Here is a 115343-nt window from a genome sequence, read left to right as displayed (position 1 = left end):
ATGAACTCAAACAGCCTCTTGCCACAGCGAGCAACTATTGCTTCACCCTGAGAAGACGAATGGAGAGAAATGACCTTCCTCCGGCGCTCCTGGATACTTCTCTGGAAAAAATTAATAAACAGATGCAAAAAGCCACGCAAATTATCGATAAGGTCAGATCCTATGCTAAGGGGGATCGTTTTCGAGAGGAAATTAATATCGTGTCTGTTGCTTCTGCAGTAGTTGTAGACTTAAAAAAATCATCTCCTGAAGCCGGCTGTATCAGTTTTTCTTCCGCCTCAGCGCCGCAGTGTGCGAAGTGTGATGAGATAGAACTTCAGATCATCTTATTGAATATTCTCAATAATGCGCTTGAAGCGGTTCATAATCAAGCGTCGCCCAAAATTTTCTTAGAAATTTCAGCGAAAGATAAGGACATCGTACTTAGCGTTTCGGATAACGGTCCGAGAATTAGTGAGGAGATGTGGAAAACTCTTGAAAACCACTCTCAAAAATCAAGCAAGGAGGATGGCCTCGGATTTGGTCTCTTAATTGTCCAATCCTTAGCGGAGGATTTAGGCGGGAAGCTTATCTTTAAAAGAAATGTACCAAACGGATTAACCGTGACAGTTTTAATTCCGAGCTGCGGAGCGAATGAAAATGGCTGAGAAAGCGTGTATTCGAGTCGTTGATGACGATGAAGATCTGTTGGAAAGTTTGGAATTTCTTTTGGAAAGTGAGGGCTGGAAGGTAAAAACCTATAGTAGCGCCCAAGATTTTCTCAGAAATGATGCAGCTTCAGTCACCGGCTGCTTAATTAGTGATATTCGAATGCCGGGAATGACAGGGCTTGAGCTGCAAAAAGAGATGAACGATCGACACATTCATCTGCCGATCATTTTCTTAACAGCCCATGGCGATATCGATATGGCCGTATCCGCGGTGAAGGCAGGAGCCATTGAGTTCCTACAAAAGCCGGTTGATCAGGAAAGACTTCTCAAGGTCGTAGCCGATTGCGCGAGGAAGTCAGCAAAAGGCTACTCTTTACTCAGTTTCGATATTTTTGAAGCGCGTCGGCGCTGGGATGCCCTAACGGAAAAAGAAAAAACAGTTCTGAAGTTTGTTGCTGCCGGTCTTATGAACAAGGAGGTCGCAGAACGCCTTGGTAATTCAGTGAGAACGATTGAAAATCACCGGGGAAACGGTTTGAAAAAGCTGCAGATTCACACAATGGCGGAGCTTAACCAATTGATTTCTGCGATCAAGGAAAACGAGTAGTCAGAAAAAAATAACTGAATGTTGAGTAAACGCAAACTACCTAGGTAGTCTCTCGGAAAATAATTTCTCCATCAGGCAGAAGCAAGCCTTAACAAAAGTGTCAATCCCGGAGAAAATTATGACAGTTCAATTATCTAAACGTTCATTCCTCAAAGGCCTTTTTGCAACTGGGGCCGCTCTTCCGCTCGGTTCTCTCGCACACGCTGCCGTCAGCGAAATTCCTCAGAAATGGGATCGGGAAACTGACGTCGTCATTCTTGGTTACGGCGGTGCTGGCGCCTCTGCAGCTATCACAGCAAAAGATGCGGGCGCTGAAGTTGTCATTTTTGAAAAATGTGCCCAGGGCGGCGGCAACACAGCTGTTTCTTCCGGCGGCATGATGATCCCGAATAATCGCGAAAGAGCGATCGCTTACCTCGATAAGACCTACGACTTTGCGAACTCTCAAAAAGATGCTGAACTTCTTGAAGCGTTTGTTGACGAAGCAATGAAGTCTAAAGAATTCCTTCTGTCTCTCGCTCCGGATCAGAAAGTCTATATCTATGGTCATGCGGGTTTCCAGAACATTCCTGAATCCGACGCAATCGATAAATGGCGTTTCCGTACTCCGAAAGGACAGAAGACCCGCGGCGGTGACATGCTCTTCAATAACTATCGCTATGCGGTTGAAACAGCCAGAAAGATTCCCGTTGTTTACAACGCAAAGGGACTAGAACTTATTCAAAAAGATGGTCAGGTGATTGGTGCGTGGATTGAAATCGAAGGTAAAAAACAGGCAGTTAAAGCCCGCAAAGGCGTCGTCCTTGCAACCGGCGGTTTCGAATTTAACGATAAGATGCTTTCCAACCACACTATGGGTCAGAAGTTCCATCGCCTCGGGCATCCTGGCAATACCGGCGACGGCGTAAGAATGGCTCAGGCTGCCGGTGCTGATCTTTGGCATATGAATGCTCTTTCCTGCCCGCTCGGTTTAGTGGTTCCGGGTCTGGAAACAGCTCTGCAGATCAATATGCTTGCTCCTTCTCATATTTACGTAGATCAGGACGGCAAACGCTTTACCAACGAAAAACTCGATAATCATACTTGCATTTATGCGGTCAATGCGCTCGACCCGATCAAACATCGTTACCCTAGAATTCCCTGCTTTGTCATCTTTGATGAAGAAGCCCGTAAGCGCGGTCCGATCATCGGAGGTGCTACTTCTGGTTATGCACTGAATCGAGAAAATTACAAGTGGTCTAAAGACAACTCGGCTGAAATTGAAAAGGGCGTCATCGTTTCTGCCCCGACAATTGAAGAGCTTGCGAAAAAGATCAACGTTCCTGCAGAAAATCTAGTTGCTACAGTTGAACGCTGGAATACAAACATCAAAGCCGGAGCCGATAAAGATTTCGGCCGTCCTCTGGAAAAGAAAGGCAAAGTCGCATTTGAAGGCCGCGAAGCCCCGATCGTCTCCCGTCCCATCGGTGAAGGTCCTTACTATGCTGCTGAGCTTTATCCGACAATCCTGAACACACAGGGCGGTCCGCGCAGAAATAAACTCGGTCAGGTTCTTGATCCGTTCAATCGTCCGATTCCGCGTCTTTACAGTGCAGGTGAACTCGGTTCTATGTGGGGTCATATTTATCAGGGTGCCACAAATAATTCAGAAGCCTGCGTATTCGGTCGCATTGCCGGTAAGACAGTAGCTGCGGAAAAGCCCTGGTCATAATCAAACTTGATCATCCTGCCAAAAGGCTCCTTTTGGCAGGAACCCAACTCAGAGATAAATAATGAAAAAATACCTCATGCTCTTCCTTCTCACGATGTTCTGTGCGGCAAGCGCCTCTGCGGCAGACAAGCTACTGGCTGATCGTCATATGGAACGTCTGGGAAAATGCGAAGCCTGCCACAAAACGATGCCTCCCAAGCAGGTGCCCTCCAAGGATTGTCTCTCTTGTCACGGAAGCTATGAAAAGCTTGCAGCACGTACCGATAAGAACGACATCAATCCGCATGACTCCCACCTTGAAGACCCTGACTGCGGTCAGTGTCACAGAGGCCATAAAAAGCCGGTACTAGCCTGTGACGAATGTCACGAATTTAAGAATATTCGGGTTCCATAAAATATCTTTTGAAGTTCTCCTTGGTCGACCGCATAAATGCGGTCATTTTTTCAACTCCATGCTTTTCTGCTTATTGGATCAAAATGTCGTTCTTGCGAGCATACCGCTTCATATAAAAGCTTTAATCCTCGTAAAAAGCTTAAAGAGGACGAAGATTTATGCCCCTTGTTTATTCCTTAACAGAGAGCAGAAAATCCGTAAAGTTCTTGCGGCTTCCCATCAGAACAATTTCATCATTCAGCAGGATTTTCTCTTCCATCGTTCGACGCTCCAAGTCCAGTATTTCTTCTTTCCTGCAGGGAAGGCCCAAGACATTTTTTTCAGTTACCTTCCGCACAGCCGACAGCAGTACAAGACCGAACCTTGAGAGATTCATGCTGCGATAGCTATGATCAACAAATCTTTCCGGGACCCTCATCTTCAAAATAATGTAATCATCACTGATATTGAAAGAGGTGCAGTTTGCGGCAAAAGCCAACTCAAATGTTAGGTCTTTCGCAGCCCTTTTCTCCGGAGCTAGGATACGATCCAGATTAAATGCTTCCAATACGGACTCATGAAGGTTATCAATTGCTCGCGCATAAATATGTTTTAGTCCCATCTTTTTAAGAAGCGCCACCGTACGCAGACTGGCACCAAAATCTTCACCGATCGCCACAATAATGACGTCCATATTCCTCAAGGGAAGCATTTTTAGTGCATTTTCGTCGCAGGAATCGAGCTGGTAGACAGTTGATAATTTATCCTTTATTGCTTCAATGTTGGACTCCTGGTTGTCGACGCCGATAACTTCGTTCCCGTGAAGCGCAAGATTGATAGAGAGCTCACGTCCATAAGTCCCTAAACCGATAATCATATAACGCATGTAATACTCCTAGTTAATGATGATATTTTCATCCGGGAAGACTTTCTCGGAATAGCATCTGCCGGAGAAGAGCCCAATCATCACCGACAGCAAGCCTACACGCCCTAAAAACATGGCGCAGCATAAGAGCGCCTTACTTTCCCAGCAAAGATTCGGCGTAAGTCCAAGAGAAGAACCGACTGTGCAAATTGCAGAAATCACTTCAAAAATAATAGCTTGAGATGAATGCTCAGGCTCAAGCAACATAAGTGAAAAAACAAAGAACAGGATTGCCAAAACGGATGACGATGCAACAGCATAAGCACGCATGACACAGTCATGTGGGATAGTTCGATTAAATGCACTTGTGTTGCGGCTTCCAAAAATCAAACTCTTAAGATTTAATAAAAGCACTGCGATCGTATTTACTTTAACGCCACCAGCCATTGATTGTGATGAGCCTCCTATCCACATAAGGACGCAAATCATAAGGATAGTCGCTGAATGGAAATCGGCCGGATTTACCGAAGCAAAGCCAGTAGTTCGAGGCAGAATCGAGTTAAATAACGATTGAACAAGCTTTGAGAAGAATGGAAGATCTTTCAGTACTCCGTTGAATTCTAAAATAAAGAAAAGAAATGCCCCTGTTGCTGTTAGGACCGCAGAGAGGATTAGGACTAGCTTGGTATTAAGATCAAACCTCGTTTTCGTCTCGTCCTGAAAAGATAATCCAATCTTCTGTTTCACGGCTGCAACGAGTTTGTCTTTTAAATTAATCAGGATCGGAAAACCAATAGATCCCATGAACATCAAAAAACAAATCACTAAGTAAAAAAACTGACTCCCATTCATCAGAACCGGATTACTCAGGCCGTCTTTCACATTTGAAAAACCTGCATTACAAAAGGCAGACATCGCATGAAAAGCAGCAAATACGCCTCTTTCATAATTTGAAGAAAAGAGAACAGCAGGTACCGACCAATAGATAAGGACTGCGCCGATCGCTTCAATCATCAATGTAAGCCCAAGTATATAAAGTAGGGTTGGGAGCAAAGCATCCATGGTTTTTGAGTAAACCATGTCTTTGATCAGTAGCTGGTTGTAGATAGAAGTCTGACCGGCATAGAAGATCGCAAAAACACTGGTAAACGTAATCAGTCCTAACCCTCCGATTTGAATAAGGCAGGAAAGTATTAGGAGCCCAAAGTTTGTAAAGACTTGCGAGATATCAGCGGGTGAAAGTCCTGTCACACACACCGCACTTGTCGAAATAAATAGGGCATCTATCAGGTCAAGCGGTTCTCTTGTACTTTTTGGGAGCATCAGTAAGAAAGTGCCTGAAGCAATCACCACAAGGAAACTTGAAGCGAGGATGAGCGTCGGATTTAAGCGATAACTTTGAGCGGCATCCAGGGCCTTTGCACTAAGAAAAATAATGGAATAGCCGGCTAGTGATACAAAGAGAAAAGTATTGGCCTGAAGATAATGAAAAGGCGAAGGAAGAGGCGGTAGGAAATGGACCGCTGCATTAATCAGTATGAGGAAGTTAACGAGCCATTTCAGAACACCGGCCTTCTTCACATATGTGTCATAACTAAAAATGTAGCCAAGAAGAATGTTCAACGTAAAAAGGCATAAGACGCAATGCAGAGCAGCCAGAATCCAATCAGAAACATCTCCCGAATTTATTCCAAAAAAGAAAGCAATTCCAATGAGGCAAAACAGCGACGACAGTGTTGTGATCACTGAAAAAAATAAATCTAGTTTCGCAAGCCGATACGACAGGTCCTTAGATTTATGAACCGAAGAGTTTTTCTGCTTCCAAATAGCCCTCTTGATGGACTTTTCCAAATGAGACAAATGCTTTGGCATATACGCCGAATCACGTAGAGATGATTCCCATATCAAATTAAATCCGATTTATCTTAAAGACACATAGAGCTGTCCTCTGAGGAGAAATCTCAGACTGAGCATTAGAGAGATAAGCGAAGTAGCTGAGGTAAAAATAGGAGAAGTTGTATGAAGAGGTCGTCAATCTGAACTAAAATAACGAAATGCATAGAAATACGAACCCCTGGCAGTTGATCTGAATTATGCCGACAAAGAGAATAATCAACGCGAGAAATCGTGCGGTCGTACTTGGCAGCGTTGTCGCACTCTATGTTTTGACGACCGTCTTCTTCCTCCTGCGTGTGAATCAATACACTCAAGATATCTACGATTATCCCTATACAGTTTCCTCACAGGCGCGAATTATGCAGAGTCGCCTGTATGACTTCAGAAGTATTTTGCCGGTTGTGTTCGCATCGACAGATTTAGCTCCGGAGGATATCGAAAGCACATTGGAATCTCAGGAAGCACTTCAGAAAAACAGCATTAAGATCATTGAAAAAAAATACAGAGGTGGTTCTGAAGAATTAAGCAATTTAAAGGAAGCGTTATCCAGCCTACAGGCAAAGCGTCGTGAGCTGATCGAGATGACACGACAGGATCCGACTGTCGTAAACATCATTACCCGCTATAGCCAGATCGTAGAACCGGCCTTTGTCCGCCTTGACGACGCACTTGACATCATTGCGGATGGGGCAGATAAACGAGGGCAGGAAATTCATGAGCATGCAGATAAAATTATCGTATATATCGTTGTTTTTACTATTGTTTTCGGTCTATTCCTGATTTTCTTTATTTACAGCGAGACCAATGAAGTCACTAGGTGGAATAAACGAATCCTGCAGAGGGAAAAGCTTCTTAATCTTCTGTGCGCTAGCGTGAACGACGTCTATATCATCTTCACTCGCACAGGTGAACCTGAATTTGTCAGCGCTAACACCAAGGCAATTCTCGGTATTAACCACACCAACATCCTAAAAGATAAGAATCTTTTTTTTCAGATGCTGAATGATAAAGATAACGAGTGGCTCCAAAAGTGCCTAACCGACTCTGCTGCTTCATCTTTTGCTCCACGTACGGTTGAACTACGCGGCAGCTCCAGATCCTACAAACTGCATGTCTATCCGATGAGAGCGGGAGAATCCAGCTGGTTTGTCGTGTCGCTTGTAGATGAAACAGAACAAATTCAGTACCAGAGGACATTGGGCGACGCTCTTCAGTCTGCACAAAATGCCAGCCGCGCAAAGAGCCAATTTCTTTCGCATATGTCGCATGAGATTCGTACGCCCATGAATGCGATCATTGGTATGACGACAATCGCACTTGCTAAACTCGACAATAAGGAAAGAGTCAGAGACTGTCTGACAAAAACCATGCAGGCGTCCAGGCATCTGCTTGGACTCATTAATGACATCCTTGATATGTCTAAGATCGAAAGCAATAAACTTGTGCTGTCTCAGGAGCCGTTCAATCTAAAGGATGCAATTCACAATCTAATGAATCTTGTTGACCCTCAAGCCAAGAGCAAAGGTGTGAATTTTGAGGTCACTATGAGCGGAGTCAAGCATGAGTCTTTTGTTGGAGATGCTCTTCGAACGAATCAAATTCTGATCAACATTCTCGCCAATGCCATTAAATTTACTCCAGAAGGCGGCAGTGTTCGTATGAGAATGTTCGAGAAAGCTACGAGTCCTAGCCGTGTTCGTTTAAAATTCGAAATTTCTGATACCGGTATCGGAATGGATGAAGAATTTCTTCAGCGAGCATTCCTTCCGTTTGAGCAGGCTTCTGGCGATATCAGTAAGAAGTTCGGAGGATCCGGCTTAGGGCTTGCCATCACCTATAACCTTGTCAGTCTTATGGGAGGGACGATTTTCGCAAAAAGCGAACTTGGTAAAGGTTCAACTTTTACCGTAGATATTCCTTTCGGATTAACTGATGAATCGGCTGAACATGACGAGGGGCTGAGAGAGTTAAAAGCGCTTGTTGTTGATGACGATAAAGATACCTGTGAACACGCGTGTCTGCTTTTAGGCCAGCTTGGACAAAAGACTGAGTTTGCATTGAGCGGCAGAGAAGGAATCGAAAAGATCAAACAGTCTCTGGAAGAAGGAGACCCGTTTGACGTCTGCTTCCTTGATTGGAAGATGCCGGAAATGGACGGAGAGGAAACTGCCTGTAAGATTCGAGAAATCGTCGGACCTGAAACTCTCATCATCATTATCAGTGCTTATGATTGGTCACCAATTGAAAAGAGAGCGAGAGAAGCCGGAGTTAACGGATTTATCGCTAAACCTTTCTTCACATCTTCCTTCTATGACTGCCTGAAGGCAAACGACGTTAATAGAAAAAATGAAACTGAAAAGCAGGCAACGCAGCCCGCGCATCATCCGACCATAAAAAAACGTATTCTGCTGGCAGAAGACAACGTCTTTAATGCTGAAGTTGCAGAAGAGTTTCTGGATATGGCTGGCTATGAGGTTGAAGTTCAGACAAATGGGAAAAAAGCGTTTGAAGCTTTTGAGCAGCGTCCTACCGGGTACTATGATTTGATCTTTATGGATATTCAGATGCCGGAAATGAACGGACTGGAAGCTACAAGGAAAATACGTCAACTCGATAGAAAAGACGCAAAAGAGATTCCAATCGTCGCCATGACCGCCAATGCGTTCTCTGAAGATGTTTCAATATCTTTGGAAGCCGGTATGAATGATCATATTTCCAAGCCGCTGGAACTCAAAAGGCTCTATCAGGTATTGGGAAAATATTTGGGAACTGATCCAAAAAATAAAGAATAGAAGTGTTTTTGAGGCTTCTGCTAGGCAGAAACCTCATTCAGACAGGAGCTACCGAAGCATATTCTTTCGATAGCGATAAGTATGAAGTGCGGCAAGGGCAACAAAGACCGCTCCTGCCGCAGTGTGGAGTTTGAATCCTTTGAATGCGAGAGCTGCTAATGAGGTTAAACCGCATACCAGCATACCCTTGTTTTCAAAAAGTCTCATCTCTTTGCTGCGCAGCATTTCTTTTTCGGACCATTTCGAATCCAAAGGTACAACGCACGACACTTTCGGAGAAGAAACCGTCAGAGTGCCGGTCTTATCAAATACCACCGTGTCAACCTGAGCTAAGGCTTCAAGATACTTACCTCCCTTGATCAAAATCTTGTGGTTTGCCGCTTTCTTCATCGCGCTGAGAAATGCGATCGGTGTTGCCAGTTTCAGCGCGCATGAGTAATCAACCATCAGGACGGCAGCAACCTTAGCCAAGTTTCTTGTCACCGTGCCAACGACTCCAGCCAGTAAGAAGCTATAGGGCACGATCGTATCCGCAAGCCGCATAGCTTTTGCCTCAATTCCTGCCTTTGTCTTCTCACTGTTTTCAATAAATTCGACGATCTTATTAAGACGGCTTTCAGAGCCGATTGCGGTAGGTCTGATTAAAAGTTCGCCCTCTTCCACTGTTGTACCGGCAAATACAACGTTCCCAGCTGTGCGGTGTACCGGAAGCGGCTCACCAGTCATGGAAACCTGATTCACCATACCGTCCCCGCCAACTACTTCACCGTCAGCCGCGATAGCGCTGCCCGCTCTGACTACAAGAATGTCGTATTTCGTTAAAGAGGAGAACGGAACTTCGAAATCTTCACCGTCTTTGCGGATCCATACTGTGTCAACATTAACTGCCAAGGACTCGGTTAGATTTTCCATCGTCTTGCGCCGCGTCCACTCTTCAAGGCTTTCACCCAAGCCGAGAAGCAGAGCAGTTGTTGCCGCAGTTTTGAAATCCCTCATCACTAACGCGATCGCGACAGAACTTAGATCTAAAACTTCAACAGTGATCTTGCCTCTGAAGAGCTGTTTAAACCCGTCAAAAAAGATATCTTTCGTTCCGGAAATAAACATCCCAAGCCGCAAAGGAAACGGCAGGAAAGAACCGAAAAGCAGTCTTAATGAAGGCCAAAACGTCACATCCGAGATGACACTTGTACCCGTCGGAATCGTTTTAGGCATTGTACGAACTTCGTACTCGCTGTCGGACAAGACATGCTCAACAGCCTTGAGCGCCTTATGTCCGAAAAAGACAACAAGAACGCTCTCTGTCCTCGGATTAACTTCTACACCCTCAACATTCGGGATGACCTCAATTCTGTCCGCGATTAAATTGCCGGCATCAAAGCCGAACTTAAAGTCGGAACGAAAACGGGCCCTTCTCCGAGTTTGAGAAACAATTTTGAACCCCATAGTAATAACCTCCAGCCTATTGAGGCCGAAGAACCTTACTCTTTATCGATGACTTTAACGTCAGAGGTATCGGGTTTATTCTTCGACTCTTTACGGTCTTCGTACTGCTCCTTCGCTTCTGCCGCCAAATCCTCACAATCTTCTTTAATCGATTCCGCTTTTTCTACGAGCATGTCTTTGATGTCATAGCCGTAGGAAAGAATTTTTGTTGTATGGGGGCGCAGAGAACCGCGCTGAATCAGAGATGCACCAAAGGCACCGAGAATTGTTCCGGCTACTACACCCCAAAGAATGTTTTTGTCGCTCATTTATTGCTCCGAATCAGAAATAATCGCCTCATTTTAACCTAGTAGAATTACCTATGTGATGATATACGGACACGTATTTAAGGATGCTTACAAACAATATTACCCTTTTCTTTCTCAACTTGAGCAAGAGAACTAATAGTTTTATGTTATAGTTCTCCGTTATATTTGACCTGCACCCGTATCTAGTTTCCGGCACTTTCAAAAAGACAACTTTTAAGGTTCGAGGAGAATATTTCAATCAATTCCAGAAGAACCGGATCTTTTCTTGAATAATTACGCCAGCTTAGGTTTACCGGATAGTTTGGAAATCGGATCGGCGGTTCGAGCAGCTTGAGCGCAGAAAATTTCGTTATAGCCGCAGCGGCGTGACGAGGAATGGTTGTCAGGGCATTCGTGCCTGTTAATAAAGCAGGGATTGCACTGAAATGAGACGTAGAAACCAGCACACGCCTTTTCTTTCCAAGCGACGAGAGGATTTCGTCCACAAGACCGTAGTAACCTCCGCTGGACACCAAAATATGGCCCCGATCAACATAAGTCTCCAAATTCCAGTCGGCTGTACCGAATGTATTCGGATCGATCAGGCATCCATAATTTCCGCTTCCGACCTCTACAGAACAGACACTGTCGCTTCGTGTGCCGCCGCTCGTCACAGCGAGATCTATCGATCGGGAAAGCAGCATCTCCTCCACTAAAACTGAATTGGTTTGAACAAATCTCAATCGAGTACAAGTCGGAATGCGTTTGGCGAGTTCGACCATGTCAGACCCCATCGCCAGCTCGAAATCATCGGACATTCCAATCGTGATCGTCCTGCCGTTGAAAAGCCCCGAGCGGCTTGAAAAAAGTTCAAAGGTTTGCGAGAAACGCTCCAGCATCTCACGAAGTGTTGGATAGAGCTGATTCGCAAATAAAGTCGGCGTCAATCCTCTTCCGTTTCGAACGAACAATGGATCGCTGTAGAGCGTTCTTAACTTCGCCAGAGAAGCGGAAACGGCTGACTGAGTTTGATTAAGCCGTAGTCCGGCTCTTGTTGCACTTTTTTCTTCATATACAGCAACAAAGACTCTGACTAAATTTAAATCAATTGAATCGATATTAATCTCGTTCATATCTCTTATTTCTCCTCGCCGTATTCGCAAGTCAGCTTAAGTCAGAAAATCTTAACTGTAGCCCTCATCCATCTAATTCTAAAGGAGAAAATCATGAGCAAACATATAGTTGCGGCGCTTCAAATCGGAAGTGATCTTATCGAAGGAAAAGCCAAGACATTAGAAAAAATCATGTCTTACGAACAGGCAATCATTGATTCGAAAGCTGAACTTGTCGTGATGCCCGAGGCTCTTCTCGGCGGATATCCGAAAGGAGAAATCTTTGGTGCATATCTAGGGTACCGATTGCCTGAAGGACGTGCCGACTTTGCCGCCTACTACGAAAACGCCATTGACGTTCCCGGGCCTGAATGCGAGGAACTCGCCGCTCTTTCTGCTCGCACTGGAGCTTCCTTAGTCGTCGGATGCATTGAGAGGACTCCCCATGCTCTTTACTGCTCCGCGCTCTTCTTCGACCCCGAAAGCGGACTTGCCGCTAAACACAGAAAGCTTCTTCCAACCGCATCTGAGCGACTCGTTTGGGGCATGGGAGACGGGTCCACACTTCCGGTTGTGCAGACAAAAGCCGGCAAAGTCGGCGCCTGCATCTGCTGGGAAAATCATATGCCGCTGCTTCGCTCCTACATGTATGCCAAAGGAGTAGAGGTTTACTGCGCTCCGACGGTCGACTGCCGCGATCAGTGGCAGCACTCAATGAAACACATCGCGCATGAGGGGCGCTGCTTTGTGGTAACCGCTGTCCAGTACCTACCGTCTCCGGAAGCCTTAGGCAAAACCGTTCCACACTGGAAGGACGATGAAGAACTGATGCGCGGCGGCTCCGTCATCGTTGACCCGATGGGGCAGGTACTTGCCGGACCTCTATATCACAAAGAAGGTTTGGTCAGTGCTGAGATCGATCTCGAGGACATCGTCAAAGCGAAGTATGACATGGATGTTTCCGGTCACTATGCCCGTCCCGACGTGTTCTCTCTGCATGTAGATACAAGACCAAAAAAAACCGTTGTTGAGACCGTCGTCACTGAAGTGATCTCTAAATAACAAACCTCATGTTCGGGCACGTCTCAGACGTGCCCATTTTCTCAGGAGACAAATATGACCGGCGTGATACTTGCTCAGATTGTTGTCGTAGTTACGCTCATTCTCATGATTATCGGCAAAACGCCGATGTACATCACCGCAGTTGTCGGCTCCACGATTGCAGCTCTGCTGGCCGGAATTCCGCTTTACGGCGCAGACCCTGTAACCATTAAAGGCCTGTTGATTGGCGGTTTAAATCCCGTACTAATTGATATGGGCGGCATTCTTCTTTTTATAGGCATTATGCAGTCAACCGGTTTTCTCCATGTCATCATCGGAGATATTATTAAAGCCGGTAACTATATTGGAGGCGGTCCCGGAATTATCACTGCGGCAGCAGCGGTCGCCGGCGGTATCGGCATGATGGTGGGCTTTACTCAGGCCGCTATTACCGGCGTTGTCGCAGGTCCTGCCGCTATTAAGCTCGGAGTGGATAGGAATGAAGCCGCCGGTGCGCTGCAGCACGCGAACATTCTCGGCTGCGGAGCCGGCTTCTCGCACCCGACGGTTGTCGGCATTCTGGCAATTTCCGGGATCGGCTACGGCATGGTAAACGTTTGGGGGCTCGTGGTTGCCGCCGCGGTTATGAGCATAGCCTGGTATCGGATGAGAACACACGTTCGAAAGGAAGGATTTGTTAAAAAAATGAGCGCCGAAGAGATTAAGCAGCTTCTCGATAAATTCAATAAAGACAAAAAAGCAAATGTTTCTTCCTGGATTGCATTCACTCCGTTCATCATCCTTATTGTCGCCGCTTCAAGCGGAGCTCCGATCTTCATCGTGTGCTTTTTCTGCGCACTGCTGACGTCTTTACTTGCTCGTCGTGATCTTCAGAAGAGCCAGGGAGAGATGATTGAAGGCGTCAGAATGATCGCTGTGCCTTTCATCGCGACCATTGTTTTCCTTTTCATGTCCGGCGTGATTAAAAATACGGGTTTCGTGGACACCATTGCGAAATTCTTTGAACCGCTGCTCGCCTACTCGCCAGAGCTTCTGATGTTCCTGATTTCAATTATCACCGGCATCATCACGCAGAGCCTTGCAGCCTCTTCTGCAATCCTGCTTCCGTTTCTCTCCGTCGTGCTGACTGCAGGAGCCGATCCGATGGCAAGCTCCGTTGCCGCCATCGCTGGGGCCAATATTGGTCAGTACTACCTGACAGGCGGTCCGGTTTCCGGCTTAAATACTGTGATCCCTGTTGTTCCCGGTTCTGACTTAGTGAAGGCCAACTTGTTCCAAAGACCGAACTATCTCTTTGGATTCGTTGTCGCAGGCTGTATTGTCGCAGCACTGACATTCCTCTAAGAAGAAATAAATAATCCTTCCTCCTTTTGCAGGCTGTCTTTCGGACGGCCTGCTCTTTTATTCGCATAGGGATTCGTCAGGAATGGCGAGGCGTGCCGGCCGGCTACTGATAAAATCGAAATTTTTCGAAATCGCTTTAGCGTGTTCCCTTCACCGCTGCGTGGAGCAAATTATTTCAGCAGAATTATTACGGTCACAGGCCTCCGCAATCATCTGAATTACAATATTTCTTCTTAATAAGCGAAAGCCCCGCTACGCTTTTCATGTGTACGACAAAGGATGCTCCGGCTTTCTTGTTAATCAGAGAGAAACGTCGCTCAGTCCGCAGAAGCGTAAGCCACATGGCAAGCCTTTCCTTCCCCGGTCCTCAGAAACACTGTCCAGACAACATTCGATCTTGCCGATATCGCAAGATCTGTTTCTTCAACAGATCTTGTAGAGTCAATTGCATCTGAAAATCAAGTGTGCATTCGTATAGTTGAACCGTCCATCATTTTCACTTTTCAGTTCTACTCTTTCAAATTTTTTACCTTTGTTAAGGCAGAACTCTTCCGCCTCTCTTATCAATTCAGAGGACAAAAATGCACCGGACCACTCATTTTCCTTGATACAGTCGATTTTAAATGTACCGTCTTTCTGCTCTTCCACGGCAGATTTTTCAACCGTTGCACTGCATCCGCTGATCAAGAACAGCAGTGACATCAACCAAACAGCTTTTTTCATTTACTTCTCCAACACCTCTTTTTTGACAACGCCTGGGAAACCGTCTTCATCACTGCAAACGAGTCTCACATGAATCTTTGAAGAGGAAAGCTCATACATCGCATGTGTTTTCGCATCTACTCCAATCCAGCCCGGAATAAATGCATTTGCAGTGTTGCCGAAAACGTACCAAAGATTATTTTTTGATTTAACAACCAAATCAGCAGGACGACATCCGCCTTTCTCTATATGAATGTTATAGATTTGGCCTGTAAAGTAACCCTCTGCTTTTGAGAGAGTTTGCTTAAAAGGAGTTTTTCCTTGATAGATGTTTTCGCCGTTTTTATCCGTAACCGTAATCGAGCAGCTTTCCGGTGTCGTTGTAATCTCCAATTCCTGGATATCCTTTTCTGCAATAGACGCACAACCAGATAGACCGATAAAAATGATAATACTCAGTATTGATATTATTGATTTATTGCTCATGGTAGATTTCGACCGCCCCTACACTTTATGCAAGAGCGGTCTCTCCTTAGAAAATGTATTCAAATCCGATATCGACTCTGTAGTCAGTCTTCAGCTTAGACGCAAAACTTCTTTTCACATAAAAGTGAGCTAACTTATCTTTCTTACGTGAGAAGGTATAAGTTCCTCCGGCGGAAACCTCTCCCCACGTCTCTTTAAGATTAAAGCGGGAAGCATTGAAGGAACCGTCGTCAAGCTTATAAGTCGTAACCAGTTTCCCTTTGAATTCTCGCAGGCCATCGACCTTGACAAAGGCTGAGCCCTTCTTCCCTTCATACCCAAGAGCGACACCTGCCCGACCGATTAAACTGTTAACCGCGTTGTGATGAACATTCACATCATTATTGGTTCTAAAGCTGGAACCAAAGATCCTTCCGTAGACGATCTGCAGCTGAGGATCTAAATACCAGTCTTTATTCTCAAAAAGATAGTGCTTATTGCCATACTCTGCACTTAGTGTATAGCCCCAAGTTTTATCGCGGCCTTTCGTATTCAATAAGTAGTCACTGCTCCATGCCGAGAATTCGTTGGAGAATCGACTAACTTTGCCTACAAGATCCAGATAACCACCGTTGGAAAACTTTCTAACACCATACAGCCACCAGCTTGCCATCCAGTTATCAGCGTTTCCCCCTCTGCTGAGCTTCAGATCTCCTTCTGTATATGACAAACCTGTTCCGTAAGTCCAATCATGTTTCTTTTCACGCTTGCACGGAAAATTTTCTCCATCTTTCTCACGACAACGATATGAGTCCTTATATTCGTAATAATTCCGATCTAAACCGATCTGAATCCCCTTGTAATTATCTCTGAAATAGTAGCCGTTCGAATTAATTCGGTTACGTCCGGCATAACCTCTTGCCCAAAGACCTTCCAGCTCATAATTATCTCTGACCTCCCCTAATCTTTGATGAAGCGTGTCAATTTCTTGTCGCCATGTAAAATAATGACTGAGTGAAACTGCCTCTATTGACTTCATTGTAGGTGTAGGTTCCTGTGGTTTCGGCTCTTGTGGTTTTGGCTGAGGAATTGGAGTTGCTGGAAACAAAGGAAGAGGATAGGTAAAGCCTGGTTCCAGTGGATACAGAGGGAACCATGTAGCTAAATCAATAATTTCTCCTCTGTATTTAACATTTTTCGGAAGACCTGCCGCATATTCGTTTAAATCTGTTGCGGTTTCTCCAACCAATTCGGTATTTTCAAAGTACCATTGCGCTTTATAGGCGTTGTTTACAACGCCCTCTGGTAAATAAACCCAACCAGCGGCCTTTGCGAATTGGGCATTAGGATCCTTCGGATCCCATCGCCTAATAACAGGGTTTCCGTTTTCATCAAGAATTTCGTTGCCCTCCTCATCGGTTAGCTTATGCCACATGGTCCCCTTGCTTAAGCCAAAATAGCCGTCCTTATAATCATCTTTAATTAAAATGTCGGCCTGCGAGCCTAAGTTTTCAATACCTTCATTAGCAAAAACACTGTTAGCCGCGCTTCTTAATAACCAAAAAGCATTCGCCAGTTTTGCATCATCTCGTGCACCGGGCCAGCCAGGGATATGTTCTTCTCCTTCACATTTACCTCCGCTGCATAAATTATCGGAGTTAATTAGTACCCCAGTATTCTTTCCTCCTTCATATACATAAGCTTTCACAACAAGATCAAGAGTTGAAGCATTGGAACGATCTGCAGCGATGGGTTTCCCGTCAACTGTATCAATTTTATTTAAGTAAATATATGGGGCCTGTCCGGTTTTGCCGCCTACTGCCCAATAAGATGAATATGGGCCGTTAATACCATACGGATATTTATATTCATCGTAAGGCCGTTTTTCTGGTTCTTGCTCCTCAGGCGGATTTGTAATTTCCGGCGGATTCTCTTCACTGCCTTCATCCTTCGAGTCTGTCTCTGTCTGGTCGGATAAAGCAGAATAGTTGATGGACAGATTGAGATATCCGCTCGTTCGAGTTTTTATTTTAGCCTGCAACTCTGCATCTGTTAAAACATTGTTAAAGGTTGCAGTGGTAACTTCAGGATTAGGTTCTTCCGGCTGAGTCGGCTGATCGGGTTCTTCCGGCTGACTCGGCTGATCAGGCTCTTCCGGCTCACTAGGTTCAGGTAACTCTCCATCCGAACCGCCAACGTTTGGTTTATTTTCGGCAAATACATGCTTGTCTGAGAGGTATGCCGCGTCGAATTGAATAACTCCTGTTCCAGAAAACATTCCCGCATCGCTGATATAAGTATCAGCTCCCATACGCACCGTATAAGGAACTCCTTCATTACCTCAGGGCGTACGCATGAATTTATTTGTTAATTAGTGAGGTTAACGCCTCCAGAGCTGCTGTCGGAGACTGCAGCTTAGCCATGATTCGCTTCACGCTTTTAGCCTCTTTGCCGGTTTCGGTTTCCTCTTCTTTTTGAAGTTTTCTGATCATCCCGAGCGCCCATTTATTCAAGAGGACTCTGTTTTGCAGATAGTTGGCGTTTTTGCACTGTGTTCTATCTTGGTAGAAGTTAACATCCAGGACGTAGTGGAGGTCATTTTCAATTCCCCAGTGACGTCTAACGGCTCTGGCACATTGTTCTGCGATATGGGCATTCAAGAAGTTCAGGGAGCTAATGTAGTAGCGATCAAGAGAACTGATCTCGCCGGTTGTCTTGTTAACGCTCTCTGTTGTAGCTTTAATGATCGTGCCCTCATCCAGCCCTATCCACTTCTTCAATAAGGCTGCGGGCAGGCAACTTCCGGGAAGGACCGAAATCTTTCTTGTCTCGATTCTTCCATGTCCGAGTTCAACTTTTTCGGTCTCCAGCGTACGGGTTTCGGTGCGGTCCACGAAGCTTAACTGCATGTCATAAAACAACGATTTGTGGTTCTGTTTCACCGCAAGGCAGTAGTCTGCCTTTCTTTGGATTAAAGCTGAAGCAAACTTTTCCTGCGTATTGAGTGCATCGGCCGTAACAATACATCCTGCCAAATCGAGTCCCTCAACCATGGAGGCGGCGTGCGTGATCTCATTTTCCTTGCTCCCGATGAGCTTTTGTCCTAAAGCAATTCCATTTTCAGTGTCATAGAAGGTAAGGATGTATTTACCGGCTCTTTCTGCGCTTTTTCTGGAGGCTTTGACCGCTTGACCGTCCACTGCAACAATTCGAGAAGTAAATTTATGAAGCAGAGGTTCTACAAGTCTGCCGTAAAAGCTTTGGAATTGTTCAGGATCTATCAGCATAAGAAGACGCCGAACGGTATCGTGAGAAATATCCTGCTTAGGAAAGTCTTCAAATGCTGTTTCCAGGGCTGCCCGATGGTTGCTCCAATAATCTGCGATTTGCACACAACTTGTCTGCCCGGACAAGGAGCTGAGCAAAGCGACTAAATACACGTACGCCAAAGGATATTGAACCTTCGCAGCCTGACGAGGGTCAACGACTTCATTGGACAGAATTTCAGAGGTTTTGTTAACGATTTCTGCAGTTGAAGACTTAACCTCCTGCTTCAAGTCCTTGATTTGTTGTTTGAGAAGGTAGCTTTTGGCATAAGTAAATACGCCGTTAACGATCGTACCGACCTGGGTGCGCTGTTCACGAGATCTTTTGTGTTCCTTACTGTAGTAATAAGTGGACTTATAAACATAGAAGCGTTGTTGTTTCTCGTTCCAGTTGACCTTGCAGCCTTGCGGGATAAGGTCGAGGATTTCCTTGCTGACAGCCATCATGCCACCTATTAAATTATAGACATATATATTATATGCTATATTTCAAAAAAAGTCAACCGTTTTTGTCGACTTTTTAACGAGTTAAGGATGTTTTGTTAAAAATTTTGTGCGTTCGCCCTGTTTTGTACTCGAGCAAATCTCACCGGTGGACACGCTTGAGGAAATCCGTAAATCTAAGCTGAATTTTTTCTTCGCGCCGAGTAATTTTTATGTCGAGATCATTCATGACATTCCTCTGACGCACATCGTTACGCGGAGTACTCTTGAAGCAGAAAATCCTGCCAGAACCTTAGGAAGTGTCTTCTTTACCAAGGCCGACAGAGATGACATAAAAGATCTTGCGGATCTCAAAGGAAAAAGCTGCGCAGCCTCTCTTCCTAACTCTCTTGGCGGATGGCTTGCCGCACTGGGTGAAATTAAAAGAAACGGCTGGAATCCGGATAAATTTTTCAGCAAGGTCAGTTTCCTTCAATTTCAGACGCCCGACGTTTTAAACGCTGTGTTAGTCGGAGCCGCCGACGTTGGAGTACTTTCAACCTGCACACTGGAAAACGCGGTTCGATCCGGAATCATCAGTCAGGATTCCATTAAGGTTATCAATCAAAAGAACGAGAATGCCAATAGTTTGAAATGCGTCCGCTCTACTGAAGCGCTCTATCCGGATCTGGTTTTTGTTGCTGTTAAAGGTACACCGGAGACGATTATCAAGAATGTTGCCATTGCCCTATTAGCCATGCCCGATTTTGACCATTACCGATGGTCTATAGAAGACAATTATTATGCCGTCCGCTCTCTTTTAGAGGACCTGCAGCTCGGGCCTTACGCATACATGCGCGATAACACTGTCCCAGCACTTTTCAAACGGTTCAAAACTGAGATCCTTACCGCTTTAGGACTAATTCTTTTCCTTGTTCTCAATGAACTCAGACTTCACTGGCTGGTAAATAGAAAAACCCGAGAACTGCATCAAGCGCTGAAAGATAAAATCGCAGCCGATAAAACACTACAGTCCGAGAGAAAGAAAATGGCTCTTTTGGAGCGAAACGGCGTTATCTCGCAAATGAGCAGCATTATCGCTCACGAAGCTAAACAGCCGCTCGGAACAATCCTTAACTATCTGGAAATCCTACGAATGAAGCAGGAAGTCAGTCCAGAAAAAGACCCCATCGTTCTATCCGCTATTAATCATGTGGCTCAACAGGTTGGCAGACTGAACTCTCTGGTTGAGTCCGTCCGCAATTTTGCCAAAAAGAAAGAGAATCCGCTGATTCCGAGTGACCTTGTTGAGATCACAGAAAAAGCAATTCGCTCTTTCAGGAGAAATGAACCGGAATATGACGCTGTAAAAGTGAACTTTCTCAATGGAGCTGGTAAGGCTTTGGTTCGTTCGGATCCGGTTTCCTTGGAACTGCTCATTATTAATCTTCTAAGAAACGGCGCGCATGCGGCATTGGAAGCTGAAAAGAAACAAAAGCCTTTTATTAAAATAACGATCAGTAGAATCGAGTCTTCGAGATTTGAGCTCAAGATCGAAAACAGCGGGAATGTGATGACAGATGAGCAAATGGCTCGACTAATCTCACTCGGAGAGAGTGTAAAGGCTGAAGGTCTGGGACTCGGGTTATCCATTATCCGATCGATCGCTGATCATCATTCGGCCGATCTCAGTTTTAGGAAAAGAAAAGGCGGCGGCGTTGCTGCTCTTCTGGAAATCGATCAGCTGGAGATTGAAACATGAACAACACACATGAATTAAATAGACTTCAGCAAAAATGCGTCGTGCGGCTTGTTGATGATGACACGCAGTTTTTAGAGTCTCTGAAAGTTCTTCTGTCTATGAAGGGATGGTCAGTTAGAGGTTTCAGCAGCGCAGAAAAATTCATAGCGGAAGAGCGCTTCATAGAACCGGGCTGCCTTGTTCTCGACATTAGAATGCCGAACCTTACCGGCCTGCAACTTCAGCACCACATTGAATCAACGGTTGCGCATCCGATTCCCATTATTTTTCTGACCGGTCATGGCGATGTCGAATCTGCAGTCCATACGCTCAAACATGGCGCACTTGACTTCCTTCAGAAGCCGGTTGCGCCGGCCGTGCTTTTAGACTGTATACGGCAGGCTTGCGCAAAGAGTCTAACCAGCCAGGGCGAAAGAAGTGAACGCGATAGAATTGAAAAACGTTTTAACTCACTGACCAAACGCGAAAAGCAAATCTTCGAGATGGCGGCTCAGGGTGTTAGCAATAAGGGCATCAGCGCCAGGCTTGATATTGCCGTTCCAACCGTAAAAATGCACAGAGCCAATGCTTTTGACAAGATGGGCGTGCACTCTTCTCTTGAAGCCTCAAAAGCCTATTTTGTCATGACCGATGAGAAAGATCATGATCAGTAGAAGACAGATAATTATTGGTACGGCATCCGCCTTAATGGCTCCCGGACTGTGTTTTGCCAAGAAAAAGTGGGATGTCATCATTGTCGGCAGCGGTGTCGCAGGGCTTTCCGCCGCAGTCTCTTCTTTGCAAAGTGGAGCAAAATCCGTTCTTATTCTTGAAAAAAGTCCCGTCATCGGAGGCCATTCCATTGTTTCCACAGGCTATGTGAGCGCAGTAGACCCAAAGCGTCAAAAGTACAAAGACTCTCCTGAGCTCATGCTGGAAAACATGCTTGAAATCGGCGGTCACAAGAACGACACGGCTCTTGCTGAGATCGTTTGTCAAAGATCCTTTGAGATCATCAATTGGCTGGAAGATGTCGGCGTAAAGTGGGAGCCAACGCTGCTTCAAACCGCCGCAGGGCTGTTCCCCAGAAGTCATATTTCCAATACGGTAAGAGCCGGATATGACTATGTCATGGCGCTCAACAGCTACGCAATCAGGCATGGAGCCAAACTGCTTCTTAATACAAAAGTCGAATCACTCATTACAGAAGATGGCCGCGTAGTGGGCGTTACCGCATCCCTTGGCAAAGATCAAAGCGTTCCGATGTATGCAGGCGCCGTCATTCTTGCGACAGGAGGATTTACGGCTAATGTAGAAATGCGCACCAGATTTGATCCCAGACTTGGCCCGGAATTCGCAACCACTGCAAACCCGTTTGGCAACGCTTATGACGGAGCAACCGGAGACGCAATAACTATGACTGAGCCGCTCGGAGCCGCGCTCAAAGATGCTCAATATATTCAGCTCATCCCTTTTTGGGGCGGCCGACTCCTGGATTATGTCGGCGGAGATATTTTCGTCAACAAGCACGGTAAACGCTTCGTAAGCGAAAGCGCCTCTTGGAAGGAAATCTCCGAGGCGGTGCTGAAGCAGCCTGATAAAGAAATGTGGGCAATTACGGATTCCCAATCACGTAAAGGCGCAAGTCTTGGCATCAAGCTCATGAATCAAGTCGTTAGAAAAGCCAACAGTGTTCAGGAAATGGCTTCGATCATGCATGTCGAACCATCGGTACTTACTCAAACGCTTGATACGTACAACCGACATGCAAAGATAAATGAGGATCCGATTTTCCATAAAAACAGATTTACTCAAACTATTTCTGTACCGCCTTATTACTTCGGCATTGAACGCCTTTGCGTACACTTTTGCTGCGGGGGCGTTCGATTTAATAAAAATGCGCAAGTCCTTCGCAAGGACGGAAGTGTCATTGAAGGGCTCTATGTTTGTGGAGAAGCTTCGGGAGGCCTTCACGGGCATGACAGAATGGGCGGCGTCGCACTTACTTCGGCTTTTGTTTTTGGAAAGATTGCAGGCAAACATTCAATTAGTCAAACTGCATGATGTTTATATGCCTAATGGTGGAACTTATAAATACAGGCTACCAAAGATCCAACAAACATACGTTATAAAAAAAGGGCAAGCAACACAAAGACTGTGTGGCCTGCCCAATACTTCCAAGATACGTCTTCTTTCAGAGGGGATATCTAGTTATAAAAATATCGATAGATCAGCACTAAACAGAATGCCGATATCAGAAGAATCATTGTTACTGCATAAGCTGTAAGCCCAGCTTTGAAGCAAAAGAGGATCACTTCTGTCATTTGAATCTCTCAATGGGGGCGTGCGCCCCCGTTAATTAGAAGAGCCCGCAGACAACAAAACCTAAAGCGACAGAGAAGAAAATCGCTAGAACGCCAGGGATGAAGAAGGAGTGGTTAAAGACCCACTTACCGATGCGTGTTGTACCGGTGTCGTCCATCTGAACAGCGCCGAGCAGTGTCGGGTATGTCGGGAGAACGAACAGAGCGGAAACAGCAGCGAAGCAGGCAACCAGCATGTAAGCGTTATCGGGGTTGGCTGCAGTGATGCCGAGTGCCGCAACAACTGTCGGAGTAATCGCCTTAGCGGTAGCAGCCTGAGAGTACAGGAGCATAGCGGCTAAGAAGAATACAACGGCAAGCAGAGCTGGGTACTGGCTGATGGTCTGAGAAGCGAATGCCTTGATTTCGTTGGTGTGACCGGAAACGAATGTATCGCCAAGCCATGCAACGCCGAGAACACAGATACAGGCAACCATACCGGACTTGAAGACGGATGTACCGGCAACATCACCGAGTTTGACTTTGCAGAGGATGGTAATAAGAGCACCGACTGTAAGCATCAGGCTCATAATGGCCGCGTCACGAGGAACAACAACATTTTTGATCAGACCTACAGCCGGAGAAATCGCGGAAGCATAGAACACAACGCAGAGAACACCGATGAGGAAGATCCAAACAGAGAGTTTGGCCTTGGCATCGATCTTCATTTCATGAAGACCAACCGCAGGTTTAACCAAGCCTTCTTTGAGTCTTTCCTGATAGATCGGGTCTGTAGAAAGGTCCATCTTAGAGATAAGCGTCATGATGAACGCTGTGATCATGCAGCCTGCAAATGTAGTGAGAAGCCAAACACCCAGCAGAGCCGGATAGCTCCAACCGAAGGGTTCCAGAACACCTGTCATGTAAATAACAGCAGCGGAAACCGGAGAAGCGGTAATTGCAATCTGAGAAGCCACAACCGCGATAGAGAGCGGCACGGACGGACGAACGTTTTCGCCTTTGGCGACTTCGACGATAACCGGGATCATCGAGAAAGCTGTATGCCCTGTACCGGCAAAAATTGTCAGAACGTATGTGACAACCGGAGCGAGGTAGTTAATATATTTGGGGTTCTTGTAGAGAATTTTCTCAGCAATGTAGACCAAATAGTTAAGACCGCCCGCGAGCTGCATCGCAGAGATAGCAGCGATCACGGAAGCAATAATCAGAATCACATCCCAGGGGATATTGCCCGGTTTCATGCCAAGGCAGAGACCGAGAACGAGAACGCCAGCACCACCGGCGTAACCAATGCCGATTCCGCCAAGACGAACACCAATGAAGATCGCGCCCAACAGGACAATGATCTGAAGAATAATCATGATATCCATAGTTTTTCTCTTATTAACTTGGGACAATGGAAGGTGATCGGCAGAGGACGATATATCCTTCGTCCTCTGCCTAAGCTTCGTCAGAAGCTCCTAGTCACCCAGGGAGAAAGCCGGATTTAGAAGGCAAGCTTGAATGTTGCGCCAACACCGTTGGATTTAATCTTGCTTCCGAAGGCACCGTAGTAAGAGACTCCCAGAGAAGCACTCTTGCCGAGCTGAGCTTCAAGACCGACACCCACCGCAGCGACAGCAGAGAGTTTTTCGCTCTGAATCTTAGCTGTTGCGCCGTTTCCAAGTTTAAGTGTGGACTTGCCGCGTGTGTCACCCATGTACTGTGTCCAGTTCACGTCAGCGACTGCCTTGAGTTTTGCAGCACCGGCTTCAAACGGCACTTTAACGCGAGCACCAACATTAGTTACAGCGAGATTCTGGCTGTCGAAGCTGGTCGAAGCTTTTCCGCCTGCGTAATCAGTGCTGAAACCGTCAGCGGACAGATGCATCCAAGCTAAACCAACATACGGTTCAACATTGACAGTACCAAGATTCAGACCGGTGTAGGCCACTTCACCGAAGACCTGAGCAAGTTTTGCGTTGTAGCTCGGCGAAGAAGCAAATGCCTGATTTCTGTAGAACAGAGCTGTACCGGCGTCTCTATCCTGCTGAGAATAAGCAAAGCCATAGTTCAAGCGAACATCGCTGATCTTGGACTGACCGTAGATGCCAAAATGCAGATCATCCGAGTCAATCTTGCCATCAGCACCGCCCTTGAACTTAGTCTTGCCGGCACCAAAGAAGACACCAACCTTGTTATTAACGTTGATATCAGCTTCTAAACCAACCAGGCCAGTGTAGAAGTCGGACTTGAGCTTGGAGGAACCGGCACGGTCCATCTTCGACCAGTTGCCGACTGCGGACATCCAGAGGCGAGCACGGCCGTCATCAACATCAGCAACACGAGCTGCTCCGTCAATACCGATAGCCTGATCCTTAATGGCGCGGACTAAGGACTGACCGTTTGCAACAGTCATTGCATTTGCGGTGACATGGATATCGTTTGCGAGAGAAGCAATCGTCTGTCTTGCTTCATCTTTAGTTGCACTGACTAAACCGGAGAAAAGTGCTTCATCAGCCATCAGAGCATTAGCAACAGAAACGCCATTGCCGTTGTTTGCGTAGTCAGCAAGTGTCTTATCGCTCTTCTCTAATACACCGGTGATCTTATTGCCGTCGACAGTGATTGTATGGTCAACCAAAGCATAGTCCGGTGTCACGATAGCGTTGTTCGCACCTTCCAGGGTTTCGGCTGTGACTGTACCAACCTGTGCATTACCGTCCCAGGCCTGTTCGAATGCATCATTTGTGAGAGAACCCACTGTGATCTGAGCACCTTCGTTGAAGGTCAGGCTCTTGAGCTGAACATCCTGATCAGCGATAACTGCGAATGTACCGCCGTCGTTAACGACAACTGTAGCCTTCTGAGCTTCTGCACGGCTAACACCGCCAACTACAGAATGGAGTTCTCCTTTCTGTGTGAACTGGTCATTGTATGTCGCCAGTACACCGAATGTACCGCCGTTTACATTGACAGCACCGGAGCCGAAGGATTCAGTGAAGCCAAACAGCTGGCCTTCTTCTACCGTCGTACCGCCTGTGTAGGAGTTCTGGCCTGTCATCACTAATGTGCCAGCGCCGCGCTTAACGAGAGAACCGTTATATAAGCCGTTGTCGATCTTGTTTTGAATCGCTTCAGCGCGTTTCTGATAATAGGCCGCTCTCCAGGCTTCAGCATCATCGGCAGAAATGACATGGTTAGTAAAGTCTCCATCTCCGTCACCGACAACAAAGTTCTCGCCGAGTTCGTAGTCTCCGGAAAGATCAGTACCGTTCTTGGTCTGTTCCATCCATGCCAAGTCTTCTTTTTCTCGCTGCTTCAGAGCAACTTCTGAAATATCATTGGTCCAAACGTCAAGCGGAGTCGAGTTCAGGTTGTAGTCAAATTTGCCCAGGAACTGTCCGGGACCATACATGCCTTTTTCAAGATCAGGCACACCCCAACCCATTGCATCCGATACTTCTCCTTCTGCGGGAGTGGAGCCGTCCTTATTGTTCCAGCCCTGCATATCGGTTCCGTCAGGGTTCTTGTGGTTAGCAGTTGTGAACATCACATCACGAACCTGAGTCGCATCCATGCTGGCATAGCGCGACATCAAAACGCCCATTGCCCCGGCAACGTGCGGTGCTGCCATGGATGTTCCGCTGGAACTCTGATAACCCGGAGCGCCTGTCGTCGAATTTACATTTGTCGAATAAATACTTGCTCCAGGAGCCGCAACAGTCCACCATTTACCAAGACCGGCCTCATTGAATGTGTCATATAAACGATAAGTGTCCGGAGCACCGTCCTTACTTAAGCCGGCCACTGCAATCCACTGGCTCTCTGCTTCAGGATTGAAATAGGGGAACAAGGGCCTGTAGAAGGGATTGTTAGAGTCGCGGTTTCCAGTTGTGAAAATCTGGACAACCTTAGTTCCCTTAACTGCATCCCAAGCTGCATCAACGAAACTCTTATTCGTTCCGCCGTACATCTTGTTGTGATAGAAATACTCGTATTCAGCTTGAGCAACATCATTTGTCGGAATATGTCCGCTGAATGAAACACGAACATCCCCTTCAACAGGTGCTGCAGCCGTACCGGCATTCGCTTGCTTCATCGCTTCCTGTACTTCTGCGACTGTGGGAAGTGAATTAACCGTGGTCCATTTGCCATTTTTGTATTGCTGAAGGATACCGATACGAATATTCGTTCCCCAAGAGTTGTTGATAACACCGCCTCTTTCAGCACCGTTATCTGCAACAAGCTTGTCTGCTAAAGCCTTCCAACCCTGATAGAAGTATTCGTAATCTTGGAATGGACCGTAGTTATTATTATCAGTAGCACCAGTATTACCTACGATAATATTTGAACCCCAGGAAACGCCGTGCATTTCGTTTCCATCTCTGTTCGCGCCTACAGTTCCTGTAACATGAGTGCCATGTGTATCATTAACACCCATCATCCAATCGCCCGTTACTTCAAATGTTTCTCCCTTTGTAAAGGGTTGACCCTTTGTAGGTTCTACATCCTGTCCGGCATAAATAACTGTCACAACGGACTGAGGATATCTGTTGCCATCCGAACCGTATTCGCCGGAAACAACCGTGCCGGTAATTCTTCCACCGGCTAAATCAGGATGAGAAAGAAGTGCTCCAGAATCCATTACGCCAACAGTCAGGCCCTGGCCGTTAAAACCAAGAGCATATGCTGAGGAAGCGTGCATGGCAGCCAAACCCCAATCTTTCTGATACTCAGCCGTTTCCCAGGAAGCCTTATCTCCTAGCGTACCTGTTTCAACATAGGCGGCAGAAGCAGCTCCGCCAAACGCAAGCATTGCAGCACAAATAGCGACTGATACCTTTGCTCTTTTGCCGTGAGAATTCTGTTTCTCACTGGTCGTGACAAAAGATTGTCTGGCATCACTCCAGATAGCTTTAAATGCCTTATTCATAACCATTTCTCCTTAGGTTATCCATAAAATGGATTAATTTAATTTGCGCAGAAAATACACCTAATAAATTTCTGCACTTCGAGGTAAAACCTCTTTTTTATTATTTAATATTTAGTAAAACTTAGTAACAGGGATAACGCTAAAAAAAATGAAGAAATTATTCTTTATTTAAACGATAATGTTAAAACGTTTAAAATAAACTATTAAATAGCTAGAAATATATTATATCAACCTGAATTTATTGATTATTTTTTTATAAAATATTATCTGGTATTGCTCATTAATATAATTTAAAGCGTATCTATAAAAATATTATATTTATTTCTAACTATCCTAGGACAACCTTATATGAAACTAATATTTAGCTGGACAAAACATAACTTAATAAAGAATGTAAAATCACTGATAGCTATTAATTGACAACGGCATAGAGAATTTAATAACTTAAAAGTTAAATCAGTCTATTTTTGATCCCAGAACCCTTCTAACACTACCAATTTTTATATGGATACCCAACATCTAAGCATCTTCATTTCTGTAGCCGACGCCGGAAGCTTTACGAAAGCCGGATATCTAATTGGTAAGAGTCCACAGGCACTTTTTAAGCAGATCACGACCTTAGAAGAAAAAATCAATCTCAAATTATTTGATCGGAGCCCTACAGGCTTAACTTTGACACCTGCGGGCAAATCTCTATATAAAGATGCAAAATATCTTATCTCTTTCTCAAAGGAAGCCTTGTCAAGAGCAAGGGAGATTGAGCGGAGCGATGGCAATTTAATTCGAATTGGCATCTCCCCCTTTGCTTCTGCTAAATTCCTCTCACAGGTTTGGCCAATTGCAATAAAGCAGTACCCTAACCTTAAAGCGCAAATAATTCCTTTTGACACTGATGAGACAACAGGCTGGGACGTCCTGACTCATCTCGGCTCAGAGGGAAAGATTGATATTCTGCTTTGTGCCTACGATGACAACTTTTTAACAGAGAGGAAGTGTGCAGCCCTAAAACTTAGAGAGCTACATTTCACTCTCTCCATGACTACTACTCACAAGTTATCCAACGAGAAACAAATCACATTAGAGCGCTTAGCTGAATTCTATTCACCCTCAATGCGTTCTATAAATGTGACTCCAAACACACGATTATCATCCAGCTTTCTGGGGGGGGGTATTGGTTAGAAAACATTCTTGGTTCCAAAGTTATGATGCCTTAAAAAGCATACTGTCATCAGCTAAGATTCCTTGTCAATTTTTTGAGAACCTCTCAATGGACGTATTAAATCTCTGCGGAAACTCTCAAAATTTATTATTAGGAACAGATGCATGGGTATTCGCCCATCCATTGCTCAAAACAATTCCATTTGATACTGAACTGACACTCCCCTTTGGGGTCCTTCACTCACGAAAACCTTCAGCCCAAGTTAAAAAATTTCTCAAAATCGTAGATTTTGTAAATGTTGAATATAAAAACTTTGAACTGTGGTAGGCGGGGAGGAGTGAATTGCCGCCACCCTCAGATCAACGCCCCCGCCGTTATTCCGTACCACATCGAAATATACCGCTCGGGTTTCTTATAGTTATTTTTACGATTGCGTTTACGTAATTTCAGACGCGTAACGATCTTTTTCCACCATTGCCCTAGATCAAAACACTAACCTTAAACTGTAAGCATAGACTCGGGGCATCGTCCTCAGCACTAGTGCAGCGCACGGGCTGACCTTCTGCAAATTCAAAGAGATCACTGCCAAGTAACCCTGTCTCGAAAAACATATATTTGAAGAAGTAGTCCGACATGCAGTTTCTCGAGAGAAGATCAATGCAATAACACTCTTGCTTTTCGTTCACAGCAATCAGTCCTCCGACAACACTGTCTCTGCCGTCCCATTTTGTCGACACCTCAGCTCCGCGTAAGAAACCCAAAAAGATGTTTTTTATTCGATGAGCCAGGACCTCTTTGATACGATTGCCTGACCAGCTCAGCCCCTCTAAGAGATCCTTTGCCGCTAAATTAGAGGGATGAGCTCTTCCGCTTGCAAGTTTTTCTAGGACTTCACCAACAGCTGCGTATCGACCATGAGAAAGATTCGATTCAAGAAGCAATGCCGCCATAAGCAATTCACCTGTATCGCAAATTAGACAAAGAGTGTATTGAAGCACTGAGCTCTGACAGTGTGCGAACATGAACTACCTCGCACTCACGTGCGAGATTTCATGGGAGCGTGCTCCCATTTCTAGCAATTGGCGAACACCCACACATGCATGCAGGTTTCGTACAATTGCGGGCGTGTCCACAAAGACGCCCCCATCGAGTTCGAGCAGCTTTTTGAGCCACTCATCCCCGAGTTCTTTTCGGCCGATATTGGCTGCGCCATTGATATCGGCATTGATCAAACGTCCGTCTGACGATCGATAGAGGCCGCGCTTGATTCTCTTTCCCGAAAATACCGGCTTTGTCTTGCCTTGCTTCGGGTCGAAATCTGCAATGACATCCATGTCTAGCGCACTGGCCTTAGAGGTGTAGCTTTCCTCCCGCACTGTCACTTGAATGCCGTATTCTTCTGCCTTATACCGGACCATCTCAATAAACTTAGCATGCGGGAGCATGACAAAATTCTGATTGTTTCGCTTGCCGAGGTTCACACTCTGTTTCCAGTTTCTATTGGTACCAATGACAATGCGACCTAAATCATGCGCCAGACAAAAGTTGACAGCCAAACGGCTGGCCTTGTGCATCCAGTCTTGGAGCTGCCAATAACGTTTGACTCCTTTTATTCGAATGTGCTCATAGTGTTTCTTACTTCTCAATTCAGCGACTTGTTTGTTGTACTGCTGATTGATGCTCTTCAGTATTTTGCCTTTGACCAAAAACGGCCTGATTCCGGGTTTGGTCGAAACGAAAGTTGCAAAATTATCAATACCTAAATCACAGCACAAAGCTTCATTCGGATTCAAAGCGACGCTTCTTGAATTTTTACACTCATCCTTACCGACACGATAAGTCAGCTCCACAATAAATGTATTTCCCATCGGAATAATTCTCAGATCGCCCGTAACTGCTTCCTCCGCTTTGGCGTTGAACTCCTGATGTTTACAGCAAACTACACGAATGGGAGAAAAATCGATATCTTTCCCACCCGTGATTGTCAGTTGATAATCACGGATTTGATAGCCGTTGCGGCCGACATAGAACGTTCGATATCTCCTCCTATAGCCCGGTAGCCGAGGCTTCCCCTGAAACTTCTCAGGGTGCTTCGAGTATTCAGCGGCCGCCTTGGAGAAACCTTTGAACTGTTTGGCTATGACTTGTCCTTGCCTCTGCGCGGAAGCCGCCGACGGCATGGCTCGATAGTCACTGCCGTATTGATGCCTGAGTTCAGTATCAAGTTCTTTGCGTGTCAGTACAGGCGCCTTTTCAAAGACACGATGTCTAAGCAGATAGACTGCGCAGTTGCCGAGCTTGCGCGACAATGAACAAAGCTTGTGGCAGGCTTGCCAGTTAGCATTGTTTTTACGAATAACGTGTCGCTCGACTTTTTGAATCATATGCAGTTATCTACCGGTTCTCATTGTGTTTTCAATCTCAAAGCTCATTTGATCTTCGTCGTAGCTTACCGACGAAAAGTTATTTCATCAACGATCTTGGAAAGGCTCAAAGAAATTTTTGCTGACTTGTGTCAACGGGATCAAGTCAGGTTTTTGGAGTGCTCTGGAGAAGAGGATCATGTTCATCTATTGATCTCTTACCCTCCGACAATTTGCCTTTCAAATCCGGTACGTAAACTAAAAACCATATCATCTCTGAAAATTCGTCAAGAATTCTTCAATCAGATTCGAAGGATGCTTTGGGGCAAACGCTTTTGGACAAAAAGTTACTGTGTAATATCAGTTGGAGACGGAGCAACAACTGCCATTATTGAGAGATATATCAAAAATCAACGGCCGAATTGACATTCGGCCGGTCGCTATCCATCCCCGCGCTTACGCACGGGGAATTCCGTGGAATTCGTTAAAAGAAAGATCGTATTTCACGGCTCTCAAATAATTCAGTATTCACTCTCAGAATCACCTTTAACTTTCTGAACGCAGGGTCGTTTTATTTTCAATTTCGTCAGACAGTTAGCATTGTCGCGCCAACTGATTGATCTTATATCCGAAAACAAGTATTCAATAGCGGCAATACTTACGATGCACAGCAAGAAAACGCTCTTTTAGTCGAACAAAATACAAGCGCGGAAACCTGAGCAAACCCGCTGAATGTTAGGGAAAGTCTCAAGGTATGTTGTTCGCTAATTTTGGTTTAAACCATTTGTTACGTTTTATTATTGGTCCATAGGTAGAGGTGCAGACCTTATCAGTAACCGTTCTCAGCATTCGAAGCATTGGAGGACAGTAAAAGGAAGGCTTGCCGAAGGGATTGAAAAAACTTCGATATTTCAACCCCTGGGCTGCAAAAGAATATTTTGCAGACTGTCACTGAACGTGGAGCGCTACCGTGTCTTGAGCCTTTTCTTCTCTGCGGAAGAACATATAGGTGAAGGTCCCTGACCCGACAGAGCTCCGATCTTCACAACAAAAACCAAAGAGATGAAGTTATGCAAGACTCAAATCACTCAAATCCTATTGCACCGTGGCAAGCGATGACTATGCTCGCCCTCGGCATCGCAATCATCTTCTTCGGCTTGATGACGTTAAAAGTAAACGCCAGAATCGTTCTTGCCGTTGACGGCGCCATCATGTGCCTTATGGCCTGTGCGTTCGGAATTAAATATGACGAAATCCAGAAGGGTATCAAAGACACCATCGCCTCCATGCTGATCGCAATGCTGATTCTTTTAGCAGTCGGTGTTCTCATCGGCACATGGATGGCTTCCGGAACCATTCCTGTAATGGTCTACTACGGTATGCAGGTCATCACACCGGCCCTTTTCCTGCCTGTGGCATGTATTCTCTGCACACTGATGAGTACGCTTGCCGGCACGTCCTGGGGCACGCTCGCCACTGTGGGTGTTGCCTGTATGGGTGTCGGCGAAGGCCTCGGTATTCCTCTTGAAGCCGCAGCCGGTGCAGTATGCGTCGGCGCCTTCTTCGGCGACAAGATTTCTCCTCTGAGCGACTCTCCTGTCATTACCGCAACCGTGACAGACACACCGCTTATGGAGGGTATCAAGCACTCGCTTATCTCCACCGGTCCCGCCTATTTAGTCAGCCTGGTGTTCTTCTTTGTTTACGGTCTTGAATTCAGCGGCGGAAGCACAGCTGAAAGCGCAACTTACGTTGAAATTCTGAGCACCATTGAAAAGAGCTTTAACCTTAATCCGGTTACTCTGATCCCGGTATTTGTCGTCATCGGTCTTATCGCCTGGAAGAAACCGACAATCCCGACATTTGTCGCAGGTATCGCTGTAGCGGCAGCAATCGGTATGGTTTTCCAGGATGTCTCGCTCAAGAACATGATGAACTACATGTACAGCGGCTTCTCCATCCATACGGATTCTACCTTTGTGGATAAGATGCTCAACCGCGGCGGCTTCACCAGCATGCTCAGCACGATCGGCCTTCTGATGACTGCGGCGATTTTCGGTGCTCCGCTCAGAACCGCAGGTGTTGCAACTGTATTGCTCGACTACGTTCAGAAATTTGCGAAAAACAGCAGAGTCATGGCGTTCTCCGTCATGTGTCTGCACACCCTGTTCTTCATGATCACCGGCGCATACTACGTCAGCTACCCGGTTATCGGTTCTATGACTAAGGACATGTTCCCGAAATACGGCCTCGAACGTAAGAACTTGATGCGTACGATGCTTGACACAGGAACAGGCCTTGCCCCGCTCATCCCCTGGTCCACAACAGGTTCTTACACCGCTTCTACACTCGGCGTTGCAAATATCGCATTCCTTGCCTTTGCTCCGATGCTTTGGCTCTCCATTATCCTGTCTGCGGTTTACGCGCTCACAGGCATCGGTATGGCCAAGATTAAAGACAGCGGAAATAACTCTGCAGAAACTGTTCCCGCCCAAGCTGAACTTGCCCGAGAGTAACAAACTATGGAAAAAATATTTGAACGCTGGTATGACCTGATCAATATCAATTCTGTTTCAGGTCATGAAGTAGACGCGGCTAACTACTGCGCCAAAGTCCTGGAAAGTTTCGGACTGACGGTTCACTACAGCTATTTCCCGGAAGACTCCGCCAAAGAAAGGCCCTCTATTTGGACTGTGCTTGACAGCGGCAAACCCGGCAAAACCATGCTGCTCATCGGCCATATCGACACGGTCGGCGTCAATCTGGCCAATTGGAAGACTGACCCCTTCCATGCTGTCGAAATTGACGGCAAGGTATACGGTCGCGGCTCTATGGATATGAAGGGCGGCGTTTCCGCGATCCTTTCAACCGTTGAATACTTCTCGCAGCATAAAGATGAATTCAGCGGAAAAATTCTGGTTTGTCTTGTGGCTGACGAAGAAGGTCTTAGCAAAGGCACTTACCAGCTTGTTGCAGAGGACTGCGTACACGCTGATTACGCCATCATGGCCGAGTGCCGTTACGATAACGTCGCAGTAGGTTTTAGAGGCCGCTTCAGTTTTGAGATTACTGTGAAAGGAAAAGCCGGACATGCGAGCCGCTATCCTGAAGTCGGAGAAAACGCTCTGGTTTCCGCCGGACGTCTGGCCGCTGCCATCGAAGCGCTTCCGACGCTCACACATCCCAAACTCAAGCACGGCACATGGTGCGTACGCTATCTTTGCGGCGGCAACCAGAACGCTTTGGTTGTGCCCGACAGCTGCTACATGTTCGTAGACCGCTATGTCGTTCCGGGTGAAGATGAGGAACTCTGCATTTGTCAGATGCAGGAAGCCGCTGACAAAATCGGTCTTGGAAACAAAGTCGACATCCGTTTGAAGCCCAGAAACAGTCCGTACATGAAATCGTTTGCGATTGAGGAAGACCATGAGCTTGTGACCGCACTGCGTCAAAGCTTCACCGACATCACGGGAGAGAATCTGCCGATCGACTATGACCCGTCGGTTTGTGACTCCAACATTGTCGCTGTTTCTCTTGGCATCCCCGTTGTCACATTCGGTCCCTCAGGCGGCAACATGCACGGTGACAATGAATACGGGTATCCGTATCAGGTAAAGAACTGCTGCGAAATTTACAAAGAGACGATCCGTAAACTTCTTAAGCCGTAAGGTTCAGCAGATTTTTTTGACTCGCTCTCGGCGTAAAAACCGAGGGCGGAATTTTTATTTGGCAGTGCTTGTCTTTGCCTTGAACCTTGCGGTAAATAAAACGGCAAATGCGGTCCGCAGCACACCGTCTCTCTAGATCATCGACAAAACTGTAGAGGTCAAGCACTCCTAAAAATCAAAAATCGTGCGGCACTGCTACTTAGAAACTTGTTCATTCATACAAATCCGTCTTGCAAAGTCCGGTTTTGCTGAAGCTGAAAAATTGAGCGGTATAAACGAATAACCAATCTGCATCTTCATCCACTCTCGGATATAAATAGCGCTCGCCTCAGCTGACTTTGGCTGTATAGTTAAAACTCGAGTACATTAAGTGCTGTCGGGAAATCCGGTAAGAGTACACAGGATCAAATCAATGATTGATGAAGAGAAAGAAGACCTCGATTTAAACCAACTTTTTGCCTCTATTCGCCAAAGGCATAAAAGGCTTGCATATTTACAAAATGATGTTCCGGCGCTCGTAGCCCAATTGAACGACGAAAATCCGACAGCGGCACAAGCTGCAGAGAAGCAGCTATGTGACTTTCGAGATGCTTTATTTGATCAGGAAGATGACTGCTACTTTTTTCTTGACGGCACAATTTTAGAGCCCGGCATTGCCATCGATCTGAATCAAATTCTGAAGGTAGAGAATTTTACCGAACTGCAAAAAACTGTCTTTTGGACGCTTCAGGAATTTTTTTGCTGCTACAAGCTCGGAGAACATTTAGATCAAATATTGGAGTTCGGCCTCTATGACATCGAGGACGATAATTTCGAGGATTCAGAAGAGGAAGATTCGGAATTTCAAGAGCCTTCCGAAGAAGATCAGGACTTGGTAGTTCAGGAAGCGAGCGCTGTCCTGCTTACTCTGCTGAGCTTAAAAAAGGAAAACGGCAGACTTTCCGACTCGGCACAAGGATTAGCAAACGACATTATTCAAAAGTTCAATTTGGACGTAAATCCGATTTTCCCTGACGAAAAAAGGCATTAATTTCCCCATAGAGAAAACCATGAACCATAGCGAAATCACACGAGAAGAAACCGCAGAATTTCTGTCCAAAATATTAACCATTCAAAGCGAAATCCTCGCTAATCCGACGGCTGAAACCTGCAGCCTGTATCCTTCAGCCGAGCAGGCATTCAATGCCCTTTCAGAAGCTCTGGGCTGCAGCGGAGAGCCTTTCCCGAATATTGCGTTCAGTGAAGATTTCAACCGCAGTTTCGCAAAGCTCTTCTACGGAATCGGTAAAAAAACGCTCGGCTTAACTCATTCATTCTGGACAGAAGGCGGACTTTCGACCGCCGGAACAGGAACCAGAAACGCATTTGCAATTTACAGAAAAGAAGGTCTTGGCAACGCCACCAGCCTTCCGGACGATCATTTGGCTGTTGAACTCGCCTTCATCGCCAAGCTTCTATCAGAAAATAAGATCAGAGAAGCCGTCGACTTTACTGTAAAAGAGGTTTTGTCCTGGTGGCCAAACGCGCTGCTTGGTATTCTGCGCGCAAGCAGCAGTGAGGACCTGAACAAATTCTTCAAGTCGATTAACTCTTCGCTGCTCATGGTCAGTGAGCTTGCAAATTAAGCATCTCTAAGCCCTTGTCGTTCTCTTTCCTTGATATAGTATTATTAAATCAAGAAAGGAGGACTTTACATGACCGAGAAGAAGACTAATAACGGTCACGGCGGAAAACGCGCCGGCGCAGGACGTCCTGCTTTAGACGGTACAAGACGAATTTCAATCTGCCTCACCGAAGCGACCTACCCAGAATTCAAACGAAGAGGCGGTGCTGTTTGGCTTCGACAGGAGCTCCTTCGCAAACCGCAAAAAGAAACGTTCAGCGATCAGGAGCTGGAGGAGGTATCAGATGATGTTTGCTTTCCTGCTGCAGATCTCAAACCTCTGCGTATCCCTGTCTATGAATACGGTGTTCAGACTGGTTTTCCTTCTCCCGCAGAAAGCTATATTGATCGATCCTTAGACCTTAACGACTTTCTGATTCCAAACCCTGCGGCAACCTTCTTTGTTTACGTCAGCGGAGATTCCATGAATTTGGCAGGGATGGACGACGGTGATCTGCTGATTGTTGATCGTTCTTTAGAACCCAAGAACGGCGATATCGTCATCATGAGCATCGACAATGAATTTACCGTCAAACGCTTTGAGAAGCTAAACCGCAGCATCCGACTTATGCCTGAGAGTTCCAATCCCGTATATAAACCGATTTCGCCGAAAGGAAACGAAGAATGGCGGTTTATCGGCGTTGTCACGCATACGATTAAAAATAATTAAGGTTATGGCCGCCCTGGTCTTCGCCTTGGTGGACGGAAACTCATTTTTTGCCTCATGCGAAAAGGTTTTCGTCCCGATTTGCGGCATCGGCCCGTCATCGTGCTGAGCAATAATGACGGCTGCGTCGTCGCGCATTCAAGCGAAGCAAAACAGTTAAGCATCAAGATGTGTCAGCCGTTCTTTGAAATCGAGGATCTGTGCTTTCGGGAGAACGTCTCGGTATTTTCCATCAACTATGAACTCTATGCCAATCTCTCCGGACGCATGATGAGCACGATCGCTTCACTTACGGACAGCATCGATCCCTATAGCATTGATGAATGTTTCGCGAACATGACCGGCTATGAGCAGTTAAACATCAATCTGACAGAACTGGGTTTTCAAATTAAAGAGCGCGTGCTGCATAATGTCGGCATACCTACCTGCGTAGGGATAACTCCGACCAAAACACTCGCCAAATACTGCAATCATCTGGCAAAGCACTACCGCGGTATAAACGGCGTATGCAACTGGCTTGACCTTACGCCTCAGCGACAGGCCAAAGCGCTAGCCTGTGAGCCTGTTTCTGAAATTTGGGGTGTAGGGCGTCGATACACAGAACGACTTAACCTCATGGGTATAGAGACCGCTTTAGATTTATCCCGAGCCGATCCGATCAAGATACGCAAAGAATTTGGACTGGCTCTTGCCATGACAGTAACGGAACTTCAGGGCGTCACATGCATTCCTCTGAAACTGATCAAACCCAAACGCAAACAAATCATGCGGAGCCGAAGCTTCAATTCTCTGGTCACCGCAAAAGAGGATTTGATCGGCGCTCTAACTCTTCACGCTCAGGAGTGCGGACGCACTCTGCGCAAAGAGGGTTCATACGCACAAGTGGTTGGAATTGTTCTTAACACAAACAGCTTCCGCACTCAAGATCCTCAATATCATGCCTATCCGTGTATTGGCCTTTAGTACCCAATCAGCGATACTCGTACTCTAATCCGCTGCGCTTTGAAACTTCTGGATAAATATTGTCGTTCGGGATACCTGTACAAGAGAGCCGGAGTGTATGTGGGAGAAGTCATTCCCGAAAAAAACACCACCGGAGATCTGTTTGCTGAGGCGGAAAACGCCCGACAAAACGTTCTCTGCGGGCTCATTGACAAGATTAATGACCGATACGGCAAACAAACACTGAACTTTGCGTCATCGAGCTTTAAGAAAGAGAACTGAGAAATGAGGCGCGGCCGCTTAAGCCCCGGATATACCACCTGCTGGACGGACTTACCTCGAATTGGAGCACTGCGAAGCGAGCTTCGGCACAGAGCGTACTGACCTGTGAACATGTTCACGGAAGAAGAATCTCAGCACTTGAAACGAAGAAAAGGCGCACCGCTTCTCGGCTAATCTCCGCGGCGATTCCATCGCATTTAACGCTAACTCTTTGAAATTCTGTGATGAGTTTTTGTCAATCCGCACAGTGAAGTATTTAGAATTTTAAGCACCAAGGACAAAACATCTATTAAAAGCCAACTATGTTTACCACAACTATTCTTCACTCTTTATCGGCGCTTTGCGTGCTGCTAATCATCATCGGCTTTGGGCTCTGGCTTTCGTCTAAAGGCATGTTTGATGCGCCCAAGAGCCGACTTATTGTTTCCAGGCTGGTCAACACCTCAATCCCGTGTTTTCTCTTTTACTCGGTCATTTCGAAGTTCTCTCAGGAGCAGCTGCTTAATCTGCTGAAATTCGCCGGCGTTCCGTTCCTGACGGTAGCCATCAACTTTATTATTTCCCTGATTCTGGTCAGGACTCCTCTGGTGCGTCCTCATTTAAAAGGAACTTTCATCGCAACTTTTTCTGCCGCGAGCGTTCTCTTCGTCGGCGTCCCTCTGGTCACGACGATGTATGGTTCGGACGGAATCCCGTATCTTTTAGTGTACTTTTTTGCGAACTGCGTTTTCATCTGGACAATCGGCTTATATAACATTCAGCTTGACGGCGTTAGAAAGGGCGGCGGAGAAATTCCAAAACTAATCTCCAAAGAGAGCGCCCGCAAATTTTTTTCTCCGCCCTTAATTGGTTTTATGCTCGGTTTATCCGCAGTGATGCTGTCCGTACCCATACCAAAATTTATAGAAACTTCTACCCGCTATCTCGGTCAGCTGACGACACCGCTGGCGCTGATTTTTGTAGGCATCACGATTTACCACATCGGTTTTGACAAACTAAAGCATCTGCCTCGTGAGGTTTGGTTAGTGCTGCTGTCATGTTTTCTGATTCGGCCGCTCACAATGTATTTCTGCACCATGCCGCTTGATATGGAACCGCTGATGAGAAAATGCTTTATCCTCGGCTCCGCGCTTCCGGTTTCTACGGTTTTCGCGGTACTTGCAAAAACTTACGGCGGAGATGAAGAGTTCGCCTCTGAAACGATTGGCGCAAGTACCGTTGGAATGATTGCGGTTCTACCTATTCTTCTGATTGCTGTGAACCTGATTTAGAAGAGAGCAGCGCGCTTATAAGCGTGCTTCCGCCATTCGGCCTCAGAGAGAACAAGATATGCCTAGCTTCGGCTTCGACCTCTTGCTCTAAATTCAACTTTGGCTAAGGTCAGAAGGGATCTGACCCGAGCAATGCTGAAGCCGGTTTCCATTGCTATTTCTCTTATTGATCCGCCTTCGGAATACCGCTTAGCAACAAGAGCTGCAAGCGCTTCATTGGTGTCGTCACAAAGTCTCTGGTGTGGGTAAAGCGGCAGCATGATCTCCTGACTCTGAGATTCGATTTCTCCGCCGGAATAACCGGGATAGCGTTTGCCTTTCGGCACAACGTCTTCAGAGGCCTCTGCACCCCAAACAATCCAATTGGGCCTTGGATATCTGGCAAACATTTCCAGATATGGTCCGGGAGAGCACGACTCAATCAAATCGTATTGTTCATCCGGTTTACGGGAATGCTCGCGCTTTCTGGTTTCAATCATGTTCACCTGAGAGCGTCCCGGCGGCAGCGTACGCATATGGCCTCTAACGCCGAACAAGAGAATTTCCGTCACATTCCTAAAGTAAAAACCTACGCCTCTTCCGTCCGGGCCTCCGTCTTTTCTTCGTTTGGCCCAAATAATATTGGAGACATAGCGGAATCCCCAACTCTTCATGACTTCAAGGCCTTCAGGGAGCAAAGCATTAGGTACCCAAAGATACAGATGAGAATTTTCATTTGCGCATTCCGCAACCGGTAAAGCCATAATTTCTTCTAGCGACATGGTCGCATAACGGCCTAACCGCTTGTGCTCGGGAGCGACCTTGCCGGTACGGTTAGAAAACCGCCAAGGGGGATCCGCTAAAATTGTTTTAAACTTACCCGGAATTTGAGGTAATGCTTCACTCATTTGCTCGTTCCACAATCTGTTCACTTAGCAATCATATTAACAGATCTTTATTTGGATCTTTATGCAATTAACTACTTCATACCAAAATACCTCTCTTCTTAACCTTCAATCAAAGTTCTGTTTTTTCGAAGTTCGAGACGCATCTGCTGTTTTATCAGCATCCTGCTCAAAAGAATGGGATGAATTTGTAGAAATTCTGGAAAAATTTACATTTTCCGGGGATGTTCTTCTCGCAAAAGGCGGAAACAAATCGGCTCTTGTTTCCGAACTGGAAAGTCTGTTCTACAAAAAAGGCTGGATGGAAACGCGAGTCGACTCAGAACAGATTTTGTACGAACTTCCTAAAACCGGTCGATTAACCGGAGAAAAAAATAAAATCCTCAAAATTTCCGGGAAAAATAAGAAATTCCCAATTACAGGTAAAACTTCTTCACTTCAGACTATTGAAAGAATCAATCTCCTGACTAAAAAATTCCCCGAAGCTCGCATTACTTCGACTTATCAAGAAGGTTACCAGGTCGACTGTTTAAAAGGCAGAGTTGCTATTGATATTGAATGGAACGCAAAAGACGGAAATCTTGATAGAGATCTTTCCGCATATAGAGCTTGGTATGACTTCGGTCTTATCGACGGAGCAATTCTTATCACCAAGGATATAACAGAATGCCGCAAACTTATTCATGACCTGTGGCAAGACTACCTGTGCACCAATAACCTTCCTAAGAACACACTTCCACCTGTTGATCTGAAAACGTCAACAACAACCTCCAGCGATAAAGCAGTTGAACGAATTAAGCGGGGAGATGCCGGAGGATGTCCGGTGTTGATTGTTGGAAGGATGTTGGGATGGAAGTCCGTATTCCCCTAAGAAATAGTTTTAGTGACCGGCCCTCGCATTTCGAGGGCCAATCAAAGCACTGCTTACTGCCAAGCCGGCAGGACTGAACCCTGGAATTTCTCAATAATGAACTGTTTCACCGGTTCAGACTGGAAAGCTTTCACGAACTGCTGAACTCTGGGATCGTTCGCATTATTTTCGCGAGACGCGATAATAATCAAAGCAAACGGAGCATCCTTAGATTCAAAGAAGAAGCCGTCTTTCTTCGGAGAGAGACCAGAGCTGATGACGTAATTCATCGGGATCGTCGCAATGTCCACATCAGAGAGGCTTCGAGGCAGCTGAGCTGCTTCGAGTTCTTTGAATTTGAGTTTCTTCGGGTTAGATACGATATCAGCGACCGTCGCATTGCCTCCGACTCCGTCCTTGATTTTAATGAGACCCGCATTTTCGATCAGAAGAAGCGCTCTGCCCTCGTTGGAAGGATCGTTCGGGATCGCAAATGTAGCGCCTTCCGGAATATCTTTTACGTCATGGATATTCTTAGAGTAAAAGCCCATCGGCTGAACTACAGCGTCACCGATCTTTTTAAGTTTTGTCTTCTGCTGCTTGTTAAAGTTATTTAGGAACGGTTCGTGCTGGTACACAACAACATCAAGAGCACCTTCATCCAAACTTTTGTTCGGTGTGACGTAGTCGGTAAACTCGACAAGCTTAACATTTAAACCCTGAGCTTTTGCAACTTCAGCAGCCTTCTGGACGTTCTCGGCATGAGGACCTGCAGTAGCGCCGACTTTCAATTCTGAAGAGCTCTTCTTATCACCGCAACCGGTTAAAAGAATCGGTGCCGCAATGGCTGCCGCCGCAATCAGCTTAATTAACTTAGATCTCTGCATTTTTATACTCCGTATTAAATAGAACTTTTTATAAGGATTTTGCTTCTGATATTTCGCCGGCTGTAGCTATAGATACACCAACGTTAGAGTTAAAACTTAGTTGTATTTAATTGTCCAGGCGGACGAAAAACAGAAGCAGGATTGAGAAAATTTGACAGGTACGCGCTTAGGCGCGCCTAAAGAAAATCACATTCGGCACATTCGATTCTGAGCAACACCAACCCCTTCGCTGTGCAGCGAATCAAATAAGGAGTTGATCAAAATAAAGCTCATTTAATGTGTCCTTTGAAATCGACAATTATTATTTTACGAATAAAAAAATCAAAAAAACGAAGATGCAAGAAATATTTTTTCTGCGATAGCTAATCTCATGAATAAGTCAGAGAATTACTTTGAATCCGGACATTAAAAAGTCGTGAGGCTCTTTGGATAGACTTGGTCTATGAACATGTTCACAACGGCTTTCGCATCCTGCTGAAACCCGCACTATAAAAGAACCTTCGCCATCATTCATAATACAGAAAACATCATTTCTCCCAAAACATGCTCACTGTAAAAAAACTTGCGCAATCAGTCGGCGTCTCAGACGATCTCATTCGCCATTACACAGAATGCGGGCTGCTCAATCCTGTGGTCAACACTGAGAATCACTACCGCTTTTACGATGAAGAAGATTTTTTGTGTCTGTCTACAGCGAGATCTGTAAAAAATCTGGGCTTTTCTCTCTCTGAAGTTAAAGATTACTTGGAGGATTCTGCTCAGGAGCGCATCGACAAACTCCGGCTGAAAAAGCAAGGGATTGAAGAAAATATCGAAGAACTGATAAAACTCAAAAATCGAATTGAAGAAGTCGAAAACTATCTCTCTTTGACAAAACTCTGCAACGGCACTGTTAAAGATGTTCGACGAGATTCCATCCACAGCATCTACACGTACAGCGCCTCAAAAATAAAGGCTCCGGATCCGAGGATCGTTAAAAGTTTCTCTGAACTTTTTCCATACACACATATTTCAATCAAAATTCCACTGGAGGAACTTAACGATCCGAATTTCCAAGACGTCTATTCCGTTCAACTCGGCCTTGGACTCATCGCCAAATACGCAAGAGGCTTTAATGCCGATACTGCTCCTCCTGTAGAGTCCATTCCTGAAGGCAGGTTCCTAATCATCTACCTGAAGACCAGAGACATCCTCTCTTTATCCCCCGAAGAGATTCGTCCGCTGCTGAACAAAGCGAAAGAGCTCGGCAAAAGCTTTACACATCAGTCTTCAGGTCGGCTGCTCGCCATGGAGCGGGATGAAAAGGGATTTTTGTATTCCATCCTCATACGGGTTCGCATCGGAGATTAATTGACCTTGGTGTTACACCAACCTTTACAGTGCTCGCATTGAATTATTATTTCTACCCAAGGTGAACACTATGACTATCATCAAACTTGCTGCAGCGGCTGCCGCTCTCTGCACTGCCCTCCCTGCCCTTTCCGCCGACCTCAAGTCCGGAACATACGAAACCACCGGTAAAGGCAATAACGGACCTGTGGTTGTCAAGACAACGATTGACGACAACAAAATCAAAAGCATCGAAGTTGTTCAGAACTCTGAAACACCGATGATCGGCGAAACAGCGGTTAAAACACTGCCCGGCAAAATCGTTGAACGACAGTCGCTTTCTGTCGATGACGTTGCCGGCGCGACCAATTCGTCTAAAGCCATTAAGCAGGCTGTTCTGGAAGCACTCAAAAAGGCGGGCGGCGACGCTTCGAGCCTGAAAGAGAAAACTGTAGCTAAAGCAGCTACCAAAAATGAAGACAAAACCACCGATCTTCTTGTCATCGGCGCTGGCGGAAGCGGTATGGCCGCGGCAATCGAAGCGAAGAGCAAAGGATTGAATGTTATCCTTATCGAGAAGCTGCCGATGGTTGGCGGAACCACTGCGCTTTCGTCTACTGCGTTTAACGCCGGCGGAAGCAAAGTTCAAATGAAAATGGACAAACCGTATACCGCAGATGATTACTACAAAAAGCTAAAAGGCAAAGGAGAGGATGACGCTTCACTTCGCAAACTAGCCGACCTTTCCGGCCCTGCTGCGGACTGGCTTGTTGATATGGGCGCAGATCTGGGCAGAGTCATCAACGGTTCACAGCATACGCCGAAGGATGGCGGCGCGCTTGGTTCCATGCTCGTACCTGTGATGAAGAAAAAACTCGACGAGCTCGGCATTGTCCCTCTGACCTCCACCAAGGCCGATGAACTCTACATGCACAACGGCCGCGTAGACAGCGTTAAAGTCTCTAATGAAAACGGCCATTACATCATTCATGCTAAGGGCGTTATTCTTGCGACCGGCGGGTTTGCCTCCAATCCAAAATTTGTCGCTCAGTACACACCGATGTGGGCCGGATTCCCGTCCACAGCCAGCCGCGGCGCTACCGGTGACGGTATTGTGCTGGCAGAAAAAGTCGGCGGAACAACCGACAAGATGGGACTTGCCGGTCCTCAGACCGTCGCCTACAACACCGGGAACGGCGCCATCTCACTGACAAATGTTCGCTATAACGGTGCGATTCTTGTCAATGACGAGGGCAATCGTTTTGTCAATGAACTTTCTCTGACGCCGATTCTTGGCAAGGCCATCAAAGATCAAAAAGGCGGCCACGCTTTCCTGATCTTCGATCAGGCTTCGATTGACCGGGCCGCACTAATGAAGAAATACAAAGCCGCTAGCTACTTCACAGAAGCCGCGACAATTGAAGAACTTGCCAAGAAACTCGGCATCAATCCTCAGAATCTTGAAAAGACTGTTGCGCTTTACCGCAAAGGCATGGATGACGGCGTTGATCACGAGTTCGGCCGTAAAGACTCCCGCTTCAGCCGAATCGACAAAGCGCCTTACTACGGAGCGAAGATCAGCCCTGCAAGCCAAACCACTTATGGCGGCGTCAAGATTGATTTAGACGCCAGAGCTGTCGATAAGAACAACAAGCCGATTCCCGGTCTCTACGCGAGCGGTGAAGCCGCTGCGCAGTACGGACAAGGCGTCTCTATCGGCGTGATTCTGGGCAAACTTGCTGCAGATACCGCTGCTGAAGATATAAAGAAAATGAAGTAGTACAAGAAGTTCGGGCGCCGATTAGGCGCCCATTTTTTATCTTAGAAACCCCATCTTGCGGTATTTGTCGAAGCGGATTGCCACATTAGTTCTCTCACGCTCTTTCAGCCAAAGCGCGAATTTCACAAGCCTGCTGTTGGAGAGCGACTCTCTGCGGATCGCAAAAGTGACATGCCAAGCCGGACGGCTCCAATAAGGCAGTACTTGAACAACCAAACCGCTTTTAAGCTCTTTTTCAATCGAGGAAATAGACAGATCCACAGAAATTCCTTCACCCGCAAGCAGCGCCTCTTTACCGCTTAACACATCGCCGCTGAAAACAATCTCGCGATAATTCAGCGGCACGGAGCGCGATCCGCAATGAAGCTCGTTTGTCATCGGATAGTGCCTGGAAGCACGGAGAATTAATGAGTGGTCGCTAAGATCTTTCGGAGACGTCGGTACTCCTCTTTTACGAAGATAGGCGGGAGCAGCAGCAAGAACCGTCCGCGCTTCATAGCACGGCCAAACCATTAAACCGTCTGTAGGCGGATGGTATGGAAGACAGACTAAATCGGCCTTGCGCTCCAATAAATCCTGATGATCCAAATCCGAAAGGACTTGGATTTTGAGTTTAGGATCAAGTTTTTTATACAGCCGAATCGACTTTCTATAGGACGAACGAGAAATATTTACCGGAATACTCATCGTAATCAGCGCTTCTTCGCTCTTAACCGACTCAACCGCATCCAGGAGCTCGCTGTAAGCCTTTGTCAGCTTTTTTACTGCCGGGATGATCTGAATCGCTTCATTGGTAAGCTGAGCAGGACGGCGGTGATGATCGATCAGCTTCATGCCGAGATCGTTTTCCAGTTTCTGAATCAGCCGCGTGCAGGCCGGCAAATCTTTGTCCAGATCAATGGATGCGGAAGTGATTCCTTTTCCACTGCCGAGCTTCTCAATCAAAGACCAAATCTGCAGATTGTCAGCGGCATTCAAAATTGTTCTCCCGAATGAGACTGTAAATAACTTGTGAAAAACACAAATAGATTCTTAATTTGCTATTTCAAGCATAGCGGCGCAGCTCTAAGATTTGAAGGGTAGTTAACACTAATACAAACCAAGGAGAACTTCTATGACAACCCTTAAACGCCGTACATTCCTTTCTGCCGGAGCCGCTGCTGCGCTCGGAACCGTTTCCGGAATTGCTCAGGCTAAGAGCTTTGATCCGATGCCTGCGCAGTGGGACGAAAATTTTGACGTCATCGTTATCGGCAGCGGTTTTGCCGGATTAGCAGCTGCCTGCGAAGCAAAGAATCAAGGCGCGGGAAATGTCATTGTGCTTGAAAAAATGCGTTCTGCCGGCGGCAACTCCGTCATTAACGGCGGCATTATGTCGGTCCCCGGAAGCGCCTTCCAGAAAGCTCTAGGAATCAAAGACTCTCTGGAGCTGCTCGCAGAAGACATGATTCGCGAAGGTTTAGGCTACAACTATCCGGAAAAAGTCAGCGCCATGACCAAAGCCGCGCTTCCGACTTACGAATGGCTTGTCAAAGAAATCGGCGTTGAGTTTGTTGACGGCAAAGTCGGCCAGGAAGGCGGTCATTCTGTTCCCCGCCACGTATACACAACCAACGGTTCAGGTTCAGGCATTGTTTCCAAGCAGCTTGAATACGCAAAGAAAATCGGTGTTCCTGTCAGACTTCGCTGTTACGTTGAAGCAATCATCAGAGACTCTGACGGAAGAGTTAAAGGCGTCAAGGTTCGCGACGGCTACCGTTTCGGCAAACCGGACTCCGGAAAGGTTAAGTACCTTAAAGCCGGTAAAGCTCTTGTACTTTGCTACGGCGGTTTCGGTGCCGACGTCAATTTCCGCATGAAGTTTGATCCGAAACTTACTGACAAATTCGAAACCACGAATCAGCCGGGCGCCACTTCAGAACTCTGGCGTGAAGCTTCCCGCATCGGCTGCAACATGATTCAAACCGACTGGATTCAGTGCGGTCCTTGGAATTCGCCTGAGGAAAAAGGCATGGGTATTGCGCTTTATTTCGCTCAGGGTGCTGCCGCAACGATGGGCATCTGGGTCAATACCGCAACCGGCAAACGTTTCATTAACGAGCTCGCTAATCGTAAAGTCAGAGCTGACGCCGTCATCAATAACAACAATAAAGGGCAGCCGTGTATCGCATTAGCCGATCAGAATGCTGTCGATCTGACAATTAATCAGACGCGTAAAGGCATTCTTGACAAACAGTTGGAAAGAAAAGTGGTTCATAAGTTTGACACACTTGAAGCGGTCGCTGCAGAGTACAAGATTCCGCTTGATGAACTGAAAAAGACGATCGACGCCTATAACGCAGCTCTAGCCAAGCAGTCCGGCGACGAAATGGGCCGTCCCTTCACTAAGAACGCGAAACCCATGGGTACAGGTCCTTGGTACTGTTCGCTTCTTTCTCCGAAAGTACACCACTGTATGGGCGGTGTTGAAACCAACAGTCTCGGTCAGGTGATTGACATTTCCACCGATAAACCGATTCCGGGTCTTTATGCTGCCGGCGAATCGACAGGCGGTGTCCACGGCGCTGTACGTTTAGGCTCTTGTGCCACAATGGACTGTCTGGTCAATGGAAGAATCGCGGGCGCAAACGCCGCTAAAGAATCTGCCTGGAGCTAAATATGCGTAAAAAGCTGCTGATCTCTTTCTGCGTACTCTTTGGAGCGCTTAGTTTGGCAGCGCAAAGCTTTGCCGCTGACAAGTTCGGTGCTGATCGTCATACTGCAAAAGGCGTTCAGTGCGCAGCTTGTCACGGCCCGGATCCGAAAAATCCAATCTATCCGGAAGAAGCTCAGTGTGTTGCCTGTCATGATAAGGCGGCTCTTGCGAAGAAAACTCAAAACCTTCCGCAGGCCAACCCACATGCGGCTCCGCACAACGGTGACTGCACCCTCTGCCATATGCAGCATGAACCTGCAGTCAACTACTGCGCTCAGTGCCACAACTTTAAATTTAACGTGAAATAAAAACGCCACAGGTACCCGTTAAGGCACCTGCACACCGACTGATCGATTGTTAATGCGTTCTGTCGGAAATAATTAAAGGTTTCCTCCGGTCGATTTAACCGCGGCCGGATTTTCTTTTGGTGCGCCGAGTTTTGTCTTGAAGAAATCAACGACGGTATTGATTACATTCGGCTGATACCAAGAAACATCGCCATGTTTTGCTCCTTCAAGAATAATGTAGCGCACGTCTTCCTTCTTATTTTTCAGAGCATTGAACATTTGAACGCTCTGCACAGGACTGACTAGAGGGTCTTCACTTCCGTGCATCAGCAGATACGGCGGTTCATTTCCGTTGACGTGCCCGATAGGACTTGCCTCAAGCGCCTTTTCAGGAGTTTGAAGGATGGATGCCCCGGGAAATTTACCGAACGCGGGGCCGTTGACCAAAAGCGCTTCCGTCACAGCGGGCGACTCGTGGACCTTCTCAATTTCAGGAGAGAACCCTGCTCCGATATTTCTCAGATCTGAAATTCCGTAGAGCGAAACCACCGCCTGAACATCAGAGGATTGATCGAGATAATCGCCTTTATCGAACTCTTTTTCTCCGTTTGTTGCTCCGGCCATCTGGGAAAGATATCCTCCGGCCGAATCACCCAACACACCAATACGATCCGGATCGATACCGTATTCAGAGGCATGAGCGCGCAGGAAGCGAACAGCGGCCTTCGCGTCTTCCAGAAGCGCCGGGAATTTATTAGGAACAACACGGTACTCGGCCGCAGCTACCACGTAACCGGCTTTGGCCAAGGCGGTCCTCATTTCAGTGAATTTTTCGTAATCAGCGGAAGTGAAGCCGCCGCCCGGGAAATAGACAATCGCTGGCTTGAGCAAATTATTTCTTGGAATCATGACGCTCATACGCATTGCCCGATTCGCTCTGAGGCCTTTAATTTGCGCATAAACAATTCCGGACATCGAGTCGATCTGACCATTCTCGATATTAGGCTTCATTATTTCCGCTCCGGGTGCCGATGAAAGGTCGACCGCCTGAGCCTCCAGCACTGAGGCCATCAATAATCCTCCGATAATTAAGCAGATTTTCTTCATTTCATCCTCCGATTATGTCGTTAATCATAACGAAAGATGATCTAATCAAAAACCAAAACAGTTTGGTTAGTCGACTTAACTAAAATCAAAACCGGAGCGAGAAAAGACTCGATCCGGTTTTTTGTTTTTGTGCAGCGCTACTGTTTGGAAGTGCTACTTTTTAAGCAGTTTATTGAAATCGCTGTCCAGCTTAGCCAGAGCCCGATCAATATTTTCTTGATTGGTCTGAGCCCATTTTTCCTGAGCATTGATCTTTTGTTTCATACTTTCGAGGCTCTTAGCAAGTTCTGCCGGCTGCGGACCTCCCGACGTCCTGCGGTTTTCAATGATCTTGATCGGATTCAAGGTATCCTTGAACTGCGACTCGGACATAGGACATTCCGGATTGCCTTGCGGGTACTCTTTCTTAATTACCTCCGCATAAATTCGCTTCACTTCGGAATATGGAAAGTCTGCGGGCTTGATATCATGGGCTTTAGCATACCCAACGATCTGACTCGCAATGTGATGTCCGACTCTGAATGGAAGTTTGTAGTCCCTCATAAACACGTCAGCAATTTCCTGACTTGCTGTCCAGTCCAGATTCAATTCCTCAAGAGCTCGCTTTGGATTAACTTGAAGCGCTTTTATAACCCTTGTGAACTGCTTCAGCATATCGATTGTTTCTTTGACTCTGCGGGAGTTGTCTGCAACGTTGCGGGCATCTCCCATTCCCGGAATGATATTGTGGGCCAGCCATACAGCCTGCTGAGCGTCCCCTATTAATCTGCTTGCATTGGTTCTTGTTCGGATCATGAGACCCGGATTTCGTTTCTGAGGCATTGCAGAAGAAACATAGGTGTTTTCTCCACCCTCCTGCAAGAGAATCCACGGACGCGGCTGAGCATACTGAACACTCAGATCTTCGATGAACGTTGCTACGTGCAGTGCGATGCTTGTTAGGACAGAAGCAAGTTCGACGGTTTCATCATTGGATTTAAACTGGCCGGCATCATAGGCGTTTTCAACCGGTGCCTTAAAGCCGAGATAATCGGACATTCTCTGGCGGTTCAGCGGCCAGCTAGTGCCGTTAAGAACCGTTGTACCCATAGCGCAGTAATTCAATCTTTCATAGAGGTTTTCAATTCGCTGAGCATCTCGATGAAACGCAGAAAGATAGCCTAAAAGATAGTGGGCATAACTGTTCGGCTGAGCCGCAACACCGTTTGTATAGTTCGGAACAATCGTACCGCGGTTCTTTTCTGCAAGATTTAGAAGCACCTGCATTGTCTTAGAAAGTTCTGTCATCAACTCTAAGCTCTGATCCCGCATAATTGCGGATCTAAAAGTCGCGTGCATATCCTGACTCGATCTGCCAATATGCAGCATCGTGACATCCATCCCCGCCTTTTTAATTAAAAGCGGTTCAAATGTGATTACCGTTTTTGGACGCTTTTCCCCCGGTTTATTGCCGTCATCAAGAACGTCTTTAATCCCCTGAGCAATTTTAGGTGTAACCGCTTTGTCAAGAAGTCCCTCTTCGCTATTAATTACAGCTGTTGCCTTATTCATCTCCCCAAGCCAAAAGAACTCATCTCGATTTTGGGCGTAAGCAGAAAACGCAATTAGAGAGCATAAAAATAATGCAGCGGATTTTTTTAACTTCATATTTATTTCTCCTGAAATTGAAGCTCTTAAAGTAAATGACATATTTGGTATCCTTCAAGAGTTATTTTTCATTTTTGAAAATTAGAAACGAACCCCCTCCAACAAGGCTTGTTATTTTGATTTTTTCTAAGAAAACATGGATCCATCGTTCGATTTAGCTGTCTGGAAATATCTTTACCTGATGTCTAAAGGTAAGACGCTCGACGGAATTTCTCGAGAAAACAACCTTTCTCTTGCATCTTTATTGCGAAAAATTCGTGCGCTGGAAGAACGTTTAGGTACGCCGCTGCTGACGAACACGAAGCCCCTTCGTCTTACAGAAGACGCCGTCAAATGCATCCCAGAGATAGAGAAGCTTAACCAGTCTCACAAAGAACTTCTGAACTGCTTTAACAACGGACAAATCAAACCGAAATGCATCCAGTTTGCGGTTGCTCCCGGCTCCCTTTCGGCCGGTGAAGTCAATTTAGTTTTAATGGAATTTTCTAAGCTGTATCCGGCAATAGAGTTCCAGGTTGAGGTAGGGCCAAAAATTCAAGAAATAGTAGAGGGAAGTTGGGAAATATCCACATTTACCGGAGAACTTAATTCTCCGGATCTCGAAAAACTTTCCCGCGGGAATGCAACATACATACCCGTCGCCTCCCCACTCTATATCAAGAGATTTGGTCTGCCGAAAGATCCTGCTGAGTTGATCAATCATTTCTGTGCGGTCTTTCGCGGAAAATCCAGAGCGGAAACAACTGTGTTGGAGAAGGATGGTCGCATCCATCCTGTACGCTATCAAAGATGCATAAAGTCTACGGATATTCTTTTTCTTAAAAATCTTGTTCTTCAAGGGCAGGCTATTGTCATTGACCTTCCCCTAGGCCATTGTGCGGAGGAAATTATTCAGGGCAAACTCGTGCCTATCCTTGACGGGTGGCACAGAAAGTCCGAACCGCTCTGGATTGTTACATCCAAGAAAAAGTGGAAGGAGCAGCACATAAGAATCTTTATGCAGTGGTATTCGCAGACGTGGAGAAACCTCTTGAAATCTAAAGCCCGCCAGGTTCTTCCATTCATAAAACCGAATACCTATAAGGCCATTTTCAATCCGGAAATTCAAGACCGCTAATCTTAAAACTGTTTTAGACGAAAAATGGTCTTACCAATGCAGTGGAAGACCACAAGCAGCTCCTGCTCATGCATTCCGACTGGCCGGATTTATGAGCATTCTTTACCTTTTCCTGACTTTGACCGAATGAATGAGACACTCAGTTGGCAGACCCTAACTCTTCAGAACATCTTTCTTTTTGGGCACTTGAGCCGCCCTGACACCGTTATATCAGCGTATCCTGATTCCATAATCTAATGCAGGAGATTGAAGATGAAGGTCTGCAGCGCGCTATTTCCACTCTTGTTTTCTCTGTCCATGTCGTGCATCCCCTGCTCTGCACAAACCGAAGTAAACATTCCACGATCACCGAGCGCACAGGAAACACCGATGCAGGAACTCGGCCGAATGCTTTGGTTTGATCCGAGACTTTCACGCTCCGGATTTATTTCCTGCAACTCCTGCCACAATCTTTCCACAGGCGGCGTGGACAATCTTAAGACCTCTGTCGGCGACTATTGGCAGCAGGGTCCGATTAACTCACCGACCGTGCTAAACGCCGAACATCAGGTTGCTCAGTTCTGGGACGGTCGAGCATCCACTTTAGAAGAGCAGGCCGGCGGTCCGATCACGAACTCGAAAGAGATGGGGGCCACGCATGAACTTGCCGTTACGGTAATCGACTCTATCCCCGGCTATAAACCGTACTTTCGCAAAGCGTTCGGTACCGACGAAGTAACTTTTGACCGCATTACCGCCTCTATCGGCGCATTTGAGAAAACGCTGGTTACTCCGGATTATCCGTTTGCTCGCTACATGAAAGGCGATAGAAACGCTATAAGTGAACAACAAATACGCGGCTGGGAAACATTTAAAAAGTATCGCTGTGTCACCTGTCATTCCGGTCCTAATTACGGCGGCAAGTCCTTTCAGAAAATGGGCGCCGTAAAGGATTACGAAACAACAAATCCTTCACTGGGACGCGCAGATTTCACCAAGCGGGATCGAGACCGCATGTTCTTTAAGGTGCCGATTCTTCTTAATATCGAACTCACCTATCCGTATTTTCATGACGGTGCTGTCAGCTCTCTTCCCGAAGCTGTTAAGATCATGGGAGAGCTGCAGCTTGAGAGAAGTTTTAGTCCGGAACAAATAGCAGACATTGTTGCTTGGCTCAAATCTTTGACCGGAAAACAGCCTGAGATCGTATTGCCGAAGCTGCCGCCAAACGGCCCTCTGACTCCAATCGCCGAGCCGTGGCAAAAATCAAATTAATGTCTTGTGCGATAAAGCGAGAGGTCGGTCGTTGAACTGACCTCCGGAAATCACTTGTGCGACGGAATTCTAAAGAGGGGAGGTCTCTTATCAACTTGACCGACGCAGGTCTACAGACAAAAAAAGGAGCACCTAAAAAATTTGTTTAGGTGCCCTTATTCAATCAGGAGCAAAGGCCGAATTGCTCGGCAGAATCTTCGCTCCTTCTCAACCTCAAATCCCAAGGAGAAGTGACAATATTCAATTGCCACAACTGAATATTAGCATAATTGCCTACTGATAAACCCTAATACTTCTATAAATCAACCCCATTTTGGGCGGGACGGTTTGCTTTCTAAGTGTTTTCACCGTGGCAGGATTCTCATCTGTTACTTACAATTCATTTCAACAAACCAACAAAAATCCCAAGGGCCTTCGCAATGCGAAGGCTTTTTTTTGCTTTTAATCCAAAAAGAAGGATGCTGTTTTGATTTTCTCTTTCTGCGTGTATCAAGTTGTTTCAAAAACCGAGTTTTACCCGGAACCTTTCTATGAGGAGGTCTATCCGGAAACGATTTATTTTGATGTTGACGCGTCGGACGCTAAAACTGCTGTTACAGCCGCAGCAGACTTTCTCGTCAATCTTCAACTGGAGTGCGACGAAAAGTATTTTGCTCTGCTTGATAAACATAACATTCGTTACCGCAAACGCGAAGAGATCATTGAAAGAAGGCCTTTTTTTATCACTCGTCTAGCCTATGCAGACGATTCGAAACAAAAACCAGTCCTTTCAGAACGACAGCTCAAGGATTACACAGCAATAAAGGAACTTCCCGCTATACCTAAGGTCCTAAATTTTTCCGCGGACCAAAAACCTAACAGCCTTCACTACCGCTTCTTCCGTAACCTCACGCAGCATCAATTTGTTTATGGTGCGGTCTTTTTAGCGATTGTGATTCTCCTGATTCTCGCGGTCCCTCAGTTTAGAGAACTCGGTGCTTTTGAAGTGATTGACTTGAAACCGGAATAGCCGCCAAAAAAGAGGCGCCTGTACAGGCGCCAAGTCTTTTGTCCCCCGGCATTGCCTACCGGAAGAATCCCATCATCAAATCCCAAGGAGAATCGTATTTGATGAGATTATCCTAGCATAAACCCTTAGGCAAATCCACTATATTTTTGACTATTCTCTTTGGCTTGTTCAATTATTTTGCAGATTCTTTGATACTCAGCCTGCACATCCGGTTCCATCGCAACGCCGTCATCCCATCTTCCTTCCTTAAAAGCAAGTTCCTGGGCCTTAACAAGGCGATTAAGCTCTGTGAACCCAAGCGTCGCGGTAATTGACTTTAGAGAATGCGCAGCGATCCTCGCCTCTTCTCTGCGCTGCTCTTTGATTGAAGAAAAGAGCTCCGAAAAGGTCGGATCTTCCGTAAAACGATAGAGATACTTCTCGAACATTCTTTCGCTGCCCATCATGAATTCAAGCGCAGCGTCCGCATTAATACCGTTCTCCTTGAGAAAGCTCCTGCATTTATCGTCCATTTTGTTCCTCTCACAGCTGAGTTATTTATCCGGCCTTCCTTTTTTGCATTCTGTCTCGGAAATGAATACGTTTACGATTGGTTTTCCATCTTTGTCCACGTGCCTGATTTCAAAACCGGGGAAACCTTCGTTCAGACGATCACGGAAGTCTGAATTTAAGCAGACTCCGTTCAGACTTCCGTTTTTAATTCGGTACTTGGCTTCTTCGTCAAACTGATCTGCCTGTTCCTTCAAATGTTTAATCGTATATAGAAGCGTGCCGTCTTCTTTAAAACCGTCCGCCGTACTTTCATATCCCTCTTCTTCAGCAATCTCAGGCATCACTGCGGTACCGCTGCGAGCAATCATAAGCGAGCGCTTCGGATCGCTTTTAATCAGTCTTCCCGAGGCTGCCCATGCGTCTCTGTCAAGATTCTGTTTGTGAACTTCCGCATTGAAATTCCTGCATGCTTTCATTTGTACTTTTACGCTGTCAAACCGGGTTCCTTCTCCGTCGTAAAAGTCATAATTCACATCGTCGATATCGTAATCAAAGTATGACGGTGTTTCTACGCAGGTCAGCCCCAAAAGAAACGTCCCGAAGTACTTCTTTTCTTCCGCTGAAAAACTCTGCGAAATCCTCTCCGGATAAGAAAGTTTGACCGAAACCGATCTGGAACCGTCCGGAGCCTTGATGTCGGCCCTGCCGTCCTCAAGCGCATCCCTATGATTCTTTAAAAGTTCTGCGAGTTTATCGTTAATGCCTTTAAGCGCCTCGATATTTGACTGAGTCGGCTGAGGCTTTTCTTTCGCCTGCTCTGCCTGCGGTTCTTCCTGCACCGGAGCGCTTCCTTCATACCAAAGGATAAACACTGCACCTGCCGCCGCTATTACGTATCGATAGTCTATTCCGAACCACTTCATCGGCTTTGCTCCTTTCTCATGATTCTCTCACTTTAGCAGAAACGATAAATCGAAAAACTATGTCGCATGAAACACTGCTCGCAACGGTTAGAAGCCAATTTTTTACTGCCGCTTTTCAATGAAAACACCCTGAGGCTTTTATCAATTTAAATTAACAGGCAGACTAAAGGAATCACCTGCTTTTAAGGATCCGCCTTTGCGGTTGAAACTTGCCTATACGCAAAGAAAGACGGACACACGACGCATCATCCGGAACGTCAGTGAAAACGACTTCCAAATACTGCCAATCGATAGTAAGTGAACTGATTCAAACGAAAACTGAGTTGTCTCTGCATTATCCTGTAACCTCCAACGAACAAAGGAGAAAAAATGCCTTATGTCAATATAAAAGTCACCGGCGACGAAGAAGCTCCGACAAAAGAGCAGAAACAAAAACTTATCGAAGGCGTTACCAAACTCATTGGCGACGTTCTCGGCAAAAATACTTCAAATCTGGTTGTCGTCATTGAAGAAATTCCAATGGACAATTACGGGATTGGAGGTCTTACTGTTCGAGAACGGAGAAAGAGTAAGAAATAACGAGGCAATATTTTTTTCGCTCGCATTAGGCAGACCCGAAGCAGCTATGCCCTAGGGTTTCTTCGTCCTTTAAATTAAATAACCCCTTATTCCTTTGTAACAATACATAGCAGTTTGTTCTTTTTGGACGACCGAGAACTGCCTATCAGTCTTCTGCCAATTATCTTTCTTCACATTGATTTTTTGTAGGGAGAAAGAAATTGAAACTTATTGATATCAAGTCTCCGAAAGATATTAAAAACCTCAGCATCGACGAGTTAAAGGATTTAGCCTCTCAAATGCGCAGTGCCATTGTCAATTACACATCCACAATCGGCGGCCATGTCGGGCCAAACCTCGGCGATGTGGAAGCGCTCATTGCACTTCACTATGTATTTGACGCTCCGAAAGACAAACTCGTCATTGATGTTTCGCATCAAGACTTTGTCCATAAGATGCTGACCGGTAGAGCCAAGTATTATTTGGAGAAGGATAAGTTCCGCGACATCGGAGAATTTACCGATCCAAAAGAAAGTCCGGAGTATGACCTCTTTTACGCCGGCCACACTTCTCCCTCAATCAGCCTAAGTTTCGGTTTAGCTAAAGCAAGAGCACTCAAAAAACAAAGCTGCAATATCGTCGCCTTTATCGGTGACGGTTCACTCAGCGGCGGTGTCGCGTTTGAAGGCCTGGACGCTGCAGGGAAACTGAACAGCAACTTTATTGTCATCGTCAACGACAATCAGATGGCCATCGCCGAGAATCACGGAAGTCTCTATGACAACCTTCAGGAGCTGAGAGAAACGAACGGTCAGAGCTCGAACAACTTCTTTAAGACTCTTGGCTACGACTACGTTTACGTCCGTGACGGCAATAACTTAGAAGCTCTCATTAAGGCTTATAAGAAAGTCAAGGACTCTCATAAACCGGTCGTCGTTCACATTAACACTCAGAAAGGTCTCGGCTATAAGCCCGCGGAAGCGCTCCGCGAAGAATTCCACTTCTCCGCTCCGTACGACGTCGCAGACGGAGAGCCGCTTGTACAGTCCAACAGCCCGGACTACATCACCGTCACCCGCGATTACCTCCTTCAGAAGGTAAAAGAAGATCCGACACTTCTCATTATTTCTTCGGCAACCCCTGAAGTATTCGGATTCATGGAAAAAGAACGCAAGGAATGCGGTGAACAATACATCGACGTTGCGATCGCGGAGCAGACCGGTGTATCCACAATGGCCGGCGCGGCCCGCGCAGGCGCAAAGGTGATCTACCCAGTCGCCGCCACATTCCTTCAAAGAGCTTATGACCAACTGGAACAGGACTGGGCAATGAATGATTCTCCTGCCGTCATGCCTGTACTGCACACCGGCATCAGAGGACTCACCGATTTAACCCACTTGGGCTTTTGGGACATCCCGATGATTGCCTCTATTCCGAACATTGTTTATCTTGCACCGACAAACGCGGAAGAGTACAAGGCAATGATGGACTGGGCATTAAGCAAAAATCAGCATAAAGTTGCGATTCGAGTACCGACTTATAGCTTTGAACTCGCAGACGGATCTGTAGATACCGACTACAGCGATCTGAACAAATTTAAGGTCGTCCGCAGCGGCAAAGATGTCGCGATCATCGCTGCCGGTGACTTCTTTGTTAAAGGCAGACAGATAGCGGATGAACTGGCCAAGAAAGGTATTCAAGCCACACTCATCAACCCGCGCTTTGTCTCCGGCGTTGATGAAGAACTCATTCTTTCTCTGGAAAAAGACCACAAACTTATCGTCACACTCGAGGACGGAAGCATTGAGGGCGGCTTTGGCGGTCGAGTCGCACAAACAGCGGCTCCTACCTCTATGAGATGCCTGACATACGGATTAAAGAAAGAATTTGTCGATCGCTACAATCCGGACGAACTGGAAGAAAAATATGGCTTGACCGTTCCTCAGATCGTCTCTGACATTGAAAATATTCTGAAGTAATCGGAATAGTTAAACTTTGTGTACGGCGCATTTCTCAGGGGGTGCGCCGTTTTTGTCTTCATGATTTAATATGCATCTTCCATCAACCTAATGTAAAACATCATGATTTCCTTCTGCATACCGACAAAATTTCTCTTTGGAGCCGGTGCTCTGAAACAGCTTCACAAACAACAACTGCCGGGTAAAAAAACGCTTATCGTCATTACGCAGGGGAAATCGGCAAGAAAGCACGGATATCTGGCCGAACTCGAAAAGCAGCTTGATCTTGCCGGAGTCGAACACATGGTTTATGACGGTATTCGTCCGAACCCGACTAAGGACAGCATCATGGAAGCGGCTGCCGCTGCCCGCAGAGAGAACTGTGATTTCATTACAGCGCTTGGCGGGGGCTCTCCTATGGATAGTGCGAAAGTCATTGCGGTGATGGCTACCAACCCCGGTGACCTTTGGGATTACTGCGTCAAAGGAACCGGAAAAGGTCTTCCTATCCAGAATCAGCCTCTTCCGATTGTATGCGTCACCACCACTGCCGGCACAGGTTCTGAGGCAGACGGAGGCGCGGTTATCAGCAACACTGAAACCTGCGAGAAGTATGGCATCGGTGATCCGCGCATGTTCCCGACGCTTTCTGTTGTTGACCCTGAACTAATGCTTTCTGTACCACCGGCGCAAACAGCGTATCAGGGACTTGATACATTCTTCCATTTAGCCGAAGGCTATATTTCCAGAACATCCAATCTCTTCAACCAGATGTTTGCTCTGACCGGAATTGAGAACGTCTCCAAATATTTAGCGATTTCGATTAAGGACGGTACAAACCTCGAGGCTCGCGAGCATATGGCTTTTGCCAACACACTCGGCGGATTTGTTATGGCGACGGGTCGTCTCACCAGCGAGCATGCTATGGAGCATGTGCTGAGCGCGCACTATCCTTCTCTGCCTCACGGTGCGGGACTCATCTTATTATGCCGCGCCTACTTCGGCCACTTCATCAGCTGCGGCGCTGTCCCGGAAAAATTCATCAAAATGGCTCAGGCTATGGGGATAAAAGACGCGAATAAGCCTGAAGACTTTCTGACAGCCTTGGAGGATCTTCTTAAGGACTGCGGCGTCGCTGATCTGAAGATGAGTGATTTCGGAATCAAAGCTAATGAAATGGAACAATTCGGAATCGAAGCGAAAACGGTCACTCCGGAAATGTTCGCCAATGACCCGGCAGAAATGACAAAGGAAGACTGTATTGAAATCTACAGAAAGTCTTACCGCTGATTCCGCGGATTTAGACAGAAACAATTTAGGGCCGCTTCTATAACAATTAGAGCAACTCTTAAAACCGCAAAACTTCCCGCACCTGATACGACGTTAGCGCGGGAAGTTTTGTTTTTGTCTGCGCTTTCTTCCATTGAGAAAGCGTCTTCAAGTTTTACATGCTAGTTGGCTTCAGCAGCGTTTTTGCCGGCAATGCGGCCGGAAAGCAAGTCGATCGCATTTTCATCCGGATAGCGCAGTTTATTCTGAACCAGCCAATATGTAGATCCCGGCCGCGCGAACACCGCCTTTGAAAGAACATCTCGAGCTGCGCCATCGTTAACGAAACGATCGCCTTTTTATCTTCTGCTGTCAGCGTTCTGTCCAAGACACCGATCGCTAAGTCTTGCGCCAATACCAACCCGGAAGGAAGGAAAAGGGAAAGTACGAAAAAACAACAGACAAAATAATGTGCTTTTTCATACTTTCCATAGTGTTTCGTCAGCCCGATTTATTTGGCAAAGCTCTTTAGGCTCTCGCCTGTCATACGGCAGATACGCCAATCCGGCATAACAACCGCGCCGATTTTTTGGTAGAAATTAATCGCCGGCTGGTTCCAATCCAAGACACTCCATTCAAAGCGGCCGCATCCTTTCTCTACCGCAGTCTTCGCTAAAAACTGCATGATTCGCTTCCCGTAGCCTTTGCCTCGGAACTGCGGCACAACAAATAAATCCTCGAGATAAAGACCGCGTCTGCTTAAAAAGGTGGAGTAGTTAAAGAAATACAGCGCAAATCCCACCGGAATCTCATCACCTAACTCATCCAATTCCCAAGCGATGACAGAGTAACAATCCGGCTTTTCGGAAAAAAGCGACTTTTCAAGAAGCTCAACGGTAGCCACACACTGATCTTCTAATTTTTCATATTTGGCCAATCCGCGAATTAAGTCCAAAATAATCGGACAGTCCTCTTTTCTGGCCGGTTTAATTAAAAACTGAGACATCCTTACACTTCCTGTTTAGTTTTGCGGAGCTGGCGACGATTGTGTCGGCGCGTCTGCCTTCTTACAGAATCCTTTATACAGCACAGACATTGTGCTTTTATCGACGATCGGTCTCATCTTGCGATCAAACTGCTGCTGTTTAACTTTAGCGCCCTTCCCGTCTGCTTCAGCGTAGGCCGCAATCGCTAAAGGCGCATACTGATTCTGTGCGCAGTCAATGACATATTGAATTTTGGAAGATTTTGAATCAGGAATGAATCCGCGATTCTGCATCGTCCAAAAATAGACCTCGTCGCCTTTTCTGCGTATGCCGGTCTTGATCACGTAAAACTCGTCAGCAATTTTGATTAAGTTCTGTCGGCCAATAACTGGTGGAATAAAAATAGGCATTGGGGCAGCAGAGCCCGACTGAGTATTGTTTAGATTACGAACCGCAGGCGATGAAGACCGGTAGGTCGGTCTCGGATAGGTTCTCTGAGGAACGGCTGCAGGTCGTGACGGTCTAATGGTTGTGCGTCCTCCAAGCCTTGCCGCTTTGCAGTCTGCAGCAACAGTAAATAAGAAGAGCACAGAACAAAGCATTGGAATGGTTCTTTTCATATATTCTCCTTGTTTCTTGAAATTATGCGCTTTCGGATTCCCTGCTTTGCGATTTTTCGCGAACTCAAGGAAAACCATAAGGGAAAAGCACCTCTTCAATTGAATGAAGAGGTGCTTTTAGTCTTATACAAATCAGCGAGAGGGATTAGTACTCAAAAGTTCCTTTTTTGAGGATTTCACCATTGCGCATCATGGCAGCACCCTTAGCGAATACATCCTTGAGCTCCCAGTTCTGATCAAAGAGGCAGAAGTCTGCGCTTGCGCCGCACTTAACTTCACCTTTGCCTCTAAGTTCGAGCCCCTGCGCCACATTGCGAGTCAGCAGCGGAAGAACTTTCTGAACTTCATGTCCTCTTGAAATCAGTTTCTTGAGGTCACGCAGGTTACAGGCCACTCCGCCGATACCAAGACCTACCATTTCGCCTTTCTCGTTAAATCTTGGAACAGAACCGTGTCCATCGGAACTCATGGTGATAAGCGACTGATCAACACCGGCGTCCCAAGCCGCTTCAACTGCATCTGCCGGGCTTTCAAAGGCACATGAACCACCCGTTGTAATATCGATGCGGCCGCCGCGTTTACCAAATTCCAGCGCTTTACCAAAGACATACTTGTCTCGAGCGCAGTGCGTCGGACGGATATGACGGATCGGGAATCCGCGGTTCACAATGTCCTCAAACATTTCAAATGCGCCGGGAACATTGCCAAGATGGATATGAAGTACTCCGATTTTTCCTGCGATCATTCCGCCAACGCGGATCTGGGTGAGAAGATCCAGGACCTGCTGTGTTGTCGGGAAAGAGGAACGGTGATCACCGAGCGCGATTTTCACGCCTAAAACTTCGTGAACCATCAGAAGATCGTTTTTCACGCTTCCTGTAAGCGTTGTCGGCGGATAGGCATAGTTACTTGTGTACATCCAAGCAGAAACCCCTTCGTCAGTAAGGGCCTGGACTTTTGCCAAAAGATTGGGAATGGAACGGGAAACGCTGTCCGTTCCGGAAACTCCGACAAGACTGGTTGTACCGCATTCAACGAGTTCAGACAGTACGATTTCCGGTGTGCGGCTCTTCGGACCGCCCTCTCCGCCTCCGCCGGTAACATGAATATGCTGATCAATGAAGCCCGGCGTCATGATCATGCCTTTGGCATCAACCATTTCGAGATCGGGGAGTACAACGGTGAGATCTTTGCCAATCGCGGCGACTTTGTCGTTGACAACGAGTACATCTTGGACGCCCATGTCGTCCGGATTGTAGAGATGAGCATTTTTAATAAGGTAAGCCATGTTTCATGTCTCCTAGAGGAAAATAAGGCTGCTTGCCACAGACACAACAACCGCGATGATCATCACGGGAATTGTTCTGCGGATCAAATCAATCGGTGTCAGGCCCGTAATGCCAGAAACCGCAATGATCACACCGGCGATCGGGCTCATAGTTCGTGCGATACCGGCAGAAAGCTGAACCGGCACAACGAGCGCCAGAGTCGGAATACCAACAGAGGAAGCCGCTTCAGGGAGCAGCGGAGAGAAAGCGAAGAATGCCGCATTTCCGGATCCGGTCACAATCGCAGCAACAATCATGATGACAAGCATCACAAGAAGCATGATGACTAAACCCGCGTTCTGCATAGAAGCAGCCGCCTGAATCATTGTTGAGATACCGCCGATTTTATTGAGGCCCAGCGCAAAGAGCTCCGCACAGACAATCAGGCTGACTGTGGAAGTAAATACTTTGCCCATGCCTTCGAAGATTGCCTGAGAATCTTTGCAGCACTGCTTGAAGTCGCGGCGCGTCAGGATATCAATAACCAGTGTGATGATTAAAGAGACGATGATGGCTGTGACAAGACTCAGCTTAATGCCTTTGTAGACCAGCGGAGAGAAGATGACGAGCAGGAAGAGAGGAAGCATCGGAAGAATCGCGTAGTAAGCGGGACCGGCACCTTCAAGAGCCTTATCAACATCCATTGTGCTTTCAGGGCCGTTCTCAGCATTGGCCTTGGCTCCTTCTCTCCGGTCAAACCAGCGCTGAACAAAGAAGTGACCGATCGCAACGGAGGCAATCGTGCACAGCGCAACCGGACCCTGACCCTGAATGAAATATGTAACTACGTCCATTCCGCACAGATCCGCAGCACGCATCGCATTGGAGCTCGACGGTCCGAGGTCCAAACAGCATGTCGTTGCGATAACCGCGGCGGCCGAGGTTCTGGATACGCCGAGCGCAACAAGGAGCGGATAGACGGAAGCCATTAAAAGGAGTCCGAGGCCGACAGCGGAGTTAACAAAGAGCGCGATGAACTGACCCACAACATAAGTGAGTGCCAGCAGAACATAAGGGGAGCGAATCGCCTGGAGCGGTTTAACGCAGAGTTTTACCAGAGATTTGCTCGCGCCGATGCGGTCCATGTACACCGCAAAACCGGCAATCGCCATAATGTTCAGGCCAAGACCGGGCAGGCGCCCTTTCATTAAATCGGTAAACGCCTGTGCGACGTCAAAAGCAAAGAAGTGTGTTGAATTCTTTGCCGCAACCGGAGCTACACCAGTGAAATACGCAATGAAAAGCAGAACTAAACCAATCAGCAAAAGAATGATCGGCGGATAATAATTTTTTATGACAAAGTAAGCCACTAAGCCAATGGCTGCCAAAGTCAAAATAACTCCTAACATGAGTAATCTCCTTGTAGTTTGAGGATTGAGGCACTTTTAATCCTACACCGATACCAAGTCTTAGGTATTGATATTTATCAAAAGGCACTCAAATCATAATCCATTAAATAATTGATAGAAAGAATAGTATTTTCAATACTATTAAGTTAAATCAATAACTAATTAACGGTATTTAATTCTTAATTAAATCAAAATTTATAGTATTTATACCTAGTTTCTGATAGAATAAGAGGCAAGTAAATACTCTTGAAGTTAAGCATCCGTCGATGGCTAGGTTCTTCGGCGGATTTTATTTCGAGTTCCGCCCCGCCTGCGCCAGAAGCCAAGCGGCCAGATCATTCAGTTCTCCGCTTTTCATTTCGTGCTTCATTTGATCGTAAATTCTGAAGTCGGTCTGAATGCAGTGTCGGCGAAGAAGCTGATTATCTATCTGCGCTTTTATTCCCGGGATCAGCGGATCAGCGTTTCCGACAGCAATAAATACCGGTATCTCCAAACCAGAAAATCTTTGTTCAGAAACATCGGCAATCAGAGAGGAAAGGGAAAAAACGCCTCCAATTCGATCAGATCCAGTTAAGACGGCGTCTGCAGCAATCAAGCCGCCTTGGGAAAATCCGCCAACAAATATATGACCGGGCTTCACGCCTCCAGTGATAAGACTATGGATAAGAGACTGCGTAAACTTTGAACTGCGAAGAATCCCTTCTCCGTCCTGATCCTTGGTTAAGTCTTGATTCCTAATATCGAACCATGCAGGCACCGAAGAGGCGGAGAGTGTGAGTTTGACTGTGGGCGCCGTTGGAAGAATGAAACGCCAGCTGTCGCCTAATTTCCGCAAGAGATATTCAGCAACCGGAAGAAACGATTTACCGGTGGAAGAGAGACCATGAAGGAAGATGACGATGAATTCAGCGTCCTTTCTGCCCAGCTCTGTGATTTCTCCGCAGTTAACTAATCCCTCCGCCATTATTCCTCCGCCTGAGTGTTTTATACGAGATAATTCCAATAGCCAGTCAGCAGCTTTACCAGCTCTTCGTCAGCTAAAATGCACAGTATCACATCATAAAAAACCAGATGGCTAGGAGCACATAATGTTTGTTGTTTTCACTGACGGAAAAATCCTCAATCTCAATCAAACCGTATTGATCGAACCGCAGCACGGAACAAGCGAAGTTCGTTTCCGCCTTTCGAACGGTCCGGATATTTCCATTCCTATGGATGAAGAGCAGTATCACGCCCTGGTCTTGTCTCTGCAGCATAACGATCCGATTCATCATGTTCTCCCGAACAAGAAAGAAGCTAAAAAATCTTCCTTGGATTTCCGAGATTTTCCCTCTGTTCTCGAAGGTGAAAACTCTCCGGTCTAGTTGATTGAACTTTCGGACAAATTGCGGCCGGAGCGCCGCAATTTTTTTTGCATAAAACGGGAAAAACCTGTCATATTGAGAACGTACAAGGCCTGGCGGTCAAATAAAAATGTCACAAATATGCCTTCCTGTTGTTAAAATCAGCCTATCGCGACACTTCGTCGTTTAACACAGAGGTCTTTATGAAATTACTTACCGCCGCTGCTATGGCCTTGGCTCTTGTCACAGGAAGCGTCAACGCCGCCGAACAGCTCAACGCATACTCAATCATGCCAGAGAAATACGCATCCAAGGTTTTCTCTGAATTTACTAAAGATACCGGCATCAAAGTCAACTTCATGAGATTCTCTTCCGGCGAGGCGCTGGCGCGACTCAACGCTGAGAAGAAAAATCCTCAGGTTGACGTCATGTTAGGCGGCCCGGCCGACACCTATGCGGCCGGTGTTAAGGAAGACATCTTCGAGCAGTATCGTCCGAAAGATTCCGACGCGATCCCCGCAAGTCTTCGTGACCCGCAGAACCATTGGACCGGTATCGGCATCATTCCGCTTTGTTTCCTGACAAACACCAAGTTCCTTGAAAAGAACAACATGAAGGCCCCTGAAACATGGAACGACCTGCTTGATCCGCATTACAAAAACAATCTTCAGATGGCTGATGCCCGTACCTCCGGAACAGCGACTGAACGCATCTATTCCCTCGTTAAAGTTATGGGCGAGGACCCTGCCTTTGCATATCAGAAGAAGCTGAATGGCAACATCCAGATGTATACAAAGAGCGGCGCGGGCGGTGCGATGCCGATCGCTACCGGCCAGTGTGCATCCGGCATCTTCTACATTGTTGACGCGCTTGACATCAAACAGCAGGGCTATCCCGTTGTAATCACCTATCCGAAGGACGGTGTTTCCTATGGTATCGAGGCAACAGGTATTGTCAAGAACGCCAAGAACATGGACGCCGCCAAAAAATTTGTTGACTGGGCAGCCAGTAAGAAATTCGCCGACTTTATCGTCGCCAACAAGATCAACTACGTTCCCACCCGTGCAGATGTTAAAACAGATAACCCTCTGCTTGATCTCTCCAAGATCAACATGAAAGACGTTGACGTTGCATGGAAGGGTGAAAAACGCAAGGAATACACAAATCGCTGGATCAATGAAGTGATCAAGTAATTTCCTTATTTTGCATTTAAATCGCTATTTGAAAATGTCAGTGCCGACAGCAAAGCTGATCGGCATCTGGCATGTCTGTTAGGCAGGGAATTATGCCTGTATCAGTTCCCTGATTTTTGGGAGTAATTTATGACGAGCGGCATTAAGCGGCAAAGAGACCCGGTGACCCTTCTCACCATATGTGTTCTTTGGCTCGCTATGGGTGTCTTTGTTTTGTATCCGGTCGTCCGTCTTTTGGCGATGACGTTTATCGTAGACGGGCACTTATCGTTTCAAAACCTCATGCCCTTTCTCGCAAGCTGGTATGACCGCCGAGCTATCGTCAACAGCATCATTCTGGCTACCGCTGTCGGTGTTGCGGGAACTGCGATCGGATTCATCTTTGCATTTGCTGTTACACGGCTTTCTCTGCCGCGCTGGCTGACCTTCTTTATTAGTGCGGTGACGCTGCTCCCTCTAATTTCTCCACCTTTTACTTCCAGTATTGCTTTAACACTTTGTCTTGGTCCGAACGGCATTATTCTTTCCGCGCTCGGGCTGGAAAACTTCAACTTCTTCGGTTTTTGGGGAACGTTCATTTCAGAAACGCTGACCTACTTCCCCATCGCATTTATGACGCTGACGACCATTCTTCAGCGTATCGATCCAAATTTAGAGGATGCCGCCTACTCACTCGGTTCCTCCCCGTTTAACGTTTTCCGAAGCGTAACATTCCCGCTGTCAGTTCCGGGTTTAGCAAACGCTTTCCTGCTGGTTTTCTCCTGCTCTCTTGCGGACTTTGCGACTCCGCTGGTTTTAGGCGGACACTCCTTCCCGGTTCTTCCGACGCAGGCTTATTTGCAGATTACCGGCATGTATGATTTCAACGGCGGTGCCGCGCTTTCCTTCCTTCTGCTCGTACCTGCTCTGATTGTTTACGCTCTTCAGAACTTCTGGGTCGGCCGAAAGAGCTTTGTGACCGTGAGCGGAAAAGCAGGCGGCCGAAGCTCTATCAAGGGACCGGGGACTTTGATTTCCGGTATCGTGATCGGCACTATCGCTTTTATTACCGCTTTTGTGATTTATCTCTACGCCATTATTTTTGTCGGCTCTGTCGTCAAGGTCTGGGGTGTAGACAACAGTTTCACTCTTGAGAATTATCACTACGTATTCACGTTTGGCATGAAGGCGATTAAAGACACGCTGCTGATTGCCTGCGTCGGCACACCGATCGGCGGCCTCCTGGCTGTTCTTATCGGCTATGTATGCAAGTGGCTGAAAATTAGAGGTCATAAGACGCTTGAGACCGTTTCGCTTCTGAACTACACTCTGCCGGGTACAGTTGTCGGTATCGCGTACATTATCGCGTTCAACGACAAGCCGCTCGTACTGACAGGTACGGTTTACATTCTGATTGCCGCATACGTGTTCCGTTATTCTTCTGCCGGTATTCGAAACGTTATTGCCGCGCTTTCGCAGATTGATCCTTCTATTGAAGAAGCGTCCACCAGTCTTGGCGCCTCATCCGCATATACATTCAGGAAGATCACTGTTCCTCTTGTTCTTCCTGCAGTTCTCACTGGCATGCGCTATTTGTTCATTCATTCCATGACCGCGATCAGCGCGACTATTTTCTTAGTTTCCGTCCAATGGAGTCTGATTACCTGCCGAATTCTTGAGTGCATGACCGAACTGCAGTTTGCACAGGCCTGTGCTTTTTCAATTGTTTTAATCCTTATCGTTTTTGCCGCCTCCAGCATTATGGCCCTTCTCGCCAAGGTCCTTTGCCCGGTCGGCGATGCTTCCGGAGGTCTTCGCTAAATGTCTGTTTCTCTTACTCTTAAAAACATTACCCGCCGTTATGTCAAAGACAATGAGGAATTTCTGGCGGTCTCCAACGTTAATCTTGAAGTAAAGGATGGGGAGTTTCTGACCTTCCTCGGGCCGTCCGGCTGCGGAAAGACAACCACGCTTCGCATGATTGCCGGTTTTGAAACGCCGAGCAGCGGTCAGATTCTTCTCGGGGATCAGGACGTTACAAAGATCCCTGCGAACGAGAGGAGGATGGGCTTTGTTTTCCAGAACTACGCCCTCTTCCCGCACATGAAGATCTTTGACAACGTTGCCTACGGTTTAAAGATTCGCAACGAAAGCAGCGACGCAATTAAATCCAAAGTTCGTGAAGCTCTTGCGATGGTTGGATTAGAAAAAGCCGAGCATCGCTATCCTAATCAGCTTTCCGGCGGCGAGCAGCAGCGTGTGGCCTTGGCACGAGTCTTAGTGCTTCACCCTAAGGTAATTCTTATGGACGAGCCGCTTTCAAACTTGGATGCGAAGCTGAGACTGCACATGAGAACAGAAATCCGCCGTATTCAGCAGGAACTTCAGCTTACTTGTCTTTATGTGACCCATGACCAGAAAGAGGCTCTGACAATGTCAGACCGCATCATGGTTATGAACCACGGCAAAATCGAGCAGATCGGCACTCCGATGAAGCTTTATGATGACCCTGCCACCGCGTTTGTTGCGGACTTTATCGGACAGGCCAATCTGATTCCTGGGAAACTCCTGTCTATTGAAAACAACATTGGCACCATCGACGTCAACGGAAGAAAAATCACAGCACGCATGGGTGTTCTCAATCCGCCGAAAGTCGGCGGCAATGCCCTTCTTGTTGTTCGCCCGGAAAATCTGCTCCCGGCTGAAACGGAAAACGGTCTCGCTGTAGAAATTTCAAATGCGCTCTTTGAAGGTGACCGCATTGATTATCTGTTTAAGCTTCTCAACACAGATAGCAGCAAGACTTACTCCATGTCTATTCCTTTCCTGCCCGGAGCTCAGCTTATTTCCGCCGGAACGAAGCTGAATGCTTCCTTTGTACCGCAGGCCGGGGTGCTTCTTAACGCCGACTAAAATCGATAGAGACGATTAAAGAACGCATTGATCTCCGCTTCCAGCGACAATCGCTCGGAAGCGGAGATTTTTTCTTGTCGAAGGATTCGAGCGAAGTCTCCGATCCTATGTTCATTATTTTCACTGCAAGGGAGAATCGGGAGACGTTTAAGATAATTGCATGAGTTATTCGCGGTGGGATTGATTGTCCGAATCAACCTATCGGCTGCGTCAGAGTTCAGGAAAGCCAATAAATAATCCAGTCGATCCGACTGATGAGGAAAAATGCCGACTACGGATTGGTCAAAGACTTTATCTTTCATGTAAAAAGCCCTAACCTTTTTAGACTTCACCATCGGCATACCGATTCCTTCTCTAAAGTAAAAGGTCCTATTCTGGAACCTCGCTTTCTTATCCGTCTTATAGTGGTGAATCGCTTCTTCATCCCAGAGTATCCAAAATCTGTCTATCCCGTAACTGTACGCTTTGGACCCTGCTCCCTTGGCAAGCGGTACACGTCCCTCATCAGGCTCTGAGAAAATAAATCGTTTATTGTCTCCCGTACAAATTCCTGTCACGACAGAAGCCTCATCTCCAAGTACCGGAGCGTTTGCATAAAAACGGAGCACCTCTGGAAATAAGAGATCACTTTGAGGTATCTGACTTACGGATTCACTGCTGCAACCAAGATCTGTCACTTCCTTGAAACCGCTGTGTACTCGGCAAAGCATCTCGTTATTACGACCTTTTTTAAGATTAATAATGCAAAGTCCCGAGTAAACGAATTTCAAGCCCGGGAAAAATTTAGACGGAAACAAATACACATCCTCAATACAACACCGGGCAAACAGAAACTCCCGAAGGTGTCTATGACGATTAAGGTACAAGAATGTATCGGGAACAATAAAAACAAGCCGCCCGCCAGGTTTTAAAAGCGTGATACAGCGTTCGATAAACAACGAGTAACTCTCTTTTACGTACGAATCAGGAAATTTATTTCTCAGAATCTGACGTTTTTCTTGTGTCTGCCACGCTCCATAAGGCGGATTCCCGATAATCTTATCGATTTTCCCCTTTAGTTCGTCCACCTGCGAAGACAGCAAAGTGTCACCGCAGAAAACCGAGCACCGGCCCTGGAATTTACTGCTTAGCAATGCGGCGGACCGCGCATCGATTTCCGACAAAATAAATTCCGAAGGGAGAACTGCGGAAAGTACGGCGTCAGCGATAGCACCTTCTCCAGCAGAAGGCTCGAACACTCGATCTTCCGGCTTAACATCCAGAAGTCTGACCATGAGACCTAGAATCTCCTTCGACTCTGTGTAAAAAGCGCATCGTCTGTCTAGCTTAGGCATTGAAAATCTAAAAGCACCAGATAGGCCCGCCTAAAAAAGCGGGAAGAAGTATTCTTAGATTTTAGCGGCTTCAGACGCCGCAGAGTTTCCCTTAGATATACAAAATGGCGCAGGCTGATCGCTGCCGGACTTTCTAGCCGTCCGTATCTCTGATCTGCATAAACTGATCCGCTTTTGTAAAGTAGAGACGTTCTGTCATTTTGATCGCCACATACGCAACAATTGCAGCTACCGCAGCAATACAGAAACAAATAAGAAGCTGATAGCGAACGGCTAAAAGAGGATTAACTCCGGCTAAAATTTGGCCGCTCATCATGCCCGGAAGTGCCACGATACCAAGGACCATCAGCATATTAATCGCAGGCAGCATGGCGGCCGCAGATGCCGCACGCACCGTACGGGCTGTCGCCTGCTCAACATTGGCGCCCATTGCAAGGAGTGTTTCGATTTCATCAGCTCTTAGTTCAAGTTCGCTTCGATAGCGCTCAATCACCAAAGATGCAGCATTCATGGCCTGGGCTACAAGCATGCCGCCTAATGAAACAATATAACGACCTTCCCACAGCGGCTGGGAGCGTACAACAACAAACTGAAGATAACCTAGCGTGCAGATGGAACCCAAGAAAATCGACACAAAGAGAATTCTTTGGTAGATACGTTTTGCTTTTTTTGTATTAAGTCCGGTAATTCTCTTCACTGCAGCTTGGGAAGCTGCGGCAACCATAAAAATCAGAAAGGCGCAGATGACCCAAGGATTATTTTCTTTAAAAATCCAAAGCAGAATATAGCTCACCGCAACGAGCTGAACCGTTCCGCGAGCGACCCCGATGATTAAAGACTTGGTAAGCCCCAAGCGGTGTTTAATGGACAAAAACAATGCGATGAGTACTGGAAGCAATCCGAGGCCCATTTGAAATATCGAGATTTCGTTCGATCCGCTTACTGCCATGATTAACCTTCTTTATACTGCGTGTCAGTCTAGATATTATTTAACTAACTAATGAGCGACAGTGTAATTAGATGGAAGCTCCGCAGATTACATAACCTCCCCAATATCGGCATACCTCAAGAGCTAAAGCTATTAGTATTCAGCCTCTCGCCTATTTCGGGCGTTAGGTAATAACCATTAGCTAATTTCTGGTTAGACTTGTTCCCGTTCCGGCTCACAAGAGAGCGGAACCCCAAGGCTTTCTCGTTTGAGCCGGATCAAGCGAGCCAAATTCTTTAGGCGGAAGATTATTCATCTTCCGCTTTGTTTTCTCAGATTGAGAAAATAATATTTCGTTCTGTAAATATTCCTATTATTTTGCGGTAAAAATTATCTTTATCCAAAGAAAATACCCTTACGAGGAATCAGATGCGAAAGATAGGAATTATCGGGCTTGGCCATGTCGGATCAACGGTAGCATACACACTGATCACAAAAGGGATCGCCGACGAGCTGGTTTTAATTGATCAGAATGATGCGTTATGCACTGCTGAGTATTATGACTACTCAGATTCGCTTGGGCGGCTTGATACGTACACAAAAATTATCAAGCAGGACTACAGAGCACTTTCTGCTGCAGACGTTGTTGTCACGGCTTTCGGCGACATCAAACTGCTGGCGGACGGAGGCGACCGATTTCTAGAATATACATACAACTGCAGTCAGGCTGCGGCAGTCGGAAAAGCTTTAAAGGCGGTTGGCTTTCATGGAATCCTCATCAACATCTCCAACCCTTGTGACGTTATCACAGGACTGCTTCAGCGCTACACAGGTCTTTCTCGAGAAAGAGTCTTCGGCACCGGAACGTTTCTTGATACTGCCCGTATGCAGCGAGCGATCAGTCATCGAATTAATGAAAATCCTCATAATATTTCCGGCTATGTCCTTGGCGAACACGGTGAATCTCAGTTTGCTGCATGGTCCACCATCGCTGTGCGCGGCATCCCTATGTTCGAACTTGCCGAAGAACAAGATCTGGATCTTGACGCTTTGGATAAAGCGGCAAGAGAAGGGGGTTGGCTGGTTTTCAACGGTAAGAAGTACACGAGCTATGCAATTGCGACCTGTGCGGTTAAATTAGTACAGGCGGTTCTTTCGGATGCCAAACTCGCCTGCCCCGCTTCTGTCTATCTCGAACAATACGGGTGCCACGTCGGGTATCCAGCCGTTATCGGGAAAAACGGAGTCGAGAAAATTAATGAAATTCCTTTAACTCCTAAAGAGCAGGCTCTACTGAATGACTCTGCCAAGATGATTGCTCAGAAGACTCATGACGGATATTTAGGTTAAAGAAACGTTCTGACTATTAGTGTCCTTTTCAATATCTTAGTGTGAACAGGTTCACACTAAGATACTGCTTTGAAGTTATATGGACGTAAATGTCAGCGGAGGCGAGCACAACTAAAGAATTTCAAAAACATTCAAGGTGTTTTTAGAAAGAAGCCCCCTCCGCCGCATATACGATAAGGAATCCCACGATAGCTATTAAAGTTATTTCTAGTTCAGCGAAGAAAACACCGAAACACAAATGTGATCTCCAAAATCACTTTTTCACTATCGCGTGAACTTGTTCACACTGCTTTTTTAAGGAACTAAATCGCAATCGCACCATGCCGCGGAAGATTCGAATTTTTTTACTTTATTAGACCTTTAAATACATCGCGAACCGCTGATTCAATAACCGCACGATCGACTCTGTAAGTACCCTGGACTACTCCGTCTCTCCCACCTCCGCGACCGTTCAGTTTCTTGTTTAACTCTCTGGAAATCTCAGAAAACTTCTCGCTTTCGTAAGCCAACACATAATTAAAAACGTTCTCTCCGACTTCCGAAAGTACGGCGCACGGAATCCCGACAAGCCGCTCTTTCAGAATGGAGGCGAATTTCTTCAGTTCAAAAGGTGATAGATAATCACACAATCTTGAGGCTTCTCAATACGATCCGCAACGGATTTCAGCCACAGCTGAGTGCGCTCTGCAAGAAGCTGCTCCTGAGTCTTCCCGTCATTCAGAACTTTCTCAACTGCTGCGGAAATCTCATGCGGTTTAGCTGATAACAGTACAGAAACTTTTGAGATTTCATTCAGACGCCATGCATAGTCTCTAAGAGCCCTTTTGCCTGCGGCAAACCGAACTCGAGTCCCTCCGCGGTACTTACCAGACTCTAAAATTTTAAATATGCCAATTTCACCTGATCTTCTGACATGTGTTCCGCAGCACGCGCAGCAGTCAAATCCGGGAACAGAAACAATGCGTACCAAACCGCTAAGCTCTTTTTTACTGCGGTAATCCATTGAGGCAAGTTCTTGCTGCGAAGGAAACGTCACACAGAGTTCAATGTCCGCGGCAATAGCATCATTAACCTCTTGCTCGATTTTATCGAGCTCTTCTTTCGGAACCTCTCCGCTAAAGTCAACGGTGATGTCCTCCGGATCCATATGAAATCCGACATTCTCAAATCCGAATTTTTGATGAACCAGACCGGAAAAAATGTGCTCGCAGGTATGATTCTGCATATTGTCAAAACGCCGTTCCCAATCAATCCTGCCTGTCGCCAAATTCCCGACTGCCAACGGCTGGTCCGTGTAGTGAATAATGCTTTCGTTAATTCTCTTAACGAAATTAACTTTCACACCTCCTAATTCTCCAAGATCAGTCGGCTGACCGCCCCCTTCCGGATAAAATGCGGTATCCGTAAGAATGACTTCAAAACCTTTCTTCCCCTCAGTACAGGAGACCACTTCCGCCGTAAATTCACGAGCGTAAGGGTCCCGGTAAAAGAGTTCCTGCATAGTGTCTGACACGTCTTCTCCCGATAGTTTTATTCCAAAAAATTATAGCCAGCCGGCACTCCTTCGCACCGAACTGGCTATACAGAATCAAAATGTCTAGAAAATGTATTTCAAGCCGGCTTTAAACTGAAAATCCGTCTTCATACGGCTTCCGTGTTCGCGGTTAACCTGCCCGAATACCTTAAACGACTTGTTAACTACAGCTTCTCCGCCAAGACCGTAATAAACACGGGTTCCAATGGAACGATCCTCAAAGGAGAACTCATTCATATCCATCTTGGTTTTGCCGAGGAACTCATGATCCACACCGGCTCTGACATAAACCTGACCGGCGCTCTTGCCTTCCTTTCCGCTGAACTTCTGCCCTGCCACAACACCTAAACGACCGTTAAGACTGTTGTTGCTGCGTAATTTCACGCTCATCCCGTTGCTCATGGCAAAACGCTTCCCATCCATGAAGTAATAAGAAAGCTGAGCTTGAGGCTCAACAAACCATTCGTGTGTCTCCGATGAGGTCGGGAAAATAAATCTGTGACCGACCTCCTGCGAAAGACCAATCCCGATATTGCTGTAATTCGCATGCGACGAAAGCTCGTCACGCATCTCCGCATGTATGCGAGTCGAATAATGGTTAAATGTCAGGACTGTATCAGCGTATGTTCCTGCAGTGTTATACCAGGTACTGTATAGCTTGATACCGGCAGAATTCGAATCGGTCTTGCTGCCGAATCCGTCCGAAAGCTTAATGTCCCCGTCCGTAAATACAACGGAGCCGCCAACAATCCAGTTCGGCGTCACTTTACTGTCAAGACCTAAAGAATAAGTACTGAACCTCACTCTGCTGCTGATGCTGGGATATGAATTCAGCCGGCTTCTGTCGTATCTGTACAGCACATAGGGACCGGCATCCGCTCCGTCGCGGACTTCGCCCATTCTCGCTCTCATGTCATCGAGCGAACCCAGATATTGAATCACCTGAGCTCCGGAATTTACTCCCGCTAGTACCATTTTAGCGCTCGCGGACAAGCCGATAGGTTTCACCTCTTCAGACGGAACAATAGGCGGATTGCTCGGATCAAACGGCAGCGGCTTTAAGTCCGGCTTTGGAATCAGCGCGGGATTATTAGACGTTGAACCGGATTCCCCCGGCACGCCTGGCGTCGGAAGATTCGGGCTGTCCGGCATTGCGGGCAAATCCGGCTCCGGACGCTCAGAAACCTGAGAAGTGATGACCCAGTCTCGTGTACTCTTGTCTCCATATTGTTTAAGGCCAAACTTATATTCATAAGGTCCGATATCAACAACCCCTTTATTGGCCAGGCTTAAGGTAGCATTGTCCTGCCCTGATGGCGACGAGTCGGCCGCCACAATGTGATACATGTAGCCAGTATCCTGAATCGATTTACCGCTGGAGGCAAGCAGTACCTGATGGTTCCCTTCACTGCTTTCTGTAATATGAATACTGCCTCTTGAGCCGCTCACCAGCCGGAAAATGCCTTGATCACCAGTTAGTCGCTTTGTTGTAATCGTCATCTGCTCGTTCATTGGACCAAGATCAACAAAACTTCCCGACTGAAGTGAAAGCTGGCTGATTGTGCTGCTCCGCGGAGAATACCAATAGGCGCCTTTCTCTAAATTGATAACGGTCGATCCTTTGTCATTCGTATTAAATGAGGCGGAAAGCCCGGCCCCCTCTCCTAAGTTGACATTCAGCTTGGAGTTTGAACCGACGCTTGCCGTTTCTTTCACAAACATTGAACCGTCGCCTATAACATTGAATGTTCCGGTTGCGCCGATATTGCCAAGAAACAAATTATTAATACCGATCTGCTTAGATATAATAACAGCGTCCCCACTCGTCAATAGCGACAGCTTCTTCGCAAAAATAACCGAGCTCGAGGCATTAACCCTTAGCTTGCTCTGAGTTTCAACGGTGACGTTTTTGCTGAAATATACGTCTTGGGTTTCTATCCCTTCTGAATTATCCATGCCAATGAACAGATTACTTGGATGGTTACTTCCAAAAAGGAGCATTCCTAAACTAACGGTTCTTTCCAAAAGAACCGTCGGAGCATCAATCTCCATATCTGCCAGCATGAGGTTCACCGTCTCATCTCCCAACACCTCGCCATTGGTGGGGGTGACTAAATATACGCCCTTAGTCGCTGACAAATCAACCAGACTGTAAGGGTTCTGGATCACCGAGCCATAGATATAAATCTCTGAGGCGTTCAAATTGACTTTGGCACTTTCCCCGGAAAAAATCGAGGTTCCGTCAAAATGAACATAATTGCCTTTGTCTGCCGCTGTCATCAAAATGATTCGATTGCCGGCGGTTACATTAACCTCCGTACCCGAATCCGCAGAAATCCCATAACCGAAGCCGCCCACAGAAGTCGCATTAGGCATCACAATCAAATCATTGCCGGCGTCAACCGTGACTCCCTGATTGCTTGCCGTTAGTCCGGGAAACAGAGGTTGATAGTCCGGACCTCTAAGATTGACAAAGTAGCCTGCATTAATAGAGTTCACAACAACATCATTAGAAGCTGTCACACTCCAGGCAACAGGAGTCTGAATTCCGGTCAAATAGTAGTTCCCCGTATCATGGGCCTGATTGGATGCATCAATAATCTTCTCATACAGCCCCGGAAATTTATCCTTCCAAACTTGCAGCAAGTCCGTAGAACTTAGCCGAGATTGGACTGCATACATCGAGTCAAATTGACCGCCAAAAGCAGAGGTAGCGGCTCCAATCGTCAACAAAAGGATGAGCGGAACCTTTCGAATTCTCATTTGAATCCTCCTAATATATAAGTTCACTTTGATTCTCATACCTTTTTCTTTTGCAGACAACGGGTTACAAAAGTCATCCCCTGACATAATTAAAATTTTTAACCCTCGGAATATTTTTTTAAAGACACTAAAAATATCATGCCATCTCTTTAATGCCCTAATTAAATACCAAATTACCCCAAGCACAAGTCAAGATTAAAATATAAGAACATAGAGGGGTTGTCGAAATTTGGATAGTCTCATTTAGAGGAATTAACAGCGCTGAATCCTTCTTTTAAGTGATCCGGACCTTCTTGTCAGTGCGTAATTCAGGTCGGCACAAAGAAGTCCTCTGCGTGTTTTTCATATAATTCAAGGAAAAATACTCGGTAGGATCATATGACTAAGGCGCAAAGACATTTCTGGGTTGGAAGTGCGGTAATCCTTCTTATCGCCGTACTCATCATCATGCTGTGTACGGTCTTTACTCCTAACTTTTTCCGACCGAAAACCACTGTCGAAACGTACTTCAAGGAATCCATTAACGGTCTTTCCGTCGGTTCGGCTGTCTCTTTTCAGGGTGTAAAGATCGGAGAGGTCGACGAGATCCTCCTCTCAAGTTCTGCTTACCCTCAGAACCACATCAACCTTTTTTCTGATAAAAATTCTGTCGCGGTGGTCCGAATGACCGTCTACCTGGATAAAAACAAGTTAGCAGAACAGCTCCCAAAAATGATCGAGGACGGCTTACGCATCCAGACACAGCTCTCCGGAATCACCGGGACTCTCTTTCTTTCTGCCGGATATCAGGACCCGAGACTTTATCCGCCCGAAGTAACAGAATTCCCATGGAAGCCTGCTCACTTATATATACCGTCAGCTATCAGTCTTACAAACGAAATTCTTGATAACCTCGAACAGTTTTTCTCAACCCTGCAGTCAGTCAAAAAGGACATGAATATTGGCACCAGCAGAAACGGCTTAGCTGATCTGCGCCTCTCCTTGGTACGGCTCAATGAAATTGTCGAAGGCGTAAGCCCGGAAAGCATCAAAACGCTGCTTAATTCAGCAGAAGACTGGATAAAAACAAGTTCCGAAACCCTTGACGAAGTCGACGTAAAAAAAATCAATTCGCTTCTTACTCATCTGTCCTCGGCGGCAAAAGAAATCAGTGAAGCAACCGGAAACCGGCAAAGTCAGTCTCTTGTCAAACAGCTCTCTGATACAACTGCTGACTTTAATCGTATGGTCGCGCAAAACAATTACGACATTCGAGCTCTGATTGTCTCCCTCGTTTCAATCACTCAGAATCTTTCTCAGGTAACTCAGCAATGGGCTTCAATACCAGTATCTTCTTCACAGGAGGAAAATCCTTTTACTGAAAGTCCATAAAAATACAACAACAGATCAGCGAACTCTAAACTTATAAACTTACTTCATGCCATAAATGTTTTTTATTTAGCATATTAAAATAATAAAGACACATTATTATATATTTTTACCCTATAGTATTCTCAAAATAGGCGATTACATCGTCGTTATCCATTAATATTTTTTATAATTCGGAAAATATTATTTAAATTTCGATTGAAATATTAATATTGCCGTTAATAAATATTTACCAAACCTAATAATCCGTTATTAAATAAGCTCATTTAGACTGATTTATTTTGTAAAAAAATCTAAGTATAAATTAATTATAACGAATATAGACGGATTAATACGTTCCTCCGATCTGCTTAGATTACATAATGTTACCAATTGATTTATTATTCAAATTCAATTGATTACACTGTTATATCTACAATTAATTCAATCTTAATTGGTTTTACTTCAAACATTAATACTTACAAACGATTGTTTTTCTTTGCACAATAGCTTAGATTATCGATCGGATTGATTGAAGTCAATGTATGTATATGGCCCACCCCATTAGTTAAGCCATTAATCGTCGCTACAGGAAATCTTATGCAAACATCTCGACGAAATTTTATGAAGGCGGCTGTCGGCCTCGCCGGCTCCGCCTCCGCATTTAATGTCATGTCCGCCGACCGCTTCCTCCCAGGGGCTGTTGGCAAGTGGAAACTGCATGACACCAAAGAGTATTTAAATATTTGCTGCTACTGCTCTGGCGGTTGCGGCACAATCTGCTCAGTAAGAAACGGTCAGTTGATCAATATCGAAGGTGATCCTGACAACCCCTGCAATATCGGAGGCCTTTGCCCCAAAGGCGCAGCTCTGACCGGCTTAAGAGACATTGTCACTAAAGATAGACGTCTCATCTCACATCCGCATCGTTTGACTCAGCCGCTGGTTCGCCGCCCTGGTAAAACAGAATGGGAACCGATCTCTTGGTCCCAAGCAATCGATGAATTAGCTAGAAAGATCAAAAAAACGCGTGATGAAAGTTACACTTCTACGGAAGACGGAGTCATTGTTAACCGTTGTGAAGGTATCGCAAGCTATGGAGCCGCCCAGCTCAACACAGAAGAAGCTTGGCTTGTTCAAAAATTTGCCCGCTCACTCGGTATTGTTCAGATCGATAATCAAACACGTGTCTGCCACTCTTCGACTGTTTCCGGACTCGCTCCTTCATTTGGTCGTGGCTCTATGACTAGTCATTGGTGCGATTTCCAGAACGCAGACGTTGTTTTGACAATCGGCTCCAATAATGTAGAAAATCACCCGCTGTCTTCGCGCTGGGTACATCGTGCGGTTGACCGCGGTGCAAAATGGATTGTAGTTGACCCCCGCTTTACTCGTACTGCATCACAGGCCGATATCTACGCCCCGATCAGACCAGGTACAGATATCGCCTTCTTCGGCGGCTTTATTCGCTACATCCTTGCCAACAAGCTTTATCAGAAAGAATATGTTGAAAACTATACCAACGCTACATATCTGATCAGCCCGGAGTACGGCTTCAGCGTCGCTGACGGCCTCTTCACAGGCTGGGATGAAAAAGATCAGCAATACAAGAACAACTCTTGGATGTACCAGACTGAAGAAGTTGTTCCGTGGTCAACAGAACCGGGTCAGCCGGGCGCTTGGGTGAATGACCCTGGTGTACCACAATTCAATCCGCCTGCACTTAAAGTCCCGAAGAAAGACCCGAGTCTTAAAGATCCGCACTGCGTGCTGAATCTGCTCGCCAAACACTACAACCGCTACACATTAGACAAGGTCAGCGAAGTCACCGGTATTGATAAGAAACTGCTTGAGGTCGTTTACAAGACCTACGCCGCTTCCGGCGCTCCTGAAAAGAGTGGCACAATCCTTTATGCGCTCGGCCAGACACAGCATACCTACGGAAGCCAGAACTGCCGCGCAATGTGTATCATCCAGTTACTTCTTGGCAACGTCGGTGTTGCTGGCGGCGGTATCAATGCGCTCCGCGGTGAGCCGAATGTTCAAGGCTCCACAGACGTCGGCGCCACAATGGACTTCGCCCCTGGCTATCTGGCATGGCCGATCCAGCAAAATCATCCGACACTTGGCGCTTACCTCTCTAAGGAAACTTACAGCGCCGGCTACTACATGAACAAACCAAAGTTCATGGTATCCATGCTGAAAGAATGGTACGGTGACAATGCGACTGCGGAAAACAACTACTGCTACGATCTGCTCCCGAAGCGCTCTCTCAAACACAATGACTCCACGATCCCGACTTTCCACTACATGCAGGATAAGCAGATCAAGGGTTATCTGGTTTGGGGTATGAACCCGGCCCATTCTGAACCGAACACTAAGTATTGCCGCGAAGTGATGTCCAACCTCGATTGGATGCTCGTAGCTGATTGGTTCGAAACAGAAACCGCCAGCTTCTGGAAAGCCCCCGGTATGGATCCGACAAAGATCAATACCACCGTCTACATGCTGCCTGCAGCCTTGATCTACGAAAAAGAAGGCTCCATTGCCAACTCCGGCAGATGGATTCAGTGGAGACAGAAAGCGGTTGAGCCGCTCGGACAGGCTAAGAGCGACTTTGAAATCATGACTCGCCTCTTCAACCGTATCCAGCAGCTGTACCGCACTGAAGGTGGTGTCAATCCGGATCAGGTGACCAAGGTTAACTGGTACTACCGTAATCCTCAGGGCCAGCTTGATGTCAAGGCTGTTGCGCACGCAATGAACGGTTATGACGCTAAGACAGGCAAGCTTCTTAAGAGCTACGCAAACCTCAAGGCTGACGGCTCTACCGCTTGCGGTCTCTGGATCTACGGCGGCTACTACAACAATGAAGCCACCAAGTGGGATCCGATGACTCAGCCGACTGCTCGCCGCTCGCTCTACGATCCTTCCGGTCTTGGTCTGTACTCAGACTTCTCGTTTGCTTGGCCTGCCAACAGACGTATTCTGTACAACCGAGCTTCAGCAGACGTCCAGGGAAAACCCTGGAATCCGAAGAAGATGCTGGTTGAATGGAACGGCAGCCGCTGGATCAACAACGACGTCGGTGACTTCGTTGAAACCACGGTTAAAGACGGAAAGGTTGTTCCGGTTCCTCCGAATAATCAGGCCTTCTTCATGACCTGGGAACAGGAAGCTCGTCTCTTCAGCTATCCGATGAAGGACGGTCCTCTGCCTGAACACTATGAACCGTATGAGTCCCCCACTAAGAACATCATGAACGGCCGTCAGGACAGCCCGATGGTACAGTTCGCTCAGTGGAAGGAATCTGTTAAGAGAGGCAGCAGCAAGGAATATCCCATCGTTGCGACTTCTTACTCGGTCACAGAACACTGGCAGTCCGGTACTCAGACCCGTAACATTCCTTGGCTTGTTGAAATCATGCCGAGACCTTTCGTGGAAATCTCCGAAGAGCTTGCCAAAGAAAAAGGCATTAAGAACGGTGATGTGATCCGTGTTTGGAATAACCGCGGCTCTATTGAAGCCTTCGCCATGGTGACAGTGCGCTATCAGCCTCTGAACATCAACGGTCAGAAGACACACACAATCGGTCTGATCCACCACTGGAGCTGGGCTTCGGCTTATGCGACAGGCGATACGATGAACGACCTCTCGCCAAACGTCGGCGATCCGAACTCTTACATCCCTGAGTTCAAAGCGTTCCTGGTGAATGTTGAAAAGGCCAAGTAAGGAGGAATAGCAGATGTCAATCTATACCAATCAAGAAATGGCGATGCTCTACGACGCCTCCAAATGCACTGCATGTAAGGGCTGTCAGGTCGCCTGCAAACAATGGAATGTCCTGTATACCGATCTCGGTATGAACGCCTTCCCGTTCTCCGGAAGCTATCAGAATCCGGTGGACCTTAACGGCAGCAACCGACTCGTCATGACATTCTCGGAAAAGAAAACCGACACCCTTGAGCGTCCCATCGAATGGGCATTCGGCCGCAGATCCTGCTTCCATTGCTCCAACGCAGGCTGCGTCTCTGTCTGCCCGACCGGCGCGCTCAGCTATCAGGACAACGGTGTCGTTTCTGTTCAGGAAGAAAAATGTATCGGTTGCCACTATTGCGAAATGGCTTGCCCGTTCGATGTGCCTAAATACTACGGTCCGGATCAGAAGATCGATAAATGCACAATGTGCTGGGATCGACTCGAAAACGGCATGCTTCCCGCCTGTGTGAAGACCTGCCAGCCCGGCGCACTTCATTTCGGACCTCGCGAAGAAATGATTGCACTCGGCAAAAAACGCGTGGAATTTCTTAAGGCCAGAGGCTACGATAAAGCTGAGCTTTACGGTGAAAACGAATGCGGCGGCCTGCATATTCTGCAGGTCTGCAAATACGGCGCCGAAGCTCAGGGCCTCAAGAAGGGCGTCGAACCGTCCGCACTGGTATCTCTGAGCAAGCTTGCCCAGCCTGCTGCCGGCCTTGCTGCCGCTGCAACTGTCGCCGGCTTGGCTGTTTCCTTCGTCGCGGCTCTCGGCTATCGCCGTAAGAACCGGACAGTTGAAGAAGCTAAAGTCCATTGGACAGAAGCTCAGCGTAAAGAAGGCGCAAAATTGGTTAAGGAGCGTTTGAAAGAAGATGCTGAGCAGGATAAAGCTGACAACGCCGGAAAATGAGGTTGAACTATGATCACTAAATATATTAAGCGCCACTCTATTCTGGCTCGTATCACTCACGGAACCGCGGCTATCTGCTGCATCTTGCTGGCAATTACCGGTTTATTCGTGTTCATTAACAGCTGGAACAACGCAGTTGGAAGCGAATTCTCCATCGCGATGCGCTGGGCTCACCGCATCATTGCGATCCCGTTCATCGTAATCCCGCTTCTGGCGGTTCTGATCTCTCCGAAAGGCTTTGTTCACCTCTTTAAGAATAATATCTTCGGAAAATGGGACAAGGATGACTGGACATTTGCGAAACTGTTCATGCCTTATCTCTTTGCGCCCGGCAAAATCCATATGCCGCCTCAGCGTGAAGTGAAGTCCATGCAGCGTGTTGCTGACGGTGTGCTGCTGTTCGCCGGTGTATTCGCCGCACTCTCCGGCATCGTCCTATGGCTAAACACAGGTCTTCTGCCTAACGGAGAGTGGACTGTTCGCTTTGCTCCTGCAACGCTGCTTGTCGCCAAACTGATCCATGATATTTCGTTCCTCATAATTATCGTGTTCGGTCTTGGTCACATCTATCTCGGCGGCGGTATCTTCGAACCGTACAGGGGTACAGCGAACCTCATGTTTGGTAACGGTCGCGTTAATGAAGCCGATGCTGTATATCATTGGGGATATTGGGCAGATGAAGAAATTGCCTCCGGTAAGAATGTTATCGAGGTCAAAGACGGTCAGAAACGCAAAGGAGACACTGCATCTGTCGGTTATGAATCCTAACTTCTTTATCAGGTTGCTAGCCTAATTAAAAAGCCCGCGCAGTGCGCGGGCTTTTTTCGTACCTACATAAGATTAGAACTCATGTGTCATACCGATTGTCGCATTCCATCCGCGAAGCTGGTCTGCTGCTTTAAGTGCTTTCCCGGCACTGCCGATACCTGCCTGAGTGTACATGAGGGTACGTTTGCTGAAGTGATAGAAGTACGCTGCACCCACACTCCATGTATTGAATTTCTTTTCCTGCCCGACGTCTAATTCACCCTTGTTTTTCCCAAAAGCGAACTGACTCTGCAGCATAATTTCACCGCCTAAAGCTTCTGTGGAAGCAGACACAGCAAAAGCGTGATAGTTGTTGCGTTTGCCTTGGTCATAATTTGCAAGGCCGTAGTCTTCAGAGCCAACTCCGTCCTGGAGCGGAGCATGCATTGCATATTCATATGCACCGTAGAGCTTAAAGGCTCCAAAATCGTAAGAAGCGCCTAAGTTAATCAGCTGAGTAGCTTTGCCTTTGTTTGCTTCCCCGTCATAATCCAGAACTTCATAGATTGCGTCAACACTCAGAGGTCCTTTGTTATAGGTCAGACCTAAACCATAGTAGTGCGCGTTGTGAGACCACTTATTGGTATCACCTTTTCTTCCATTGGAGTACATCAAATGCCCCTGCAGGCCGCTGAATTCCGGAGTCTGATAAACCACAGAATTGTCATAGCGGTCTGTCAGATAGAAGGCGCTGTACATGTTGCCGACGGTATAAAAAGAAGTCGTATAGGGTGTGCCTCCTAAGATACTGTAGGAGCCGCTGTCAGACGAAAGCCCACCAAAACGACCCATTGCAAATGTACCCCAAGAACCGTTCAAACCGAGAGCTGCTTCACGATTGAAGGCTTTGCCCTCAGAAGCTTCCTTGCCGGAGCTCAGCTCAAAACCCTGTTCGAGTTTGAAAAATACGTTATTACCGCCGCCGAGCTCTTCTTCACCCTTGATGCCCCAACGGTTGCCAAGCCAGTTGCCGTTGGACATATTCACCAAAGTAGAACCGCCGTGCTGTTTGCTGACTGTAACGCCGGCGTCAATAACACCGTACAGGGTAACGTTGGATGCAGCAAGAGCGCTTCCGCTGACTGCCGCAAGCAAGCCTGCGGCGATAAGAGATAGTTTCATTTTCTTTTCCTTCAGATAGATCAAGAACAAATAAATGACAAATATGTACTCAATCAAATCTTACCGAATAGAAGAAGAGAATTTGACAATTCGAACAAGAGAATTCTTCATCTGTCAATACCGGAAAAATCAATTGAAATGCCTACAGCCGCAAAGCATCCAAACGAATTTAGCGTTTCTCAAAAAAAACGAAAAAAATAAATTTCACGTTCTTAAGGTATTTGAGTTTCGAAATTTAGTTTTAGTAAATATTTAAATATTCTTCCTGACTACTAAGTGTAATTACTGACAAAAATCATCTCATACTTTCTGTTTTCGTTACTTTTTGTTTCCTATACTTTCCCCGTGGATTCATTTTTAGAAAAGGAGAAACCATGTCATCTCAAACCCTAACTGCAACCTCTGCATCTGAGCAGCAGGCTCAGATGGAGGAGAAAGTAGGCATCGGCGCATACATTTCGTTGTTTTTCGCTATTTGCTTCTTCTCCGGTGTTTTTTACAAAATGCCCGAAGCCTATAAATGGCTTGGCGCGTTCGACTTCACTACTTTGATTGGTAAGTTCGGCTCCGTCACAGGAGGCGGCACATTCGTCGGTAAAGCCGGCGTCAGCGCTCGCGCTGGCTTCCTCTTCGCTCTTTCTCTCGTCCCGGGCGTGATGCTTGCGCTTGGTCTTCTTGAAGTTCTCTCTCATTACGGCGCTCTGCGTGCTGCTCAGAAGCTGATGACTCCGCTTCTGAAGCCGATCCTTGGTGTCCCCGGTATCACCGGTCTGGCTTTGATCACCGACCTCCAGAGTACCGATGCGGGTGCTGCGCTTACAAAAGGTCTTGTCGATTCCGGCTCGATCACTAAGAAAAACCTGGTAGTCATCGCCGCTTGGCAGTATGCCGGCGCTGGCTTGGTCAATAACTACTTCTCCATCGCATCCGCTCTGTTTGCCTCTTTCCTGGTGCCGGTGTGGATCCCGCTGGCCGTCATGTTCTGCCTCAAATTTGTCGGCGGCGCTTTAATCCGCTTCGTTCTCAGCACCGTTTATAAGGAGGATTTCAAAAATGAGTAATACATCCAACACAACTGTTACAACAAAAAATCCGTTTGATATCTTCATTATCGGTCTTCGCAAGGGCTTTAATGTCGCCATCAACAACCTGATGCCGAACGTCCTTATGGCTTTCGTCCTGGCTTACATCCTTGAACTGTTTGGCGTAATGGCTTTTCTCGGTAAAGTCTGCGGCCCTGTAATGGCAATTTTTGACCTCCCGGGTCAAGCAATTACCGTTCTGTGTGCCACATGGCTTTCCTGCGGTGCTGGTGTAGGTGTTGCTGCCAGCCTTATCGCGAGCGGTACTCTGAATGGACATGATATTACGATCATGGCCCCCGCCCTCCTTCTTATGGCTTCACAGATTCAGTATATGGGCCGCCTGCTTGGTGTTGCCGATGTGCCCAAAAAATACTGGCCCGTTCTTATGGTCAACAGCGTCCTGATGGCTTGCCTTGGCATGCTGATCATGCGCTTCCTTGTCTAGTTTCAATTTAAATAGACTTTTCTAGCAAATTTTTGGCCGAAGCTTTTTGCTTCGGCCTTTTTTTCTTCACACAGCCCCTGGTACAGCGAATTGATCCGCCTTTGTTGTTTGAGAACAACAGCCAAATTATCAATGCATTTTGGTTTTCGCACTGTGAAACATTTTTTCTACAACGCAGTATTTCATTATTTAATTATCAGTATTATCCCTAGTTTATTGCAAATATTATTTGTTTTTTTAAATTATTTTAGAAATTAATGTCATTATTAACGCGTAGTCAAGATAAAACAATCAACAGGAGATTCAAAATGTTTGTAATGATTACAGAAACCGGTGAAGTTCGTCAGCTTAGTTTTATCGACTGGCAGGACCGTTTGGAATATGCAGAATCACTGATCTCTCACAGTGCTGATGCAAGCAACTTTATTTTTGATGCTGAAACAGAAACCTTCTCAACTGACGCCGCAACCTTCAGACGCTGGCAAGGTTTCTGCGAACAATATAAAGATATTGACAGCGCATCCTCAGCCATCGGCTTACCCTCTTCTCTCCGCAGTAGTTACGATGCTTTGATGCACCTGTAATAGACATTGCTGCACCTAAGAACAGACAGATTCAAAAATCTGTCTGTTCTTTTTCTTACATATAAAACCGGATCTAACGAATACTTTCTTCCGTTCATTAATTAGAATGGAATGTCATTTTGTTTAGAAAAACAATAAATATTCAGTTATTCAATGGGTTAGGTTTATGGGAATTAAAATTGATTACAGCCAGGATGAATTAATCAATGACGTCTCGTTTAAGCGTTTGAGAGAAAGCTACATGCGTGACGAGGAGAAAAGTCCTCAGGAGCGCTTCGCCTATGTTTCTGAAGCATTTGGCAGCAACCCTGCACACGCTCAGCGCTTATATGACTACGCCTCTAAGCATTGGCTTTCCTTCTCGACTCCTATCCTTTCTTTCGGACGCAGCAAGAAAGGACTTCCCATCAGCTGCTTCGAAGTGTATATGCAGGACACCGCCGAAGGACTTGTTAATACGCTTTCAGAAGTCAACTGGCTCTCCATGCTTGGCGGCGGAGTCGGTATTCATGTGGATATTCGTTCCGCTGATGACAAATCCGTCGGTGTCATGCCTCACCTGAAAATTTATGACGCCGCCTGTCTCGCGTATCGTCAGGGACGAACTCGCCGCGGCTCCTATGCTGCATTTTTAGACATTGATCATCCGGATATCGTTCAGTTTCTTGAAATGAGAAAACCGACCGGCGACCAGAATTTAAGAACCCTTAATCTGCACCATGGTGTTAATGTCAGCGATAAGTTCATGCGATTAATTGAGAAGAGCATGACAGACGCGAATGCTGATGATTCCTGGGAGCTTCGAGACCCCAACAGCAATCGTGTTGTGGAAGTTGTCTCCGCCCGAGACCTTTGGCAGCGGCTTCTTGAAATGCGTATGCAGACCGGTGAGCCCTACATCGTTTTTATTGATGCGGCAAATCGAGCTCTTCCTCATTGGTTAAGCGACAAGGGACTGCAAATTCACGGCTCCAATCTCTGCACAGAAATCTTTTTGCCGACGAACGAAAAACGTACAGCCGTCTGCTGCCTCTCGTCTCTGAATTTGGAGCATTTCGACGCCTGGAAAAACGACGAACAGTTCATTCCGGATGTTATGGAAATGCTCGACAATGTGCTTCAGTATTTCATTGATAATGCGCCTGATTCAGTAGAAAGAGCCAGATACTCGGCTATCCGCGAACGCTCCATTGGAATCGGAGCACTCGGTTTCCACGCTTATCTGCAGTCTAAGCTCATTCCGCTCGAATCTGTTATCGCCAAATCGGTTAACTACCGCATCTTCTCGCACATTAAAGAACAATGCGCGCGCGGAGATGAAATCCTTTGTGAAAAACGCGGCCCTTGTCCTGACGCAAAGGATGCGGGCGTCTTTAGAAGATTCTCTCATTGGAATGCTATTGCACCGAATGCTTCGTCAAGTTTAATCATGCGTGCAACTTCGCCTTCCATTGAACCGATACGAGCGAACCTTTATCGTCAGGACACGCTTTCCGGAGCCCATATTATTCGCAACAGACTGCTTGTCCCTGTTCTTCAGCAGTATGGCTTAGACACAGAAGAAGTATGGTCCAGCATCACAGCAAATGACGGCTCAGTCCAGCACTTAACTGCCCTTCCTCAGGAGATTCGCGACGTCTTTAAAACCGCTCAGGAAATTGATCAGAGATGGCTTATCGACTTAGCCGCCGATCGTCAGGAATTTATCGATCAGGGGCAGTCGCTCAATCTCTTTTTCCCGGCCGATGTCTCTATTGCCTATCTCCATGCCTGCCACTTCCTTGCATGGAAGTCCGGACTCAAAAGTCTCTATTACTGCCGTAGCGATAAATTAAGAAAAGCCGATAAGCTCGGAGAAAAAATTGAACGCAAGCGTATTGAAGATCAAATCAATATGCGTGAAGTCTTAGACAACTCAACTTGTCTTGCATGTGAAGGATAAAAGTAATGAAATCCAGTTTGGTAAAAAGCAGAAACTATTACAAACCGTTCTCATATCCCTGGGCCTATGACGCCTTTATGGAAAGCGAGCAGATGCATTGGCTCTGGACTGAAGTCCCCATGATTGAAGACATAAAGGATTGGAAGATGGTTCTTACCGACGGGGAACGTGACTTTCTCACGAAGGTATTTCGCTTCTTCACACAAGGCGACATCGACGTTAGCTCTGCCTATGTGAACACCTACCTTCCCTTTTTTCCGACTCCTGAAATTAGGATGATGCTTTCCAGCTTTGCTGCGCGCGAAGCTGTTCACATTGCCGCCTACTCTCATCTGATTGAAACAATCGGGATGCCGGAGACCGTTTATAACGAATTCCTTCAGTATGAAGCGATGGCTGAAAAACATGATTTCTTCCATGGCCTCGCGGACAACAAAGAAGAGAATATTGCTGTAAAAATGGCGGCTTTCTCTGCCTTTACCGAAGGTATGCAGCTTTTCTCCAGCTTTGTCATGCTGCTGAACTTTACGCGCAACGGGACAATGAAAGGAATGGGACAAATTATCGCCTGGTCCATCAATGACGAAACCCTGCATACCGAAAGCATGATTCGACTCTTCAGAGAATATATCGTCGAGAATCCCTCTCTTTGGACAGACAGTTTAAAAGGCAGGATTTACGACATTGCTGAGAAGATGGTCGAACTTGAGGACGCTTTCATTGATTTGGCATTCGGCGTAAATGACATGAGCAAACAGAATTTATCTGCGCAAGAGGTTAAAAATTACATACGCTGGATTTGTGATCGTCGGCTTACCGCGATGGGCATGAAAGCGATTTTCGATGTTTCAGACAATCCTCTTCCATGGGTTGACTCCATGTTGGGTGTTACACATACGAACTTCTTCGAAAACCGTGTCGTCGATTATGCAAAGGGAGCCTTAACTGGATCCTGGGGAGACGTGTGGGGCGCCGCCGGAGCTTAAGGCTTTCGCACGACCGGCTTCCAACAGATCAAAACAATTGTGAACATGTTCACACAACTGCGGTATTTGATTCTCTGCTCTAGCTGTGAACATGTTCACATTTTCTTTTAATAGAGTTTTTACTCAGTTCTGAACTCCATTGTGAACATGTTCACGCTGTGTTCGTTTATCTAAACGATACAAACCGACAGCTGAAAGCAAACCGATAACTAAGGCAGCAATCGCAGCGAAATAAACAAGGCGAAAGTCATCTCCGATTGTCAGCTGCTTCATAACCATAGGTCCAATAAACCCTGCGGCAGCAAAACCGCAAAACATGATGCTGTAGTTGACGCTGTTATGAAGTGATCCGAAATTGCGCGCAGTATAGGCCGGATAAACAGCCATGAAGGAACCGTAAGCTAAAGCCGCAGTTGTCGCTCCAATAAAGAAAAACACATTATCTCCTTTGGAGCCGACAATAAATAACAGCATTCCTAAAATCGCAACTACGCAGGCCAATGTCAGAGTTTTAAGATAACCGAATTTGTCGGCAACATAACCAATAACAAGCCTACTGGAAGTATTGACTAAAGCAATATATGAAACTGCCGTCGCAGCTGCCGCAGCGGTAAATCCAAACTGTTTAGATGCAATTAAAGAAGCGTGTGAAATCAGTGTGATTCCGGAAAACGCGCCTGAAAAGAGGAAAACAAACATTAGCCAGAAACGCGGCGTAACGACCATTTTCCTGTAGTTCATCTCTGAGATGCTATTGCGCTCCTCCTTCCGAATTTCTTGTTTACTGAACTTCCCTTTCAGTAAAAATAGACTGCACACGCCGCCGAAAACGATTAAACCTCCGGTAGCAAAACCTAAATATTTGAATGCCAGCTCCACTCCTGAAGACTCAATCATTCGGTATGCAATATGTGGAAGTATGACGGAACAAAAACCATAAGCTGCAGTAACTGCCCCGGCTGCAAACGCCCGTCTTTCAGGAAAAAGCTTAACGCTGGTATTAATTAATGAGCCATAAACAACGCCCATACCGATGCCGAAAAAGACTCCATAAGACAAAACAAGGGAAGTTATGGATGCTGAAACTCCCGCAGCATACAAAGATGCTCCGACAACTAAGCCTCCTCCGATTAACAGCCAAGCCGGTCCGACTCTGTCGTTTACAAAACCGCTCAAGATCATAGGGATAGGCCCCATAAGATTGCAGACAGCAAATGTAATGGCTAAATCAACCGCTGTTAAATCTGCCCCCGTAAGTGCTGACAACTGAACAGCCTTCGGACCGGCAAATACGCTCCAGGTAAATAACGATCCGGAGAAAAGATTAATTAGGCAGGCAATTGCCAGAAAAAACCAACGGGAATTGTGTACAGCCATATAACTATGTAAAAAAGGCACCAATTTAAAGTCTCTACGAATATTACAGTGAATTATCCATCCCGTTAACAAAAAAGCCCAAAAGCGTTGACGTTTAACGAAAGGTTACCAACCTTCGATTGGACAATTTCGAAAAACTATGTAGAATTCATCACTCATTGAGCAGCGCGCGACGCTGTTCGAGATGCAGAAACAAATTTTTACATTGAATTTTCCTGTTTCAGTTGACAAGAATTTTCAGTTCTGTAAAATAGCAATTTTGCGCTTGAGAAATCAAGCAAGTTCTTTAAAAATTTATCGACGACCGATAAGAGCGGGCGCTGAAGATTTAAGCGGGTTTAGAGGACTGAATTCGCGAAGAAATTTTTAGCTCGCACTTATTGGAAGAAGGAGTAGAAATACTCCGTCAAACACCAAGAGAGTGATTCGAGCGACAACAGAGATTAAACAAAAGAGTTTGATCCTGGCTCAGATTGAACGCTGGCGGAACGCTTTACACATGCAAGTCGAACGGTAACAGCGAGAAAAGCTTGCTTTTTTCGGCTGACGAGTGGCGAACGGGTGAGTAATACATCGGAACGTGTCCGCTCGTGGGGGACAACCATCCGAAAGGATGGCTAATACCGCATGAGTTCTACGGAAGAAAGAGGGGGACCTGCTTGCAGGCCTCTCGCGAGCGGAGCGGCCGATGACTGATTAGCCGGTTGGTGAGGTAACGGCTCACCAAAGCAACGATCAGTAGCTGGTCTGAGAGGACGACCAGCCACACTGGGACTGAGACACGGCCCAGACTCCTACGGGAGGCAGCAGTGGGGAATTTTGGACAATGGGCGCAAGCCTGATCCAGCTATTCCGCGTGTGGGATGACGGCCCTCGGGTTGTAAACCACTTTAGTAGAGAACGAAAAGGAGCTATCGAATAAATAGCTCTGCTGACGGTACTCTAAGAATAAGCACCGGCTAACTACGTGCCAGCAGCCGCGGTAATACGTAGGGTGCGAGCGTTAATCGGAATTACTGGGCGTAAAGGGTGTGCAGGCGGCTGAGTAAGACAGATGTGAAATCCCCGGGCTTAACCTGGGAACCGCATATGTGACTGCTTGGCTAGAGTGCGTCAGAGGGAGGTGGAATTCCACGTGTAGCAGTGAAATGCGTAGATATGTGGAAGAACACCGATGGCGAAGGCAGCCTCCTGGGACGCAACTGACGCTCATACACGAAAGCGTGGGGAGCAAACAGGATTAGATACCCTGGTAGTCCACGCCCTAAACGATGTCAACTAGTTGTTGGGGATTAAAATTCTCAGTAACGCAGCCAACGCGTGAAGTTGACCGCCTGGGAAGTACGGTCGCAAGACTAAAACTCAAAGGAATTGACGGGGACCCGCACAAGCGGTGGATGATGTGGATTAATTCGATGCAACGCGAAAAACCTTACCTACCCTTGACATGTCAGAGAAGCTTTTGTAATGAGAGTGTGCCCGCAAGGGCGTCTGAACACAGGTGCTGCATGGCTGTCGTCAGCTCGTGTCGTGAGATGTTGGGTTAAGTCCCGCAACGAGCGCAACCCTTGTCACTAGTTGCTACGAAAGGGCACTCTAGTGAGACTGCCGGTGACAAACCGGAGGAAGGTGGGGATGACGTCAAGTCCTCATGGCCCTTATGGGTAGGGCTTCACACGTCATACAATGGTCGGAACAGAGGGCAGCCAACCCGTGAGGGGGAGCAAATCCCAGAAAACCGATCGTAGTCCGGATTGCAGTCTGCAACTCGACTGCATGAAGTCGGAATCGCTAGTAATCGCGGATCAGCATGCCGCGGTGAATACGTTCCCGGGTCTTGTACACACCGCCCGTCAAACAATGGGAGTGGTGTTTACCAGAAGTCGTTAGCCTAACCGCAAGGAGGGCGGCGACCACGGTGAGCACCGTGACTAATGTTAAGTCGTAACAAGGTAGCCGTACCGGAAGGTGCGGCTGGATCACCTCCTTTCAAGAGAAAGCGAATGAAAGCTTTTAGAAGACGCGTGAATTCATTCAGCGCTCACTCTTATCGGCAGTCGATAAATGAAAAGACGATGGGTCTTTAGCTCAGCTGGTTAGAGCACCGTCTTGATAAGGCGGGGGTCGATGGTTCAAGTCCATCAAGACCCACCATAGTTCTGAGACGGGGGTATAGCTCAGCTGGGAGAGCACCTGCTTTGCAAGCAGGGGGTCAACGGTTCGATCCCGTTTACCTCCACCAACAAGAGACAAGATGAAAACGCGTTTGACGCGCTTTGATATTGTCTTTTGACAATACGTTCTTTAACAATTCGGAAAGATTGAAAAATCTAACGTTAAGACTGATTTGATGAGAGTCAGTCAAGACGGGTAGTGATTGGAAATCAAGCAAAGTTAAAACTTTGAGATTTCTCAAGCATGAGACATTGACAGCATATGGGCACAAAGAACCAAGTTACTTGTGACCCGGCCGGGCAATAGGCGGCAGGGTTATAGGATCAAGTGACTAAGTGCATGTGGCGGATGCCTTGGCGATCACAGGCGAAGAAAGACGCGGCAGCCTGCGAAAAGCTGCGGGGAGCTGGCAAACGAGCATTGATCCGCAGATATCTGAATGGGGGAACCCACACCGCAAGGTGTATCTGCATCTGAATACATAGGATGCAGAGGCGAACGAGGAGAACTGAAACATCTAAGTATCCTCAGGAAAAGAAATCAACCGAGATTCCGGCAGTAGCGGCGAGCGACCCCGGAAGAGCCTAACAGCTGATAGTTTGAAGCGTAGTCGAACGGAATGGAAAGTCCGGCCATAGCGGGTGATAGCCCCGTAGGCGAAACGCTTTGGATGGTACTAAGGCAGTGAGAAGTAGAGCGGGACACGTGGAATCCTGTTCGAAGACGGGGGGACCATCCTCCAAGGCTAAATACTCGTGATCGACCGATAGTGAACCAGTACCGTGAGGGAAAGGCGAAAAGAACCCCGGGAGGGGAGTGAAATAGAACCTGAAACCGCATGCATACAAACAGTAGGAGCTTCGTAAGGAGTGACTGCGTACCTTTTGCATAATGGGTCAGCGACTTACATTCTGTGGCGAGCTTAACCGACTAGGGGAGGCGCAGCGAAAGCGAGTTCGAATAGAGCGCACAGTCGCAGGGTGTAGACCCGAAACCAGATGAGCTATCCATGGCCAGGTTGAAGGTGTGGTAACACACACTGGAGGACCGAACCGACTAGTGTTGCAAAATTAGCGGATGAGCTGTGGATAGGGGTGAAAGGCCAAACAAATCTGGAGATAGCTGGTTCTCCCCGAAAACTATTGAGGTAGTGCCTCGTGTATCGCTCCAGGGGGTAGAGCACTGTTTTGGCTAGGGGGACATGGAGTCTTACCAAACCAAGGCAAACTCCGAATACCTGGAAGCGTGAGCACGGGAGACAGAGCACCGGGTGCTAACGTCCGGACTCAAAAGGGAAACAACCCAGACCGCCGGCTAAGGTCCCCAATAATGGCTAAGTGGAAAACGAAGTGGAAAGGCCGTGACAACCAGGAAGTTGGCTTAGAAGCAGCCATCCTTCAAAGAAAGCGTAATAGCTCACTGGTCGAGTCTTTCTGCGCGGAAGATGTAACGGGGCTAAGCCATTAACCGAAGCCGCGGATGCGGAGATTATTCTCTGCGTGGTAGGGGAGCGTTCTGTAAGTCTGCGAAGGAGTCTTGAGAAGGATTCTGGAGATATCAGAAGTGCGAATGCTGACATGAGTAACGTTAAAGCGGGTGAAAAGCCCGCTCGCCGTAAGCCCAAGGTTTCCTGCTCTACGTTCATCGGAGCAGGGTGAGTCGGCCCCTAAGGCGAGGCCAAAAGGCGTAGTCGATGGGAATCGGGTTAATATTCCCGAACCGCCGCCGAATGCGATGGGGTGACGGAGTTTAGAAGGTCAGCCGGGTGTTGGATGTCCCGGTGGGTGAGTGTAGGAGGTCTGCAGGCAAATCCGCAGACGCATCTCCGAGGCAAAGCCGCGATCTGCTAAGGCAGAGAAGTGATTGGACGAACTTCCAAGAAAACCCTCTAAGCGTCAGTTCGGCGGGACCGTACCGCAAACCGACACTGGTGGGCGAGCTGAATATGCTCAGGCGCTTGAGAGAACTCGGGAGAAGGAACTCGGCAAATTGACACCGTAACTTCGGAAGAAGGTGTGCCTGAGTAACGTAGGCGCAGAGACTGCGTTCGCGTGAAAAGGTCTCAGAGAATAGGTGGCTGCGACTGTTTATTAAAAACACAGCACTCTGCCAAGTCGAAAGACGACGTATAGGGTGTGATGCCTGCCCGGTGCTGGAAGATTAATTGATGGGCTGAGAGGCCTTGATCGAAGTCCCAGTAAACGGCGGCCGTAACTATAACGGTCCTAAGGTAGCGAAATTCCTTGTCGGGTAAGTTCCGACCTGCACGAATGGCATAACGATGGCCACACTGTCTCCTCCCGAGACTCAGTGAAGTTGAAATGTTTGTGATGATGCAATCTACCCGCGGCTAGACGGAAAGACCCCATGAACCTTTACTGCAGCTTTGCATTGAACTGTGAACCGATTTGTGTAGGATAGGTGGGAGGCAGAGAAACGTGTACGCCAGTACGCGCGGAGCCAACCTTGAAATACCACCCTGATTTGTTTGCGGTTCTAACCCGGGACAGTGACCCTGTTCGGGGACCGTGCATGGTAGGCAGTTTGACTGGGGCGGTCTCCTCCTAAAGGGTAACGGAGGAGTACGAAGGTACGCTAGGTACGGTCGGAAATCGTGCTGATAGTGCAATGGCAAAAGCGTGCTTGACTGCGAGAGCAACAACTCGAGCAGATGCGAAAGCAGGTCATAGTGATCCGGTGGCTCTGAATGGAAGGGCCATCGCTCAACGGATAAAAGGTACTCTGGGGATAACAGGCTGATACCGCCCAAGAGTTCATATCGACGGCGGTGTTTGGCACCTCGATGTCGGCTCATCTCATCCTGGGGCTGTAGTCGGTCCCAAGGGTATGGCTGTTCGCCATTTAAAGAGGTACGTGAGCTGGGTTTAAAACGTCGTGAGACAGTTTGGTCCCTATCTGCCGTGGGCGTTGGAAGATTGACGGGGGCTGCTCCTAGTACGAGAGGACCGGAGTGGACGCACCTCTGGTGTACCGGTTGTCACGCCAGTGGCATTGCCGGGTAGCTAAGTGCGGACGAGATAACCGCTGAAAGCATCTAAGCGGGAAACTTTCCTGAAGATAAGTCTTCCCGGAGGTAAAACCTCCCTGAAGAGTCGTCCGAGACCAGGACGTCGATAGGTCAGGTGTGTAAGCGCTGTGAGGCGTTGAGCTAACTGATACTAATTGCTCGTGAGGCTTGATCCTATAACCGTGTTGCTTGTGACCGGCTGTGAGGTCCGTGCGAGAAAGAACAAAGTGAAGGCTGAGCTTGAGAGAAATCCAAGGCGCTGCCAAGATGAAGTAAATCGATCCGAATTGGCTCCTTAACCGGAGCGAACAGTTTTAAGCCCGGAGGCCATAGCAGGGCGGAACCACTCCTTCCCATCCCGAACAGGACAGTGAAACGCCTCCACGCCGATGATAGTGAGTTGTATTTCTTGCGAAAGTAGGTAGTCTCCGGGCTCTCCATTCTTAAAGCCTCTTGCTGCGAACGCGGTGAGAGGTTTTATCCCGACTTTTCCTTGATTTTTAAAACGATTTCGCGGTACAACCCGTGAGTACCAAGCCTTTAGCCGATTTTATATTTTAGCGACTTCGTAGTTCAACGATTCATCGGATTTTAAAGCTTCTTCCAAGTTTCCTAACTAAAGAGCCGTGACTCTCAAGACGCGTCAGGGGCTCCAAGCCGCACGATTTCCAGATGTCATTGGCAATTTCCAGAAGAGGTTTGTACTCTCCGGAGGACGTGCTCCCTTCAGAGTTTTCAACCACACACTGATATAGCTGACTTTTACTTTTTCTTAATGCATTCAAGGGGGAGACGCTGAGCGCATTGAGGGCTTCTACAACCTGCCTTACAGAGTATTTCAAGGCATCCTCTTTCAGCTGTTTCTGCATTAAACGAGTCAGGACAAGGCTGATATAGCACAGTACAAAATGACCCCGTATATGCTTGGTTGTCCATACGTAGACCGGCCTGGCTTCAATCGCCGTTTTTAACACTCTAAAGTTATCCTCGATTCTCCAGAGTTGTCGAAGCAGTGCATAAATGACGCTCGGATCTTGATCTTCGATATTGGTCAGCAAGGCCGTGTAACCGCACCATTTAAGACGCTTGGTGTAAAGCGTTTCATTAAATTGAACTTCTTTAAGCTCTGATTTAATAAAACTCTTATAGCCGTTGCGATTAGCTGCCTGGACAGCTTTCGCTCCTTTTCGTACGAGTTCTTTCGCACGTGTTGTCTTTTTTCTCAGTTCATCCAAGTCGTGCTTATAACGTGATAAAGAGAACGTTGCAATGCACTCAGCCTCCAGCTGGATTTTTCTCGATTGCTCACCCTTTGGATAAACGCGCTTGTTGATTGGAAGAGCCATTCGCTTGATGCGCCAAGAATCTTCTACGCAGTCATAACTCTCCCATCCGTCCTCTTCCAGAAGAGAATCTTGTTCTGTACGGTTTAGTTTTACGTAGGGAGGATAGCCAACAATATATTTAAACCCGGCCTGTTCAAGGGATTCCAAGTTGATGAGTTGGTTTAACCCGGCATCGGCTATGATCGTTACGTTGTTTAACTGGTAACGTTTTTTAAAGCCTTCCACCACCTCAAGCATTGTGCCGACTTCGGCAGTATTACCTCTAAAGAGCTCGTAGCCAAACGGTATTCCTTCGCTGTCTACAAGTAAGCCCATCACTACCTGTGTTTCTTGGGTTCGATGTTCTTTGCTCATACCTCGAGCACGAAGCTCATCTTCGATAAAACTCTCAAAGTAAAAGGTGGTGACATCATAAAGAGCGATCGTAAGATCCCTCTGATAAAGCTTGTCTATTGCCGCGTTTAACCGATCAATGATCTTTTGCTTGCGTTCGTCAAGTATATCCAGCAAGTTGTACATATCCTTGAGAGAAAGGCTCTCAAAGTCGTATAGATATCTATTCCTGTCAATCCACGTTCCTAGTTTTGATTCAGGCCTGAGTATCCGAGCAACCGCATTGTAAAAGGCCAGTTTATTTAAATCGACCGGAACCTTTCCTCTGTAATTGCGCTCTAGATTCTTGAAGTATTGGTCTAATTTAAGCTTGTTCCAAATCGTTAGAAACGGTGCTGGTGAAACGAGAAATGAACTGCCTAACTCAGTGGAGTTCGCTGCGCTGTCAACGATTGAGACTCCGCTGCCGTTCGGCAGCTCGGTCGCCTCCGCATAGGCCTGAGTTGATTCCCGGAAGAGCTTTAAATCTGAATTGATAAGTTCGAGTCCGTCAGGGTGCTTCTGCAGAAATAGTTCCTTGTTCCCGTAGCTTTTGAGCTGACGAGTTGTGGACCTTTTTGTAATTGGATCTCGATACTTCTCGACGATAGAGATATAGACCTTGCCTTTTACCTTTCTTTCCGAAATTGAGATGGACACGACTCACTCCTCCTTATTGATAATTATATCATAATTAGCCTTAGTTGAGCTACCTTGTCGTTAAATTTTCTAGAAAAAATTTCGAATTTATCGTTGAATATTCAGAAGGTTAAAGAAGCTTATTGATACATTTTTCTGGAAAAGTCGGGGCGGTGAGAGGTTTTATTTTGTCTGTAATGAGGGGGAATAATATTTTCGTTTATAAAACCCATTCTCCGGCGGCCGTGAACATGTTCACGATAGGCAACGGCTAACTTCCACTCGAAATTTTGTGGTCAAAAGCACATATTTGAGAGTACAACCGCTCCTTTCTTGCTGCGCTTAAGCACTTTGAATCGACTCAAAAGAATCTTTTGCTTCTACCGACAATAATTTTGTGGTCAAATGCACATAATATTTACGCTGTCCTTCCGCTATAACTGTTTTTTATTATGAGAAACTGTCGGTAAGCAAATTCTGTCGACATATGTTTCGTGCTTTAAAGCTTTTAGAAACGGAATTGTTCTCTTTGTACTAGGAAAGAATAATCCCTAACTGTGAACATGTTCACTTTTTTATCGACCATACTGTGGTCTTTTTCACATACAAAGGATAGAACGCATGTTACTTAACTTTTTAATGCTATCAAAATAACTCGACTATGAATAAAACATTGTTCCTTCCAAAATTATTTGTGGTCTTTTTCACATATTTTTCTCTACGAGTGCTGAGAACATGATTTCTCAAACAAGACTTTTGAACCATTTTCTCTAGTAAAAATGTAAAAAAAACCACAGATTTTGATCTTTTACCTTCGTGTGAACATGTTCACATAGAACCTGGCTTCTTAGTATTTCTGATGTGTGAACTTGTTCACATCAATTAGAAAGACCGCTAAAATTAGACTAACTTGAAACATCAAAGGAATCTCAATGGGGACTGTAATAGCATTTGCCAACCAAAAGGGTGGTGTCGGTAAGTCAACGCTCACCGTTCAAGCGGCTTTTTACTTTGCCACTAAGGAAAAGAAAAAAGTTCTCGTTGTAGATATCGACTCACAGGGTAATACCACCGAATCCTTGACACAGGGCCAGCCTTATGAGGGCACTTCCTCAGCTGCGCTGTTCGAGCCAAATCTGGAAGAACTGTCTATTCAAGATACACCTTATAAAATCGACTTGATCGGTTCCGAGCAAAATTCAAATGAAGGTTACGATATTGAAAGCCGTGATTTTTCAGTGGTTAAAAATCCGGCGATTCATATCAAAGCGCTCAAGGAAGAGTACGACTACATCATCGTCGATTGTCCTCCGTCACTTGGTAGAAAACTCCTTGGCGGCCTGATTGTAGCCGATTACGTCGTATGCCCGATCAAGTTATCCGGCTATGCGATTGGCGGCGTGTCCGGTATGGTGAAAACAATTCATGCCGTTCATGAAAACTACAATCCGAATTTGAAATTCCTTGGAGTTGTCGTAAATGAATATGACGACTCTGCGTCCGCAAAAGCAACTTTGGAGTTCCTAAAGAATGAAACCGACTGTGTCGTTTTTGACTCCAAACTGCACCATCGAGCCCCAATTGACGCAGCGACAACAATGGGGATACCGGTCTCAGAAATCAGAAACGGGAAACGCTCTTTTGAAGAGCTTGAACACCTCTTTAAAGAACTTTTAAACCGAATCAAAGCATCGTAACTATATGAAGACTTTTAAAATTAACAAGCCGAAAACACAATCGTTCAATCCGAAGAATATTAAAAGTCTGACCGATTTCAGTAGCTCCGTTGAACCAAATAAAGTCAACGGCAAAACATTAAAAACCATTCCTCTGGACCAAATTGATGCGAAGCCGCAGGTCCGTACTGTCATGGAAAATATTGGCGAACTGGCAGAATCTATGAAGAGCGGTCAGCTGCTGCCAATTTCAGTCGCCAAGTCCGAAAACGGGAACTACGTCATCCTCCAGGGCGAACGCCGCTGGTTGGCCGCCAAGCAGGCCGGACTGTCAGAAATAGAAGCTATTGTTGTTGAGGCTCCTAAAAATGAGGCCGACCGCATTTTTGGTCAGCTCACTGAGAATATCCAGCGCGAAAATATGAAACTTTGCGATCTGGTCAGCAGCATTAGTGACTTAGTTCAGCTCGGACATAATCAGACAGAAATCGCAAAGCGTTTAGGGAAAGACAGAACCTATATTTCTCGAATCGCTTCGCTCGCTTCAGCTCATCCTCTCGTGAAACAGTTTATTAACGACTCGTTCATAAACGACCCGCAAACAGCGCAAATTGTTAACTCGATCTTCGAAAAAAGCGCAAATGCAGAGCGTTTGCTTGCGTCCTGCCGAGATGAAGACGGATGTATCAGTCGTCCTGCTGCGCAGCGTCTGCTTAACAGCCTGAATGCGTCAAAAGAGAGCCACGAAAAGAAACAGAAAGTTAAGTCTTACGAAGACCGATTGAAAAAGAAAGAGATTCCTAACGGCATCAGAAGAGTCCCATCTGCCGCACCGGTAAACATCGCTGTTTCTTTTTTATCTGAATCCGGCCATCTCATAAACGGTCATCTTCTGCCCAGACTGATTGCGAAGAATCCAAATGAGGTCTGCGTATTATGCGAAAAAGACCACAAGGTTGTCTCAGTCCCTGCAGACAAGATCATTCTTCAGTCTATTTCAGAGCTGCAGAAATAAAATGTGAAAAAGACCACAGCTGAACGTAAGATTGTCTTGGATACATGAGAAAAAGACCACAAAATTGTGGTCTTTTTCTCATATTACTTATGCTTTGCTGAAGAAGGTTTAAATCCGACATCATTCAGAAAAACTCTAACTTCATACACGAATGCGGGATCTGCAAGCTTCGTTTGAATCCATCTGATCCAAGAGTCGTTGGAATCAGCAGCGGAACCGCATCGACTGAGATAGTCTCTTGCAAATCGAGTACCTACGCCGCCGTCCTGATAATTGGCAAGTTTCTTCGCAAAATAGCTTCTCTGCTGTTCACTCAAAATCAGTCCACGCCAATCTTCGTCACTGTATCCGGTCAGGTCCTTGACCATGCCTTCCCACTCTTCCTGCGGGACGGATAACGTACTCGGAACAGCGTCTTTTCTTCGACTCTTAACTGAGAAGATGATATCTGTGAACCGACGACCGGTGCGGATAAACTCGCTCTCAACATAGAAATCGATTTTCTTAGCTTCATTGATCTTAGCAGTGCATTCGCGAACAATTCTGGCAACGTCGCCATTGAGCTTCTTCTGAGGAATATTAAGGATTTCTTTGAGCTCCTCAATAGACATCTTCTTTACCTGGCCGCGCCAGCGCACGCAGAGCTCAAAGAATCGGAGTGTTGAGACACTCTTTAGTTCAGAAATCTGCTTAATCGGATACCGAATGAAATTCGAACGAATCTTCGTAAGGAAAGGAAGAACTTCCTGTGAGAACGTTAAGCCAATCATGCCGCTTCGGTAAGAGACTTTTGAGATCCAGCGGAACTCATCACGCTCCTTGCCATTTGAACCGAAAGTACGGATAACGCTTCGGTTGTAGAGCGTGTTAACAGCATTTTGAAGGTATTTGTATGCCTTGGATCGTTCGCTTCCGATTTCCCTAAGTTCTTTTGCCGATACCCAATAAACAGCATCGCTTCTCACCTGATCAGTAACCGAATCAATCTTACTGATAGCGACGAGAATAATTCTGAGTTCATTCAAGGAAAGATTTGTCTTTGCCGTCAGCAAATCATTGGACTTAACGACCACAGCATTACTGTTCCAATCTTTGGACAGAGCTGTGGTCTTTTTAACATTTTTTTCGGGTGCAGGCTGAGTCTCAAGATCGAACTCTCCTTGCGCAGTGTACTTTGTCATATCTAAAGACCGCCTAATCACTATGTATTTCCCGATTTTCTCACAATTAGCCTATCTTTTGTTGTGTTTTCTTCATCAAATGTGGTCTTTTTCACATAGATATGTGGTCTTTTTTACATAATATTGTGGTCTTTTTCACATTTAAACGAAACATCTTGTGGTCTTTTACTCATCTTATTTGGTCTTTTCTACAGAAATAAATGCGGCTTTTGTGGTCTTTTCTGCATATTATGTGGTCTTTTTCACATAAAAAGGCTTATAACTTTTTGTTTTTTAACATAAAAAAAGAGCCTTAAAAAGAAAAAAATTAATTAATAAAAAGAAAAAAGAAGGATTGCCGATTTCAGAGCTAAAGCCTAATAATTGACTAAGGTTATTTACTAGATACCGTATTTATGCTATCTTTCGGCTTTGTAATTTTTCCCAGGTCCCGGCTAGAGCCCTCCTACAGCATACTATTTAGTAAGCAGGCCGGGACCTGCTTTTTCAGATTTGCTTCCAAGCGTTAATTTCTTCAAATCTCTGATGCTCTCCATCAAAGATAACTGAAGTTTGTCCTACAGCACCGTTTCTGTTTTTAGCCAATTCGATATAAACAGTACGGCTGTCTCCAGGCTCTAATCCGTATTTAGCTAGTGAATATAAGAAAATTACCATATCCGCGTCCTGCTCAATTGCACCGGACTCTCTCAAATCAGACAGCATAGGTTTTCTGCTGGGCCTGTTTTCTACATTGCGATTGAGCTGAGAGAGCAAAAGTATCGGACAGGACAATTCTTTTGCCAATAGTTTCAAACCTCGAGAAAGAGCCCCTAGCTTCATCGCGCGATTTTCCTGGGATTCTGTATCGCCTTCATCATCAATTAGCTGAAGGTAGTCAACTACAATTAGACCCAGTTTGCCTAAACGAGCCTTTAATTGCCTTGCTTTTGACTTCAGACGGTACAAGTTAATAAGGCCTGAATCGTCAACAAACAAAGCTGCTTTCTTCAGCACTTCCATTGTTTCGTAATAAGTTCTCCATTGAGGAGCGGATAGCTGACCAGATTCAATTGCCGAAATATCGATTCGGCTTTGAGCACTTACCAGTCGCTTAATTATTTCTTCTTTGCCCATTTCAATAGAAAAAATAGCGACCGGAAGACTTCTTACTGTTGCTGTGTATCTGGCTACCTGAAGCGCAAACGCAGTTTTGCCGACTGAAGGCCTTGCTGCCAGCACAATGAGCTGACCGGGCTTAAACCCGTTAGTCAGAAGATCAAACTCTTCTATTCCGCTTTCAGCTCCTTGAATTTTATCTGGAGCGTTCACTGCATCAAGCATTGATTCTGTGAGCTTGTCGAGCATTTGGTTTGCTGATGTAAAGCCGCTTTTTCCTTCTTCGTCGGGATTAATTTTTAAAATCTCTGCCTGCACGGTATCGATTAACTGAACCGCGGAGGCAGTCTTTCGCTGCCCGATCTCGGCCTCTAAACGCGCAATTGTCTGCAGCAATAAACGTTTTAAAGACTTGTCTCTCAGAATTGCAGCGTATTGACTGAGATTAACGGAACTTGAGCTGGATTCAATTAAGTTGTTTAAGTAGGGAAGGCCGCCGGACTCCTTTTCTTTTCCGTCCGCTCTAAGCCGATCAAAGACTGTCAGCAGATCTGTCTGCTGTCCGCTGTTGATCATTGAAACCATTTCGCCATAAATGAGTCGGTTTGCATGACTGTAGAAATCTTCCGGAGTAAGGGTCGGTTCCATCAAATAGAACGATTCCGGATTGGAGAGAAGCGCTCCTAAGATAGCCTGTTCAATCTCCGTGGATTTAGGAGCCAGTGTCTCCGAGTAAGACGAATTAATAGAATCGTTTGGAATTTCGTTCATAGCAGTGCCTTTCGTATTTTTTTATTCTAAACAAAGAGCAGGTATAGGAAAGATGCTTTTAAATATGAGAAAAAGACCACAACTTGATTAAGACCTTCAACTTAAAGGTTCTGGGTTCTAGTGCAAATAAAAAGAGAGCCTTTTAAGGCTGTTTGGTTGCTGTTTGACCTTTGATTCATTTTTAAATGCAATAAAGTTGTTGGTATTGAACAGTTCCGATAAACGAGATGACGATTGAGCTTCAAAAAATGTAAAAAAGACCACAAAAAAAATCTGGCTCAATTACCTTCTAGTGAGCGTGTTATCAGTGTTCTTTCTTGGATAAGAACCTTTTCCTTGAGTAAAATCCCATTGCGAAATCTATTGACTTGTTTCAAGCGAAGCTCTCTCGGCGTTGAACGATGAAGATGCAAAGAGCAAGTTTTCCTGCGAAAGAACGCGATTAACAGCGGAGACATCATGTTTGGTATATGGAAAGGAATTTTCTTAGCGGCTTTTGCAGGATGCTGCTGGGGCACTATGGGTGTTGCTGCTCAATATTTGTTTGAGAACTGTCGTTTTGAAGCTGATGATCTGACAGCACTTCGCTTAATCGGTGCCGGCATACTTCTTCTTCTCATCTCTGCAGTGTCAGAAGGACCTAGGAGTTTATTTCTGCCTTTTAAGGATAAAAGAAATATCCGAGACATCCTCATTTACGGAGTGGGTGTCCTTTTAATCCAATACACGTTTTTTATCGCGATTCATGCAAGTAATGCAGGTACAGCTGCGATTATGGTTGGGTTCGGGCCGCTAATGATTATGTTTTACATGGCCGCAGCGAAACATAGACTGCCGTCTGCCAAGGAACTTTTTTGTCTCGTATTGGCCGTATCCGGTGTTGCGCTTCTCGTAACCAAGGGAAATTTTGACTCTTTGGATATTGCATCTGCCGGCGCTTTTTGGGGAATTGTCTCTGCAGCGTTTGGAGCATTCTGTACCGTCCAGCCAAAAGCCGTGATAGAGCGTATCGGTGTCTCGCTGGTCGTGGGCTGGGGCATGGTTGTGGGCGGGACGATCGCTTGTTTCTTTACCGATCCATTTAGCATGGACGTCGACTGGACATGGGCGTCCGTCGGCTGTTATCTGTTCATTATCGCGTTCGGAACTGTGGCAGCATTTTGGTGCTATCTCAGAAGCACGATGTATGTTATTCCCTCTATTTCAGCAATTCTGGGCTCATTCGAGCCGTTTTCGGCTGTGCTCTTTTCTTTTTTAATTCTTCATACAACCTTTAACGGTTATGAACTGTTTGGTGCCGCGGCGATTATCACCAACATGCTGATCCTGGTGTGGCCGGATAAGAACGCAATCAAAAAACTGTCAGCGGAAAAGAGTCAATAGCGCTCATCTGAAAAGACGAAGTAATAAAAGTCTCTACCTCAAATCGAGTCTTGATTTGACGAACTCAAAAATATGTGTAAAATGCACGCCTCATTGAACAACGCCAAGCGCTGTTCGAGATGCAGAAACAAATTTTTACATTGAATTTTCCTGTTTCAGTTGACAAGAATTTTCAGTTCTGTAAAATAGCAATTCTGCGCTTGAGAAATCAAGCAAGTTCTTTAAAAATTTATCGACGACCGATAAGAGCGGGCGCTGAAGATTTAAGCGGGTTTAGAAGGTTGAATTCGCGAAGAAATTTTTAGCTCGCACTTATTGGAAGAAGGAGTAGAAATACTCCGTCAAACACCAAGAGAGTGATTCGAGCGACAACAGAGATTAAACAAAAGAGTTTGATCCTGGCTCAGATTGAACGCTGGCGGAACGCTTTACACATGCAAGTCGAACGGTAACAGCGAGAAAAGCTTGCTTTTTTCGGCTGACGAGTGGCGAACGGGTGAGTAATACATCGGAACGTGTCCGCTCGTGGGGGACAACCATCCGAAAGGATGGCTAATACCGCATGAGTTCTACGGAAGAAAGAGGGGGACCTGCTTGCAGGCCTCTCGCGAGCGGAGCGGCCGATGACTGATTAGCCGGTTGGTGAGGTAACGGCTCACCAAAGCAACGATCAGTAGCTGGTCTGAGAGGACGACCAGCCACACTGGGACTGAGACACGGCCCAGACTCCTACGGGAGGCAGCAGTGGGGAATTTTGGACAATGGGCGCAAGCCTGATCCAGCTATTCCGCGTGTGGGATGACGGCCCTCGGGTTGTAAACCACTTTAGTAGAGAACGAAAAGGAGCTATCGAATAAATAGCTCTGCTGACGGTACTCTAAGAATAAGCACCGGCTAACTACGTGCCAGCAGCCGCGGTAATACGTAGGGTGCGAGCGTTAATCGGAATTACTGGGCGTAAAGGGTGTGCAGGCGGCTGAGTAAGACAGATGTGAAATCCCCGGGCTTAACCTGGGAACCGCATATGTGACTGCTTGGCTAGAGTGCGTCAGAGGGAGGTGGAATTCCACGTGTAGCAGTGAAATGCGTAGATATGTGGAAGAACACCGATGGCGAAGGCAGCCTCCTGGGACGCAACTGACGCTCATACACGAAAGCGTGGGGAGCAAACAGGATTAGATACCCTGGTAGTCCACGCCCTAAACGATGTCAACTAGTTGTTGGGGATTAAAATTCTCAGTAACGCAGCCAACGCGTGAAGTTGACCGCCTGGGAAGTACGGTCGCAAGACTAAAACTCAAAGGAATTGACGGGGACCCGCACAAGCGGTGGATGATGTGGATTAATTCGATGCAACGCGAAAAACCTTACCTACCCTTGACATGTCAGAGAAGCTTTTGTAATGAGAGTGTGCCCGCAAGGGCGTCTGAACACAGGTGCTGCATGGCTGTCGTCAGCTCGTGTCGTGAGATGTTGGGTTAAGTCCCGCAACGAGCGCAACCCTTGTCACTAGTTGCTACGAAAGGGCACTCTAGTGAGACTGCCGGTGACAAACCGGAGGAAGGTGGGGATGACGTCAAGTCCTCATGGCCCTTATGGGTAGGGCTTCACACGTCATACAATGGTCGGAACAGAGGGCAGCCAACCCGTGAGGGGGAGCAAATCCCAGAAAACCGATCGTAGTCCGGATTGCAGTCTGCAACTCGACTGCATGAAGTCGGAATCGCTAGTAATCGCGGATCAGCATGCCGCGGTGAATACGTTCCCGGGTCTTGTACACACCGCCCGTCAAACAATGGGAGTGGTGTTTACCAGAAGTCGTTAGCCTAACCGCAAGGAGGGCGGCGACCACGGTGAGCACCGTGACTAATGTTAAGTCGTAACAAGGTAGCCGTACCGGAAGGTGCGGCTGGATCACCTCCTTTCAAGAGAAAGCGAATGAAAGCTTTTAGAAGACGCGTGAATTCATTCAGCGCTCACTCTTATCGGCAGTCGATAAATCGAAAAGAAATATGTTCTTTAACAATTCGGAAAGATTGAAAAATCTAACGTTAAGACTGATTTGATGAGAGTCAGTCAAGACGGGTAGTGATTGGAAATCAAGCAAAGTTAAAACTTTGAGATTTCTCAAGCATGAGACATTGACAGCATATGGGCACAAAGAACCAAGTTACTTGTGATCCGGCCGGGCAATAGGCGGCAGGGTTATAGGATCAAGTGACTAAGTGCATGTGGCGGATGCCTTGGCGATCACAGGCGAAGAAAGACGCGGCAGCCTGCGAAAAGCTGCGGGGAGCTGGCAAACGAGCATTGATCCGCAGATATCTGAATGGGGGAACCCACACCGCAAGGTGTATCTGCATCTGAATACATAGGATGCAGAGGCGAACGAGGAGAACTGAAACATCTAAGTATCCTCAGGAAAAGAAATCAACCGAGATTCCGGCAGTAGCGGCGAGCGACCCCGGAAGAGCCTAACAGCTGATAGTTTGAAGCGTAGTCGAACGGAATGGAAAGTCCGGCCATAGCGGGTGATAGCCCCGTAGGCGAAACGCTTTGGATGGTACTAAGGCAGTGAGAAGTAGAGCGGGACACGTGGAATCCTGTTCGAAGACGGGGGGACCATCCTCCAAGGCTAAATACTCGTGATCGACCGATAGTGAACCAGTACCGTGAGGGAAAGGCGAAAAGAACCCCGGGAGGGGAGTGAAATAGAACCTGAAACCGCATGCATACAAACAGTAGGAGCTTCGTAAGGAGTGACTGCGTACCTTTTGCATAATGGGTCAGCGACTTACATTCTGTGGCGAGCTTAACCGACTAGGGGAGGCGCAGCGAAAGCGAGTTCGAATAGAGCGCACAGTCGCAGGGTGTAGACCCGAAACCAGATGAGCTATCCATGGCCAGGTTGAAGGTGTGGTAACACACACTGGAGGACCGAACCGACTAGTGTTGCAAAATTAGCGGATGAGCTGTGGATAGGGGTGAAAGGCCAAACAAATCTGGAGATAGCTGGTTCTCCCCGAAAACTATTGAGGTAGTGCCTCGTGTATCGCTCCAGGGGGTAGAGCACTGTTTTGGCTAGGGGGACATGGAGTCTTACCAAACCAAGGCAAACTCCGAATACCTGGAAGCGTGAGCACGGGAGACAGAGCACCGGGTGCTAACGTCCGGACTCAAAAGGGAAACAACCCAGACCGCCGGCTAAGGTCCCCAATAATGGCTAAGTGGAAAACGAAGTGGAAAGGCCGTGACAACCAGGAAGTTGGCTTAGAAGCAGCCATCCTTCAAAGAAAGCGTAATAGCTCACTGGTCGAGTCTTTCTGCGCGGAAGATGTAACGGGGCTAAGCCATTAACCGAAGCCGCGGATGCGGAGATTATTCTCTGCGTGGTAGGGGAGCGTTCTGTAAGTCTGCGAAGGAGTCTTGAGAAGGATTCTGGAGATATCAGAAGTGCGAATGCTGACATGAGTAACGTTAAAGCGGGTGAAAAGCCCGCTCGCCGTAAGCCCAAGGTTTCCTGCTCTACGTTCATCGGAGCAGGGTGAGTCGGCCCCTAAGGCGAGGCCAAAAGGCGTAGTCGATGGGAATCGGGTTAATATTCCCGAACCGCCGCCGAATGCGATGGGGTGACGGAGTTTAGAAGGTCAGCCGGGTGTTGGATGTCCCGGTGGGTGAGTGTAGGAGGTCTGCAGGCAAATCCGCAGACGCATCTCCGAGGCAAAGCCGCGATCTGCTAAGGCAGAGAAGTGATTGGACGAACTTCCAAGAAAACCCTCTAAGCGTCAGTTCGGCGGGACCGTACCGCAAACCGACACTGGTGGGCGAGCTGAATATGCTCAGGCGCTTGAGAGAACTCGGGAGAAGGAACTCGGCAAATTGACACCGTAACTTCGGAAGAAGGTGTGCCTGAGTAACGTAGGCGCAGAGACTGCGTTCGCGTGAAAAGGTCTCAGAGAATAGGTGGCTGCGACTGTTTATTAAAAACACAGCACTCTGCCAAGTCGAAAGACGACGTATAGGGTGTGATGCCTGCCCGGTGCTGGAAGATTAATTGATGGGCTGAGAGGCCTTGATCGAAGTCCCAGTAAACGGCGGCCGTAACTATAACGGTCCTAAGGTAGCGAAATTCCTTGTCGGGTAAGTTCCGACCTGCACGAATGGCATAACGATGGCCACACTGTCTCCTCCCGAGACTCAGTGAAGTTGAAATGTTTGTGATGATGCAATCTACCCGCGGCTAGACGGAAAGACCCCATGAACCTTTACTGCAGCTTTGCATTGAACTGTGAACCGATTTGTGTAGGATAGGTGGGAGGCAGAGAAACGTGTACGCCAGTACGCGCGGAGCCAACCTTGAAATACCACCCTGATTTGTTTGCGGTTCTAACCCGGGACAGTGACCCTGTTCGGGGACCGTGCATGGTAGGCAGTTTGACTGGGGCGGTCTCCTCCTAAAGGGTAACGGAGGAGTACGAAGGTACGCTAGGTACGGTCGGAAATCGTGCTGATAGTGCAATGGCAAAAGCGTGCTTGACTGCGAGAGCAACAACTCGAGCAGATGCGAAAGCAGGTCATAGTGATCCGGTGGCTCTGAATGGAAGGGCCATCGCTCAACGGATAAAAGGTACTCTGGGGATAACAGGCTGATACCGCCCAAGAGTTCATATCGACGGCGGTGTTTGGCACCTCGATGTCGGCTCATCTCATCCTGGGGCTGTAGTCGGTCCCAAGGGTATGGCTGTTCGCCATTTAAAGAGGTACGTGAGCTGGGTTTAAAACGTCGTGAGACAGTTTGGTCCCTATCTGCCGTGGGCGTTGGAAGATTGACGGGGGCTGCTCCTAGTACGAGAGGACCGGAGTGGACGCACCTCTGGTGTACCGGTTGTCACGCCAGTGGCATTGCCGGGTAGCTAAGTGCGGACGAGATAACCGCTGAAAGCATCTAAGCGGGAAACTTTCCTGAAGATAAGTCTTCCCGGAGGTAAAACCTCCCTGAAGAGTCGTCCGAGACCAGGACGTCGATAGGTCAGGTGTGTAAGCGCTGTGAGGCGTTGAGCTAACTGATACTAATTGCTCGTGAGGCTTGATCCTATAACCGTGTTGCTTGTGACCGGCTGTGAGGTCCGTGCGAGAAAGAACAAAGTGAAGGCTGAGCTTGAGAGAAATCCAAGGCGCTGCCAAGATGAAGTAAATCGATCCGAATTGGCTCCTTAACCGGAGCGGACAGTTTTAAGCCCGGAGGCCATAGCAGGGCGGAACCACTCCTTCCCATCCCGAACAGGACAGTGAAACGCCTCCACGCCGATGATAGTGAGTTGTATTTCTTGCGAAAGTAGGTAGTCTCCGGGCTCTCCATTCTTAAAGCCTCTTGCTGCGAACGCGGTGAGAGGTTTTATTTTATCTGTAATGAGGGGGAATAATATATTCGTTTATAAAACCCATTCTCCGGCGGCCGTGAACATGTTCACAAGTTACGTGCAATTCTTACATTTTGTCTCTATATAGAAAGAAAATACGCTCAAGTTGAGCCTTTTCTAAGCAAATAACCACTTAGGGCTGTTACTCTTTGGAAAAGAGAGGGAATTATGAGAGCAGTACTAAAAAAAGTTTTAGAACTCTATTGCTATCGATTAATGCGCAGTCGTCTGACTGCCCAGGCAATGAAAAACAGACAGCGTTAGCACGATGCAGTTCAGTTATTAATAGCGGCTTTGGCTGCTATTTTTTTACCCTCCGTAAATGCCCGAGTTATAACAAAATACCGTTATATCCTGAATTCCGTGCCCTCTAGGTGATAAATCTTGGAGGCACGGCTATCTTCAGAGCTTCTATCGTCGCTCTTAGTTTCTTGGGGATTAGGTCCCAGTAAAAAGAGTTTTCTTCGTCAGATTTCCTGCTGGTTACGTCAACAGCCCCCATCATTCTCAGGAAGTCCGGTGTATCGTTCGGCAAGTACTTTGACGATGCGTCCTGTTTCGCTTCGGTTCTCTTTGCTAAGGTAAATCTCATCTTCAGATTCATTAGAAGGATCAGGCTTAAAAATAAAACGAAGACTTTTCCTTCAAGAGCTCTTTCCCGGCAGCGCATTCGACGCCCTGAGCAGCGTTCTTTGAGATTGTTGAAGTTTTTTTCGATGATATCTCTCTGTCGATATATTCTGAGAGCTTCATTTGCTGAGCCTACGGTGTTCGAGACAAGAACGAACAGCCCGAGGCTGTGCGCCTTGTTTTCCCATTTCTTCGGACTGTAACTCCATCCCTGAGAGCTCTTTATGAAGAAACGTTTAATTAAATCCTTATCTGAGTCCTTGAGGGCGATTTTCTCTGCAAGTTTGTCTTGAACTTTCTTAATTTGCCTGAGAAGAGACTCATTTTCAGTGGCGGCTCGCGCCGGATCCAAATAGACATGAATGTAAAGAGGCCGCGTTTCCAAATATCCGGTTGCAGGGTCTCTGTAAGACCACGTTGTTGACGAAGTTTTAGCCTGGATGCCAAATTCCTCTAAGAATGTATCAACGCCTGCGAATCGGAGCTGGGGTTCGAAGCTGCTCAGAACAGATTTGCAGTAATTCAGATTAGTCTTAGAGCCACAAATAAATCCTAAATTCTGTTCGTAGAGCCGGTCGAGCAAAGTAGGAGAACTGAAAGCTCTATCCATCACTAAGTTCACCTGAGAGCTTCCTAAATCGGCGGCGTCCGCAAGCATTTGTCTTAAGGCTAATGGATCACTCAGAGAACCCTCCAGCACTTTGTAGTAGAGAGGTTCTCCGGAATATTCCGAGACAATCAACCCTAAATTTAATTGAGGCAATTCCGAGTTTTCTTTGCTATAGCCGTAAGCGACTTTGCGGATCGTTTCGGAATAAGACGATATTGATGTCGTATCAAAGCTCCAATAGACGTCTCCTTTAGTCTCCAGCTGCGAGTACAGCAGCCGTTTCCTCAGAAAAGATATTATCTCCGGGTTAGAGACTTGCTCAAAGAGATCAGAAACATGCTGAGAGGTAGTCGGCGTACAGGGAAGCCATGTTTGGGCGCTGTAAATTTCAAACTCAGAAGCAACTGCACCCGGGTCTGCTGCAAAAAATATAGCCAAAGAAAGAAGATAAGCAGCCCTGTCTTTACCGAAAACCGCTTCCAAATCAGCTTGTAAATGGTTTTGCTTAGCAATTTCCCATAAAACATATGAGGCACCGGCCGACAAACGTGTATCTTGATCAAGTTCATCAAGAAAAGCTTTCCTCTGCTCTGCATTTGGAACCAAAGGCGGCAAAGGACATGCGACGCCGCCAAACAATCGAACCTTCCTTCCAACAAGTTTTGCCTTGCAGTCTTTTAAAGCCGGATATTCAGCGAGAAACCTCCTTCCCAACTCAATTGAATCATCTTCCAAAAGTCTTCCAACAGTCTTTTGGAAAACCTTTTCACATTTATTGTTGTTCCAGCGGTTCTTGTAGAAAATCGCATAACGAATCCCATGATTGTTCTTCACGAACACGGGATGTATGAAACCTGTTTCTAAGAAGCACTGTTCCTGAGTTTTGCTATCCATATTTGTAGGGTGATTGGTTTCTTTCATAGGTTATAATTATCGCCTATGAAGTTAAAGAAGTCCATCCATGCATTGCTCAAAAGGGGTATAAAATCAATTAGTTAAATTGAAGATGAGACTATTTGTAAAAATAGCTCCTAGAATTTTGGGAATTCAGGTTATATATACAATTCAACTGACGAAATTGACAATCGTCGAAACATAAACTACCACCCCATGGAGAATTCTCTAATGTCAGATTTTCTCTCTTCTACTCTTGGACGCAGGAATTTCCTGCGACTTTCTGCATATGCCTCCGCAACATTCGGCTTTTCACTCAGCCCGATCTCTCACGCTGTCGCCCAGGCAGTCAAAGAGATTGAACCGTTCGTGTGGAACGCCTGCGTGATTAACTGCGGACAGCGCTGCTCTCAGCGCTGCTTCCTTAAAGACGGTCAGGTTATTCGTGTTGAAACGGATAACACAGCAGGCGACTCCTGCGACCATCGTCAAATTCGTGCCTGCCTGAGAGGCCGCTCTCTTCGCCAGCGTCTCTATTCTCCTGACCGTCTCAAGTATCCGATGAAACGTGTTGGTGAACGCGGTGAAGGAAAATTCGAACGCATCACTTGGGATGAAGCCATTAAAACCGTTGCTCAAAACCTTAAAAATACGGTTGAGAAGTACGGTAATGAGTCGCTTTATTGGCAGTATTGCTCCGGTCAGCAGTCCTTGGTGAACTCTCGCCGCGCTTGGTGGCGTCTGCTGAATCTTATGGGCGGCTACCTTAAATACTACGGCTCGTACTCTACCGCTCAGATCGGAGCGGCTTTCCCTTATACCTACGGCGCCAGACCAGCTTCCGATGTCGGTGAAATTGCAAATGCCAAACTCTATGTGACATTCGGCGGCAACAGCGCGGTTACCAGAGGCTCCGGCGGCGGAAAAGGCTATCAGCTTGAATGCGCCCTTGAACGCGGTAAACCCAAGAGCATTATGATCGACCCGATGTATAACGACACGGTCGCCGCAGGAAT

The 115343-nt window shown here is 46.7% G+C and carries 87 protein-coding genes, 2 tRNA genes, 6 rRNA genes and 1 riboswitch (1 of these 96 running past the window's edge); of the genes, 59 read left to right on the top strand and 36 right to left on the bottom strand.

Translation table 11 applies throughout. The annotated features are described in order from the left end of the window. From AC6I1F_RS12460 to AC6I1F_RS12445, 4 genes are all read left to right on the top strand, one after another. Window positions 1-647, top strand: the final stretch of a protein-coding gene (locus AC6I1F_RS12460; RefSeq protein WP_160335555.1) for a sensor histidine kinase. Its footprint begins 1174 nt before the window's first position; the window shows 647 of its 1821 coding nt (coding positions 1175-1821); the start codon falls outside the window, past its left edge; the stop codon is at window positions 645-647. Beyond that, window positions 640-1257 (top strand): response regulator transcription factor, encoded by a 618-nt coding sequence (locus AC6I1F_RS12455; protein ID WP_160335556.1) that lies wholly within the window; start codon window positions 640-642, stop codon window positions 1255-1257. Before AC6I1F_RS12460 ends, AC6I1F_RS12455 begins: the two co-directional genes overlap by 8 nt. A 118-nt stretch (window positions 1258-1375) precedes the next feature. After that, window positions 1376-2968, top strand: coding sequence for an FAD-dependent oxidoreductase (locus AC6I1F_RS12450; RefSeq protein WP_160335557.1), 1593 nt, complete (start codon window positions 1376-1378; stop codon window positions 2966-2968). A 61-nt stretch (window positions 2969-3029) separates the two neighbouring features. After that, window positions 3030-3362, top strand: a complete 333-nt coding sequence (locus tag AC6I1F_RS12445; protein ID WP_160335558.1) for a cytochrome c3 family protein — start codon at window positions 3030-3032, stop codon at window positions 3360-3362. A 169-nt stretch (window positions 3363-3531) separates the two neighbouring features. Here AC6I1F_RS12445 and AC6I1F_RS12440 read toward each other — a convergent pair whose 3' ends face one another. Both AC6I1F_RS12440 and AC6I1F_RS12435 read right to left on the bottom strand, forming a co-directional pair. After that, window positions 3532-4227, bottom strand: coding sequence for a potassium channel family protein (locus AC6I1F_RS12440; protein ID WP_160335559.1), 696 nt, complete (start codon window positions 4225-4227; stop codon window positions 3532-3534). 9 nt (window positions 4228-4236) lie between these two features. Continuing rightward, on the bottom strand, window positions 4237-6057 hold the full coding sequence (locus tag AC6I1F_RS12435) for a TrkH family potassium uptake protein (RefSeq protein ID WP_251451088.1): 1821 nt from the start codon (window positions 6055-6057) through the stop codon (window positions 4237-4239). Window positions 6058-6299: 242 nt separating this feature from the next. Here AC6I1F_RS12435 and AC6I1F_RS12430 point away from each other — a divergent pair, with 242 nt between their 5' ends. Next, window positions 6300-8894 carry a response regulator gene (locus tag AC6I1F_RS12430; RefSeq protein ID WP_160335561.1) on the top strand — a complete coding sequence of 865 codons (2595 nt, stop codon included), beginning with the start codon at window positions 6300-6302 and terminating at the stop codon, window positions 8892-8894. Between the two features lie 48 nt (window positions 8895-8942). On the opposite strand, the gene AC6I1F_RS12425 is transcribed toward AC6I1F_RS12430, so the two are convergent. The 3 genes from AC6I1F_RS12425 to AC6I1F_RS12415 form a co-directional block, all read right to left on the bottom strand. Further along, the gene (locus AC6I1F_RS12425) at window positions 8943-10340 is read right to left on the bottom strand and encodes an HAD-IC family P-type ATPase (protein ID WP_497801804.1); all 1398 of its coding nucleotides are present in this window, start codon (window positions 10338-10340) and stop codon (window positions 8943-8945) included. Window positions 10341-10375: 35 nt separating this feature from the next. Further along, a complete protein-coding gene (locus AC6I1F_RS12420; protein ID WP_160335564.1) occupies window positions 10376-10648 on the bottom strand; it encodes a YtxH domain-containing protein in 273 nt (90 codons plus the stop codon). Between the two features lie 182 nt (window positions 10649-10830). Further along, entirely contained in the window at window positions 10831-11760 is a 930-nt protein-coding gene (locus AC6I1F_RS12415; RefSeq protein WP_160335565.1) for a LysR family transcriptional regulator, read from the bottom strand. A gap of 93 nt (window positions 11761-11853) precedes the next feature. Here AC6I1F_RS12415 and AC6I1F_RS12410 point away from each other — a divergent pair, with 93 nt between their 5' ends. Together AC6I1F_RS12410 and AC6I1F_RS12405 are read left to right on the top strand one after the other, a co-directional pair. Further along, window positions 11854-12801: a carbon-nitrogen hydrolase family protein gene (locus AC6I1F_RS12410; RefSeq protein ID WP_289164180.1), complete on the top strand. Its 948-nt coding sequence runs from the start codon at window positions 11854-11856 to the stop codon at window positions 12799-12801. 54 nt (window positions 12802-12855) lie between these two features. Then, window positions 12856-14145 carry a Na+/H+ antiporter NhaC family protein gene (locus tag AC6I1F_RS12405; RefSeq protein ID WP_289164181.1) on the top strand — a complete coding sequence of 430 codons (1290 nt, stop codon included), beginning with the start codon at window positions 12856-12858 and terminating at the stop codon, window positions 14143-14145. A 441-nt stretch (window positions 14146-14586) separates the two neighbouring features. Here the strand turns inward: AC6I1F_RS12405 and AC6I1F_RS12400 are convergent, their stop codons facing one another. The 4 genes from AC6I1F_RS12400 to AC6I1F_RS12385 are packed head-to-tail and all read right to left on the bottom strand — an operon-like array spanning window position 14587 to window position 19085. Continuing rightward, window positions 14587-14868, bottom strand: coding sequence for a hypothetical protein (locus AC6I1F_RS12400; protein WP_289187305.1), 282 nt, complete (start codon window positions 14866-14868; stop codon window positions 14587-14589). Beyond that, complete coding sequence (locus AC6I1F_RS12395) at window positions 14869-15333, bottom strand: hypothetical protein (protein ID WP_251452740.1); 465 nt, start codon at window positions 15331-15333, stop codon at window positions 14869-14871. Window positions 15334-15379: 46 nt separating this feature from the next. Beyond that, entirely contained in the window at window positions 15380-17623 is a 2244-nt protein-coding gene (locus AC6I1F_RS12390; RefSeq protein WP_497801803.1) for an autotransporter outer membrane beta-barrel domain-containing protein, read from the bottom strand. A gap of 49 nt (window positions 17624-17672) precedes the next feature. Beyond that, complete coding sequence (locus AC6I1F_RS12385) at window positions 17673-19085, bottom strand: ISAs1 family transposase (protein ID WP_497801576.1); 1413 nt, start codon at window positions 19083-19085, stop codon at window positions 17673-17675. Window positions 19086-19230: 145 nt separating this feature from the next. On the opposite strand from AC6I1F_RS12385, the gene AC6I1F_RS12380 reads away from it, so the two are divergent. Genes AC6I1F_RS12380 through AC6I1F_RS12370 form a run of 3 tightly spaced genes read left to right on the top strand, consistent with a single transcriptional unit; the run spans window position 19231 to window position 22866 of the window. Next, window positions 19231-20823 (top strand): sensor histidine kinase, encoded by a 1593-nt coding sequence (locus AC6I1F_RS12380; protein WP_289164161.1) that lies wholly within the window; start codon window positions 19231-19233, stop codon window positions 20821-20823. Continuing rightward, window positions 20820-21476: a response regulator transcription factor gene (locus AC6I1F_RS12375; protein ID WP_160335542.1), complete on the top strand. Its 657-nt coding sequence runs from the start codon at window positions 20820-20822 to the stop codon at window positions 21474-21476. The genes AC6I1F_RS12380 and AC6I1F_RS12375 overlap by 4 nt, the downstream gene beginning before the upstream one ends. Continuing rightward, window positions 21466-22866 carry an FAD-dependent oxidoreductase gene (locus AC6I1F_RS12370; RefSeq protein WP_160335541.1) on the top strand — a complete coding sequence of 467 codons (1401 nt, stop codon included), beginning with the start codon at window positions 21466-21468 and terminating at the stop codon, window positions 22864-22866. The genes AC6I1F_RS12375 and AC6I1F_RS12370 overlap by 11 nt, the downstream gene beginning before the upstream one ends. Before the next feature lie 295 nt (window positions 22867-23161). Here the strand turns inward: AC6I1F_RS12370 and AC6I1F_RS12365 are convergent, their stop codons facing one another. Together AC6I1F_RS12365 and AC6I1F_RS12360 are read right to left on the bottom strand one after the other, a co-directional pair. Further along, complete coding sequence (locus tag AC6I1F_RS12365) at window positions 23162-24496, bottom strand: anaerobic C4-dicarboxylate transporter (protein ID WP_160335540.1); 1335 nt, start codon at window positions 24494-24496, stop codon at window positions 23162-23164. Between the two features lie 116 nt (window positions 24497-24612). Continuing rightward, entirely contained in the window at window positions 24613-28041 is a 3429-nt protein-coding gene (locus AC6I1F_RS12360; protein ID WP_497801802.1) for an autotransporter domain-containing protein, read from the bottom strand. Between the two features lie 504 nt (window positions 28042-28545). On the opposite strand from AC6I1F_RS12360, the gene AC6I1F_RS12355 reads away from it, so the two are divergent. After that, window positions 28546-29220: a LysR family transcriptional regulator gene (locus tag AC6I1F_RS12355; RefSeq protein ID WP_289170769.1), complete on the top strand. Its 675-nt coding sequence runs from the start codon at window positions 28546-28548 to the stop codon at window positions 29218-29220. Window positions 29221-29308: 88 nt separating this feature from the next. Next, window positions 29309-29527, top strand: a complete 219-nt coding sequence (locus AC6I1F_RS12350; RefSeq protein ID WP_301001594.1) for a hypothetical protein — start codon at window positions 29309-29311, stop codon at window positions 29525-29527. Between the two features lie 152 nt (window positions 29528-29679). Here AC6I1F_RS12350 and AC6I1F_RS12345 read toward each other — a convergent pair whose 3' ends face one another. Both AC6I1F_RS12345 and AC6I1F_RS12340 read right to left on the bottom strand, forming a co-directional pair. Further along, window positions 29680-30222, bottom strand: coding sequence for an HpaII family restriction endonuclease (locus tag AC6I1F_RS12345; RefSeq protein ID WP_160335537.1), 543 nt, complete (start codon window positions 30220-30222; stop codon window positions 29680-29682). A 3-nt stretch (window positions 30223-30225) separates the two neighbouring features. After that, window positions 30226-31584, bottom strand: coding sequence for an RNA-guided endonuclease InsQ/TnpB family protein (locus AC6I1F_RS12340; protein ID WP_497801801.1), 1359 nt, complete (start codon window positions 31582-31584; stop codon window positions 30226-30228). Between AC6I1F_RS12340 and tnpA the strand changes: the two genes are divergently transcribed. From tnpA to AC6I1F_RS12290, 10 genes are all read left to right on the top strand, one after another. Beyond that, a complete protein-coding gene (gene tnpA / locus AC6I1F_RS12335) occupies window positions 31585-31989 on the top strand; it encodes an IS200/IS605 family transposase (RefSeq protein ID WP_497801800.1) in 405 nt (134 codons plus the stop codon). Between the two features lie 378 nt (window positions 31990-32367). Then, window positions 32368-32539: riboswitch (Lysine riboswitch) on the top strand. Window positions 32540-32633: 94 nt separating this feature from the next. Then, a complete protein-coding gene (nhaC, locus tag AC6I1F_RS12330; protein WP_237178830.1) occupies window positions 32634-34079 on the top strand; it encodes a Na+/H+ antiporter NhaC in 1446 nt (481 codons plus the stop codon). A gap of 6 nt (window positions 34080-34085) precedes the next feature. Next, window positions 34086-35231: a M20 family metallopeptidase gene (locus AC6I1F_RS12325; protein ID WP_160336261.1), complete on the top strand. Its 1146-nt coding sequence runs from the start codon at window positions 34086-34088 to the stop codon at window positions 35229-35231. Window positions 35232-35643: 412 nt separating this feature from the next. Then, window positions 35644-36261 (top strand): hypothetical protein, encoded by a 618-nt coding sequence (locus AC6I1F_RS12320; protein WP_160336260.1) that lies wholly within the window; start codon window positions 35644-35646, stop codon window positions 36259-36261. A gap of 19 nt (window positions 36262-36280) precedes the next feature. Beyond that, window positions 36281-36856 carry a molecular chaperone TorD family protein gene (locus AC6I1F_RS12315; RefSeq protein ID WP_160336259.1) on the top strand — a complete coding sequence of 192 codons (576 nt, stop codon included), beginning with the start codon at window positions 36281-36283 and terminating at the stop codon, window positions 36854-36856. 69 nt (window positions 36857-36925) lie between these two features. Continuing rightward, window positions 36926-37564: a LexA family protein gene (locus AC6I1F_RS12310; protein WP_160336258.1), complete on the top strand. Its 639-nt coding sequence runs from the start codon at window positions 36926-36928 to the stop codon at window positions 37562-37564. A 54-nt stretch (window positions 37565-37618) separates the two neighbouring features. Beyond that, window positions 37619-38524, top strand: a complete 906-nt coding sequence (locus tag AC6I1F_RS12305) for a Y-family DNA polymerase (RefSeq protein ID WP_160336257.1) — start codon at window positions 37619-37621, stop codon at window positions 38522-38524. Window positions 38525-38623: 99 nt separating this feature from the next. Next, window positions 38624-38785, top strand: a complete 162-nt coding sequence (locus AC6I1F_RS12300) for a hypothetical protein (protein WP_160336256.1) — start codon at window positions 38624-38626, stop codon at window positions 38783-38785. 3 nt (window positions 38786-38788) lie between these two features. Continuing rightward, window positions 38789-38887 carry a DUF4113 domain-containing protein gene (locus AC6I1F_RS12295; protein WP_160336255.1) on the top strand — a complete coding sequence of 33 codons (99 nt, stop codon included), beginning with the start codon at window positions 38789-38791 and terminating at the stop codon, window positions 38885-38887. Between the two features lie 200 nt (window positions 38888-39087). Then, window positions 39088-40056, top strand: coding sequence for an AEC family transporter (locus tag AC6I1F_RS12290; RefSeq protein ID WP_160336254.1), 969 nt, complete (start codon window positions 39088-39090; stop codon window positions 40054-40056). Between the two features lie 62 nt (window positions 40057-40118). Here the strand turns inward: AC6I1F_RS12290 and AC6I1F_RS12285 are convergent, their stop codons facing one another. Continuing rightward, complete coding sequence (locus AC6I1F_RS12285; protein ID WP_160336253.1) at window positions 40119-40943, bottom strand: MT-A70 family methyltransferase; 825 nt, start codon at window positions 40941-40943, stop codon at window positions 40119-40121. A 61-nt stretch (window positions 40944-41004) separates the two neighbouring features. Here AC6I1F_RS12285 and AC6I1F_RS12280 point away from each other — a divergent pair, with 61 nt between their 5' ends. Beyond that, complete coding sequence (locus tag AC6I1F_RS12280) at window positions 41005-41811, top strand: BglII/BstYI family type II restriction endonuclease (protein WP_160336252.1); 807 nt, start codon at window positions 41005-41007, stop codon at window positions 41809-41811. A 53-nt stretch (window positions 41812-41864) separates the two neighbouring features. On the opposite strand, the gene AC6I1F_RS12275 is transcribed toward AC6I1F_RS12280, so the two are convergent. Beyond that, window positions 41865-42677, bottom strand: coding sequence for a MetQ/NlpA family ABC transporter substrate-binding protein (locus AC6I1F_RS12275; RefSeq protein ID WP_160336251.1), 813 nt, complete (start codon window positions 42675-42677; stop codon window positions 41865-41867). A 543-nt stretch (window positions 42678-43220) separates the two neighbouring features. Here AC6I1F_RS12275 and AC6I1F_RS12270 point away from each other — a divergent pair. Together AC6I1F_RS12270 and AC6I1F_RS12265 are read left to right on the top strand one after the other, a co-directional pair. Continuing rightward, entirely contained in the window at window positions 43221-44027 is an 807-nt protein-coding gene (locus AC6I1F_RS12270) for a MerR family transcriptional regulator (protein WP_160336250.1), read from the top strand. Window positions 44028-44097: 70 nt separating this feature from the next. Continuing rightward, complete coding sequence (locus AC6I1F_RS12265) at window positions 44098-45786, top strand: FAD-dependent oxidoreductase (RefSeq protein ID WP_497801799.1); 1689 nt, start codon at window positions 44098-44100, stop codon at window positions 45784-45786. A gap of 36 nt (window positions 45787-45822) precedes the next feature. Here AC6I1F_RS12265 and AC6I1F_RS12260 read toward each other — a convergent pair whose 3' ends face one another. Then, window positions 45823-46764 carry a LysR family transcriptional regulator gene (locus AC6I1F_RS12260; protein ID WP_160336317.1) on the bottom strand — a complete coding sequence of 314 codons (942 nt, stop codon included), beginning with the start codon at window positions 46762-46764 and terminating at the stop codon, window positions 45823-45825. Window positions 46765-46900: 136 nt separating this feature from the next. Here AC6I1F_RS12260 and AC6I1F_RS12255 point away from each other — a divergent pair, with 136 nt between their 5' ends. Together AC6I1F_RS12255 and AC6I1F_RS12250 are read left to right on the top strand one after the other, a co-directional pair. Continuing rightward, complete coding sequence (locus AC6I1F_RS12255) at window positions 46901-48442, top strand: flavocytochrome c (protein ID WP_160336318.1); 1542 nt, start codon at window positions 46901-46903, stop codon at window positions 48440-48442. 2 nt (window positions 48443-48444) lie between these two features. Further along, on the top strand, window positions 48445-48789 hold the full coding sequence (locus AC6I1F_RS12250) for a cytochrome c3 family protein (RefSeq protein ID WP_160336319.1): 345 nt from the start codon (window positions 48445-48447) through the stop codon (window positions 48787-48789). Window positions 48790-48861: 72 nt separating this feature from the next. Here the strand turns inward: AC6I1F_RS12250 and AC6I1F_RS12245 are convergent, their stop codons facing one another. Then, a complete protein-coding gene (locus AC6I1F_RS12245) occupies window positions 48862-49875 on the bottom strand; it encodes an alpha/beta hydrolase (protein ID WP_160336320.1) in 1014 nt (337 codons plus the stop codon). 153 nt (window positions 49876-50028) lie between these two features. Then, window positions 50029-51522, bottom strand: a complete 1494-nt coding sequence (locus AC6I1F_RS12240; RefSeq protein ID WP_160336321.1) for an argininosuccinate lyase — start codon at window positions 51520-51522, stop codon at window positions 50029-50031. Between the two features lie 136 nt (window positions 51523-51658). Here AC6I1F_RS12240 and AC6I1F_RS12235 point away from each other — a divergent pair, with 136 nt between their 5' ends. The 3 genes from AC6I1F_RS12235 to AC6I1F_RS12225 all read left to right on the top strand — a co-directional run bounded on the left by AC6I1F_RS12235 (window position 51659) and on the right by AC6I1F_RS12225 (window position 54902). Continuing rightward, window positions 51659-52639: a LysR substrate-binding domain-containing protein gene (locus AC6I1F_RS12235; RefSeq protein ID WP_160336322.1), complete on the top strand. Its 981-nt coding sequence runs from the start codon at window positions 51659-51661 to the stop codon at window positions 52637-52639. A 369-nt stretch (window positions 52640-53008) separates the two neighbouring features. Beyond that, window positions 53009-53893 (top strand): cytochrome-c peroxidase, encoded by an 885-nt coding sequence (locus tag AC6I1F_RS12230; protein ID WP_237178839.1) that lies wholly within the window; start codon window positions 53009-53011, stop codon window positions 53891-53893. Between the two features lie 466 nt (window positions 53894-54359). Next, window positions 54360-54902, top strand: a complete 543-nt coding sequence (locus AC6I1F_RS12225) for a hypothetical protein (protein ID WP_160336400.1) — start codon at window positions 54360-54362, stop codon at window positions 54900-54902. A 125-nt stretch (window positions 54903-55027) separates the two neighbouring features. Here the strand turns inward: AC6I1F_RS12225 and AC6I1F_RS12220 are convergent, their stop codons facing one another. Then, a complete protein-coding gene (locus AC6I1F_RS12220; protein WP_160336399.1) occupies window positions 55028-55414 on the bottom strand; it encodes an Hpt domain-containing protein in 387 nt (128 codons plus the stop codon). A gap of 21 nt (window positions 55415-55435) precedes the next feature. Then, window positions 55436-56317 (bottom strand): hypothetical protein, encoded by an 882-nt coding sequence (locus tag AC6I1F_RS12215; protein ID WP_160336398.1) that lies wholly within the window; start codon window positions 56315-56317, stop codon window positions 55436-55438. A gap of 369 nt (window positions 56318-56686) precedes the next feature. Between AC6I1F_RS12215 and AC6I1F_RS12210 the strand changes: the two genes are divergently transcribed. From AC6I1F_RS12210 to AC6I1F_RS12200, 3 genes are all read left to right on the top strand, one after another. Beyond that, a complete protein-coding gene (locus tag AC6I1F_RS12210) occupies window positions 56687-56896 on the top strand; it encodes a tautomerase family protein (protein WP_160334771.1) in 210 nt (69 codons plus the stop codon). 200 nt (window positions 56897-57096) lie between these two features. After that, on the top strand, window positions 57097-58854 hold the full coding sequence (locus AC6I1F_RS12205; RefSeq protein ID WP_160334772.1) for a 1-deoxy-D-xylulose-5-phosphate synthase: 1758 nt from the start codon (window positions 57097-57099) through the stop codon (window positions 58852-58854). Window positions 58855-58956: 102 nt separating this feature from the next. Further along, the gene (locus AC6I1F_RS12200; RefSeq protein ID WP_160334773.1) at window positions 58957-60123 is read left to right on the top strand and encodes an iron-containing alcohol dehydrogenase; all 1167 of its coding nucleotides are present in this window, start codon (window positions 58957-58959) and stop codon (window positions 60121-60123) included. A gap of 490 nt (window positions 60124-60613) precedes the next feature. Here the strand turns inward: AC6I1F_RS12200 and AC6I1F_RS12195 are convergent, their stop codons facing one another. The 5 genes from AC6I1F_RS12195 to AC6I1F_RS12175 form a co-directional block, all read right to left on the bottom strand. Next, window positions 60614-61108 carry a GNAT family N-acetyltransferase gene (locus AC6I1F_RS12195; protein WP_160334774.1) on the bottom strand — a complete coding sequence of 165 codons (495 nt, stop codon included), beginning with the start codon at window positions 61106-61108 and terminating at the stop codon, window positions 60614-60616. A 15-nt stretch (window positions 61109-61123) separates the two neighbouring features. Continuing rightward, window positions 61124-61708: a surface-adhesin E family protein gene (locus AC6I1F_RS12190; protein WP_289162948.1), complete on the bottom strand. Its 585-nt coding sequence runs from the start codon at window positions 61706-61708 to the stop codon at window positions 61124-61126. A gap of 145 nt (window positions 61709-61853) precedes the next feature. Next, a complete protein-coding gene (gene iadA, locus AC6I1F_RS12185; RefSeq protein ID WP_160334776.1) occupies window positions 61854-62996 on the bottom strand; it encodes a beta-aspartyl-peptidase in 1143 nt (380 codons plus the stop codon). Between the two features lie 12 nt (window positions 62997-63008). Further along, entirely contained in the window at window positions 63009-64385 is a 1377-nt protein-coding gene (gene dcuC, locus AC6I1F_RS12180; protein WP_160334777.1) for a C4-dicarboxylate transporter DcuC, read from the bottom strand. Between the two features lie 289 nt (window positions 64386-64674). After that, window positions 64675-65352, bottom strand: a complete 678-nt coding sequence (locus AC6I1F_RS12175; protein WP_251453093.1) for an alpha/beta hydrolase — start codon at window positions 65350-65352, stop codon at window positions 64675-64677. Window positions 65353-65476: 124 nt separating this feature from the next. On the opposite strand from AC6I1F_RS12175, the gene AC6I1F_RS12170 reads away from it, so the two are divergent. The 4 genes from AC6I1F_RS12170 (at window position 65477) to AC6I1F_RS12155 (ending at window position 69816) form a co-directional block, all read left to right on the top strand. Further along, entirely contained in the window at window positions 65477-65752 is a 276-nt protein-coding gene (locus tag AC6I1F_RS12170; protein ID WP_160334779.1) for a hypothetical protein, read from the top strand. Between the two features lie 182 nt (window positions 65753-65934). Further along, window positions 65935-66924: an ABC transporter substrate-binding protein gene (locus AC6I1F_RS12165; RefSeq protein WP_251452744.1), complete on the top strand. Its 990-nt coding sequence runs from the start codon at window positions 65935-65937 to the stop codon at window positions 66922-66924. A gap of 129 nt (window positions 66925-67053) precedes the next feature. Continuing rightward, window positions 67054-68724: an ABC transporter permease gene (locus tag AC6I1F_RS12160; RefSeq protein ID WP_160334781.1), complete on the top strand. Its 1671-nt coding sequence runs from the start codon at window positions 67054-67056 to the stop codon at window positions 68722-68724. Further along, window positions 68725-69816, top strand: coding sequence for an ABC transporter ATP-binding protein (locus AC6I1F_RS12155; protein WP_289162951.1), 1092 nt, complete (start codon window positions 68725-68727; stop codon window positions 69814-69816). Here the strand turns inward: AC6I1F_RS12155 and AC6I1F_RS12150 are convergent. Together AC6I1F_RS12150 and AC6I1F_RS12145 are read right to left on the bottom strand one after the other, a co-directional pair. Continuing rightward, window positions 69813-71090: an HsdM family class I SAM-dependent methyltransferase gene (locus tag AC6I1F_RS12150; RefSeq protein WP_160334783.1), complete on the bottom strand. Its 1278-nt coding sequence runs from the start codon at window positions 71088-71090 to the stop codon at window positions 69813-69815. The two genes, AC6I1F_RS12155 and AC6I1F_RS12150, sit on opposite strands and share 4 nt — an antisense overlap. 193 nt (window positions 71091-71283) lie before the next feature. Then, the gene (locus AC6I1F_RS12145; RefSeq protein WP_160334784.1) at window positions 71284-72099 is read right to left on the bottom strand and encodes an ABC transporter permease; all 816 of its coding nucleotides are present in this window, start codon (window positions 72097-72099) and stop codon (window positions 71284-71286) included. 408 nt (window positions 72100-72507) lie between these two features. Here AC6I1F_RS12145 and AC6I1F_RS12140 point away from each other — a divergent pair, with 408 nt between their 5' ends. Next, window positions 72508-73428, top strand: coding sequence for an L-lactate dehydrogenase (locus tag AC6I1F_RS12140; protein WP_160335239.1), 921 nt, complete (start codon window positions 72508-72510; stop codon window positions 73426-73428). 344 nt (window positions 73429-73772) lie between these two features. On the opposite strand, the gene AC6I1F_RS12135 is transcribed toward AC6I1F_RS12140, so the two are convergent. The 3 genes from AC6I1F_RS12135 to AC6I1F_RS12125 all read right to left on the bottom strand — a co-directional run bounded on the left by AC6I1F_RS12135 (window position 73773) and on the right by AC6I1F_RS12125 (window position 77725). Further along, window positions 73773-74057 (bottom strand): hypothetical protein, encoded by a 285-nt coding sequence (locus AC6I1F_RS12135; protein WP_497801798.1) that lies wholly within the window; start codon window positions 74055-74057, stop codon window positions 73773-73775. Beyond that, window positions 74027-74941, bottom strand: a complete 915-nt coding sequence (locus AC6I1F_RS12130; protein WP_289162953.1) for an alanyl-tRNA editing protein — start codon at window positions 74939-74941, stop codon at window positions 74027-74029. The genes AC6I1F_RS12135 and AC6I1F_RS12130 overlap by 31 nt, the downstream gene beginning before the upstream one ends. An 84-nt stretch (window positions 74942-75025) precedes the next feature. Further along, a complete protein-coding gene (locus AC6I1F_RS12125; protein WP_251452751.1) occupies window positions 75026-77725 on the bottom strand; it encodes an autotransporter outer membrane beta-barrel domain-containing protein in 2700 nt (899 codons plus the stop codon). Window positions 77726-78103: 378 nt separating this feature from the next. On the opposite strand from AC6I1F_RS12125, the gene AC6I1F_RS12120 reads away from it, so the two are divergent. The 4 genes from AC6I1F_RS12120 (at window position 78104) to AC6I1F_RS12105 (ending at window position 84509) form a co-directional block, all read left to right on the top strand. After that, window positions 78104-79096, top strand: coding sequence for an MlaD family protein (locus AC6I1F_RS12120; RefSeq protein WP_160335237.1), 993 nt, complete (start codon window positions 78104-78106; stop codon window positions 79094-79096). Window positions 79097-79672: 576 nt separating this feature from the next. Beyond that, entirely contained in the window at window positions 79673-82804 is a 3132-nt protein-coding gene (locus AC6I1F_RS12115) for a molybdopterin-dependent oxidoreductase (protein WP_160335236.1), read from the top strand. Window positions 82805-82817: 13 nt separating this feature from the next. Then, window positions 82818-83741 (top strand): 4Fe-4S dicluster domain-containing protein, encoded by a 924-nt coding sequence (locus AC6I1F_RS12110; protein WP_160335235.1) that lies wholly within the window; start codon window positions 82818-82820, stop codon window positions 83739-83741. Between the two features lie 9 nt (window positions 83742-83750). Beyond that, entirely contained in the window at window positions 83751-84509 is a 759-nt protein-coding gene (locus tag AC6I1F_RS12105; RefSeq protein WP_160335234.1) for a cytochrome b/b6 domain-containing protein, read from the top strand. 72 nt (window positions 84510-84581) lie between these two features. Here AC6I1F_RS12105 and AC6I1F_RS12100 read toward each other — a convergent pair whose 3' ends face one another. After that, window positions 84582-85670 carry a porin gene (locus tag AC6I1F_RS12100; RefSeq protein WP_160335233.1) on the bottom strand — a complete coding sequence of 363 codons (1089 nt, stop codon included), beginning with the start codon at window positions 85668-85670 and terminating at the stop codon, window positions 84582-84584. 374 nt (window positions 85671-86044) lie between these two features. Between AC6I1F_RS12100 and AC6I1F_RS12095 the strand changes: the two genes are divergently transcribed. From AC6I1F_RS12095 to AC6I1F_RS12075, 5 genes are all read left to right on the top strand, one after another. Continuing rightward, on the top strand, window positions 86045-86731 hold the full coding sequence (locus AC6I1F_RS12095) for a nucleoside recognition domain-containing protein (protein WP_160335232.1): 687 nt from the start codon (window positions 86045-86047) through the stop codon (window positions 86729-86731). Then, the gene (locus AC6I1F_RS12090) at window positions 86724-87200 is read left to right on the top strand and encodes a YjiG family protein (RefSeq protein WP_160335231.1); all 477 of its coding nucleotides are present in this window, start codon (window positions 86724-86726) and stop codon (window positions 87198-87200) included. The genes AC6I1F_RS12095 and AC6I1F_RS12090 overlap by 8 nt, the downstream gene beginning before the upstream one ends. A 308-nt stretch (window positions 87201-87508) precedes the next feature. Next, window positions 87509-87784 (top strand): hypothetical protein, encoded by a 276-nt coding sequence (locus tag AC6I1F_RS12085; protein WP_251452758.1) that lies wholly within the window; start codon window positions 87509-87511, stop codon window positions 87782-87784. Window positions 87785-87950: 166 nt separating this feature from the next. After that, entirely contained in the window at window positions 87951-89726 is a 1776-nt protein-coding gene (locus tag AC6I1F_RS12080; protein WP_160335229.1) for a ribonucleoside-diphosphate reductase subunit alpha, read from the top strand. A gap of 5 nt (window positions 89727-89731) precedes the next feature. Further along, window positions 89732-90712, top strand: a complete 981-nt coding sequence (locus AC6I1F_RS12075; RefSeq protein WP_160335228.1) for a ribonucleotide-diphosphate reductase subunit beta — start codon at window positions 89732-89734, stop codon at window positions 90710-90712. Window positions 90713-90835: 123 nt separating this feature from the next. Here AC6I1F_RS12075 and AC6I1F_RS12070 read toward each other — a convergent pair whose 3' ends face one another. Beyond that, a complete protein-coding gene (locus AC6I1F_RS12070) occupies window positions 90836-92110 on the bottom strand; it encodes an MFS transporter (protein WP_251569661.1) in 1275 nt (424 codons plus the stop codon). 424 nt (window positions 92111-92534) lie between these two features. Here AC6I1F_RS12070 and AC6I1F_RS12065 point away from each other — a divergent pair. The 5 genes from AC6I1F_RS12065 to rrf (AC6I1F_RS12045) all read left to right on the top strand — a co-directional run bounded on the left by AC6I1F_RS12065 (window position 92535) and on the right by rrf (AC6I1F_RS12045) (window position 97726). Next, a 16S ribosomal RNA gene (locus AC6I1F_RS12065) occupies window positions 92535-94079 on the top strand. 87 nt (window positions 94080-94166) lie between these two features. Further along, a tRNA-Ile gene (locus tag AC6I1F_RS12060) sits at window positions 94167-94243 on the top strand. 12 nt (window positions 94244-94255) lie between these two features. Then, window positions 94256-94331, top strand: a tRNA-Ala gene (locus AC6I1F_RS12055). 254 nt (window positions 94332-94585) lie between these two features. After that, a 23S ribosomal RNA gene (locus tag AC6I1F_RS12050) occupies window positions 94586-97468 on the top strand. Between the two features lie 143 nt (window positions 97469-97611). Next, a 5S ribosomal RNA gene (gene rrf, locus AC6I1F_RS12045) occupies window positions 97612-97726 on the top strand. Together the 16S, 23S and 5S rRNA genes with 2 tRNA genes alongside form the textbook arrangement of a ribosomal RNA operon. Window positions 97727-97873: 147 nt before the next feature. Here the strand turns inward: rrf (AC6I1F_RS12045) and AC6I1F_RS12040 are convergent. Next, the gene (locus tag AC6I1F_RS12040) at window positions 97874-99670 is read right to left on the bottom strand and encodes an IS1634 family transposase (RefSeq protein ID WP_289702632.1); all 1797 of its coding nucleotides are present in this window, start codon (window positions 99668-99670) and stop codon (window positions 97874-97876) included. Between the two features lie 911 nt (window positions 99671-100581). Here AC6I1F_RS12040 and AC6I1F_RS12035 point away from each other — a divergent pair. Further along, window positions 100582-101346: a ParA family protein gene (locus AC6I1F_RS12035; RefSeq protein ID WP_160336340.1), complete on the top strand. Its 765-nt coding sequence runs from the start codon at window positions 100582-100584 to the stop codon at window positions 101344-101346. Window positions 101347-101350: 4 nt separating this feature from the next. Further along, window positions 101351-102340: a ParB/RepB/Spo0J family partition protein gene (locus tag AC6I1F_RS12030; protein WP_160336339.1), complete on the top strand. Its 990-nt coding sequence runs from the start codon at window positions 101351-101353 to the stop codon at window positions 102338-102340. Between the two features lie 83 nt (window positions 102341-102423). On the opposite strand, the gene AC6I1F_RS12025 is transcribed toward AC6I1F_RS12030, so the two are convergent. Next, the gene (locus AC6I1F_RS12025) at window positions 102424-103521 is read right to left on the bottom strand and encodes a replication initiation protein (protein ID WP_160336338.1); all 1098 of its coding nucleotides are present in this window, start codon (window positions 103519-103521) and stop codon (window positions 102424-102426) included. A gap of 486 nt (window positions 103522-104007) precedes the next feature. Next, window positions 104008-105390, bottom strand: a complete 1383-nt coding sequence (dnaB, locus tag AC6I1F_RS12020) for a replicative DNA helicase (protein WP_160336337.1) — start codon at window positions 105388-105390, stop codon at window positions 104008-104010. Between the two features lie 459 nt (window positions 105391-105849). Here dnaB and AC6I1F_RS12015 point away from each other — a divergent pair, with 459 nt between their 5' ends. The 4 genes from AC6I1F_RS12015 to rrf (AC6I1F_RS12000) all read left to right on the top strand — a co-directional run bounded on the left by AC6I1F_RS12015 (window position 105850) and on the right by rrf (AC6I1F_RS12000) (window position 112125). Next, window positions 105850-106773 carry a DMT family transporter gene (locus tag AC6I1F_RS12015; RefSeq protein ID WP_160336336.1) on the top strand — a complete coding sequence of 308 codons (924 nt, stop codon included), beginning with the start codon at window positions 105850-105852 and terminating at the stop codon, window positions 106771-106773. Window positions 106774-107153: 380 nt separating this feature from the next. After that, a 16S ribosomal RNA gene (locus AC6I1F_RS12010) occupies window positions 107154-108698 on the top strand. A 286-nt stretch (window positions 108699-108984) separates the two neighbouring features. Beyond that, a 23S ribosomal RNA gene (locus AC6I1F_RS12005) occupies window positions 108985-111867 on the top strand. 143 nt (window positions 111868-112010) lie between these two features. Further along, window positions 112011-112125: ribosomal RNA gene (gene rrf, locus AC6I1F_RS12000) — 5S ribosomal RNA — on the top strand. Between the two features lie 438 nt (window positions 112126-112563). On the opposite strand, the gene AC6I1F_RS11995 is transcribed toward rrf (AC6I1F_RS12000), so the two are convergent. Continuing rightward, a complete protein-coding gene (locus AC6I1F_RS11995; protein ID WP_497801797.1) occupies window positions 112564-114354 on the bottom strand; it encodes an IS1634 family transposase in 1791 nt (596 codons plus the stop codon). A 204-nt stretch (window positions 114355-114558) separates the two neighbouring features. Between AC6I1F_RS11995 and AC6I1F_RS11990 the strand changes: the two genes are divergently transcribed. Further along, window positions 114559-115343, top strand: a 785-nt coding sequence (locus tag AC6I1F_RS11990) for a molybdopterin-dependent oxidoreductase (RefSeq protein ID WP_497801796.1), incomplete at its 3' end; no start/stop codon positions are given.

Source organism: Parasutterella sp. St.1A3 (genome assembly GCF_059728705.1).
The sequence above is the reverse complement of the archived record's forward strand: the minus strand, read 5'-3'. Positions and strand labels throughout refer to the sequence as shown.

Bases quoted from the DNA above. Each gene is read 5' to 3' on its own strand.
- AC6I1F_RS12115 (WP_160335236.1), top strand. From the start codon at position 79,673: ATGCAAACATCTCGACGAAATTTTATGAAGGCGGCTGTCGGCCTCGCC.
- AC6I1F_RS12210 (WP_160334771.1), top strand. From the start codon at position 56,687: ATGCCTTATGTCAATATAAAAGTCACCGGCGACGAAGAAGCTCCGACA.
- AC6I1F_RS12175 (WP_251453093.1), bottom strand. From the start codon at position 65,352: ATGGCGGAGGGATTAGTTAACTGCGGAGAAATCACAGAGCTGGGCAGA.
- AC6I1F_RS12235 (WP_160336322.1), top strand. From the start codon at position 51,659: ATGGATCCATCGTTCGATTTAGCTGTCTGGAAATATCTTTACCTGATG.
- AC6I1F_RS12090 (WP_160335231.1), top strand. From the start codon at position 86,724: ATGAGTAATACATCCAACACAACTGTTACAACAAAAAATCCGTTTGAT.
- AC6I1F_RS12125 (WP_251452751.1), bottom strand. From the start codon at position 77,725: ATGAGAATTCGAAAGGTTCCGCTCATCCTTTTGTTGACGATTGGAGCC.
- AC6I1F_RS12145 (WP_160334784.1), bottom strand. From the start codon at position 72,099: ATGGCAGTAAGCGGATCGAACGAAATCTCGATATTTCAAATGGGCCTC.
- AC6I1F_RS12360 (WP_497801802.1), bottom strand. From the start codon at position 28,041: ATGAATAAGGCATTTAAAGCTATCTGGAGTGATGCCAGACAATCTTTT.
- AC6I1F_RS12450 (WP_160335557.1), top strand. From the start codon at position 1,376: ATGACAGTTCAATTATCTAAACGTTCATTCCTCAAAGGCCTTTTTGCA.
- AC6I1F_RS12140 (WP_160335239.1), top strand. From the start codon at position 72,508: ATGCGAAAGATAGGAATTATCGGGCTTGGCCATGTCGGATCAACGGTA.
- AC6I1F_RS12340 (WP_497801801.1), bottom strand. From the start codon at position 31,584: ATGATTCAAAAAGTCGAGCGACACGTTATTCGTAAAAACAATGCTAAC.
- AC6I1F_RS12320 (WP_160336260.1), top strand. From the start codon at position 35,644: ATGATTGATGAAGAGAAAGAAGACCTCGATTTAAACCAACTTTTTGCC.
- AC6I1F_RS12215 (WP_160336398.1), bottom strand. From the start codon at position 56,317: ATGAAGTGGTTCGGAATAGACTATCGATACGTAATAGCGGCGGCAGGT.
- AC6I1F_RS12425 (WP_497801804.1), bottom strand. From the start codon at position 10,340: ATGGGGTTCAAAATTGTTTCTCAAACTCGGAGAAGGGCCCGTTTTCGT.
- AC6I1F_RS12345 (WP_160335537.1), bottom strand. From the start codon at position 30,222: ATGTTCGCACACTGTCAGAGCTCAGTGCTTCAATACACTCTTTGTCTA.
- AC6I1F_RS12420 (WP_160335564.1), bottom strand. From the start codon at position 10,648: ATGAGCGACAAAAACATTCTTTGGGGTGTAGTAGCCGGAACAATTCTC.
- AC6I1F_RS12275 (WP_160336251.1), bottom strand. From the start codon at position 42,677: ATGCAGAGATCTAAGTTAATTAAGCTGATTGCGGCGGCAGCCATTGCG.
- AC6I1F_RS12295 (WP_160336255.1), top strand. From the start codon at position 38,789: ATGAGGCGCGGCCGCTTAAGCCCCGGATATACCACCTGCTGGACGGAC.
- AC6I1F_RS12255 (WP_160336318.1), top strand. From the start codon at position 46,901: ATGACAACCCTTAAACGCCGTACATTCCTTTCTGCCGGAGCCGCTGCT.
- AC6I1F_RS12195 (WP_160334774.1), bottom strand. From the start codon at position 61,108: ATGTCTCAGTTTTTAATTAAACCGGCCAGAAAAGAGGACTGTCCGATT.
- AC6I1F_RS12410 (WP_289164180.1), top strand. From the start codon at position 11,854: ATGAGCAAACATATAGTTGCGGCGCTTCAAATCGGAAGTGATCTTATC.
- AC6I1F_RS12325 (WP_160336261.1), top strand. From the start codon at position 34,086: ATGGAAAAAATATTTGAACGCTGGTATGACCTGATCAATATCAATTCT.
- AC6I1F_RS12315 (WP_160336259.1), top strand. From the start codon at position 36,281: ATGAACCATAGCGAAATCACACGAGAAGAAACCGCAGAATTTCTGTCC.
- AC6I1F_RS12190 (WP_289162948.1), bottom strand. From the start codon at position 61,708: ATGAAAAGAACCATTCCAATGCTTTGTTCTGTGCTCTTCTTATTTACT.
- AC6I1F_RS12035 (WP_160336340.1), top strand. From the start codon at position 100,582: ATGGGGACTGTAATAGCATTTGCCAACCAAAAGGGTGGTGTCGGTAAG.
- AC6I1F_RS12165 (WP_251452744.1), top strand. From the start codon at position 65,935: ATGAAATTACTTACCGCCGCTGCTATGGCCTTGGCTCTTGTCACAGGA.
- AC6I1F_RS12245 (WP_160336320.1), bottom strand. From the start codon at position 49,875: ATGAAGAAAATCTGCTTAATTATCGGAGGATTATTGATGGCCTCAGTG.
- AC6I1F_RS12120 (WP_160335237.1), top strand. From the start codon at position 78,104: ATGACTAAGGCGCAAAGACATTTCTGGGTTGGAAGTGCGGTAATCCTT.
- AC6I1F_RS12155 (WP_289162951.1), top strand. From the start codon at position 68,725: ATGTCTGTTTCTCTTACTCTTAAAAACATTACCCGCCGTTATGTCAAA.
- AC6I1F_RS12310 (WP_160336258.1), top strand. From the start codon at position 36,926: ATGACCGAGAAGAAGACTAATAACGGTCACGGCGGAAAACGCGCCGGC.
- AC6I1F_RS12285 (WP_160336253.1), bottom strand. From the start codon at position 40,943: ATGAGTGAAGCATTACCTCAAATTCCGGGTAAGTTTAAAACAATTTTA.
- AC6I1F_RS12440 (WP_160335559.1), bottom strand. From the start codon at position 4,227: ATGCGTTATATGATTATCGGTTTAGGGACTTATGGACGTGAGCTCTCT.
- dnaB (WP_160336337.1), bottom strand. From the start codon at position 105,390: ATGAACGAAATTCCAAACGATTCTATTAATTCGTCTTACTCGGAGACA.
- AC6I1F_RS12230 (WP_237178839.1), top strand. From the start codon at position 53,009: ATGCAGGAACTCGGCCGAATGCTTTGGTTTGATCCGAGACTTTCACGC.
- AC6I1F_RS12105 (WP_160335234.1), top strand. From the start codon at position 83,751: ATGATCACTAAATATATTAAGCGCCACTCTATTCTGGCTCGTATCACT.
- AC6I1F_RS12240 (WP_160336321.1), bottom strand. From the start codon at position 51,522: ATGAAGTTAAAAAAATCCGCTGCATTATTTTTATGCTCTCTAATTGCG.
- iadA (WP_160334776.1), bottom strand. From the start codon at position 62,996: ATGGCTTACCTTATTAAAAATGCTCATCTCTACAATCCGGACGACATG.
- AC6I1F_RS12445 (WP_160335558.1), top strand. From the start codon at position 3,030: ATGAAAAAATACCTCATGCTCTTCCTTCTCACGATGTTCTGTGCGGCA.
- AC6I1F_RS11995 (WP_497801797.1), bottom strand. From the start codon at position 114,354: ATGAAAGAAACCAATCACCCTACAAATATGGATAGCAAAACTCAGGAA.
- AC6I1F_RS12110 (WP_160335235.1), top strand. From the start codon at position 82,818: ATGTCAATCTATACCAATCAAGAAATGGCGATGCTCTACGACGCCTCC.
- AC6I1F_RS12160 (WP_160334781.1), top strand. From the start codon at position 67,054: ATGACGAGCGGCATTAAGCGGCAAAGAGACCCGGTGACCCTTCTCACC.
- AC6I1F_RS12405 (WP_289164181.1), top strand. From the start codon at position 12,856: ATGACCGGCGTGATACTTGCTCAGATTGTTGTCGTAGTTACGCTCATT.
- AC6I1F_RS12095 (WP_160335232.1), top strand. From the start codon at position 86,045: ATGTCATCTCAAACCCTAACTGCAACCTCTGCATCTGAGCAGCAGGCT.
- AC6I1F_RS12150 (WP_160334783.1), bottom strand. From the start codon at position 71,090: ATGGTCAGACTTCTGGATGTTAAGCCGGAAGATCGAGTGTTCGAGCCT.
- AC6I1F_RS12390 (WP_497801803.1), bottom strand. From the start codon at position 17,623: ATGGGAGCTGATACTTATATCAGCGATGCGGGAATGTTTTCTGGAACA.
- AC6I1F_RS12030 (WP_160336339.1), top strand. From the start codon at position 101,351: ATGAAGACTTTTAAAATTAACAAGCCGAAAACACAATCGTTCAATCCG.
- AC6I1F_RS12365 (WP_160335540.1), bottom strand. From the start codon at position 24,496: ATGGATATCATGATTATTCTTCAGATCATTGTCCTGTTGGGCGCGATC.
- AC6I1F_RS12430 (WP_160335561.1), top strand. From the start codon at position 6,300: ATGCCGACAAAGAGAATAATCAACGCGAGAAATCGTGCGGTCGTACTT.
- AC6I1F_RS12250 (WP_160336319.1), top strand. From the start codon at position 48,445: ATGCGTAAAAAGCTGCTGATCTCTTTCTGCGTACTCTTTGGAGCGCTT.
- AC6I1F_RS12305 (WP_160336257.1), top strand. From the start codon at position 37,619: ATGCGAAAAGGTTTTCGTCCCGATTTGCGGCATCGGCCCGTCATCGTG.
- dcuC (WP_160334777.1), bottom strand. From the start codon at position 64,385: ATGTTAGGAGTTATTTTGACTTTGGCAGCCATTGGCTTAGTGGCTTAC.
- tnpA (WP_497801800.1), top strand. From the start codon at position 31,585: ATGCAGTTATCTACCGGTTCTCATTGTGTTTTCAATCTCAAAGCTCAT.
- AC6I1F_RS12025 (WP_160336338.1), bottom strand. From the start codon at position 103,521: ATGACAAAGTACACTGCGCAAGGAGAGTTCGATCTTGAGACTCAGCCT.
- AC6I1F_RS12100 (WP_160335233.1), bottom strand. From the start codon at position 85,670: ATGAAACTATCTCTTATCGCCGCAGGCTTGCTTGCGGCAGTCAGCGGA.
- AC6I1F_RS12350 (WP_301001594.1), top strand. From the start codon at position 29,309: ATGGACGTATTAAATCTCTGCGGAAACTCTCAAAATTTATTATTAGGA.
- AC6I1F_RS12395 (WP_251452740.1), bottom strand. From the start codon at position 15,333: ATGAGCAATAAATCAATAATATCAATACTGAGTATTATCATTTTTATC.
- nhaC (WP_237178830.1), top strand. From the start codon at position 32,634: ATGCAAGACTCAAATCACTCAAATCCTATTGCACCGTGGCAAGCGATG.
- AC6I1F_RS12200 (WP_160334773.1), top strand. From the start codon at position 58,957: ATGATTTCCTTCTGCATACCGACAAAATTTCTCTTTGGAGCCGGTGCT.
- AC6I1F_RS12290 (WP_160336254.1), top strand. From the start codon at position 39,088: ATGTTTACCACAACTATTCTTCACTCTTTATCGGCGCTTTGCGTGCTG.
- AC6I1F_RS12170 (WP_160334779.1), top strand. From the start codon at position 65,477: ATGTTTGTTGTTTTCACTGACGGAAAAATCCTCAATCTCAATCAAACC.
- AC6I1F_RS12400 (WP_289187305.1), bottom strand. From the start codon at position 14,868: ATGAAAAAAGCTGTTTGGTTGATGTCACTGCTGTTCTTGATCAGCGGA.
- AC6I1F_RS12085 (WP_251452758.1), top strand. From the start codon at position 87,509: ATGTTTGTAATGATTACAGAAACCGGTGAAGTTCGTCAGCTTAGTTTT.
- AC6I1F_RS12015 (WP_160336336.1), top strand. From the start codon at position 105,850: ATGTTTGGTATATGGAAAGGAATTTTCTTAGCGGCTTTTGCAGGATGC.
- AC6I1F_RS12355 (WP_289170769.1), top strand. From the start codon at position 28,546: ATGGATACCCAACATCTAAGCATCTTCATTTCTGTAGCCGACGCCGGA.
- AC6I1F_RS12370 (WP_160335541.1), top strand. From the start codon at position 21,466: ATGATCAGTAGAAGACAGATAATTATTGGTACGGCATCCGCCTTAATG.
- AC6I1F_RS12265 (WP_497801799.1), top strand. From the start codon at position 44,098: ATGACTATCATCAAACTTGCTGCAGCGGCTGCCGCTCTCTGCACTGCC.
- AC6I1F_RS12375 (WP_160335542.1), top strand. From the start codon at position 20,820: ATGAACAACACACATGAATTAAATAGACTTCAGCAAAAATGCGTCGTG.
- AC6I1F_RS12415 (WP_160335565.1), bottom strand. From the start codon at position 11,760: ATGAACGAGATTAATATCGATTCAATTGATTTAAATTTAGTCAGAGTC.
- AC6I1F_RS12455 (WP_160335556.1), top strand. From the start codon at position 640: ATGGCTGAGAAAGCGTGTATTCGAGTCGTTGATGACGATGAAGATCTG.
- AC6I1F_RS12270 (WP_160336250.1), top strand. From the start codon at position 43,221: ATGCTCACTGTAAAAAAACTTGCGCAATCAGTCGGCGTCTCAGACGAT.
- AC6I1F_RS12220 (WP_160336399.1), bottom strand. From the start codon at position 55,414: ATGGACGATAAATGCAGGAGCTTTCTCAAGGAGAACGGTATTAATGCG.
- AC6I1F_RS12280 (WP_160336252.1), top strand. From the start codon at position 41,005: ATGCAATTAACTACTTCATACCAAAATACCTCTCTTCTTAACCTTCAA.
- AC6I1F_RS12080 (WP_160335229.1), top strand. From the start codon at position 87,951: ATGGGAATTAAAATTGATTACAGCCAGGATGAATTAATCAATGACGTC.
- AC6I1F_RS12075 (WP_160335228.1), top strand. From the start codon at position 89,732: ATGAAATCCAGTTTGGTAAAAAGCAGAAACTATTACAAACCGTTCTCA.
- AC6I1F_RS12385 (WP_497801576.1), bottom strand. From the start codon at position 19,085: ATGATGGCTGTCAGCAAGGAAATCCTCGACCTTATCCCGCAAGGCTGC.